The organism is Glycomyces niveus (genome assembly GCF_017592475.1).
In the GTDB taxonomy this organism is placed as follows: Bacteria; Actinomycetota; Actinomycetes; order Mycobacteriales; family Micromonosporaceae; genus Glycomyces; species Glycomyces niveus.
On sequence record NZ_JAGFNP010000010.1, the window covers coordinates 1 to 113628 of the forward strand.

Consider the following 113628-nt stretch of genomic DNA (forward strand, 5'->3'; position numbering starts at 1 on the left):
CGGCCCGGCCAAGGCCGCCGGGCCGCCGGGCCGCCGGGCCGCCGGGCCGCCGGGCCGCCGGGCCGCCGGGCCGCCGGGCCGCCGGGCCGCCGGGCAAACCCTTACCGCCACAGCCATCCACTAGCCCCCACCCACCACTAGAGGGGAAGAAAAGGTATGCGGCGATCGTCGCCGAGGGGTCCGACAAGATTCGGCCCGAATCGGGGCCGGCAGCTGAAAAGTCACCCGGACGGAGGGGCGAGTGCGCTCATGTTTCGCATTGCGCAGCAGTGAATGTTAGACGAAGTGCACGCTAACGCTTGCGGGTTCACCCGGCTGTAACGAAGATGTGACACATGAGCTCTAACCTCAGTCGCATATTGGACTCAGTGGACCCCTTCATCGGCACCGAACCGGCCGATCTGCCCGCGGCGCAGGGGCTGGCCGCCAGCTGGTGGTGGCCGAAAGCCCAGGTCGGGAACACCCACCCCGGCGCGTGCCACCCCCTCGGCATGGTCTCGGCCTGCGCCTGCTCCGGCGCCTACCCCACCGGCTACGGCCGCTACGGCATGTCGACGGAGGGCGCCCCCGCGCCCCTCTACGACGACTACCTCGCCAGCGGCTTCACCCACTTCCAGCAGTCCGGCACGGGCGCGATCCGCAAGTACTACAACTACTTCCGCGTCACCCCCATGATCGAGCCGCTCGACGCGCTCGGCACCCGCTGGAAGCTGCGGGACGAGACCGCCAAGCCCGGCTACTACGCCGCGACCCTCGAGAACGGCATCCGCTGCGAACTCACCGTCGGCGAGAAGACCGCCGTCCACCGCTACACCTTCCCCGAGGCGTCCTCGGCCCGCGTCGTGCTCGACTTCTCCTACGGCGGCCTCGCGATCGAGCACGGCACCACCGTCCCCCTCCGCGCCGGCCTCGAGAGCCTCGGACAGGGCTGCGCGCAGGGCACCGTCGTCATGGAGGGCATCCCTCTCTCGGTGTACATCGACTCGGACACGCCGAAGGCCTGGCGGCAGCTGGTCTGGTACGACCGCCGCCGCGTCGACGGCGGCACTCGCCTCGACTTCGACTACATCCGCCGCACCACGCTGCGCCCCTTCGGCCTCATGTTCATGGGCCCGGCCCGCGCGGGCACCACCGTCGAGATCCGGATGGGCTTCTCGATGCGCGGGACCGACCAGGCCCGCCGCAACCTCGAGCAGTGCCTGCCCGGCGGGTTCGAGCACGCCTTCGAGCGCGTCCGCTCCCAGACCCGCGGCGCGTGGGACGGGTACGGCTCGCAGGTCGAGGTGGACGGCGGCACTCCCGAGCGGCGCACTGTGTTCGCCACGAGCCTCTACCACTCGCTCATCAAGCCGTGCTTCGCCGAGGACGAGTCGCCGTTCTGGCCTTCCAAGGGCCCCTTCGTGTTCGACATCGCGACGATGTGGGACATGTACAAGACCCAGTTCCCGCTGCTCACCGCCCTCAACCCCGAGAAGGGCGCGGCGATGCTCGAGTCGCTGGTGCGCATCGCGGAGGAAGAGGGCAACCTGCCCATCGGCTACCGGATGGCGCGCGGCTCCGACCGGTTCTTCCGCCAGGCCTCGGCCCTCGCCCACACCGTCCTCGCCGACGGCTACCAGCTGGGGCTCGAAGGCCTCGAATGGGACTGGGCGCTCGTTCACATGCAGGACGACCTGCGGCGCGGCTACGGCGAGGACTTCGCCGAACGCGGCATCGTGCACCCCGTGAGCCACACCCTCGACCTGGCGACCGGCTACTGGTGCACCGCGATCGTCGCCCGCGGCCTCGGCGACCACAAGCTCGCCGACGAGCTGGAGGCGAAGTCGCGGGGTTGGACCAACGCGTTCGGCCTCGACGGGCTGCTGCGCGACTCGAGCTTCTACGAGGGCGGACGCTGGAACTACTCGTTCCGGCTCCTGCACGACATGGCCGCGCGCATCAGACTCGCCGGCGGCGACAAGGAGTTCACCGCGATCCTCGACCGGTTCTTCGGGTTCGGGGCCGCGCCGGTCACCCAGCTCGGCGTCCCGCCCTTCGGCCCCGAGTTCGCGATCGGCCAGGACCTCAACCGCTTCGAGGGCCTGAACAACGAACCGGACATGGAGGCCCCCTGGGCCTACCACTACGCCGGGCGGCCCGACCGCACCGCCGAGGTCGTGCACGCCGCGCTCGCCTACCAGTTCGGGACGGGCCGCGGCGGCCTGCCCGGCAACGACGACTCGGGGGCGCTCTCGTCCTGGTACGTGTGGGCGTCCCTCGGGCTCTTCCCCGTCGCGGGCCAGAACCTGTTCCTGGTCAACGCGCCCGCGTTCAAGGGCGCGTCGCTCCGCTTCGGCGGCAACGACTTCGATCTGGTGACGACCGGCCATGTGGAGTCCGGCATCGGCGAGGACGCCGCCGGGTCCGCGCCGCAGTACGTCCAGGCGGCCCGCTTCAACGGCAAGCCGCTCGACCACGGGTTCCTCACCGGCAACCAGCTGCACGGCGGCGGGCGGCTGGAGATCGAGCTCGGCCCCGAACCGTCCGACTGGGCGACGAAGACGCGCCCGCCGTCGGCCTCCGACCGGCCCGACCCCGCCCGCGGCGGGGCCCGACTCCAGGAGTTCCTACCGTGACCCAGCAGCCCCGCGGCCAGCACCAGCGCCGACCCGGCAAGGCGCCCGAACGGCGCCTCGTCATCGTGGTCCGCGCCGACCCGGTCATCTGCGGCCACGCCACCGAGGCGCGCGGCCTCGCCGAAGTCGCCCTCACCCGCGGCTTCGACGACGTGCGCATCGTGACCTGGCCGATCGAGGCGCTGCGGGCCGCGGGGCTGCCGCTCAAACCGCTCGACGAGCTCCTGCCCTATTCGGAGGGCATCACCGTCGAGCGGCCCGGCCCAGTCGGGGACTACCGCGTCCCCACCGGCCGCCACCTCCTCGGCCTCGCCGGGCGGCTGTTCGAGCTGTTCACCGACGGCGTGCCGACCGTGTGCATGTCGATGTACCTGACCCCGCACGCGAACGCGGTCGCCGAGGCCCTGCGCTCGGTGCGCGCCTCCGGGCTCGACGCGGACGTCACGACGATCGCCGAAGCGGTCGGCTCCGACATCACGAACGTGGTCCGCTCCTGCATCGCCGAGGGCGCGATCGGCGCGGCCGCGTCCCTGTTCACCGCCTACCTCTCGCACGACCGGTGCGTGGCCGTCTCGGCCTACACGCGGGAGCTCATCCTCGAATCCGCGGCGCAGGTCGACCTCGCGTGCGGAACCCGCTTCGCCGAGGAGGTCGCCGCCCGCGTCGAAGTCTCCTACCCCGCGGTGGACGCCGGCGCGTACCTCGACCTCGATCCGTCCGCAGTAGACACTGCATTGGCGGCGCGCGGCCTGACCAGGGACGGCTACGTGCTCTTCCTCTCCCGCGTCGCCGCCGCGAAGGGCGCCGACGACCTCATCAACGCCTACCGCGTCTCGGACGCCTCCCGCACCCACCGGCTCGTGATCGCCGGGAACGGCCCCGCGCACGCCGAGACCGTGGCCCTCGCCGGGGGCGACGAGCGCATCCTGTTCCTCACCGACGTGGGCGACGAGGAGAAGCCGCTGCTCATGAACGGCTGCGCCGCATACGCACTGCCGTCGAAGCCGCGCCCCGAGTTCGTCGAGACCTTCGGCATCGCCCTCGTGGAGAAGATGCTCGCGGGCGGCGGCCCCGTCATCACCACCAACACCGGAGGCATCCCCGAAGCCGTGGGCGACACCGCGATCGAGGTCCCCCACTCCGACCCGGCCGCTCTCGCCGCCGCGCTCGACCGCGCCCTCGCCATGCCCCCGGCCGAACGCGAGGCCGCCGCCGATCGCGCCCGCTCCTACGCGCTGCGCTTCGACCGCACCGCCGTCTTCGACAACCTCTTCTCAGGGCTCCTCGACAGCCCGTCCGGGCGCCCCGTCGACGCCCACGTCACTCTCAGCTGACCTGAGGAAACATGCCACGCCAGCGGCCCGGAACCCAGCTGGTGTGGGTGGGGTGCCTGAGGGCTTCTAGACGCTTTTGCACGCGAAGGTGTGTCGCGCTTGCCGTTGCGCGAAAAGCTGTGTCAGCCTGAACTCACGTGCGAATCGCACGTCGAAGAACCAATTGAATATGGCCGGTGGGCCGCCCCTTGTCCGCAAAAACAGCAGGCGGCCCACCTCCTCATCCAAGGAAGGCGAGCCTCCCATGGCAGAGTCCACCCTACGCGAAAACAGGCGTAGCGCAACTCATCAACTCGCGACGACCGTGAACCAAGCACGCATGCGCGTGCTCCTTCAACAGGCCTTCTACCGGCACGATCACCTCGGCCCCGGCGCACCGCTGCGCGAGATCACCGGACAGGGTGACGGCGACGGCTACTACGACTGGGCCGGACGACGGCTCTTCCTCATCGACGGCGAACCGGACCCGATGTGCCCGGGCGCGTACCGGTACCAGCACAACCCCGACTGCTGCGACCTCGAAGCACCCGACTCCGACCCGCGCAGCCCCCGCTACGAGCCGATGCACCTGCGCCACAAGGTGGGCGACACCTGGATCATCGACGCCAACCGCCCCTACGACCCGTTCGACCCCGGCCCGTACGGGTCGCGAGGCTGGTACAAGGACGAACGCACCGGCCGCCACCGCAGAGACGAAACCCCCGACCCCCTCCCCGCCGACGACTGGGTCCCACCGGCCGACGCCTGGTTCCCCGGCACCGCCGACTGGCCCGAACCCGAACCGACACCCACACGCACCGGCGATGGCCGGCGGGGCGACCGCGATCGCCCGGGCGACTCCTTCGGTCGCGGCGGTTCGGATCGGCCGCCACCATGGGGCTCGCGTGGCCGCCCGGTCCCCTCCGAACCCGATGAACCCGATGAACCCGAAGCGTCGCAACGTCCTTGGGGCGAGCGGAACGGACGGCCGAGCCCGTCGGCAGACACCAAGGCCAAACCCGCGCGGCGGCCCTGGGACCGCAGCGACGACGGCGACGGCCCCGGCGACGCGGGTTGGATCAGCGGATACGGCCGCGGCCAGAGCAACCAGCGAGAAGACAACGACCCCGGCGGTCACGGAGTGGACGGCCGGAACGGCACTGACACTACCGGCGAGTACCGGTTCTCGAAGCTCCGCGAAGACGCCTTCGACCGCTTCATCGCCAACTCCGCCGGGCTCCAAGCCGCCCACTTCGCGCCCCAGAAGCCCTACCTCCGCGAACGCGCCGCCTGGGTCCTCCACTGGCTCGCCTGGGTCCTCACCTGCGGCCTCATCGCCATGCCCGCACCACTCAACCAGCACCAGCACCACCCCGAACCGCATGCAGCGCATCCGATCCCGACACAACCCGGTCCCCGCACGCACGAGAGCAAGCCCGAGGCCGTCCGAGCGGAGGAGGTCCAGCCCGCCAACGACTTCCACAACGCAGCAACACCAGCCGCAGGCCCGTCAGGGCCGCAACCGGTCGAGGCGAGCGATCCGCCTCGGCCCGGCGCGGCGATCGCCGCCGCCATCGGCGGCGCCCGCGCCGCCCGCAAAGTCATCGCCGCCCGCGAGTCGCGTACGGAGCACGACCTCGCCCGAGCCGTCCGCAACAGCGCCAATCGAACCGACGGTGCAAACCACGGCCGACCCGCACCCGGGCACTGGCGCACCCGACCCCGCCAGAACCGCCCCCGCCCCTCGCCGCGTCCGCAGCCCGCCGCCTACATGACCGCATGGGAACAAGCCTTCGACAATTTCGACAGCCGCGGAACGTTGATCTTCGGAGGCGCGGCATGATTCCCGACCGCTACACCACCCGCCGCATCCGCGCCCGATACATCAAGGCGCTCAATGCGATCCCGCTCCCCGTCCGCCGCACCGACCCACCCGACCCGGCGCTGCCGATCGACCTCGCCGGACTCCCCATCCTCGCCACCCACACCATCGACGACCGAGCCGTCCGCTACTCGCTCGTGATGGGCCAGACCCGCCTCCGCCTGACCTTCAAAGACACCTGCCCGGCCCTCATCGGCCACATCATCAACCTCGAAACCGACAACCCGCGGCTCATCATCGCCGAGCCTCTCCAAACCGAATGGGCCCTCGCCAACGAAACAGCCCTCCTCCACCACGCCGCCAAGACCTGGCAGGTGAACACCAAGACCTGCCGCAACTAGCCGAAGAGCCAATGGGGTGCCACCGGGCGATGCCGGGTGGCACCCCTTTGAAGCGGCCCGTCGACGCCCACGTCCACAGCATCTGACCTGCTGATCCGCACCGCGCCCGAAGTCTCTCGAAAATCTTCGGATTCGCGGGCAACCTTCGGGCCGTCCGCGGCGACCACATGACGGTGCGGCAACCCGGCTCCGTCGCACCACATAAATGCGCACGACAGGGAAAGACCGCGTACGACAACGGCGGTCCCGGTTCATTGGTTCCGAACCGGCGCCCCCGGCCGTCCAGTTCCTGACGGCCGGGCCGACCGCCGTCGGCGCGGGCAAGGGGTGCCTGTAGACGACGACAGGTACGCAAGGGCTTTCCTGCCATGGTGAGTCACGGGCGCGGGCACCGGGGGTGCCCGCGCCCGCCCTGCATGCGGGCGACGATTCTGAAAGGAACGGTGCGATGGTCGGACTGCTAGACTCTCCGCCTCCCCGAATACGACCCCCGACCGGAGGCCCCCCGTTGGACGTCCCCGCCCAGCTGGAGGAAGACGCGTTCCGCGCCTTCTTCGAGCGGCACCACGCCGAGCTCGCGCGGTTCGCGTGGCTGCTCATCGGCGAGAGCGGGACGGCCGAGGACATCGCGGCGGACGCGATGCTCGCGGTGTGGCGGCAGTGGGACCAGGCCCGGCGGGCCCGGTCGCAGATCGCGTACGCGCGCGGCATCGTCGCCAACCTCGCGAAGACCCGCATCCGCGCCGCCGTGCGCGAACGGCGCCGCAACACCCTGTTCTGGCAGCGGCCCGGCGAGACGCACGACGGCCCCGACTCGGCCGCCGTCGTGGACGTGCGCGCCGCACTGGAGCGGCTGCCGCTGCGGCGGCGCGCATGCGTCGTCCTCCGGCACTCACTCGAACTCTCCGAACGCGAGACCGCCGACGCGCTCGGCATCTCGATCGGCACGGTCAAGAGCCAGACCTCGAAGGGGCTGGCGGAACTGCGGCGCATCCTCGGACCCCAGGAGGGATCGGCCTGGGCGACGATTCGGAAGGAGGGCCAGCAGTGAACGACGACATCAACGACCGGCTCCGGGTGACCGCGGAGGAGTACGAGCCGGACCGCGACCGCATGTGGGCACGCGTCGCCGACGGCATGCGCGAACCCCGAGTGCAGACCGAACCGGTGCGCACCGGCTGGCGGATCCCGCAGCTGGGGCTCGCGACCGGCGCGGCGCTCGCGCTCATCGGCGCGATCGTGTTCTTCGGGCAGTTCCTGGGCCTCGGCCCGGTGATCGGCCCCGACCCCGAACCTCCCCCGGCCGGTCCCGGTACCCGGTCAGAAGAGGCCACGGACCCCGCGACCAGCGCGGACGCCACTACCGGCGCGGCCGAGACGCCGACGTCGGAGGCAGAGGAGAGCGAGGAGACCGAAGCGACCGAGGAGGGTTCGAGCCCGGAGACCGAGGACGCCGCCCCCGAGTGGCTGTGGACCGACGGCTCGGTGGACGCGGCCAGCGGCGAATTCTGGTCGCAGGCGAACCTCACCGTCAAGAACGAGCAGCCGCTCGCCTCGGTGACCATCGAACTGCGAGTGGCCCAAGGCGACGGCATCGAGCACACGGGCTCGTGGACCACCGCGGACAGCTACTTCACGGCCGCGGCGGTGACCGAGGAGGACGGCTTCCTCGTCTACCGCTGGACCCTGCAGGACGGCAAGGTCCTCCCGGCCGGCGAATACCAGCTCGCGGGCCAGTTCAACCACGGTTCCGGCCCGCGCAGCGCCGACGAGGACCGCTACTCCTTCACGGCCGAGACCGAAGCCGGCGAGACCGGCGAAGTGGCGGGCGACTTCGAATGACCAAGTCGCCCTGAGACTCCCGCCGCGTCTGACCAGCGCGGCAACCCCAGAGCGAGAACGGGGACCGAGCCTGAGGCTCGGTCCCCGTTCCGGTTCCGTCAGAAGCTGATCAGCTCGAACGTGGTCGCGTACTTCGTGCCGAAGCGTTCGCCAGCTCCGGCCGCGAAGCCGGTGAGGAAGCCGCGGACGTAGGTCTCGGGGTCTTCGTCGGTGAGCGCCGAGATGTAGGCGCGGTGCTCGAGGAGGGAGGCGATGCCGGTCTCCATCGTGTCCGTGATGTCGACCGCATGCGTCGACAGGGGCGAGGCGGCGAGGGCGACCCAGCGGACGCCGCCCCACGGTTCGAGTCCTTGGTCGGCGAGCTCGGGGAAGATCCAGCGGTTGCCGGCGTCGTTGGCGGCGTCGAGCACCGATTCGCCGACCGCGCGGTGGTCGGCGCTGTTCCAGTGGCCGGGCATGAAGTGGTCGCGCCGGTTGAGGGTGATGACGAGTTCGGGCTTGTGGCGACGGATCGCGGCGGCGAGGTCGCGGCGCAGGGGCACACCGGATTCGATGACGCCGTCGCGGTGGTCGAGGAACTCGACGGAGGAGACGCCGACGACGGCCGCGGAGGCGCGCTGCTCGGCGTCGCGCACCGGCGCGCACTCCTCGGGCGACATGGTGTCGATCCCGGCTTCACCGCGGCTGACCATGAGGTACGCGACCTCGCGTCCGCCGCCGGTCCAGCGGGCGACGGCCGCGGCGGCGCCGTATTCCATGTCATCGGGGTGGGCCACGATGGCCAGTGCCTTCGTCCAGTCTTCAGGCATGGCAAGGAGTTCGCTCATGCCTCGATTATGACCCGGCGGGTCAGCAGGCGCAGGAGACGCCGCTCGAGGGGGCGGTGAGCGGGTCGGGCTTGCCGCGCTCGACGCCGGCGTCGGTGGCGACCGGGAGGCCTTCGCGCACCCAGTACTCGAAGCCGCCCATCATGTACTTGACCTGGTACCCGAGTTTCGCGAACTCGACGGCGGCCCGGTAGGCGCCGTTGCAGCCGGGACCCCAGCAGTAGACGACGACCGGACGGGACTGGTCGATGAGTTCGGCTGCGCGCGAGGCGATCTCGTCGGTCGGCAAGTGCACGGCGCCGGGGACGCGGCCCTGGAACCAGGCGGCTTCGCCGCGGGTGTCGACGAGCGTGAAGCCGGGGTCGTCGAGCTCGGAGACGGCGTAGACGTCCGAGACGTCGGTGCTGTAGGCCATGAGCCCGGTGAAGTACGCGAGGGCGTCGGCGGGGGCGGCCGGGGCGACGCGCAGGACGGGGTTCTCGTTCGTTGCCATGCCCAGAATCTATGTGCCGGTACAAAGATACGAGCACTTGACACAAAGTCGGCCATGATGTGGGACCGGCCGCGCCGACGCGTGTTCCGACCCTGTTCGCGGGTACTCGCCGGCGGTAGCGTAGACCGCGGCGCCCCTCACGCCCCAAGCACGGCGCCGCCCCGGCGGCGCTTCCGATGAGAGAGGCATCATCCATGGCAACCACCGCACCCACCGTCGAACTCGCCCACGGCGCGGCCATGCCGCTGCTGGGCCTCGGCACGTGGCCGATGGACGACGCCGAGGCCGAACGCGTGATCGCCGAGGCGATCGGGCTCGGCTACCGGCTCGTCGACACGGCCGAGAACTACAAGAACGAACGCGGCGTCGGCCTGGGCCTCAAGGCCTCCGGCGCGGCCCGCGAGGACCTGTTCGTGACCTCCAAGTTCAACCGCGAGTGGCACGGCGTCGACCTGGCCGCCGAAGCCTGCGAACGCAGCCTCGACCGACTCGGCCTCGACTACCTCGACATGCTCCTCATCCACTGGCCGAACCCGCAGCACGGCAAGTACATCGAGGCCTGGGAGGGCCTGGTGCGGCTGCTGGAGACCGGGCGGGTCAAGGCCATCGGCACGTCGAACTTCAAGCCGGGCCACCTGGACCGGATCATCGAGGCCACCGGCGTGATCCCCGATGTCAACCAGATCCAGTTGAGCCCCTTGACGACTCGGCTCGAGGCGCGCGCATACCACAAGGAGCGCGGCATCGTGACCCAGTCGTGGTCGCCGATCGGCGGCCAGGGCGGCGAGGTGCGGAACGAGCCGAAGGTGCTGCAGCTGGCCGAGAAGTACGGGAAGACGCCCGTGCAGGTGGTGCTGCGCTGGCACCTGGACCTGGGACTCGCGGTGGTCCCGAAGTCGAGCGCCCCGGAGCGCCTGGCGCAGAACCTGGACGTCTTCGACTTCACGCTCGACCCCGATGACGTGATGGCCTTGTCGGCCCTCGACCAGGGGGAAGCGGCCGCGGCGGACTCGGACGAGTTCGGCCACTAGCCGATCGGGCTCCGGATTGGGGCCGCAGGCTCGAGTTCGGGTCCGGCCCCCGGGGTCGGGAGTGTCCGTGCGGCGCGCCCCCGATGACAAGGGTCGCCCGGGGGTACGACATTTTGCGGCGGGGGCCGCCTAGCCTTTGCGGAGGGGGGGCCCGCGCCGTTTTTTCTGGCCTTCGCCGCCTAGGCGTCCAGCAGGGTGAGCTCCATGCCGCGCACTCGGTCGGGGTTGGTGACGCCTTCCATCGCGATGATCTTGTCGCCTTCGACCGTGAAGACGAGGACGCGCGTCGGGGCGTCCGGCAGGGACGAGATGACGCCGATCTTGCCGTCGGCGAGGACGAGCTGCGCGCCGGTCGCCATGGCCGCGAAGGTCATCGCGCCGCCCGCGATCTGGGCCGCGCCGCGGATGATCTGGCCGACCTCGGCCGCGTCCGTGCGCAGCGTGATCTCGGGGTCGAGCACCGAGACCAGCGCCTCGAAGTCGCCGCCGCGCGCGGCCGCCAAGAACGCCTCGACCACCGTCCGCTGCTTCGAGACCTCCTTGCGCTGCGGCATGTCGGTCCCGCGCACCCGCGCCCGGGCGCGGCTCGCCAGCTTCCGCGCGGCCGTCGGGGTCCGGTCGACGATCTGGGCGATGTCGTCGAAGGGCACGCCGAACATGTCGTGAAGGACGAACGCCAGCCGCTCCGCGGGCTCCAGCGTCTCCAGGACCACCAGCAGGGCGAGGCTCACCGAGTCGGCGATGACCGCGGCCGACTCCGGGTCGGCCTCCACGTCCGCCGGTCCCGGGAGCGCGACCGGCTCCAGCTCGACCGTGCCGTCAAGCGAGGTGGGCATCGGCTGTTCGGCCCGGGACTTGCGGCGGCGCAGCTGGTCGAGACAGACCCGGCCGACCACGGTCGTGAGCCAGCCGCTCAGGTTCTCGATGCGCTCGGTGTCGCTGGCGGCCAGGCGGAACCATGCCTCCTGGACCGCGTCCTCGGCCTCGCCGGAGGAGCCGAGCATGCGGAACGCGACGGCCTCCAGCCGGGGCCGGTCGGTCTCGAATCGCTCCGCGAGCCACAGGTCGTCGTTCATGTGCTCCTCCTTCGACGGGTTGCCGACTCTATGACGCGTGCAGGCGGGCGAACGTGACCGTCCCATCCCGCACGACCGCCGCATTGTGATCCAGGACACGAGTATCGGTTCGTCGGTCACATCACCGCGCCGGGAGCCGTCATGCCGGTGAATCGAACGAAACGCCGAAGGAGCCCCGCCGTGGAAGCACGCATCGACTACTACTCGAACCCCATCGCCGCCAAATTCGCCAAGCACATCAACGCCGCCGGCCTCTCCCTCAAGAAGACGGGCCTGCCGGAGGAGATCCCCAACCTGGTCCTCATCCGGGCCAGCCAGATCAACGGCTGCGGCGTCTGCACCGACATGCACACCAAGGACGCCCTGCACGCCGGCGAGACCCCGGTCCGCGTCGCGATGGTCGCGGCCTGGCGCGACTCGGTCGTCTTCGACGAGGCCGAGCGGGCCGCGCTCGCCCTGACCGAGGCGGGGACCCGCCTCGCCGACGGCGCCGGCGTCCCTGACGACGTGTGGGACGACGCCGCGAAGCACTTCGACGGCGACCAGCTCGCCGGCCTCGTCTCGATCATCGCGCTCATCAACGCCTACAACCGGATGAACGCGATCCCGCGCATCCCCGGCGGCGACTACACCCCCGGCCAGTGGAGCTAGAAGACCGATCGGGGCCGCCGGCCGGGCGGCCCCGGAACCCGCTCAGTACTTCTTCGGCAGTGCCGGCAGGTTCGCGACCAGGGCCGGGTAGTCGCCGAACGCCGTCTCGACCTCAGCGGGGGTGAGCCCGTACCGCGACAGCGTGTACTCGTGCTTGCGCCGCCGCGTCGGCAGGTCGAGGAGGTATTCGAGGTTGTCGACCTCGGCTCTGCCCCATGGAAGGCCGAGCCGGTGGAACAGCGGCGGCACCTGGTTGCGGGCGTCTCCGGCCAGGTGCGGGTAGCCGACGTCGATCACGTTGTCGCCGCCGAGGCGCAGCCGCGATTCGCGCGCGGAGGCGATCGCCTCGGTCAGCATCGACAGGCACGTCTCGCCGAGCTCTTCGAGGTCGAGGCGGCGCCGGTACACCGACCACCCGACCTCCACAAGAGAGCAGTAGGAGCCCATGACGGTGACCGGGTCGCGGTGCGTCCATACGACCTTCGCGTCGGGGAAGATCTTGACGAGCGCGTCCATCGACCACAGGTGGCACGGGCTCTTCAGCACCCACCGCTTGCGCTCGCGCCCGAACTGGAGGATCTGCAGCGCCTGCTTGAAGTACCGGTAGTCCTCGGTGTAGTCGCGCTCGGCGCACCAGGCCCGGTAGCGCTTGAGCGGCCCGGTCATGTTCCACAGGAAGCTGTGGAAGGGCAGGAGGAACACGCACTCCTCGGGCCTGAGCGCGTCCATGGAATGGATGTCGGGGAAGACCGGCACGGCCTTGTTCATCGAGGCGACCCACTTCCGGGTCGCGGCGATCGAGGCGTCCCGCGTGGCCTGGTCGGCGTCGCCGGGGAGGGTGTCGAACAGCTCCCAGAACAGCGGGGCGCGGTTTCCCTCCGGTCCAGCGAGGAGGTTGTGCGCCAACGTGGTCGCGGTGCGCGGCAGGCCGGTGACGACGATCGGGGCGGTGATCGGCTCGGCCTCGATCTCGGGCCGGTCTGCGATCGCCTTCGCGACGCGCAGGCGGTTGGTGATGCGACGCTGCACGTCGCCGCGGATCGCGGTCCAGCCCAGGAACGAGGCCTCCTCCTCGTCGGCGTAGCAGCCGAGGATGAACCGGCAGTCCTCGATGTACTCGCGGTGCGGCGCGGCGGACGCGCCGGTCTGGGCCTCGGCGGCGGCGACCATCCGCTCGATCTCCGCGTCGACTTTGCCGCGGCGGCCGCGGACGAGGGGCGTGAAGAGGGCGTTCACGGCTTTGACGGTGAGGGTCGCGTGTCCCACGCGGATCTCCTTCGGCTTGTTCTCGCACGGCGGCAAGACAAATGGGGGTAAGAGACCCGTCGAGCATATGCGCCCGCTGTAACCGGGGCAATACAGTCGCTTCCTCGGAATCCTTCGCCGCCAACGGCTTCGCTTGCGGCGGGACCGCGACGCCGTCGGCGATGCGGAGCACGCGGTCGGCGAGGTGCTCGGCGACGGCCGGTTCGTGGGTGATGAGCAAGATCGTCAAGCCGCCCTTGGACTTGAGGCCCGCGAGGAGGTCGAGCACGCCTTTCCGGGTGATCGCGTCGAGCCCGGAGGTGATCTCGTCGCAGACGAGGACCTCGGGCTCGGCCGCGAGAGCACGCGCGAGCGCCGCCCGCTGAAGCTGGCCGCCGGAGAGCTTGTCACGGCGGCGGTCCGCAGTCTCGGCGGTGAGCCCGACCTCGGCGAGCAGCCGCTCAGCCTCGGCTCGGGCCGCCGCGGGTCGCAGACCGCGGAGGCGGACGGCGGTGCGCGCCACCTGGTCGAGGATGCCGCGATGCTCGTCGAAGGAGGCGCGGGCGTCCTGGAAGACGTACTGGACGCGGGCGCGTTCGGCGCGAGTGCGCCGCCTTCCGCGCACGGGCAAGGGCGCGCCGTCGAGGAGGAGTTCCCCGGCGGTCGCCTGCTGCAGCCCGGCCACGGTGCGAGCCAGGGTGGTCTTCCCGGACCCGGACGCGCCGAGCACGGCGAGGCATTCGCCCTGGCGCGCTTCGAAATCGACGCCGGGCAGAACCCGCGTGCGGCGGCTCCCGAGCGCGACCGCAAGTCCCCGGCCGACGATGCGAATCGGGGCCTCCGCATCGGCAGCCGGGGCGGGATCGGCATGTCGGGCGGCGAGAAGGCGGCGCATGTAGTCGCTGCGGAGGCCGGTGCCTACGCTCGAATCGGCGGTCTCCGGGGGCGCCGTCCCCGGAGTCGTCGCGTCGCCGCGGAACTCGACTCCATGCCCAGGCTCGTCCCCGAACTCCGGCTCGGGCTCCGGCTCGTCCCCGAACTCCGGCTCCGGCTCCGGCTCCGGCTCCGGCTCCGGCTCCGGCTCCGGCTCCGGCTCCGGCTCCGCGAGGATTTTCGCAGTCGGGCCGTGTTCGACGATGCGGCCCGCGTCGAGGACGAGCACGTCGTCGGCGACGGCTTCAACGAGTTCGAGGTCGTGGCTGAGGAGGATTACGGCGAGCCCGTTCGCGGCGGCGAGCCGCAGTTCGGCGGCGATCCGGTCCCGGTTGTCGAGGTCTTGGCCGGTAGTGGGCTCGTCGGCGACGAGGAGCTTCGCCTCGCACAGGAACGCTTGCGCAAGCACGAGCCGCTGCTGCTGACCGCCGGACAACTGGTGCGGGAAGCGCCGCAAGAAGCTCGGGTCATCAAGCCCGACCCGGCGCATCACCTCAGCGATCCGCTCGGCAGTCTCGGCCCGCGAAAGCAAGCGCCCACCAGCGCCAAGGCGCGAGCCCGCGCCCTTGTCCTCCGCGCCAACGGTATCGAAGGGATCGTGCGGGGTCGTCCCCGCGCTCGCCGACTCCCCATCCGAACCTTCGCGATTCGCGGCCTCTACCTGCGGAAATACCGGATTGTCAGACCCGTGTGGGAGTGTGGTCTTTTTCGGTTGGTCGGAGGCGGATGCGGGTGGGAAGGGGCACGCCCTACGCGACGCCGGCGGCGTCGCCGGCGCGGCCGTGCCGCCTATCCGCCCCGCCCTGGCAGCAGGCACCGTCGCGGCCGCAGGCGCCGCCCCGGCCCCGCCACCACCACGTGCATTCGCAATCTCAGTCAGGACGCCGCCGATGCGGCGGACCGGGTTGAGGACTGCCGCCGGGTGCTGAGGGAGATAGGCGCCGGAGACTTCGCCTGGGGCGCAGTGCAGGACGTCGACACCCGCGACCTCGACTGTGCCGGTCACAGCCACACCGCGTTTGACGGCGCCGAGGAGGGCCGAGCCGATCGTGGTCTTGCCGGAGCCCGAGGCGCCGACGATGGCGAGCACGCCTCCGGCGTCCACAGTGAACTCGATGTCCGAGACGAGGGTCTTCCCGGCCGCTTCGGCGCGCAGGCCGGTCACGTGCACGGTCATGCGGTGGCCTTTCGGGTGAGGAGCCGGTCGAACAGCAGGTTCAGGCCGACCGAGAGCGCGACCAGCAGCGCCGCGGGGAGCACGACGCCCCAGGGGGACAGGAAGATCCCGCCGCGGTTGAGGTCGACCATGACGGCCCAGTCGCTGGCCTCCGGCCCCGCGCCCACGCCGAGGAAGCTCGCGGCCGCGACGAGGTAGAAGGCGCCGACCAGGCGCACGCCGGCGTCGGCGGCGACCGTGGGAAGGATCGACCGGGCGATGTACCCGATCGAGGTGCGCCACCAGCTTTCGCCTTGCAGCCACATCGCTTCGACGGCGGGGCGGTGGGCGACTTCGAGGGCGGCGGCGCGCACGATGCGGGCGATGTCGGGGAGGTTGACGAGCGCCACGATGAGCACGAGCATCCAGGCCGTGGGCGGGGCGATCGAGGCGAGCAGGAGCATGAGGAGGAGTGAAGGCAGGGCGAGGAGGAGGTCGAAGGGGCGCATGAGGAGTTCGTCGAGCCAGCGGTGGCGGGTCGCGGCGGCGGCGAGGCCGATCGGGACGCCGACGAGGAACGCGAGGGCGGTCGCGGCGGCGGCGGTGACGACGATGCCCCAGCCGCCGTCGAGGATCCCGTCGAGGACGCTCGACCCGAGGTAGTCGGTGCCGGGCCAGGGCGCGGCGGGGTCGAACGGCTGGGTGCGGTCGCGTTCGGCGACCGGCAGGAACGGGCCGACGAGCGCGATCCCGAGCGGGAGGGCGAGGAGGACGGCGACCGCGATGCGGGCGAGGTGGAGGCGGGTCCTGCCGGGGTTGCGGGATTCGCGGGGCTCGGGGGTTTTGCAGCGATCCCGGGGTCGGGTGTGTCGGTGCTCGGGACCCCCCGATGTCAAGGGTCCCTGAGGGGTACGACATGCCTCGCCGGGCGAGGCGGCGGCAGTGCCTTCGCTGACCGAAGCGACGACAGCGCTTTCGCTCGCCGACCCGGCGGTGCCGCTTTCATCGGGCGGCGCCGCGGCGTCACTTGGTTCAGGGCTCATCGGGATACCTCCGCGTTCGGGGTCGCGGAGCGAACCGCGCGGGTTCGCGGTCGGCGCGCGTCAGCCGCGAAGCGGACCAGACGGGTCCGCGGTTCGCACGGGCCAGCCGCGAAGGGAACCGGACGGGTCCGCGGTCGGTGCGGGTCGGATCGCGTCGAGGGGCACCGCGGTTCTCGACGTGACGACGGCTGCCCCCGGTTCATCGGACGACCTCCATTCGCGGGGCGAGGCGGAAGGCGACCAGGTCGGCGGCGAGGTTCACAAGGACGGTGCTCGCGCCGAAGACGACCGCGATGCCTTGCACCACAGGGAGGTCTCGGGCGTTAACCGCGTCCACGAGCGCGGTGCCCAAGCCGGGGATGACGAAGACGCTTTCGACGACGATCACGCCGCCGAGCAGCCAGTCGGCGGTGCGCGCGATCTGGGCGACCGCCGGGGTGACCGCGTTCGGCAACGCGTGCGCGAAGACGACCCGCCGCTCCGAAATCCCCGCCCGGCGTGCGTGCGCGACGTACTCGGAGTCGAGCGCGTCGATCATCCCGGCGCGCACGAGCCGCGCGATCGAGCAGATCGGCCGGGCCAGCAGCACCAGCAAGGGCAGCACCAGGACCGCGGGCTCGGCCAGCAGCGACGGCACGCCCACGGCGGTGGGCGGTAGCCACGCGAGGCCGATCGCGAAGACGCTCACCAGCAGCACCGCGAGCGCGAACTCGGGCACCGAGTACAGGCCGACGGTGAACGTGGTGATGAGCCGGTCCGGCCAGCGGCCCTGCCGGCGGGCGGCGACGACGCCGAGGCCGATCGCCCAGGGCAGCAGCAGGATTAGCGTGAGCCCGGCGAGGACGAGCGTCGGCTGGACGGCGGTGGCGAGGAGGTCGGCGACGGGCCGTCCGGAGACGAGGGACGCGCCGAGGTCGCCGTTGAGGAGGCCGCCGAGCCAGCCGGCGAGCCGGGCGAGGGCGGGTTCGTCGAGGTGCATCTGCTCGCGGATCCGCTGGATGTTCGCGGGGTCGGGCTGGTCCCCGGCGAGGGCGACGGCCGCGTCGCCGGGGAGCAGCTCGACCAGTGCGAACGCGAGGACGGCCACGGCGACGACTTGCGCCGCGCCGAGGCCGATCCGCTTGGCCGCGTAAGCGAGCACTAGGCCATCCAGACCTTGTCGAAACGCGCCCAGTCGAGGGTGTTCGCGGGCGCCTGCGCGACGCCCTGCACGCCGGGCAGGGTGCCGACGATCCAGTCCGCGAAGCCCCAGATCAAGTAGCCGCCCTCGTCGTGGAGGCGCTGCTGGATCTCCTGGTAGAGCGTTTCGCGCTCGGCGTCGTCGGCGGTGGACTGGAGCTTGAGGTACAGCTCGTCGAAGTCGGCGTGGTGCCACTGGGTGAGGTTGGTGGGCGAGTCGGTGAGGAGCCGCTGCGAGATGTGGGAGGCGATGGGCATCGCGCCGGAGCGGTACGAGGCGATCTGGCCTTCGGTGAGCACGTCGGCCCAGTAGGTGTCGGCGTTGCGTTCGTTGATCTCGACCTCGACGCCGGCTTCGCGGATCTGCTCGGCGAAGATCTGGGCGGCTTCGGTGAAGCCGGAGCCGACGTCGGCGGTGTCGAGGGTGATCGAGGTGACGCCGGCGGCGGCGAGGAGCTGCGTGGCGGTCTCGAGGTCGCGTTCGCGCTGGGGGATGTCGGCGGCATAGTGCTCGAAGCCGAGGCCGTACAGGTCGTTGCCGATCTGGCCGCGCCCGGAGAGCACGGACTCGACGAGTTCGTCCCGGTCGCAGAGGAGGAACATCGCTTGGCGCACTTCGGGTTTGTCGAAGGGGGCGCGGTCGGTCTTCATGGCGAAGCCGAGCATGTTGGAGCCGGGGGACGCGATCAGGGTGACGGCGTCGTTGCCCTCGTTGGCGCGCGCGGTGGTCGCAGAGAGGTCGTGGGCGTATTCGACCTGGCCGCCGAGGAGGGCGTTGATGCGCGCGGACTCCTCGTCGGCGACGACGATCTGGAGGCGGTCGATGTTGGGCGCGCCGTCCCAGTAGTCGTCGAAGCGGGCGGCGGTGAACTCGCTGCCGGGAGTGAAGGACACGAACGTGAAGGGGCCGGAGCCGATCGGCGCGTCGAAGGTCTCGGCGCCTTCGGGGACGATGTAGGCGCCGAAGGCGGCGAGCGAGTTCGGGAATTCCGCGAGGGGGTATTTGAGGACGAACTCGACGGTCTGGTCGTCGAGCGCTTTGCTGGCGTCAAGGTCGATGGGGGCGAGGTCCTGCTTGGCTCGGAAGGTCTCGTCGGGGTTCGCGATGCGCCGGTAGCTGTAGAGGACGTCGGCGGCGCGCACGGGGCTGCCGTCGTGGAAGGTCGCTTGCCGGAGCTTGACGGTCCAGACGGTGAGGTCGGCGTCGGGCGTCCAGGATTCGGCGAGGCGGGGCACGGCGGCCATGTCGGCGCCGAGGTCGGCGAGTTTGTCGTAGACGGCTTTGGCGCGGGCGGCGTCGGCGAAGAGGTTGACGCGGTGCGGGTCGATGGTCTCGTCGGCGCCGCCGCCGGCGAAGGCGGCGCGGAGGGTGCCGCCGGTCGTCGGAGCGGTCGCGGCGGGGTCGGCGTCGCTGCTGCAGGCGGTGAGCGCGGCGCCGGAGGTGACGGCGAGGCCGGCGGCGCCGAGGACGGCGCGGCGGGACAGGTGCGGGCGGGGCGAAGGGCTGGACATCTGTTCGTTCCTTATCGGTTGCGGTGCAAGAGGTTCGCGCGGCGCTGCGCGTCGGAGGGCACTGAATCGGCGTGCGGGGCGGTCGGCAGCGGCGTATCGCCCTCTGGGGATCCGGGCGTCCCTGCGGGCTCGGTGTGCGGCACGGTTGCGGGCCGGAGGAGCGTGCCCGGGGCGGCCGCCTTCGACGGCGAGTCGCAGGGCGCGGCATCGGGGGACGCGGCGTCTGCGGTCATGCGGGCCGGGGAGTCGGTGCCGTGCGGCGCCACGCGCTTCGCCTCGGCGGCGGCCGGTTCGGCGCCCCCCGCGCCCACGGTGCGCTGCGGACCGGCCGCGGCCTCGAGCGACCGCGAACCGCGCATCGCGTTGACGGCCAAGGCGGAGCCGAACCCGAGGAGCGCGCAGCAGGCCCACGACGCCCAGGCGGCACCGTCGCCCGCGAGGTCGGCGACGAGGCCGACCGCGCTGGTGCCGATGGCCGCGACGACGCCCGAGAGGAGGTAGTAGACGCCGAAGTACGTTCCCGTGAGCCCTTGCGGCGCATAGCCGGGGATGAGTTCCATGACGAACGGCTGCGCGACCATGACCCCGATCGACAGCAGCAGCGCCGAGACGAGCACCGCCGCGAAATGCAGTCCGGGCGCGCTCGCGGGCAGCAGTATCGGCGGCACGAAGGCCGCGCCGATGAGCGCCATGCCGAGCGCGATCGCCCCCGCCCGGCTCAGGCGCCGCTGACACCATTCGGTGCTGCGCACCTGCAGCCCGAGCGTCGCCACCGTCGAAGCGCCGAACACCGCGGCGGTCGCCCACGCGGTGCCCGTCGAGTCCACGGCGGCCTTCGGCAGCAGCAGGTACAGCTGGTTCTGGAGGGCGAACAGCGCGGTCGTGGCGAGCGTGAACGCCATGAAGCCCCTGTCCCCGAACGCCTCCCGCCAGCCGCCGAGCACCGTCGTCCCGGACTTCGGCGCCCGGTGCGGCGGCAGCGACAGCATCTGCGCGACCGCCAGGCCCAGGAACACCAGCGCGGACGCCAGCGCCCCGAGCCGGAAGTCGATTACGACGAGCGCGCTGCCCACGAGCGGGCCGAGGCACATCCCGACGTTCGCGGACAAGTTGAACAGCGCGAACGCCTCAGCGCGCTTGTCGCCGGCCGCTTCGGCGACATAGGCGCGCACCGCCGGGTTGAACAGTGCCCCGGCGACGCCGCTGACGATCGTGCCCGCGATGGCCACCCCGAACGAGGGCGTGAGGGCGAACAGCCCGAACCCCAAGGCGCGCAAGAAGCATCCGGCGATGATGACGCCGCGCGGGCCGAGCCGGTCCGAAGCGGTGCCGCCGACCAGGTTGAGGCCCTGCTGGGCGAGGTTCCGCACCCCGAGCACGACCCCGATCGCGGCGAGCGACATCCCGGCCGAGGCTTCGAGGTGCACCGCGAGGTAGGGGATGACCATGTAGAAGCCGAGGTTGACGCCGAGCTGGTTCACCAGGAGAAGCCGCACGGGCAGCGGCTGGGCCGTGAAGGACCGGATGGTGCGCAAGGGACCTCGCCTGGGCGGTGGCGGCGCCGGGGAGCGCCGGGGGCAGTCGGTTTCGACAAAGATAACGGAACCCGTTTTCAATACACCGGGCGAAACCGCGGATGTGACCTGCCCCCGCCTATGCGATCATCGGCATACACGCACGTGACCTCGGAGGATGCCGGTGAAGACCCCAGGCGAAGACCAGAACCGCCGGCTCCTGCGCGCCCGCGACGCCATGGACCGCGACTTCGCCCAGCCCCTCGACGTCCCGGCGCTCGCCCGCGTCGCCCTCATGTCCCCCGCGCACTTCAGCCGCCGGTTCCGCGCCGCCTTCGGCGAGACCCCGCACCGCTACCTCCAGCGCCGCCGCATCGAACGCGCCTGCGCGATGCTCCGCGACACCACTGCCCCCGTCACCGAAATCTCGCTCGCAGTCGGCTTCGACAGCCTCGGTACCTTCAGCCGCACCTTCACCGCGATCATCGGCCGCTCCCCCACCCGGTACCGGGCCGACAGCGCCCCGATCAACGCGCCGAGCTGCTTCGTGCGGTCCTGGACCCGACCGAGCAGTTTCGGATAAGCGCACCGGGCCAAGGCCCCCCTAGGCTGGTGCCATGTTCACAGGCATCAGCATTCACACCGTGTTCGTCCTCGACCAGGAGGAGGCGATCGACTTCTACGTCGGCAAGCTCGGCTTCGAAGTCTCCTCGGACGTCGACCTCGGCTTCATGCGCTGGCTGACGGTCGCGCCGCCGAACCAGCCCGAGCGCAGCATCCTCCTCGAGGTCCCCGGCCCGCCCTCGCAGAGCGACGAGACGGCCGCGGTCATCCGCGACCTGCTCACCAAGGGCGCGCTCGGTTCGACCATCCTCACCACGGACGACTGCCGCGGCGACTACAAGCGCCTCAAGGACCTCGGCGTGGAGTTCACCGAGGAGCCGACAGAGCAGCCGTACGGCATCGACTGCGCGCTGCGCGACCCGTTCGGCAACCACATCCGCATCACCCAGCCGGGCGGCCCGGACGCCTGACGCGCGGCGCCGCCCGGGCGTCCCGCACGCTCGGGCGGCGAGGGTTCGCCCCCCGCTGCAGCGGGTATTCCCCGTGCGCATCCGTCTTGAGGAGGGGTCATGGACGAGAGCATGGAGCGGCAAGAGCGCATCGTCGTCGGCGTGGACGGGTCCGGGCCCTCGATCAAGGCCCTCGAATGGGCCATCGAGCAGGCACGCCGCACCGGCGCCAAGGTCGAGGCCGTGCAGGCCTGGGAAGTGCCGACCATGTACGGCAGCGGCATGATGGTCCTGCCCGGGGGCGAGGAGTTCGACAAGTCCGCGAGGGAGTCCCTCGAGGCGGCGGTCGACAACGCCCTCGGCGCGCAGCGGGACGTGGAGGTCGAGCACCACACCATCGGCGGCCACCCCGCCAAGTCGCTCATCGACATGGCGGAGGGCGCCGACCTGCTGGTGGTGGGCAGCCGCGGGCACGGCGGTTTCGTCGGGACCCTGATCGGGTCGGTGAGCCACTACTGCGTCAGCCACGCCAGCTGCCCGGTGGTGGTCGTCCGCGAAACGGACTGAACGGCGGGCCGGTTACTCCGTCGGGCGGTAACGGTATTCGCGCAGCAGCGAGCCGCCGCCCACCGCGCCCACGCCGAGCATCCGGCCCGTGAACCCGGTCGCCACCTCGGTCGAGAGGTAGCGGCCGTCGAGCCTGCCCAGCTCCACGAAGTCCTCGCCGTTCTTGACCGAGAGCACGATGTCGTCCGGTCCGATGGCCGTCAGGGTCTCGGCGTCCGGCTCGACCGCATCGATCCGCAGCACGAGCGGGCCTTCCGGCGCGGGCGCCGAACCGAGCAGGGCGGTGGCGCCGCTCAGCCGCGCTTCCGCGCGCACTTCACCGTTCTCGCAGGTCAGGCCGTACCAGTGGCGTTCATCGAGCCACAGGACGAAGCGGCCGGTGTCCTCGAACTCCGCTTCAGCGCTCCACCGCAGGTCGCGCACGCGGGTGCAGAGCAGCCCGGGCGAGCCGTCGCCCGGGTCGCGGAGGTTGAGGCCCTCGCCGGTGCGCTCGGCGACCGCGTCAGGCTCGCTCGACGCTGCGACCCAGCGCAGATCCCAAGCCTCCGAAGCGAAGTCGTCCACGAACGTCGTGTCGTCGGGGGTGAAGTCGTAGCGGTGCTCGTCGAACACGGGCCAGCCGTCGACCCAGTCGACGCCGGCCAGGAACGTCTCGCGGCCGAGCACGTGGAACTGCGGCGTGAATCCGCGCGGGCGCACCGCGAGGTAGACGGCCGCCCACTCGCCGGTGGCGGTCTGGACCAGGTCGGCGTGGCCGGTGTTCTGCACCGGGAGCGCCGTCGAGCGGTGCGAGAAGACCGGGTTCGAAGGGCAGGCCTCCCAAGGGCCCTCGGGGTGCTCGGCGCGCGCGAAGGTGACCGAGTGGCCGCGTTCGGTGCCGCCCTCGGCCAGCATCAGGTACCAGTGGTCGCCGACCCGGTGCATATGGGGCGCTTCGCAAGCGGCGAGTCCCGTGCCCTGCCAGACGAGGTACGGCTCGCCCTTCATCTCGCCGGTGTCCGGGTCGATCCGGGCCTGCAGGATGCCCTTGAGGTCGGAGCCGGCGACGCCGCCCGTCCAGGACAGGTAGCACTCGCCGTCGTCGCCCCAGCACAGGTCGGGGTCGATGCCGGCCGCTTCGCGCACGAACACCGGCTCGCTCCACTCCCCGGCCGGGTCCTCGGCGGAGACGATGAGCTGGCCGCGGGAGTCGTAGACGTTCGTGGTGACGTAGTAGAAGCGGCCGCCGTGGTGGCGCAGGGTCGGGCCGTAGATCCCGCCCGAGGCGGTGCCGCCGCCGGGGACGAACTGGCTGCGCCGGTCGAGGATGTTGCCGATCTGCTTCCAGTGCACGAGGTCGCGGCTGTGGAAGATCGGGGCGCCGGGGAAGTACTCGAAGCTGGAGTGGGCGAGGTAGTAGTCCTCGCCCACGCGGCAGATCGACGGGTCCGGGTGGAAGCCGGAGACGATCGGATGCTCGGCCCCGGACACGGCTTGACGGCTCACGCTGCTCCCCTTAGTCGGCACAGGGCACCAGACTAAGTTGTGTCGCCAAACTTTGTCAACCGCGCACAGCCCACCGCGCATGAGCGCCGCTCGCCTCCTGTTCGAATCCGGATTTTCGTCGGACCCCTATGGGACCCTGTCCTTTTTCACTGGTAGTGGCGAAGGTGGGACTGGGCGGGTACCCGGGGCCACCCGTATGCCCGCCCGGCGGCGGCATCACCGCACCTCACACCGCCGCGTGCTGCACACCCCACGTCCGCGCGTACCGGCCCGAGCGCTCGAGCAGCTCCTCATGCGTGCCCTGCTCGGTGATCCGCCCGTGCTCGAGCACCACGATCACGTCCGCGCGTCGGATCGTGCTGAGCCGGTGCGCCACCACCAGCGTCGTGCGCCCGCGCATCAGTGTCTCGAGCGCGCCCTGGATGTGCCGCTCCGACTCCGAGTCGAGCGCGCTCGTCGCCTCGTCCAGGAACAGGATCCGCGGATCGCGGATGAGCGCCCGCGCGATCGACAGGCGCTGGCGCTGCCCGCCCGAAAGCCGCGCGCCCCGCTCGCCGACCACGGTGTGCCACCCGTCCGCAAGGGCCTCGACGAAGTCGAGGGCGTTCGCGTCGCGCAGCGCCTGCCGCACCCGCTCGTCGTCGATCGGCCCGAGCCCGTACGTGATGTTGTCGCGCACCGAGCCCTCGAACAGGACCGAGTCCTGCGGCACCACCGAGACGTGCCGCCGCACCGACCGCATGTCCAGCGCCTCCATGTCCGCGCCGTCGAGCAGCACGGTGCCACTCTCGGGCCGGAGGAGGCCGAGCACGGTGTTCATCATCGTGGACTTGCCCGAACCGGAGGGCCCGACGAGCGCCACGGTCCTGCCCGCCGCGATCTCGAGGTCGACCGCATCGAGGGCGGGCGCGCCGCCGTCCGGGTACCGCACGGTGACGCCGCGCAGCTCGATCCGGCCCTCCACACTATCCACAGTGGGCTTGCCTTCGTTGTACTCGACGTCGGGGTCCTCGAGGACCTCCGCGATCGACCGCACCGACTCGGTGCCGCGCGCCGTGATCGGCACGAGGTTGAGCACCGAGCCGACCGCGCCGGTGAGCATCGAGAAGTAGGTGCCGAGCACCACGACCTGTCCGGCCGAGATGGGCGCCCACTCCAGCAGGGCGACCATGGCCGCGAGCAGCAGGCACCCGACCGACAAGAGCTGCATGGAGACCCAGCTCGCGGCCCCGAACTGGCTGTTGAGCACGTCGAGGCGCAGGCCGCGATGGCGCACCTCCTCGGCGACCTCCGAGACCCGCCCGGCGGCGACGTGCTCGAGCCCGTGCGCGCGGGTGATCGGCATGAGCGCGGCCATCTCGCCGACGCGCGCCGAGAACGCCTCCATCTCGCGCCGGAACTCCTGGTTGCGCTCCTGCGTGCGGCGGCGCAGGAACCACCAGACGCCGACACCGCACGGCAGCGAGAGCGCGAAGACCGGCAGGAACTGCGGCACCGTCAGCGCGGTCATGGTGATCGCGCCGGCGAAGACGAACACCGCGGAGAGGAACGGCCCGCCCGACTGGGCGAACATCATCTCCACGTTCTCGACGTCGCGCACGACCTTGCTCTGGATGATCGAGGCGTTCGAGCGGGAGTGGAACCCGATGGACAGGAGCTGGAGCCGCGCGGCGAGCGCGTTGCGGAAGTCGGCGCCGAGGGAGCGGATCGCGCCCATGTAGAGGCGCACGAACCACACGTGGGTGACGAGGTTCTGGAGGACGAGCACGCCCGCGCCGACGGCGAGCCAGCCGAGCGTGGAGAGCGGGCCGCCGTCGACGACGATGTCCACGGCCAGACCGGTGATGACCGGCATGAGCCAGAGGGGGCTGTCTTTGACGGCGAAGAAGAGGGTGGCGGCGATGAGGCGGCCCCGCTTGGGGCGCAGCGTCCGCGCGACCGAGGCGAGCGGACGTTTCCCGTCGAGGGTGATGGATTCCATTGCGGCAATGGCCCCATGTTCTATTCGTGGGTTCGGCTTGGGCGGCAACGGGTCCGAGATGGGGTCGGGAGACCGCCGCCGCGCGGTGCCCCGCGACGCACCGTAGCCGCGTGGAGTCACCGCCCTCGACCATAACCCCGGCCCCCGGAATCCGCCTCCGCTTTACCGGTACGTCACAGGCCGCCGCCCGAAGACGGCGGCCTGTCCCCTTCTGCCCAGGTCACGGGCGGTATAGGCGTTACGCGTAGGCGATCTCGGCGCGGCGCAGGCGGGCCTGCTTCGGCATGTTCCAGCCGACGATCGCGCTCACGCGGCCGTTCTCGGTGCAGCGCAGCACGAACCGGCCGTCGGCCGGGTCCCCTTCGACCACTTCGGTGTCGGCGTGCGGACCCGGTAGGCCGTACACCTGGATCTTCACGTCGAACTGGTCGGTCCAGAAGTACGGAACCGGCTCGTACGCGCCGGCCGCGCCGAGGATGCCGGCGGCGACGGCTCCGGCCTGCTCGGTGGCGTTCGTGCGGTTCTCGAGCCGCAGCGAGCGCCCGAGCCCGCGGTGATGCCAGCGCGCCACGTCCCCGACGGCCCAGATGCCTTCGGCGGCACGGCAGTGCGCGTCGCAGACGACGCCGTCCTCGACCCGGAGCCCGGACCCGGCGAGCCATTCGGTGGCCGGCATGGACCCGATCGAGACGACGACCGCGTCGGCCGGGAGCACTTCCCCGGTGGCGAGGCGGACCCCGCTGACGCTGCCGCCCGTTTCGACCAGGCCGTCGACGCCGACGCCGGGGCGCAGGTCGACGCCGCGTTCGGCGTGGAGCGCGGCGAGCGCTTTGGCGGTGTCGGCGCCGATCTGTTGCTCCATGGGCGCGGCCTGCGGGCCGACGAGCGTCACCGATCCGCAGCGTTTCGTTGCGGTGGCGGCGATCTCGGTGCCGAGGACGCCGTCGCCGACGACCACGAGGCGGCGAGAAGCGGTCAGTTCGGCCTGCAGTGCGAGCGCGTCTTCCATGGTGCGCAGCAGGTGCACGCCAGAGAGCCCGGCGGTGCCGGGGAGGGCGCGCGGCCGCACGCCGGTGGCGATGACGATCGCGTCGGCGGCGAGCTCGCGTTCACGGTCGGTCTTGACCTGGCGCTTCGCGGCGTCGAGGCTGACGGCGGCTTCGCCGAGCACGAGGTCGATGTCCAGTTCGGACAATGTCGTCTCGGATCGGAGCCTGGCCCGTTCGGGCACCCAGTCGCCGCTGAGGACCTGCTTGGAGAGCGGCGGCCGGTCGTACGGCAGGTGCGCCTCAGCGCCGAGGAGCGTGAGCCGGCCTTCGAAACCCTTGCGGCGCAGCGCCTCAGCCGTGGCGAGGCCCGCGGCCGACGCGCCGACGACGAGCACGCTCGCCGGCGCGTTCACGGCGTCTCGCTGAGCTCGATCGCGAGGGCCGGGCAGACGCCGGCGGCCTCGCGGACGGCGTCGAGCTGCTCGTCGCCGGGCGAGGGGTCGAGGAGGACGACGATGCCGTCCTCGTCGCGCTGGTCGAAGACGTCGGGTGCGGCCATGACGCAGGATCCTGCGCCGCAGCATTTGTCTTCGTAGACGGTGATCTTTATGGTGTGCTCCCTGGTGTTCCCGGGCCGCCGGCGGCGGCGTGGTGGGGGGCCTGCAGCAGGCCGACGATGGCGTCGACGAGCGCGTCCCCGGCTTCGCGCCAGGAGGAGCCGTAGACAGGCTCGCCCTTGGCGATCGCCGCCTCGCGGGCGGCGGGGGTGAGCACCATGAGCATCTGCACCATCTGGAACCGTTGCGCCGCCACCGCTTCGGGCAGGTCCGGCAGGTACCGGCTGATGCCTTCGACGGTGAGGTCGAGCGATTCGGCCCGCAGCGCTTCCTCTTCGAGGATGGCGCGCAGCCGGGGGTCGAACTGGACCTGGGCGGCGAAGCGCGCGAACCACGAGGGCCGACCGAGCGAGTCGTAGTGCTCGGTGACCGGCACGACCAGGCATGCGACCCAGTCGCGGAGGTCCTCGGAGTCCTTGATGGCGGCGTACATGCGGGCGCGCAGCGGCTCCATCGCCGTCACATGGCGGCGGACGATCTCGCGGATGAGGTCGGCCTTCGCGCCGAAGTGGTAGCCGACGGCGGCGTTGTTGCCCTGGCCGGCGGCTTCGCTGATCTGGCGGTTGGAGACGGCCTGAACGCCCTGCTCGGCGAACAGGCGCTCGGCGGCGGTGACGATGGCGTCGCGGGTGGCCGCGGCGCGTTCGGTGCGCTTGGTGCTCGTCGTGTTCATGTCACCATCTAACCGGGACGGCGACCAATCCCCCCACGAGCAGGCCCTCGACCTTCTCGAGGTCGCTCTCGGGGACGGCGAGCTCCAGGGTGGGGAGCTTGCGCAGCAGCACTTCGAGGGTGACTTGGAGTTCGGTGCGGGCGAGCGCCTGCCCGAGGCAGGAGTGGAGGCCGGCGCCGAAGGCCAAGTGCGGGTTGGGGGTGCGGGCGAGGTCCATCTCGGCGGCGTTGTCGAAGACGGCCTCGTCGCGGTTGGCGGCGGCCATGGAGCAGACCACGGTGGTCCCGGGCGCGATCGTCTCACCTGCGATCGCGATCTCCTGGTCGACGTAGCGGATCATGCCGAACCCGGCGTTGACGTCGAGGCGCAGCGCCTCTTCGACGGCGGGCCGCACGAGGGTCGGGTCGGCGAGCAGCGCCTCCCAGCGGCTGCGGTCGGCGAGCAGCATGGCGGTCATCTTGCCGATCATGTTGGCGGTGGTCTCGTGCCCGGCGACGAGGAGGCCCTGGCCGGTGGCGATGAGCGCGGCGTCGGGGAAGGGGAACTCGGGGTCGTTGGCGAGCTCCGAGAGGAGGTCGTCGCCGGGGTGCTCGCGCTTGGCGGCGACGTGGGCGGCGAGGTAGGCGGTGAACTCCGCTTGGGAGGCGCGCATCTCGTCGGCGGTGTACCGGTCGAGGTTGAGCATGGTGTCCGACCAGTACGAGAACTTGTCGCGGTCGGATTCGGGGACGCCGAGGATCTCGCAGATCACCCAGACCGGGAGCGGGAAGCCGAGGTCGGCCTTGAGGTCGGCGGGCGCGCCCTTGGCGGTCATCTCATTGACGAGTCGCTCGGCGGTCTCGGCGATGCGGGGGCGCAGGCGCGCCATCTGCTTGGCGGTGAACCACTTGTTGAGCTGGCGGCGCCACACGAGGTGGCCTTCGCCCGAGCCGGGCAGGACGGCGGCCATCTCGGAGTTGGTGAGCGCGTCGTACTCGCCCGCGGAGATGCGGGCGGCGTCTTCGCCGGTGCCGCTGCGCTCGAAGCGGGGGTCGGCGAGCAGGGCCTTGACGTCGTCGTAGCGGGTGAGCAGGCGGGCGGCGTCGCCGCTGGGGAAGGTCACGTGGGCGACGGGGCACTTGCCGCGCAGCTCGGCCCATGCGGCGGGCGGCTCCAGGGTGTGCTCGTTGGGAAGCGGGTATTTCAGCACTTCTGCGTGCTCTTGAACCATTGCGATGCCTCCTCGGCTTCGGCGACGATTTCGCCCTATTCAAGCGCGGCATCTCTCGTAAGTCAAGCACCTGACTTAAAATAGAGCGCACGGGAGTTCCTTTGACGTGGGTCACATCGGTTGACAGATATACCCCCTGGGGGTAAGAATACGGGCTATGGAGATACCCTAAGGGGGTATCATCGGAGCGGGAGGAACGCTATGAACACCGGAACACGCCTCGGCCTCTACGGCGGCGGTCTCGCGGTGCTGTTCGCAGCCGCATTCGGGACGGCCGCCGCGGTCGTCCCCGACGACGCCGCCGACGACTGGAACGAGCAGGCCGGCCACGACGGCGGCCACGGCGAGACCGAAGACGAAGGCCACGGAGGGCACGGCGGCGCCCAGCCCGTGCGCGGCCTCGCGATCGAGCAGGACGGCTACATCCTCGGCGAGATCGCCGCCCCGGCCGCGACCGGCACTCCCGGCGAACTCGCCTTCCAGATCAGCGACCCCGCGGGCGCGCCCCTCACCGAGTACACCGAGTCCCACGAGAAGGACCTGCACCTCATCGTGGTCCGCACCGACGGCACCCACTTCCGCCACGTGCACCCCGAACTCGCCGCCGACGGCACCTGGTCCCTCCCCTGGACCTGGGACGCCGCGGGCACCTACCGCGTCTACGCCGACTTCGTCCCCGGCGCCGCCGCCGACCTCGACGTGACCCTCACCCGCACCATCGAGGTCGCGGGCGACTTCGGCCCCGAGATCCCGGTCGAGCCGAGGCTGACGACCGAGGTCGACGGGTACACCGTGACCCTGAACGGCGACATCACCGCGGGCGCCTCCGCCGAGGTCACGGCCGAAGTGACACGCGACGGCGAGCCGGTGACCGCCATCGAGCCGTACCTGGGCGCGTTCGGTCACCTTGTGGCCCTTCGCGAAGGCGACCTCGCCTACCTCCACGTCCACCCCGAGGGCGAGGAACCGCAGGCGGGCGACCTGAGCGGCCCCACCGTCGCGTTCGCCACCGAGGTGCCCACCGCGGGTCGGTACTACCTGTACTTCGACTTCCAGGTCGAAGGCCGAGTCCACAGCGCCGCCTTCGTAGTGGACACCGCCGGCGAGACTCCGGACGCCGTCCCGACGGAACCCGCCGAGGACGATGCAGCCCCCACCGAACCCGAATCCACCCACGAAGACGACGGCCACGGCCACTGAGCCCCCGACCGAGAGAGGAAGGACGACCATGAGCACCGCTCTGCCCCCCGGGCCGATCGACCGCATCGAACTCGAGATCGGCGGCATGACCTGCGCCTCCTGCGCGATGCGGATCGAGAAGAAGCTCAATAAGGTCGAGGGCGTCACCGCCACCGTCAACTACGCCACCGAGAAGGCCCGCATCGAAGCCCCCGCAGGCATCGACCCGGCCGAGCTCATCGCCGTGGTCGAGAAGACCGGCTACACCGCCGCCCTCCCCCTGCCCCCCGAACCCGAGACGACCGAAGCGGACGACGACGAGCGCCCCGACCCCGAACTGGACTCGCTGCGCCAGCGACTCATCGGCTCGATCGTCCTCTCGGTCCCGGTCATCGCCATGTCGATGATCCCGGCCCTCCAGTTCGACTTCTGGCAGTGGGCGTCGCTGGCGCTCGCCTGGCCCGTCATCATCTGGGCGGCGTGGCCGTTCCACAAGGCCGCGTGGACGAACCTGCGCCACGGTGCGGCCACTATGGACACCCTGGTCTCGGTCGGGACGCTGGCCGCGTTCGCGTGGTCGCTGTACGCCCTGTTCTTCGGCACCGCCGGGACCCCGGGCATGACCCACCCGTTCGAGCTCACCGTCGAACCGAGCGACGGGGCCGCGAACATCTACCTCGAGGTCGCGGCCGGGGTCACCATGTTCATCCTCGCGGGCCGCTACTTCGAGAAGCGCTCGAAGCGCCGGGCCGGCGCGGCCCTGCGGGCGCTGCTTCACATGGGCGCCAAGGACGTCGCCGTGCTCCGCGACGGCGTCGAGACCCGCGTCCCGATCAAGGACCTCGCCGTCGGCGACGAGTTCGTGGTCCGCCCGGGCGAGAAGATCGCCACCGACGGCGTGATCGTCTCCGGCACCTCCGCCGTGGACGCCTCGATGCTCACGGGCGAATCGGTGCCCGTCGAGGTCGGCGCGGGCGACGCGGTCACCGGCGCCACGGTCAACGCGGGCGGACGCCTCGTCGTGCGCGCCACCGCGATCGGCTCGGACACGCAGCTCGCGCAGATGGCGAAGCTCGTCGAGGACGCCCAGTCCGGGAAGGCCGAGGTGCAGCGCCTGGCCGACAAGGTCTCGGGGATCTTCGTCCCGATCGTCATCGCCATCGCGGTCGCCACCCTGGCCTTCTGGCTCGGCGCGGGCTACCCGACGGCGGCCGCGTTCACCGCCGCGGTCGCGGTCCTGATCATCGCCTGCCCTTGCGCTCTCGGCCTGGCGACCCCGACCGCGCTGCTGGTCGGCACCGGCCGCGGCGCGCAGATGGGCGTGCTCATCAAGGGCCCCGAGGTGCTGGAGTCGACCCGCAAGGTCGACACGATCGTGCTCGACAAGACCGGCACGGTGACCACCGGCAAGATGACCCTGGTCGACGCCCTCCCCGAGGAAGGCGCCGACCGGGCCGAACTGCTCCGCCTCGCGGGAGCGCTCGAACACGCCTCGGAACACCCGGTGGCACAGGCGATCGCGAAGGCCGCGGCCGCCGAAGGCCGGCTCCCAGCCGTCGAGGACTTCAAGAACATCGAAGGCAAAGGCGTGCAGGGCATCGTCGAAGGCCACCTCACCGTGGTCGGCCGCGAATCGCTCCTCGCCGACTGGACCCTCGAACTGAGTCCCGAACTCGCCGAGGCGAAGGCGGAGGCCGAACGCGAGGGCAAGACCGCCGTCGCGGTCGGCTGGGACGGCGAGGCCCGCGGCGTCCTCATCGTCGCGGACACCGTGAAGCCCACCAGCGCCGAAGCGATCACCCAGTTCAAGGCCCTCGGCCTCACCCCGGTCCTGCTCACCGGCGACAACAAGGCCGTCGCCGAGCGCATCGCCGCCGAGGTCGGGATCGACGAGGTCATCGCCGAAGTCCTACCCGCCGACAAGGTCGACCAGGTCGCCCGGCTCCAGGCCGAGGGCCGAGTCGTCGCCATGGTCGGCGACGGCGTCAACGACGCCGCCGCCCTCGCCAAGGCCGACCTCGGCCTGGCGATGGGCACCGGCACCGACGTCGCCATCGAGGCCGCCGACCTGACCCTGGTCCGCGGCGACCTCCGGGCCGCGGCGGACGCGATCCGCTTGTCTCGCAAGACGCTCGGCACGATCAAGGGCAACCTGTTCTGGGCCTTCGCCTACAACGTCGCGGCGATCCCGCTCGCGGCCCTGGGCCTGCTCAACCCGATGCTGGCCGGCGCCGCGATGGCGTTCTCGAGCGTCTTCGTGGTCGGCAACAGCCTGCGCCTGCGAAGCTTCAAGAGCGGCGCCACCGACTGACGCCCCGAAGGGCGGGCCGCATCGCGCGGCCCGCCCTTCGGTATGTGTGCGTCAGCTCTGGACGAACTTGAGCAGGGCCTCGTTGACCTCTTCCGCGTGGGTCCACAGGAGACCGTGCGGAGCGCCTTCGACCTCGACGTAGTCGGCTTCGGGGAAGGCCTCGTGGAAGGGGCGGCCGGTCGAGTCGATCGGGAGGATGTTGTCGGCGGTGCCGTGGAGGATCAGGGAGGGCTTCCCGGCGGCGCGCACGGCGGCCACATCCTCGCGGAAGTCCTCGATCCAGGCCGGGACCACCGCGTAAGCGGCGACCGGCGCCGAGGTCGTGGCGGTGTTCCAGTTGGCGGTCACGACCTCCTGGCTGATGCGCTTGCCGAGCGTCTCGTCCAGGTTGTAGAAGTCCTTGTAGAACTGGGTGAACCAGGCGTAGCGGTCGCTCCGCGCGGCGTCGGCGATGCCGTCGAAGACCTCCTGCGGGACGCCGGTCGGGTTGTCGTCGCGCTCGACGAGGAACGGCTCCAGCGAAGCGAGGAACGCCAGCTTGGCGATGCGCCCGTGGCCGTAGTTCTTGATGTAGCGGGCGAGTTCGCCGGTGCCCATCGAGAAGCCGACGAGGATGACGTCGCGCAGGTCGAGGGTTTCGAGGACCGCGTTCAGGTCCGCGGCGAAGGTGTCGTAGTCGTAGCCGGTGCCGACCTTGCTCGACTGGCCGAAGCCGCGGCGGTCGTAGGTGATGACGCGGTAGCCGGCGGGGAGGAGTTCGCGGGTCTGCTTCTCCCAGCTGTGGCCGTTGAGCGGGTAGCCGTGGATCAGCACGACGGGCTGGCCTTCGCCCTGGTCCTCGTAGTAGAGCTCGATCGGGCTGGTGTTCTCGTTGCCGACGGTGATGGTGGCCATTTTTCTTTCCCCTCTCGAAGTGGAGAACGATCGTTCTCCGCTTATGCAGACTACGATAGAGAACGATCGTTCTCAACGCAAGGGGCAAGACTATGACTCAGGACACGGACGCTCGCGAGAGGCTCGTCGAGGCCGCTGACCGGCTTTTCTACGCCCGCGGCGTGCAAGCAGTGGGGATGGACGCGGTCCGCGCCGAGGCCGGGGTCTCGCTCAAGAAGATCTACGCGCTGTTCCCGTCGAAGGACGACCTCATCGTGGCCGTGCTGCGACACCGCCGCGAGCAGTGGAACGCCGGCATCGCCGCGAGCGCCGAGAAGGCTGCGACCGCCCGCGAGAAGCTGCTGTCGGTCTTCGACTTCCTCGACGCCTGGTTCCGCGAACCCGACTTCCACGGCTGCGCGTTCATCAACGTCTTCGGCGAGCTGAGCGCCGGATCGGAAGGCGTCACCCAGACCGTGCGGGAGCAGAAGGAGGCGTTCCAGCTGTACGTGGCCGACCTGGTCCGGGACGCCGGCGCGCCCGCCGAGGTCGCCCCGCAGATCGCGATCCTGATCGAGGGCGCGCAGACCACCGCCGCCATCGCGAGGTCCCCCGAAGCCGCCGCCCAGGCGAAGGCCGCCGCGATCACCCTCCTCGACGCCGCTGGGTCAGCCGCCTAGGAGGTGCCGCACCGCGAACGGCCGCCGCGGGCCCTGACGGCGGGCCTGACGTGATCCGGCCGGGCCTGCCGGTCCCACTCGAACGCCTGGTCAGTCGGCGAGTCGAGCCGGGTCGAGGTAGACGCTCAGCTGGGTTCCCAACTCGCGGAAGCCGAGGGCTTGCGCGACTCGACGGGAGGCAGGAGGCCTTGCGCGCCACTGCGGCAGCAGGCCGTCGGCGAGGGCGCGGTCCACCGCGGCCGAGGCCACCCGTTGCGCCAACCCGCGGCCTCTCGCGGCCGTATCGGTCAGCACGCACAGGTGCGCGGTCCCGCCGGGCCACCTCTCGTAGCCTGCCGCGGCAACGACTTTCGCACTTTCGCGCGCCACGAAGACCGGGGCGGTGAGCTCGCCGATCCCGCTCTCCTCCGCGTCCTCCTGGCTCACCGAAGCCAAGAGCGCCAGCAGATCCGGATGTCCGGGATTGAGCCGTTCGGTCACCGTGCCGGACGCGGCGGGGAGGAAGGCGTCCGGTGAGACGTAGGCGAGGTTCGCCGGGCCCAGCACTTCCTTCACCGGCAGCATCGCCCGCAGGGCATCGGGGTCGGTGAGCGCGTCGGGCGAAGCGTGCTGGACTGCATGGACCACCGGCTCGACCATCGCTCCGCTCGGGACGGTCACGATCGCCGATCCGCCCACTGCCACGATTCCGGCCCATGACGCCGGGCACAGCTGTGAATCCGGGGAGGCGACCACGCTCGTGCCGTTGCGGGTGAAGGCGACCGGCGCGACCGCGAGGGAAGCCCATAGCGACTGCGCCCGCGCCAGCAAAGGATCAGGGACCATGCTCCGATCCTGCCATCCGCCCGAAACGAATTTCGTCGCTGATATTCGGACTGCTCGGCCGAAACGGGTCGGCGACGTGTCAGCGGCGCCGATCGAAGCTCGGTGGCGAGTTCGACCGCTGGTCAGGTGACGAGGGCGGCCGCCAGCGATTCGAGGCCGTCGAAGTGTCCGTCGAAGGTGTCGCTCGGGGCGGGCGGGTCGCCCACTGACCTGCCGATGTAGGCCGTGCGCATCCCGACCGCTTGGGCGCCACGGAGATCCCACGCGTGCGCCGCGACCATGAGCACGCGCTCGGGCGCGCAGGCGGCGGCGTCGAGGGCCAAGCGGTAGACCGCCGGGTCGGGTTTGTAGGTGGCGGCGGATTCGGCCGAGAGCGCTTGGTGCCAGCGCAGGCCCGCGAAAGCGTTGAGCCGCAGGAGGGCGGCGCGGCTGGCGTTGGACAGGCCGATCACCGGGAAGTGCCACGAGAGTCGTTCGAGCCCTGCGACCGAGTCCTCCCAGGGGGCCAGGCGCTGCTCGGCCTTCGCCAGGTGCGCGATAGTCGCCGGGTCTTCGATGCCCACGCGCGCCGCGACCGCCAGTGCCGCTTCGGCATCGAGGAGCTGGGAATCGGCGTATTCGCGTTCGCCTTTGACGATGCGGGCCTGCTCCCTCTCCACGTGTCCGAGCCAGAGGTCGACCAGTGCCTGGGCGTCGGCTTCGGTGTCGGGCGCGGCCTCTCTGATGGCGGCGGCCAAGCCGCCCGGTTCGTCGACCAGTGTGCCCAGCACATCGAAGACGATTACGTCGATATCGCGGATCCCGGTCATGTGCGTCCCCCATCCGTTGGCACGGCCGATCCTGCCAAACGCGAATGCTCGGGTCAACCGGGTGGAGCGTCACGCGGTGATGAAAAACCCGGTTCGGCAGTCTCGGTCGGCCGAGGCGGTGAGGATGAACTCGCCGGTACTTCACGTTCAAAGGAGCAGCACTATGACCGATGCGACCGCAGCCGTCGCCCAGCAGTACGTCGACGCCATGGGCTCCGGCGAGCCCGCCCAGCTGGCCGCACTGTTCGCGGACGACCTCGTCTGGCATCAGCCGGGCGCGAACCAGTTCTCCGGCGACAAGCGCGGCGGCGCGGAGGTCGGGGAGATGGTGGGGGCGATGATGGCGTTCAGCAACGGCACCTTCGCGCTCGCGGCGAGCGGCGCGCCGATGATCAACGGCGACCTGGCCGCCGTCCCGATCCGCTTCTCCGGCAAGCGGGACGGGGCCGAGATGGCCATGGAAGGCATCGACCTGCTGCGCGTCGTGGACGGGAAGGTCGCCGAGGTGTGGCTGTTCTCGGCCGACCAGACCGCGGAGGACGCGTTCTGGGGCCAGGGCTGATCCCCCCACGCCACCGCGACGCACCATCGGCAAGATCGTCCTCACGACCACCGAATAGAAAAGCGAACCGACCTCAACAAGTTATCCACAGTCATGCGAACAGGCAAAATGTCAATCACTCGCGATACTGGCCCGGAGTTATCCACAGGGAAAAAAGTTGTCTTGAGTGTGTTGACTTTCTGTGGGAGGCTGGCTTCAGTTTTGGTGTAGGTCGGCGGTAGGTAGGGGTACCGCGGTCCGCCGGAAGATCGGAGGCGCGGGATGGCTCCCGCGCCGACGGCACCTGCATCAGACGGCCGCGGCAGCGAGGCGGCGGTCGGCCCTAGCCAGGCCGACCGCCCCCGCTACGACGTTTCGTCCGGGTCCTTGGTCGATTCCACGACCCAGGCCCGGTAATCCGGATTGGCTTGAGTGACGAGGGTGGCGAGCACACACGGCACGTCGTACGGGTGCTCGAGGCGGACGGTCCGGATGATCTCGGGGACCAGCGACTGGCGGGTGTGCAGCATGACCCGGGCCTCGGGTTCGTCGTGCATCCGCCCCTCCCACCGGTAGATCGAGCGGATCTCGGCGACCTGCTGCCCGCAGGCGGCCAGGCGCTCCTCGACGAGTTTCCGCGTGAACTCGCGGAGCCAGCCCGCGTCGGGGCCGGTGATCACTACCTCACAGATCGCGTGCACAGACGGCATCCTCTCACGTTCGCCCCCAATGTCACACCTCCGCGATACGGTCGAGTCATGACCGATCCGGCACCCGCGCTGCCGCTGTTCGGGGAGGACCCGCCTCGGCCTCTCGCCGACCGACTCAGGCCGCGCACTCTCGCCGAGGTCGTCGGCCAGGACCACCTGCTCGCCCCGGACGCGCCGCTCGGGCGGATGGTCGCGCGCGGGAAACCCGTGTCGACGGTCCTGTGGGGGCCGCCGGGCTGCGGGAAGACCACGATCGCGCGGCTGCTCGCCGAGGAGACCGACCTCGCGTTCGAGCCCTTGTCGGCCACGTTCTCCGGTGTCGCGGACCTCCGGAAGGTGTTCGCGGCCGCGGGGCAGCGGCGCGAGATGGGCCAGGGCACGATGCTGTTCGTGGACGAGATCCACCGGTTCAACCGCGCCCAGCAGGACTCGTTCCTGCCGTACGTGGAGGACGGCACGATCATCCTCGTCGGCGCTACGACCGAGAATCCGAGCTTCGAGCTCAACGGCGCCTTGCTTTCGCGCTGCCAGGTGTTCGTGCTGCACCGGCTCGACACCGCCGCGCTCGAGACGCTGCTGGCCCGCGCCGAGAAGGAAGTGCGGCCCGTTCCGCTCGACGACGAGGCGCGCAGGTCGCTCATCGCGATGGCCGACGGTGACGGCCGGTACCTGCTCAACATGGTCGAGCAGCTGCAGGAGCTGCCGGAAGGCACGCCGCCCCTCGACACTGCCGCGCTCGCCGAGACCGTGCAGAAGCGCGCGCCCCTGTACGACAAGACCCAGGAGAGCCACTACAACCTGATCTCCGCGCTGCACAAGTCCATGCGCGGCTCCGACCCCGACGCGGCGCTCTACTGGCTCGCGCGGATGCTCGACGGCGGCGAGGATCCGCTGTTCATCACGCGGCGCATCACGCGGTTCGCCAACGAGGACATAGGGATCGCCGACCCGCAGGCCGTGCAGCAGGCCCTCGCGGCCTGGGACGTGTACGAGCGGCTCGGCTCGCCCGAAGGCGAACTGGCGATCGCGCAGGCCGTGGTCTACCTGGCGACCGCGCCGAAATCGATCGCCGTCTACCGGGGGTTCGGAGAGGCGCGGCGCAGCGCGAAGCAGACCGGATCGCTCGCCCCGCCCGCGCACATCCTCAACGCCCCCACCAGGTTGATGAAGGACATCGGGTACGGCAAGGGCTACCAGTACGACCCGGACACCGCCGAAGGCTTCTCCGGCGCCGAGTACTTCCCCGAAGGCATGGAGCGGCAGCGCTATTACCGGCCCACCCGCAACGGGTACGAGGCGAGCGTCGGGGAGCGCCTCGAACGCTGGGCCGAGCTGCGTTCCCAGCGCACGGAACAGGGCGGCTCCGGCGAAGGCTGAGCCGCTGCGAGGGCGTCCGTCAGGTCTCTTCGCCCAGGTGGATCGCCTTCTCGTGGACCATGTCGGCGTAGTCGGGGTGCCGCTCGATCCAGCCTGCGATGAACGGGTCGACCGGCTCGATCCGCTTCCCCTCCTCGCGTGCCCGGTCGAACGCGAACCGCGCGAGCGCCGCGCCGATGCCCTTGTTCTGGAGCTCTTCGGGGACTTCGGTGCAGGAGAGCATGATCGTGCCGTCGTGGCGGCGGTATTCGGTGTACCCGACGAGTTCGCCGTCGACCCGCGCCTCGTACCGGTCGAGCTCGGGCGCGTCGGTGACGTCGACGGTCAGCTGCTCCTTGACCGGGGTCTCCTTCGCTGCGCGCTCCTTGACGGCCATCGGACCTCCTTCTGACGGGCGGGCGCCCCGCGCGGGGCGCCCGCTGCGAACCAGAGGAGTACCCCTGAGGCCGCGTTCTCACTCAGTTGATGACGAAGGTGCGGATGCTCCGCGCGGGCAGTTGCGCCCCGAACGAGCCGTTCGTCATCACCGGGGCCGACGAGGGCGCGAGCGTGTTGTTCGCGTCGGTCACCCAGGTCGGGATGGTCGCGCTGCCCCCGCCCTGGACCGTGAACGGGAAATACGCGGCCGTCGTGTTCTTGTTGATCGCGACGATGACGATCCGCGACCCGCTCTTGAACGCCGAGATGTACACGTTCGTCTGCGGGTTCGCCGTCGCGGTGATCCGCTGGAAGCCCGGGCGCACCCACTTGGAGAAGTGCGCCATGTTCGCCCCGCGCTTCGAGATCTGGCCGTCCTCGCGCATCGGCCCGTAGCTGCGGCGGATGTACCACCACACGTAGGTCTGGAAGCGGCCGTAGACGAGCGCGCGGTGGATGTGCTCGCCGGTGTCGAGCGCGCCGGGCCACAGGTCGGCCGAGTCGGAGCTGTTCGGGTGGTAGACCTCGGTCATCCACAGCTCCTTCCCGCCGCCCTTCTGCTGGAACAGCGGGTAGGGGAAATCGGCGTTCGCGGTGCCGTAGAGGTGGGCGCCGATGATGTCGACGTTGGCGAGGGCGACCGGGTCGTTGAGGATCGGGTCGGACATGTTCTTGCGGTACTGGAACGACTCGGGCGCGATGACGCGCGTGCCGATCGAGCCGGCGTTCTCGCGGCAGAACCGCAGGATCTCCTGCGGGGTCCAGGCCGTCCACTCGTGCGCGTAGTCCGGCTCGTTCTGGATCGAGATGCCGTAGAGGTCGACGCCGTTGTTCGCCATGAACTGGTCGAAGTCGTTGAGGTGCTGGGCGTACGCCCCGTACATGCTGTAGCGCAGGCGCTTGCCGCCCGAGAACGACTCGGTCATGCTCGCCGGAGGGTTCCAGGGGGACGCGAACACCTTGGCGCCCAGTGCCCTCGCGCGCTGCGCGGTGGCGACCTCGCGGCTCCAGTTGGCGCGGTCCTCGTGCACGGGGATGCGCAGGATCGAGAAGCCGAGCTGGCCGGTCCCGTTGCCGAACGCGGTGTCGCGCTGGGCGGCGGTGAGGTCGGAGATCCACACGGTGTGGTTCATGCCGCCGAAGCCCTGGATGGTCTGCTGGACGTTGTTCGGCTCGACGTTGACCGTCGTCTGCGCCGAGGCGGGGGTGGCGGCGGCCAGTACCGGGAGGGCCGCGCCCGCGGTGATGAGGGAACGCCGGCTGAGCTTGGCCTTCGCGCTCGGTTCGTTCGCGCGGGACTGGTGAGGGTGGCGCTGCATTGCTCCTCCTGAGGATGCGGGTGGAACCGAAACTTTCAGGCGATACCGTTTGCCAGCATCAGCATAGGACGTCGTATTGATGAGTGTCAATGCCTGCTCATCTGGGGATACGCATCGAGGTATCTCGATTGCCGGATCCGAAAGTTTCGGCGGCATCCGGGGATGTACTAGCCTCGAGCCCGACAGAAGGGAGCCGCAATGGAACGCATCGGATTCATCGGCGTAGGGGAGATCAGCGGCGCGATGGTCGAAGGGCTGAGCGACGGCGTCGCGGCCCCGCCGCCGATCAGCCTCTCGCCGCGCGGCGCGTCCACGGGCGCGGCGCTCGCCGCGAAGTACGCGAACGTCCAGGTGCGCGCGAGCAACCAAGAGGTCGCCGACCACTCGGACCTCGTCGTCATCGCGGTGCGCCGCGCCGACCGGCACGACGCCCTCGCCGGCCTGCGCATCGGCGCCGAGCAGACGATCGTCAACGTCATCCCCGGCGTCTCGGCCGACGAACTGCGCGGCCTCCTCGGCACCGAAGCGGACATCGTGGCCGCCATCCCCCTCCCCACCGTGCGCGAACGCGCCTCCGTGACCGTCGTCTACCCCGCCCATCCCGCGGCAGAGGCGTTCTTCGACCGGCTCGGGGGCGCCCAACCCGTCGCCGACGCCACCGCCTACAACGTGGTCTCCGCGCTCTCCAGCACCGTCAGCACCTACCTCGCCTACCTCGGCGCCCTCGCCGACTGGGCCGCGCGGAACGGCGTGCCGCAGGAGGCCGCCGACCGGTACGTGCGCAGCCTCTTCCAGGGCGTCGACCGGTCCCTCGGCGACGAGTCGAAGCCGCTCCAGGCCATCGCCTCCGAGCACGAGACGCCCGGCGGCAGCAACGAGCGCATCCGCACCACCTGGTTCGACCAGGCCAACGCCGGGGCGTTGGGCGCGACCCTCGACGGGCTCCTCGCCGACCTCGAGAAACCGCGTTGAACTGGGCTTCTGTCGGTTCCTGACGGCTGACAGGGGCGGTGACAGGTCGAGGCAAGGACGGTGACAGCGCGCGGGGCGATCGTTACGGCATCAAGCCAGCGACCCGCACCGAAAGAGGCACCGACATGCAGACCTTCGCCACCCCCGCCCCCATCACCGCCGTCGTCGACATCGTCCTCGGCGACATCCGCTTCAGCGCCGCCGACCGCGCCGACACCGTCGTCACCGTCGAGCCGATCGACCCCGCCCGCAAGCTCGACACCGACGCCGCCGCCCAGGTCGACGTCGAATTCGAGGCCGGGAGGCTCCGCGTCTGGCAGCCCAAGCTGCGCACCGCGTTCGCCCGCAAGTTCGGGTCCGTGCGCATCAGCGTCCAGCTCCCGACCGGATCGGACGTCCAGGGCGACACCGCCGACGGCGAGTACGTCGTCACCGGGCGGGTGGGCGCCTGCCGCCTCAAGAACGCCGTCGGCGACATCAAGGTGGCCCGCGCCGCCGAGGTCCGCCTCAAGACCAGCGGCGGCCGCGTCGTCGTCGACCAGGTCGACGGCAAGGCCGAGGTCAGCGGCAGCGGCGACATCCGCGTCGACCGCATCTTCGGCGACGCCGCGGTGAAGAACATCGGCGGCGCCACCTGGATCGGCGAAGCCCGCGGCGACCTCCGCGCCGGCGCCGCCAACGGCCCCATCACCGTCGACACCGCGCACGCCGCCGTCGAGGCCAAGACCGCCATCGGCGACATCCGGATCGGCCGCATCGGCACCGGACCCGTCGAGATCACCACGGCCGCAGGAAAACTCGAAGTAGGCGTCCCCGCCGGGACGGCCGTCGAGCTCGACGCCAAGACCCCCACCGGGCGCGTCCACAACCACGTGAACGTCCCCGGCGTGCCCGAGCGCACCGTCAAGGTCCGCGCCCGCACCAGCGGCGGCAACATCACCGTCAAGGAGGCGGCGCACTAAGCCCCTTGCACCCCTTCGAAGTGCGCTTTTCAAGCAGTGAGAGCGGCCTCCGCCAGCGCACTCCAGTCACCCGATCTGCCCGCGTCCACCGCCTCGGCGAACTCCTTGTCGCCGAGGCGGTTTCGCGTCTCCTCGGCGAGACGCCGGGCGTCGTACTGAGAGCGGTCGGCCCCGCCGCGCACGGTCTCGGCGGCGCCGAGGAGCCGTGCGGCCTCCTCGTCCCTTCCTTGCCGCGCAGCGAGGTCGGCAATGCCGATGAGCGCCTGGGCGAGCATCGGCGGGTAGCCGAGCGCGACCGCGGCATCGAGGGCCGCGGCCCGGTAGGCACGAGACTGGGCAAGGTCTTCGGTGAGGTAGCCGTGCAGGTCCTGGACGGAGAACTTGATGCCGCCGGCGTCAGCGCCGGAGCCGGAACCCACAGCGGCGACGAGCGCGCGCGCCTCGTCGAAGTCGCCGCGCCAGCGCGCGAGGTGCGCCTTGGTGTAGGCGAGTTCGCCGATCGTGGCGGGCCATGCGATGCGGGCGGCGAGGCGTTCGGCCTGTTCGAGGGCTGCGGCGCTGGCGCGTTCGTCGCCGGCGAGCCAGTGGAGCTGCGCTTGGCGGGCGCGGATGCTGATGACCTCCTCGGTGGAACCGAGTTCGGCGAGGGCGGCGGCGGCTTCGTCGAGTTGGGTGCAGGCGCCTGCGTATTCGCCTTGGGCGGCGAGGCGTTCGGCCATGGCCATGAGGACCGAGGAGATGCCCCAGCGGTCTCCCAGGTCGCGGAACTCCTTGAGGGCCAGGGCCATGTCGGTGTCCACATCGGTCTCGTCGGAGCCGAGGACGAGGCGGAGGCGGCCGCTGGCGAAGCGGGCTTGGGCGCGGACCCACGGGTCGGGGTCGGCGACGAGGGGGTCGAAGGCGGAGAGGAAGTCGGCGGGGTCCTCGAGCATGCGCGCGAGGGGCGCGATGAAGCCGAGGATCTGGTGGCGGTGGCCGCTGCGCTGGGCGGCGGCGTGCGCGGACTCGATCCACTCCTGGGCCTGGTACTGGTCGCCGCCGTACCCGGAGGTGAGGAACATGGCGGTGATGGTGCCGCTCATGGCGCGGATCGCGTCGGGGACGTCGCCTTCGAGTCGGCCTGCGGCGACGGCGAGTTCGGTGCCTTCGCCGCGGTGGCCGCTGAGGTACCAGTACCAGCCGACGGCGGCGACGAGGCGCTGGGCTTCGGCGGCCCAGCCGGCTTCGATGGCGCCGCGGAGGGCGGTGTTGACGTTGTCGTGCTCGGTCTCGAGGGTCTTGAGCCAGGTGAGCTGGTCGGGGCCGCGCAGGTGGGCGTCGGCGGTCTCGGCGAGTTCGGTGACGTAGGCGAGGTGTTCGCGGCGGGCGGCTGCAGGGTCGCCGTCTTCGGCGAGGCGCTGGGCGGCGTATTCGCGGATGGTGTTGAGCATCCGGTAGCGGGGTTCGCCGTCGCCGTCGGCGCGCAGGAGGGACTTCTCGGTGAGGTTGGTGAGGAGGTCGAACGCGTATTCGCCTGTGGGGCAGACGCGTTCGGCCGCTTCGAGGCTCACCCCGCCGGTGAAGACGGAGAGGCGGCGGAGGCATTCGCGTTCGGCCTCGGGGAGGAGGTCCCAGGACCAGTCGACGACGGCGCGGAGGGTGCGGTGGTGGGCCATGGCGGTGCGGGAGCCGCCGGTGAGGATTTGGAAGCGGTCGTCGATGCGGTCGGCGAGCTGGTCTACGGACATGGTGCGCAGGCGGGCGGCGGCGAGTTCAATGGCGAGGGGCATGCCGTCGAGGGCGCGGCAGATGCGGGCCATGGTGGCGAGGGTGGCTTCGTCGCCGCCGATGTTGCGGCGCACGGCTTCGGCGCGGTCGCGCAGGAGGCGGACGGCGGGGGAGGCGGCGGCCTCCTGCGGGGTCGCGTCCTCGGCGGGCAGCGCGAGCGGCTCGACCTGCCAGAGGGCCTCGCCGGTGATGCCGAGCGGTTCGCGGCTGGTGGCGATGATCCGCAGGCTGCGGCATTCGCCGAGGAGCCGGTCGGTGAACCGGGAGACCTCGTCGATCACGTGCTCGCAGTTGTCGAGGACGAGGAGCATGACGCGGTCGCGGATGGCGGACACGAGCCGGTCCATGGCGTCGCCGCCCGCCGCGCCCTGCTGGTCGCGCAGGCCGATCGCGGTCAGGACCGCTTGGGCCGGTTCGCCTCCCGCGTGCAGGGGCGCGAGCTCCACGAGCCACGCGCCGTCGGGGAGGTCGCCGAGCATGGTGCGGGCGGTCTCGACGGCGAGGCGGGTCTTGCCGGCGCCGCCGGGGCCTTGGAGGGTGACGAGGCGGTGCCGGGACGCGAGGTCGGCGACGGCGGCGACGTCGTCCTCCTTGCCGACGAACGCGGTGAGCTCCGCGCGGAGGTTGGTGCGGCGGTTCTCGGTGCGGCCGCCGATCTCGCCGCGCAGGAGCGCGATGTTGAGCGCGGAGAGCTCCGCGGAGGGGTCGACGCCGAGCTCGTCGCCGAGGCGTTCGGCGAGCTGCTGGTAGGCGGTGAGGGCTTCGGCGCCGCGGCCGGCTTCGGCGAGGGCGCGCATGAGGGCGGCGACGAAGCCTTCGCGCATCGGGTACTTCGCGACGAGGTCGGTGAGCTCGGTGATGAGGTCCGCGCCGCGCCCGAGCCGGATCTCGGCGTCCACGCGGTCGCCGAGGACGGCGATGTGGCGCTCGTTCAAGCCGACGACGACGGCGTCGAACGCCTTGCTGCCCAGCAGGGCGATGCCTTCCATGGCGGCACCGCGCCACAGGCCGAGGGCCTCGCGGAGGAGGTCGGCCTTCTCGGCGTCGTCGGCGGTGCGGGCCCTCGCGACGAGCTCCTCGAAGCGGATCACGTCCACAGAGGAGGGATCGACGGCGAGCGCGTACCCGCCGGACTTCGACTCGACCGCGCCCTTGGGGAGGGCCTTGCGCAGCCGGGACACCAGCACCTGCAGGGCGTTCGCCTCGTCGGCGGGCGGCTCCTCGCCCCACACCCAGTCCACGAGCCTGGTCTTGGGGACGATCTTCCCCGCCTCGAGCGCCAGCGCGGCGAGCAGCGCCCGCGAGCGCGCACCGGGGAGGTTCACGGGGGTGCCGTCGACCTGGACTTCAAACGCACCGAGCAATCCGATTCTCACCGGGTCATCCTGCCGCATCGGAACACCTCTCATCAACGCCGATCGCCTACAGTCGAGGCGCGGCCGCGTTTTTCCACGCGCGGGCGCGAATCCTCCGCGGGTCCGCGCGCCTCTCATATCCATACCGGCCGCAAGGGCCGGAACGATGCACGGAGGTCGTCAATGGTCATCGGAATCGCCGCGGGAGTCCTGGTGCTGCTCATGGTCACCTGCAGCATCGTGGTGCTGCGCCGGAGGGCGCGACGTGGCTGAGGACTGGCCCGACGGGGCGCTCGTCGAGGCGGCACGGGACGGGGACGCCCGGGCGATCACCGCGCTCGTGTCGGGCTCGCACCCGCATGTGCGCCGGTTCGCGCACTCGCTGTGCACGACCCCGCAGGACGCGGAGGACGCGGCGCAGGAGGCGCTCATCATCCTGTACCGCAAGATCGGCATGCTGCGGGCGACCGGGGCGCTGGCGTCGTGGATGTTCCGGATCGTGCGCAACGAGTGCGTGCGGCGGGCGAAGCGCGCCTTCCGGCACTTCGAGACCGTGCCGGAGCGGCCGGTGCCGTCCGCTGAGGAGGAGGCGCTGCAGCTGCTGGAGGCCGGGATCGTCGCGGACGTGATCGCGGGGCTGCCGGGGGACCAGCGGCGGGTGCTCATCATGCGCGATGTGCAGGGCTACAGCGGCCGCATGACCGCGGACGCGCTCGGGATCTCGACGGCCGCAATGAAGTCCAGGCTGCACCGGGCGCGCGCGGCCGTCCAGGAGGGGCTGCGCGCGATGGAGACGGGAGGCTTCGATGGCCGGTAACGGGAGCTTCGCGAGCAAGTCGGTGCCGCGGCATGTGGCGCGCGGCCTGGTCGGCTTCGGGTCCGTGGTCGCGGCGTTCGCGCTCATCCCTATGTTCGGGTGGTGGAGCCTGCTGCTGATCCCGGTCGGGGTGCTCGCGCTGCGCGGCTGCCCGGCCTGCTGGGTCATCGGCCTCATCGAGACGGTCTCGCGCGGCCGGCTCCAGCGCGAATGCGTCGACGGCGTCTGCCGCCTGCGCTGAACGGCTCTCGGCGGCGGCCCGGAGGCCGCCGCCGGGAACCTGCCCTGTACGGGGTTGACCTGCGAGTTCGCGGGGCTGTCGGACCCGTATGGGAATGTAGTCCTTTTCGGTTGGTCGGAGGCGGACAGCGGGCGGGTACGGGGCACCCCCTACGCCCGCAGCCCGGCGCTCCAAGCGCCGGAGGCGCGTCGAGCACCGACAGGGCGCGCGCAAGATCGATGCGACTCGCGGACTTCGCAGGGCCGAGTCAGGGCTCCGGCAGCCGGAGCGCCGCCGAAGCGGCGACGTGCCTCGTGGCCGCCCGCCCGGGCCGGCTCACTGACCCGCGAACCTCCGCCGGTACGTGCCGGGGAAACCAGGCACCGCCGACCCGGGCACCGCCGACCCGGGCGGCTCACTGACCGGCGAACGTGCGCCGGTACGCGCTGGGCGAGACCCCCAGCACCGCTTGGAAATGCAGCCGCATCGCCGAGGCGGACCCGAACCCCGCGTCGGCCGCGACCTGGTCCACCGACCGGTCGGAGCGTTCGAGGAGGTGCCTCGCCCGCTCGACCCGCTGGTGCAGCAGCCACTTCTGCGGGGACGTGCCCACCTCCTCGCGGAAGCGGCGCGTGAAGGTGCGGACGCTCATCGCCTCGCACTCGGCGAGCTGCCGCAGCGTCAGCGGCTCGTCGAGGCGCTCGAGCGCCCACGCCCGCGCGTTCCCGGTCGAGTTCGTGCCCGGTTCGGGCACGGGGCGCTCGATGTACTGCGCCTGCCCGCCGTCCCGGAACGGCGGCACGACCGCCCGCCTCGCCACCGCATTCGCCACGGCCGCACCGAAATCCAGGCGCACCAGGTGCAGGCACAGGTCGAACCCGGAAGCCACGCCGGCAGAAGTGAACACACCGCCGTCCTCCGTATAGAGCACGTCCGGCTCCAGTCGCACCTGCGGGAACAACGCCCGGAACTCATCGGCCGCATCCCAATGCGTCGTCGCGCGCCGCCCGTCGAGCACCCCCGCGGCCGCGAGCGCGAACGAACCGGTGCAGATCGACGCGAGCCGCGTCCCCGGCCGCACCAGCGCCAGCGCCCCCGCCAGCGGGCCGGGCAAGCCAGGGTCGACCGTCTCATGCTGGGACGGCACCACGACCGTGTCGGCCTCAGCCATCGCCTCGGGACCGTGCGGCACGTTGATCGTCACGTCGGTGTCGGTCCTGACCTCGCCCGGCTCCAGCGCACAGGTCGCGACCTCGTACAGCCGCTCACCCGATGCGTCTCGGGCCGTACCGAACACGCGGTGCGGGATGCCCAGCTCGACTGGGAGCAGGCCGTGGCGGACGAGCACGGCCACACGGTGCCGCCCGGGTTCCTGGAACACGCTCATGGCCCGATCTTCGCACAGATTGGCCAGCGGGCCACTGGCCGCCGCCGCCGCGACGCCCGATGCTTGAACACATGTCCGTCACCGCCCCAGAGGCCCCCGAACGCCGCGCGACCCGCGGGCTCCACCGCGCCTGGTGGGTCGCCGCCGTCGCCTTCACCGCACTCGTCGGCGCGGCCGCCTTCCGCGCCACCCCGAGCGTCTTCATCGAACCGCTGCACGAGGAGTTCGGCTGGTCGCACGGCACCATCTCGGCCGCGATCTCGCTCAACATCCTCCTGTACGGCCTCTTCTCGCCCTTCGCCTCCGCACTCCAGGAGCGATACGGGATCCGCCGCGTCGTCTCCATCGCCCTCGCCCTCATCGCGGCCGGCTCCGGCCTCACCGTGTTCATGACCGCCTCCTGGCAACTGGTCCTCGCCTGGGGGTTCATCGTCGGCATCGGCACCGGCTCGATGGCGATGGCGTTCGTCGCCACCATCACCAACCGGTGGTTCATCGCGCGCCGCGGCCTCGCCTCCGGCATCCTCACCGCGGGCGGCGCCGCCGGGCAGCTGGTGTTCCTCCCGCTCGTGGGCCTCCTCGTCGAAGGCCCCGGCTGGCGGGCCGCCTCGCTCCTCGTCGCCGCCACCGCGCTCGCCATGGTCCCCTTGGTGCTCTTGGTGATCCGCGACCGTCCCGAGGACGTCGGCCTGCACCCGTACGGCGCCGGGGACGACTACGCGACGCCCGAGCCGCCCACGGCGGGCGCGGTGCGCCGCACGCTCGGCGCGCTGGCGGCCGCGAGCCGCACCCGAGCGTTCTGGCTCCTCGCCGGGACGTTCGCGATCTGCGGGGCCTCCACGAACGGCCTCGTCGGCGCGCACTTCGTGCCGGCCGCCCACGACCACGGCATGCCGCTCACCGCGGCCGCGTCGCTCCTCGCCGTCATCGGAATCGTCGACCTCATCGGGACGATCTTCTCCGGCTGGCTCACCGACCGGTTCAACCCGCGGCACCTGCTGTTCGTCTACTACGCGCTGCGCGGGGTCTCACTGCTGGCGCTGCCCGCGCTGTTCGCCGACAGCGTCCACCCGCCGATGATCTTCTTCATCATCTTCTACGGGCTCGACTGGGTCGCCACGGTGCCGCCCACGATCGCCTTGTGCCGCGAGCACTTCGGGGACGACGGCGCGGTCGTCTTCGGCTGGGTCCTCGCCTCCCACCAGGTCGGAGCGGCCCTCATCGCCTCCGCCGCCGGTCTCGCCCGCGACCTCACCGGCGCGTACGACCTCGCCTGGTTCACCTCGGGCGCCCTCTGCGCCCTCGCCGCCGCGATGTCCCTGGCCATCAAGCGCGCAGCCTGAACGGCCGTCGAAAACAGCGAACCGCCCGCGACCTCGCTGAGGTCGCGGGCGGTTCGTCTTGCTGTGGAGCCTAGGAGAATCGAACTCCTAACCCCCTGCTTGCAAAGCAGGTGCTCTGCCAATTGAGCTAAGGCCCCTCGGTCAGCCGCGCGGTTTGCACCCTACGAGACTGGACCTCTCCAAGTATCGCCGCAGCGCTAACCGCACCAGCGAGGATACCCGGATCGCAGTGAACTGGCTAACGCGATTCGCTAGCGCACGTCTTCCGCGGAGGTGGTGGCCTCGTGCCACAGGGTGCGGTCGTCGTTGATCGACTTGACCTTCTTGGCCACGACGAACGCGACCGTGGCCACCCCGGCGACGATCAAGATCTTCTTCCACATGGACCCAGGCCCCCTATATCAGAGATTGCCGCGTACAGCAACGCCGTGTTCGGCATTGCACGATGCGCCTCAGCATAGCGAACCGCGACTCGCCCGGCCGCCGGGCCGGTACCTGTCAGTAAAGAACGTCTTCGGTCTCGGTGTCGCCCCGGAAGAACGTCTTCGCGGCCGCGTGCGCCCGCGCATCGCGATCAACATCACCCGGTCGTGAACCGTAGCCGAGAAGCACGCCCCGCCATTCCATCTTCAGATACTCGGCGCTGAGCCGCAGCGTCCCCGCGAGCGGCACCGCCACCCCGGGCGCGCCGTCGCCGTGCGCGGTGACCGCCCACAGCCGCCGGCCCGCCATGCGGGCCTTGAAGTCCAGGCCCGGCACGCGCAGCCAGCCCGACCAGTAGTCGAGGTAGTTCTTCACCGACGCGCTCACCGAGTACCAGTACAGCGGCGAGGCGACCACGATGTCCGTGGCCGCGAGGGTCGCGTCCTGCACGATCTGCTCCGCGCCCTGCGCGAACGGCGTCGTCCCGTCCCCGGCGTGGCGGCGGTCGGTGAACGCCGGCAGGCCCAGTTCGCCCAGGTGGATCCACCGCTGCGCCGCCTCCGGCTCCAGGTGCTCGGCCGCCGCGCGGGCCAGGGCCTCGGTGTTGCCGCCGGTGCGGGCGCTGCCGAGGAGGAACAGGAACGAGCGGTCGGGCATGGCGGGCTGCTTTCTCGGGCGGGACGGGTGCCCCTGGTGCAAGGCCGCGGGACGGCCGCCCTATTCCGGGCCGCGGCCCGGGCCACAGCCCCGGCGGGCGGGCATGAAAAAACCCGCCGGTTCACGGCGGGTTGTTGGTGGGCGTACCAAGACTCGAACTTGGGACCTTCGAGTTATCAGCTCGACGCTCTAACCACCTGAGCTATACGCCCTTGTCAACGCGGCCTTATCGGCGGCGCTGAGAAAGATTACCTCATGCCCGCGCCAAACGCCGAACAGGCCCCTGCCCTTAGGGACGGCCGTCACTGGCCGGACCGGGAACGGCGAATGCCCGCGGCCACCGGCCGCGGGCATTCGCTTCGCTTGTCGCTAGTCGCGTTCGGCGAGCGTCACCTCGACGCCGCCCACGAGGTCGGCGCACACGTTGTAGATGAACGAGCCGAGCGTCGCCAGGGCCGTGAACAGCACCATGTTCACCACGCCGAGCAGGGCCGCGGCCCCGATGACGCCCTTCGCGGTGATCCGGAAGGCCGCGGTGCCGCCCGCGGCGTCGTCCGAGCTGGTGCCCATGAGCATCTGCAGCATGTCGTTGACCGTGTCGAACACGCCCATCGCGTCGAGCGCGATGTACAGGACCGTGGTCGCCACGACCATCACGATGAACAGCACGATCGAGACGGCGAACGAGAACTTCATCACCGACCACGGGTCGATCCGCTTGAGCCGCAGGCGGGCCCGGCGCGGACCGCGCGCGGCCGCCTGGCTCACCGCGGCACGCGCGGCGCGGACCGCGTCGGCGACGCGGGCCGAGGAGGCCACGCCCGCGGCCTGGTTGGCGGCGGTGTTGCCCGTGGGCGACGTGATCGACTCCGGCGTGACCGGCGGCGGCGTCATGCCCGGCGGGCGGCGCAGCGTCAGCGTCTGGTCCTGGGCGGGAGCGGACGTCGACGCGGCGCTGTCCAAGGGCGACGACGACCCGGGGTCATCGGATTTCGCCTGCTCGGCCGAATCGGACGCGTCGGAGCTGAACTCCGGGACGTCGTCGTCGCGCTCGGTCTCCGCTGCGGTGGCCTTCGCCTCGGTCATCTACTCGTCCTGCCCCTCATCGGGTTCCGGTTCCTCGGCGCTCTGGGTGATCGCGAGCAGCGAGACCTCTTCGGGCAGGTCGATCAGCTTGACGCCCATAGTGTTGCGGTCCGAAGTCTGACGGACCGGCTGCACCGGAGTCCTGATGACGCCTCCCTCCGAGGTGATCGCGAACAGCTCGTCGTCCGGCGTCACCGACAGCGCCCCAACCAAGTCGCCGCGCCGTTCCGTGATCTTCGCGGTCAGGACGCCCTTGCCGCCGCGGCCCTGCTGCGGATACGCGTCGACCGGAGTCCGCTTCGCGTAGCCGCGGCTGGTGGCCACGAGGATGTCCATATTATCGCGCAGAACGATCATGGTGAGCAGTTCGTCGTCCCCGACGAACCGCATCCCGATCACACCGCTGGTCGCGCGGCCCATGGGCCGCAGCGCCTCGTCGGTCGCCTGGAAGCGGATCGACTGCGCCTTGCGCGAGACCAGCAGCAGGTCGTCCTCCTGCTGGATGAGCGCGGCGCCGACCAGTTCGTCGCCGTCGCGCAGGTTGATGCCGACGATGCCGCCTGTGCGGGGCGAGTCGAAATCGGTGAGCTTGGACTTCTTCACCAGGCCGTTGCGGGTCGCGAGCACCAGGTACGGCGTGACCTCGTAGTGGGCCAGCTGGATGACCTGCGCGATGTGCTCGTCCGGGCCGAACGCCAGGATGTTCGCCACATGCTGCCCGCGGGCCGTGCGGCTCGCCTCCGGCAGCTCGTAGGCCTTCGCCCGGTAGACGCGGCCCTTGTTCGTGAAGAACAGGATCCAGTCGTGCGTGGTGCACACGAAGAAGTGGCTGACGATGTCGTCCTGCTTGAGCTGCGCGCCCTGGACGCCCTTCCCGCCGCGCTTCTGCGAGCGGAACGAGTCGGTCTTGGTGCGCTTGACGTAGCCGCCGCGGGTGATCGTGACCACGATGTCCTCGCGGGCGATGAGGTCCTCCATGGACACTTCGCCGGCGTCGGGCATGATCACGGTCCGGCGGTCGTCGCCCCAGCGGGCCACGACCGCGCCGAGCTCCTCGCGCACGATCAGGCGCTGCCGCTCGGGCTTGGCGAGGATGTCCGCGAAGTCGGCGATCTTCGACTCGATCTCGGCGAGCTCGTCGACGATCCGCTGCCGCTCCAACGCCGCGAGGCGGCGCAGCTGCATGTCGAGGATCGCGACGGCCTGGACCTCGTCGACATCGAGCAGGCTCATCAGGCCCTGCTTCGACTCCTCGGCCGAAGGCGAGCGGCGGATGAGCGCGATCGTCTCGTCGAGCAGGTCGAGGGCCTTGGCGAGGCCGCGCAGGATGTGGGCGCGCTCCTCGGCCTTGCGCATCCGGTACTGGGTGCGCCGCACGATCACTTCGATCTGGTGCGCCACGTAGTAGCGGACCATCTGCGCGATGTTCAGCGTGCGCGGGACGCCGTCGACCAGCGCGAGCATGTTCGCGCCGAACGTGTCCTGCAGCTGCGTGTGCTTGTACAGGTTGTTGAGCACCACTTTGGGTACCGCGTCGCGCTTGAGCACGATCACGATCCGCATACCGGTGCGGCCCGAGGACTCGTCGCGGATGTCCGCGATGCCGCCGAGCTTGCCCTCCTTGACGAGGTCGGCGATGCGCTCGGCCAGGTTGTCCGGGTTCACCTGGTAGGGGAGCTCGGTGACGACCAGGCAGGCCCGGCCCTTCGAGTCCTCCTCGACCTCGATGACGGCGCGCATCTTGATCGAGCCGCGGCCGGTGCGGTACGCGTCCTCGATCGCCGCGCGCCCCAGGATCGTGGCGCCGGTGGGGAAGTCGGGGCCGGTGATGATCCCCAGGATCGCCTCGAGGGCCTCTTCCTCGGTGGCCTCCGGGTGGTCCAGGCACCAGTCGACGGCCGCGGCGACCTCGCGCAGGTTGTGCGGCGGGATCTTCGTGGCCATGCCGACCGCGATGCCCTCGGAGCCGTTCACCAGCAGGTTCGGGATGCGCGAGGGCAGGATCGTGGGCTCGGTGGTCTTGCCGTCGTAGTTCGGCTCGAAGTCGACCGACTCCTCGTCGATGTCCCGCAGCATCTCCATCGCGAGCGGCTCGAGGCGCGACTCGGTGTAGCGGTGGGCGGCCGCGGGGTCGTTGCCGGGGGAGCCGAAGTTCCCCTGGCCGTCGATGAGCGGGTACCGCAGGCTCCACGGCTGCGCCATGCGCACCAGCGAGTCGTAGATCGCCGAGTCGCCGTGGGGGTGGAACTGGCCCATGACGTCGCCGATGACGCGCGAGCACTTGACGTACCCGCGGTCGGGGCGGTAGCCGCCGTCGTACATCGCGTACAGGATCTTGCGGTGGACGGGCTTGAGGCCGTCGCGCACGTCGGGCAGCGCGCGCCCGACGATGACGCTCATCGCGTAGTCGAGGTAGGAGCGCGACATCTCCACCTCGATGCCGACCGGCTCGATGCGGCCGTGGCCCTCCGGGATCTCAAGCTGGTCTTGGTTGTTCTCAGGCACCAGTGCTTCCTTGCTTGTCAGTCGGAACGTGGTCGGCGGGCCGCTTTAGATGTCGAGGAACCTGACGTCCTTGGCGTTCTCCTGGATGAAGCGGCGGCGGCTCTCCACGTCCTCACCCATCAGGACGCTGAAGAGCTCGTCGGCGGTTGCCGCATCGTCGAGCTGAACCTGGAGGAGGTTGCGCTGCGCGGGGTCCATGGTCGTCTCCCACAGCTCGGTGTAGTTCATCTCACCGAGACCCTTGTAGCGCTGGACGCCGTCGGAGCGGCGCGGGTCGGACTTGCCCGAGGCGACGCCCGCCTCGATGATCCGGTCGCGCTCGGCGTCCGAGTAGGCGTAGTCGACCAGGTCGCCCTTCTTGTTCCACTTGATCTTGTACAGCGGCGGCTGGCTCATGTACACGTGGCCGAGCTCGATGAGCGGGCGCATGAAGCGGAACAGGAGCGTCAGCAGCAGGGTGTTGATGTGGTGGCCGTCGACGTCGGCGTCCGACATCAGGATGACCTTGTGGTAGCGCAGCTTCTCGGCCTCGAACTCCTCGTGGATGCCCGTGCCGAGGGCCGTGATCATGCCCTGGACCTCGTTGTTCTTGAGGATCTTGTCGAGGCGGGCCTTCTCCACGTTGAGGATCTTGCCGCGGATGGGCATGATCGCCTGCGTGCGCGGGTTGCGGCCCTGCTTGGCCGAGCCGCCGGCCGAGTCGCCCTCGACGACGAAGATCTCGCACTCCTCCGGGTTCGTCGACTGGCAGTCCGCCAGCTTGCCCGGCATCGACGAGGTCTCCAGGAGGCTCTTGCGGCGGGCCAGCTTCCGCGCCTGCGCGGCGGCCTTGCGGGCGTTCGCCGCCGAGGAGGCCTTCTGGACGATCATCCGGGCTTCCTTCGGGTGGCGGTCGAGCCAGTCCGGGATGTGCTCGTTGCAGACCTTCTGCACGAAGCCCTTGATCTCGGTGTTGCCGAGCTTCGTCTTGGTCTGGCCCTCGAACTGCGGCTCGCGCAGCTTCACGGAGATGATCGCGGCCAGGCCCTCGCGGATGTCCTCGCCGGAGAGGCGGTCCTTCTCGGACTTGATGATCTTCTTCTCGAGCCCGTACTTGTTGACCGCGTTGGTGAGCGCGGAGCGGAAGCCCTCTTCGTGGGTGCCGCCCTCGTGCGTGTTGATCGTGTTCGCGAACGTGTAGACCGACTCGCCGTACGACTCGTTCCACTGCATCGCGACCTCGACCGTGTGGAACTCCTTGTCGTCCTCCGCCGTGAACTGCACCACGGTCGGGTGGATCGCGTTCTTCGAGGCGTTCAGGTGGCGCACGAAGTCGGCGATGCCCTCCTCGTACTGGAAGCGCACCTGCCGGACGTTGCCCTCCTCGTCGAAGTGCTCGGGGCGCTCGTCCCGGAGCGTGATCGACAGCCCCTTGTTGAGGAACGCCATCTCCTGGAGGCGGCGGTAGATCGTCTTGTAGTCGAACTCGAGGGTCTCGAAGATGTCCCCGTCCGGCCAGAAGGTCACCACCGTGCCGGTCGCGTCGGTCGGCTCGCCCTTCTCGAGCGGGCCGGGCTGGGCGTGCTTGTAGTCCTGGCGCCAGAAGTAGCCGTCGCGCTGGATCTCCACCGAGACACGGGTGGAGAGCGCGTTCACGACCGAGACGCCGACGCCGTGGAGACCACCGGAGACCGCGTAGGTCTGGGAGTCGAACTTGCCGCCCGCGTGGAGGACCGTGAGGGCCACTTCGACGCCGGGCTTGCCGAGCTTGGGGTGGATGTCGACCGGGAAGCCGCGGCCGTCGTCCTTGACGCTGACGCCGCCGTCCTCGGTGAGGGTCACCAGGATCTCGGTGGCGTAGCCGGCCATGGCCTCGTCCACCGAGTTGTCGACGACCTCCTGGATGAGGTGGTGCAGGCCGCGCTCGCCGGTCGAGCCGATGTACATGCCCGGGCGCTTCCTGACGGCCTCGAGGCCTTCGAGGACCTGCAGCGAACTGGCGCTGTACTCGTCCTGCTGCTTCGCCGCCACCGGCAACTCCTTCTGTCGTCGTTCACGGTCGTAGTGAAAAGTTAGTCCATGGCTGTGACACTTTTCAGTCATCTGGCCTCGGACCTGCCCGATTGTCTGGTCCAGAGGAGCCCGGAGCCGGGCCGGCCATGGCGGTGCCGCCACAACAGTGGCCGGGCGCCGAGGGCGCCGGCCGGACCGCATCCGTCAAGTCTACTTGGCCTGAGCTTCTGTAACCGCTTCCGTGCGCCTCGTTGTCGTCACAGTCGCACCGAGGGGCGGGGACATGAACCCCCCTACGGACTTAGGGGTGCGCGGCTTCAGAACGTGTCACGGGAGCCATTAAACCGTACGCGCCGCGGGCCGAAGGAACGAGTCGGCTGTTGCGGGCCCACGATCTTCAGGCGCTTCACGACGCTCGGGCCGAGGGCCGCGGCGAGCTTGCCGTGGATCTGGCGCGAGAACAGCCGCAGCTGGGTCGCCCAGGCCGTCGACTCGGCCACGACCAGCAGCTCGCCGTTCTCCAGGCTCTTGGGCGAGCAGTGGCCCGCGATCTCCGGGCCGACGATGGCCTCCCAGCGGCCGAACACCGAAGCGTCCGCCACTTTGCGCGTCCAGCCGTTCTTGCGCACGACCTGGGGGAGCAGGCTCCCCAGCGTCTCGGGGTCGCGCTTGTCCGGCCCGGGGCCGGACCACTCCTTGCGGAAGCGCGGGTCGTCGGACTTCCCGCGGCGACGAGGGCGGGGGCGGTAGTCGTAGCCGCCTCCGGAGCCGTTAAAGGACACGCTTGATCTCCCCTTCCCACACGTCGTAGCGGGCGCCGGCCAGCCGCTCGGGCACGTCCCCGGCGACCGCGCAGGTGATGAGCGTCTGCGGCGCGGCCTCGGCGTACTCGGCCAGGCGCTCGCGGCGCGTGGCGTCGAGCTCGGCGAACACGTCGTCGAGGATGAGTATGGGGGCCGTGCCGTCGGCGCGCAGCAGTTCGAAGGCGCCCAAGCGGAGTGCCAGCGCCACCGACCAGGTCTCGCCGTGCGAGGCGTAGCCCTTGACCGGGAGCGAGCCGAGTACGAGGTCGAGGTCGTCGCGGTGCGGGCCGACGAGGGTCGAGCCGCGCTCGACCTCCTTGCCGCGGGCGGCGGCGAGGGCGGCTCCCAGGCGCGCGGTGAGCACGTCCTGGTCGGCGGTGAGGTCGTCGCCGAGCTCCGACTCGTAGGCCAGGTGCACTTCGGCGCGGCCGTCCGCGATCTTCGAGTGGGCCTTGGCGATGGGCTCGGTCAGGTCTTCCAGGAGCGCGAGCCGCCCGGCCATGAGCTCGGCGCCGTGGCGCGCGAGGTGGGCGTCCCAGGCGTCGAGGGTGGCCATCTCGGCGCCGCCGGGGCCGCGGCCGCCGGTCTTCTTCGCCAGGTACGCGGTGCGTAGGAGGGTGTTGCGCTGCTTGAGGACCCGTTCGTAGTCGGCGCGGACCCCGGCGTAGCGCGGGAAGCGCGCGCAGAGCAGCTCGTCGAGGTAGCGGCGGCGGGCGGACGGCTCGCCGCGCACGAGCGCCAGGTCCTCGGGGGCGAACGCGATGGCCTTGAGCGCCCCGATGATCTCGCGGGGGCGGGAGAGGGCGGTCTTGTTCAGCCGGGCCTTGTTCGACTTGCCGGGGACGATCGCGAGCTCGGCGAGGAGGCGGCGGGACTCGTGCAGGATCTCGGCCCGGATCACGGCCTGCTCGCAGCCCTGGCGGACCAGGGGGGCGTCGGAGGAGACGCGGTGGGAGCGGAGGTTGGCCAGGTAGACCAGGGACTCGACCAGGTTGGTCTTGCCGTGTCCGTTGGGGCCCACCAGGATCGAGGGCCCCTCGTCGAACAGGACTTGGGCGTGCGCGTAGGACCGGAAGTCCGTCAATTGCAGCTGTCGTACACGCACGCCTCTATGATGCCGCTTCGGCTATTCCGACTTGACGGCGTGTCCGCCGAACTGGTTCCTGAGGGCCGCGACGGCCTTCATCGCCGGGGAGTCCTCCTGGCGGGAGGTGAAGCGCGCGAAGAGCGACTCGGTGATCGCCGGGAGCGGGACGCGCAGGCGGATGCCCTCGTCCACGGTCCAGCGGCCCTCGCCGGAGTCCTCGACGTAGCCCTTGACCCGGTCGAGTTCCGGGTCGGCGTCGAGCGCGCGGTCCATGAGGTCGAGGAGCCAGGAGCGGATGACGGTGCCCGAGCGCCAGGACTTGAAGATCTCCGGCACGTTGTCGACGTACTCGGAGGCCTCGAGCAGCTCGTAGCCCTCGGCGTAGGCCTGCATCATGGCGTACTCGATGCCGTTGTGCACCATCTTGGCGTAGTGGCCCGCGCCGACCCCGCCCGCGTGCACGAAGCCGAACTCGCCTTCGGGCTTGAGCGCGTTGAAGACCGGCATGAGCCGCTCCACGTCGCCCTCGGCGCCGCCGACCATGAGGGCGTAGCCCTCGGTGATGCCCCAGACGCCGCCGGAGACGCCGACGTCGACGTAGCCGATGCCGCGCTCGGCCAGGAGCGCGGCGTTCACGGCGTCGTCGGTGAAGCGCGAGTTGCCGCCGTCGACGACGATGTCGCCCTCGGACAGCAGCTCGGCGAGTTCCTTCACCGTGGACGTGGTGGGGTCCCCGGCGGGGACCATGACCCAGACGGCCCGCGGGCCCTCGAGGGCGGCGACGAGCTCGGCGAGCGAGCCGACGTCGGCCACGTCGGGGTTGCGGTCGTAGCCGACGACCTGGTGTCCAGCCTTCTCGAGCCGCAACTTCATGTTGCCGCCCATCTTGCCGAGCCCGATCATGCCGAGTTGCATGTCGCGCCCCCCTTCAAAAATGAGTTCAGGAAGGTCTTCCGCGGTTGGCGCCGGGGTCACTCACGTCGTTGTGCGGTCAGGCGTCCCAACGCAATGGTTGCAGCATGTACAGGTACGCGTCGTGGTTTGTGTCGGACTCCTCATCTTCGGGCGCGGGCTGCCCGGTCATCACGACGGGCTTCCCCAGTTCGTTCATCTTGAACGCGGTGTAGGGGGCGTCCACAGCGGACAGGCCGTCGAGCAGGTAGGTCGGGTTGAACGCGATCTTCCCGGCGTCGCCCTCGAGGGTGCAGTCCATCGCCTCGGAGGCCTTCGCGTCCTCGGCGCCGCCGGCCTCGACCACGAGGCCGTCCTCGTCGAAGGACAGGCGGATCGGCGAGTTGCGGTCGCCGACGAGCGCGACGCGGCGCGCGACCTCGATGAGCTCGGAGGTCTTGACCCGCAGGGTGGTTGCGTACGACGTGGCGAGGAGGCTGCGCAGCGGCGGCAGCTGGCCGTCCAGGACGCGCGAGGTGGTCTGGCGACCGCCCGCGATGAAGCCGATCATGCCCGGGGCGCCCTCGGTGCCCGTGGGCACGGCGATGGTCACGGGGCCGGAGAAGGACCCGAAGGTGCGGGCGGTGTCGGCGAGTGCCTTGGCGGGCACGAGGACCGTCACCGAGACGCTGGAGTCGCCCGGCTCCCAGGAGGAGTCGCGGATGGCCATGCGGTAGCGGTCGGTGGCGAGCATGCCGATGCCGCCGCCGCTCATCTCGACCTGGACGCCGGTCATCGTCGGCAGGGTCTCGTCCTTGCCGGCGGCGACGGCGGTCTGGGCGACGGCCTTCGCGAACTCGTCGGCGTCGATGGTGCCGATGGCTTCCGGCATCTGGGGGAGGCTCGGGTAATCCTCGAGCGGCATGGTCGGCAGGGTGAAGCGCGCCGAGCCGCAGGTGAGTTCGGCGTGGGGGCCGTCGACGACGAAGTCGACGGGCTTGTTCGGGAGGGCCTTCACGATCTCGGCGAGCAGCTTGCCGGAGACCAGGGCGGTGCCGGCGGACTCTCCGGTGACGTCGACGGTGACGCGGGTGGAGATCTCGTAGTCGAAACCGGAGATCGTCAGCTTGCCCTCGTCCACGGACAGGCGGGCGCCGGCGAGGACGGGCACCGACGGGCGGGCCGGAAGGCTCTTGGCGGTCCACGAGACCGCGTCGGCGAAGGTGTCTCGGTCAACTTGGAACTTCATGGTTCGCTCCTTGGTGCTGAAGCTCGGTTGTTCACAGCGCTATTACTAATGAACTCTCTATAGATATAACTGTCGTCGTAGTCGTCGGTGCTGTGGAAACTGTGGAAAACCCGCCTTTTCGCAGGTCTTCCCGGGACCAGGGCTGTGGACGACATGTGCATAACCTGTGGATGAATCAGGAGCTTATCCACAGCCCCCGACAGTCGCCGAGTTTTCCACATCTCATCCACAGGTCTGTCCACAGCTTTTCCACAGGTTATGCACAGGGTTACCCACAGGAAAATCGCGAATCGAAATCGCGCTCCCGCGTGTTTTCCACATTCCGTCCACAGGCTTTCCACAGAAATGCGGGGTTATCCACAGCTTTTCCACAGAGTTGTCCACAGGCCCGCTCATTCGTCGGTGTGTTTCAAACGGTTCGTCAATTCGGCGATCTGCGTGTAGAGCGCCCGGCGCTCCGCCATCTGCTTGCGGATCTTCTTGTTCGCATGCATGACCGTGGTGTGGTCGCGGCCGCCGAACGCCTGGCCGATGCGCGGCAGCGACAGGTCCGTCAGCTCCCGGCACAGGTACATCGCGACCTGGCGCGCGTTCACGAGCGCCCGCGAGCGCGAGTTGCCCTTGAGGTCGGCCGCCTGCACGCCGAAGTAGTCGGCGGTGGCCTGCATGACCTGCTCGACGGTGACCTCGGTGTTCTTGCCGCTCTCCGGAATGATGTCGTGCAGGACCTCCTCGGCGAGGCCGAGGTCCACCGGCTTGCGGTTGAGGCTCGCGTACGCGGTGACGCGGATGAGCGCGCCCTCGAGCTCGCGGATCGAGTGGTGGATCTGCGTGGCGATGAACTCGACCGCGTCCGTGGGGATGTTGAGGTCGTCCTGCACCGCCTTCTTGCGCAGGATCGCGATCCTCGTCTCCAGGTCCGGCGGCTGGATGTCCGCGAGCAGGCCCCACTCGAAGCGGGTGCGCAGGCGGTCCTCGAGGGTCTGCAGCTGCTTCGGCGAGCGGTCGGAGGAGATCACCAGCTGCTTGTTTGCGTTGTGGAGCGCGTTGAAGGTGTGGAAGAACTCCTCCTGCGTGCGCTCGCGGTCCATGAGGAACTGGATGTCGTCGATGAGCAGGATGTCGACGTCCCGGTAGCGGCGCTGGAACGCCTGCTGCCGCCGGTCCGAGAGCGAGTTGATGAAGTCGTTCGTGAACTCCTCGGTGGTCACGTACCGCACCGAGTGGGCCGTGCCCAGGTCGTGGGCGTAGTGGCCCACCGCGTGGAGCAGGTGCGTCTTGCCCAGCCCGGAACCGCCGTAGAGGAACAGCGGGTTGTAGGCCTTCGCGGGCGCCTCGGCCACGGCGAACGCCGCCGCGTGCGCGAAGCGGTTGGAGGAGCCGATGACGAAGGTGTCGAAGTTGTAGCGCGGGTTGAGCCGGCCCACCCCGTCGACCGCCTTGACCGGCGCGGTGTCCTTGTGCGCCTTGGTGACCCCGCCCCGGCGGGCCGGGTCCGGGTCGTCCGAGGGCGGGGGAGCGACCGGCGGCATCGCCCCGTGGTCCTTGCCGCCCTGGCGCGCGGCCGACTCCGAGAGCACCCGTTCCAGCTCCTCACCGGGCGGTTCGGGCGTGCGCTCCTCCCAGCGGTGCTCGGCCTCGGCCGGGCGCACCGGCTGGTGCGGGATCGCGGCGGACCGCTCGGCGGGCTCAGGGGTCTCGGGGAGGCCGATCACGTCAGTGGTGTCGAAGAGACTCGGCGGGTTCTGCGCCTGCAGCGGCCTGCGCGGCGCGGGCGGCTCGACCGGCTCCTCCACGCGAGCTTCGACCGCGGGCGGCTGACCGGTCGGAGCCTTGTCGAACGACGGCCGCTGGAAGATGATCGTGGCGTCCGCGGCCGAAGACCCGTTCGCGGGCTCCTCGGGGGCGGGCGGCTCCTCGCTCGCGGGCTCGGCCTGCTTCTCCTGCAAGGTGACCGCGATCTGCGTGGGCTGGCCCAGGTGCCGGGAGAGGGCCTCGCTGATCGGGACGCGCAGCTTCGACTCGAAGGCCGAGCGGGCGAACTTGTCGGGGGCGGCGACGATGAACGTGCCGGGCATCGACAGCACCGGCTGCGAGAGCCGCATCCAGGCCGACTGCTGGCGGGTGAGCGCCGACGCGTCAGCCAGCTCGGCGGACACCGCCGACCAGACTGCCGACAGATCTTGGTCGGTCACCTTCGCCATCCCTCGCTTCTGCATGTCCATGAACGGGCCGTTTCGCGAAGTTCAGAGGCCGCACCAGGTAGGCTCCGATACAGGCGATCCGCACCGCCGCACCCGGTTATCCCCAGTGCGCTCCAGCAAGTTTTCCACAGGTTATCCACAGGCCTTCAGCTGGCCTGTGCACATGCGCGCCTTGTGACAATGTTTCCTGAATCACGGTCATGACCAGCGTTTTCTTGTGAACCTCGCGACGATGCCGTTCGGGTGGCAGCGAAGTCGTCCACCATCGGGGCAAAGTTATCCACAGGCAGCTCGCAGCGGTCGCGGCGCTCCTGCACAGGCCCGGATCGTCCGCGTGCGGCGCCTGTGAACATGAACGGCGGCAGCGCCGAGGCAGGGGTCCGCGAGGGGCCACCCGCGGTGGCGACGGCCCGGACGCGGCGAGTAACATGAGCGAGTTGCCCTGTCGAATCAGAGGGGCATGCCACACCCGCCGCGCGCGGCGCGGGCCGCACATGAATGCCCTGCTAGGCTGTTCTCCGCGTCCCCGTAGCCCCGAACCGGGGCTGGGCCCGAGGCCCGGCGCAGCAGCAACTTATTCGTAATGGGAGACATCCGTCGTGAGCAAGCGCACCTACCAGCCGAACAACCGCCGTCGCAAGCGCACCCACGGCTTCCGGCTGCGCATGCGGACCCGTGCCGGCCGCGCCATCGTCAACGCGCGCCGCAACAAGGGTCGCAAGCAGCTGACCGTCTGAGCGCTTGCCTCCCGGTCCCTTGCAGCCTCTAGGGGCCTCGACGAGGACGTGATCCAAGTGCTTCCAGCCGACGCGCGCATTCGCAGCAGCCGGGACTTCGGTTCGGCGCTCAAGCGAGGCCGCCGCGCCGCCCGCGGCGGCGTCGTCGTGCACTGGGCACCTGCGACCGCCTCAAGCGAAGACATTGCGGCCCAGCCGCCGACACCGCCCGCCGCCGATGCGAACCGCACGGCGCGGGCGGGTTTCGTCGTGTCCAAAGCCGTCGGCAACGCCGTCAAGCGCAACAAGGTGAAGCGCCGCCTCCGGCACGCCGTCGCCGCCGAACTGCCGCACTGGCCCCCCGGGACCGATGTCGTCGTCCGCGCCACCCCGCGCGCCGCCGAACGCGACTTCGCCCAGCTGCAGCGGGATCTCGCCGAGGCCGTCCAGGCGGCCCGGACCGGCAAGGGCCGCCGCCCCGACGAGCGCCGGAGCGCGCCATGACGCACGCCGCAGCCGAGACCGCCCCCCTCTCGGCCGAGACCCCTTCGCGCACCGGCGGAAGCATCGCCGTGCGAGTGGTCGCGGCCCCCGTCGTCGCGTACCGTCGGTGGATAAGCCCCGCGCTACCCGCCCGCTGCCGCTTCTACCCCAGTTGCAGCGCATATACCCTTGAGGCGCTGTCCAAGCACGGAGCCGTACGTGGCATATGGTTGAGCCTGCGACGGCTGGGCCGGTGCCACCCCTTTCATCCGGGGGGTCATGACCCCGTACCCCCACGGCATGACCGCGATTTGCATTCGAAGACTGAGCAGACTGGAGTCCGCAAGTGATGGAGTGGGCCTACGACGGCGTGTCCTGGGTACTGCTGCGATGGCATGACCTCTGGACGAAGGTCTTCGGCAGCGACAACGGCTTCCTGGCCACCGACTGGGCCTGGGTCCTCGCCATCGTCGGCGTCGTCATCACCCTGCGCATCATCCTCTTCCCGCTCTTCGTGAAGCAGATCCAGTCGCAGCGCGCGATGCAGAAGCTCGCCCCCGAGATCAAGGCACTCCAGGAGCGCTACAAGGGCGACCGGGAAACGCTCCAGAAAGAGATGATGGAGCTGTACCGGAAGGAGAAGGCGAACCCGCTCATGGGCTGCCTTCCCATCCTCATCCAGATGCCGGTCTTCCTGGCGCTGTTCCACATCCTGCGCCGCCCCGACCCGGACCAGACGAAGTTCACGGACTCCTACGGCTGGACCGGCATCGACGCGGGCCCGCTCTCGGACTGGAACTCGTACGTCCACGCGAAGCTCTTCGGCGCCCCGTTCTGGAGCACCTTCCTCACCCCGGGAGACCAGCTCGAGCAGGTCGGCGCCTCCGCGCTCGACGTCAAGCTCGTGGCCGGCATCCTCGGCGCCACGATGATCCTCACGACCTTCCTGACCACGCGTCAGATGATCCTGAAGACCGGCTGGAACGAGGACCCGAACCAGCGGATGATCCAGAAGGTGATGCTCTACGGCATCCCCGTCATCATGATCTTCTCCGCCGGCGCCTTCCCGATCGGCGTGGTCATCTACTGGACCGTGAACAACCTGTTCTCGCTCGGTCAGCAGCAGTACGTGCTGCACAAGTACCCGCCGCCCGCGCAGAATGCGGCGACCAAGCCGCCGAAGCCCGGCTCGAAGGCCCACGAGCAGATGCTCCAGGAGCAGCGCGAGGCCGAGCAGCGCCGCAAGGAGCTCGCCCCGAAGCCGGGCGCGAAGCCGAAGCAGGCCCCGAAGAAGCCGGCGGCGACCACGAACGCGAACGGCTCCGACTCTTCGACCGGCGAGGTCAAGGGCGGACCCGGTTCGGGCAAGAACCTCTCACGGGCGGAACGCATCGCACGGGCCAAGAAGGTCAGCGGCGCGCAGCAGGCCTCCAAGAAGAAAAAAGGCTAGGGGGACGGTCCGCGGACGCGCAGTCGCCGCAGGATCAGCCACAATGGTGCAAACTAGGCTTATAACTAGCGATAGGACGAGTTGGCAATTATGGGAGCAACGGTGCGGGAGGACGAGGTGGCCTCCGAAGACGACCTGTTTGAGCAGAGCGAAGTGGCGGCCGACTACATGGAAGGCCTCCTGGACATCCTCGACCTCGACGGGGACATCGACGAACTGGTGGTCGGCGACCGTCCTCAGGTCGAGATCGTCGGCGAAGACCTCGGCGGCCTCGTCGGCCCCAAGGGCCAGACCCTCGAGGCGCTGCAGGAGCTCTGCCGTCTCGCGGTGTACCGCAAGACCGGCGACCACTCGCGCCTGATGCTCGACATCGGGGGCTACCGCGCCGGGCGCCGCAAGAAGCTCGCGGAGCTGGCCGAGAAGACCGCGCAGAAGGTCATCGACAGCGGCGAAGTCGTGAAGCTGGACCCGATGAGCGCCTTCGAGCGCAAGTGCGTCCACGACGTCATCAACGCCACGGACGGCGTCCAGAGCGAGTCGGAGGGCGCCGAGCCGCGCCGCCGGGTCGTCGTGAAGCCGGAGTAGGAACAAGCGCATATGACTGAGGAGCCGACGGGCTCCGAATCCGCCGAGGCCAATGTTTCACGTGAAACATTGGCCTCTGTGTTCGGAGCAGACGACGACCGAATCGCCCTGGCCGAGGCTTATGTCGGCCTCTTGTCGACCATCGGCATCGAGCGCGGCCTCATCGGGCCGCGCGAGGTGCCGCGGCTGTGGGGTCGGCACGTGCTGGGCAGCGCCGTGGTCGAGGAACTCATCCCCGAGAAGGCCGACGTGATCGACGTCGGCTCCGGCGGGGGGCTGCCGGGCATCCCGCTCGCCATCGCGCGACCGGACCTGTGGGTCACCCTCGTGGAGCCGATGCAGCGCCGCGTGGACTTCCTGACCGAGGTGATCGAGGCGCTCGGCGTGAGCAACGTCGAGGTGCTGCGTGCCCGCGCCAACGAGGTCGACCCGAAGGGGCAGGCCGATGTCGTGGTCTCGAGGGCGGTCGCGCCGCTGGCGAAGCTCGTCGGCTGGTGCCTGCCCCTCGCCCGAGTGGGCGGTTCGATGCTGGCGATCAAGGGCCAGGGCGCTTCGCTCGAGGTGACTGAGAGCGCGGGGCTCATCAAGCGCACGGGCGGTGGCAAGGCCGCGATTCTCACCTGCGGCGAGTCCAAACTCTCGGACCCCGACTTCACCGTCCCCGCAACGGTGGTGAAGATCGAGCGGGTGCGCTGACCAAGGGCCCCAACGACCTTTGGTCACATGATCTCGAATAACCCTGTACCGCAACGGATGCCGCGATGAGACCCTCATCGCGGCATCCGTCATTGTGGCTTCTACGCTTTGCGCTCGGCGGACTGCGGTGCGTTCGGATAGTGTATGGCTCGTAAGCTTCTCCGAGCAGGGTCATGTTTCACGTGAAACATCCGGCCCGTAGTCTGTGGCGGTGAACGTGCGCGACCCCCTTCCCTCTCCTTCTGAAGACCATGAAGATCGTGAGCACCAGAACTCCCTTGGCGGCGATACCCCTGCCGAACGACGCATCAGAAGCCTCCTCGATGCGGCGGTGAGCGAGGAGGCGCCCCCCACGCGGCGCCACCGCTATCGAGAAACTTCACCGGCGCCGGGTGGCGCAGCCCCGAGCTTCGGCCAAGGTGGGCCAGAATCGGTGACGATGGAGTCCGGTGCGAACGGCGGCACGTCGCCAGCAGGACGGACTGACAACGGGGGGGACGGGATGCGGAGATCCACATCGCAACGAGGCCGGCATCTGGCACCGGAAGCAGCGGCGAAGACGAAGACCGAGGCGCCGGTGCCGCACCAACCCGAACCGCCCCTTGATGACGACCTGCCGCTCGCGCGCGAGGCGCAGCGGGCCGTGCGGGTGCTCAACCCTTCGGGCAGCGTGACGATGCCGCGGCCGCCGCGCCGCCGGGTCTTCGCCGTCGCCAACCAGAAGGGCGGCGTCGGCAAGACCACCAGCACCGTGAACCTCGCGGTCGCCTTGGCGCTGCACGGGAACCGGGTGATGGTCATCGACCTCGACCCGCAGGGGAACGCCTCCACCGGTCTCGGCGTCGAGCACGGGGCGGGCACGCCGAGCGTGTACGAGGCGGTCGTGGAAGGCATGCCGCTCGACGAGATCGCGGTGCCCGTCGACGGCATCCCCTCGCTCTACTGCGTCCCGGCCACCATCGACCTCGCCGGCGCCGAAGTCGAACTCGTCAATGTGGTCGCCCGCGAAGGCCGCCTCGAGAAGAGCATCGAGACCTTCAGCGGGGAACTCGACTACATCTTCATCGACTGCCCGCCGTCCCTCGGCCTGCTGACGGTGAACGCGCTCGTGGCGGCCGAGGAGGTGCTGATCCCGATCCAGTGCGAGTACTACGCGCTTGAAGGCCTCGGCCAGCTCCTGCGGAACATCGAGCTCATCAAGGCGCACCTGAACGCGCGCCTGCGCGTCTCCACGATCCTGCTCACCATGTACGACAAGCGGACCAAGCTCGCCGATCAGGTGGAGCAGGAGGTGCGCGGTCACTTCAGCGAGATCGTGCTCGACGCGGTCGTGCCGCGCAGCGTGCGCGTCTCCGAGGCGCCCGGGTACGGGCAGTCGATCATGACGTACGACCCCGGCTCGCGGGGTGCGACGAGCTATTTCGAAGCGGCCGAGGAGATCGCGCGCCGCGGCGCGAAGCTCTCCCGACGCGGCAAGAACCAGAAGGGCGGGAACTAGTCGATGGCTGCGGCGAAACGCGGAGGGCTCGGTCGCGGACTGGGGGCGCTCATCCCGACCGGTCTGGCCGAGACCACGACGACCACGGTTGCAAACGGCACTGAGGAGCCCGAAGAAGCTCTCGCTCCGGTCGCGACGCCCCGGCAGGCGGCCCCGAAATCGAGTAGTAGAAGCAAGGGCGATGTTTCACGTGAAACAACGACTCCCGCCGAGCCTGATGTTTCACGTGAAACATCGGACGGACCGGATCTCGTCCCGGTGCCGGGCGCGAGTTTCCAGCTGATCCCGATCACGGACATCGGCACGAACCCGAAGCAGCCCCGCCAGATCTTCGACGACGAGCACCTCATCGAACTCCAGACCTCCCTCACCGAGGTCGGGATGCTCCAGCCGATCGCGGTGCGCGAGCGGACTCCGGACGAGCCGCGCGAGGACGGCGCCCGCTTCGAGCTCGTCATGGGGGAGCGGCGGCTCCGAGCCGCGACGGCCCTCGGCTGGGACGCGGTCCCGGCGATCGTGCGCCGCACCGCCGACGAGGAATTGCTCCGCGAGGCGCTGCTCGAGAACATCCACCGCGTGCAGCTGAACCCGCTCGAAGAGGGCGCGGCGTATCAGCAACTCCTCGAAGAGTTCAACGTGACGCAGGAGGAGCTGGCCAAGAAGATCGGGCGCAGCCGCCCGACGATCGCCAACATGATCCGTCTCCTCAGCCTCCCGCCGACCGTGCAGACGAAGGTCGCCGCGGGTGTCCTCACTGCCGGCCACGCGCGGGCGCTCCTCGGCCTCGACAGCCCGGACTCGCAGGAGCACATCGCCGAGCGGATCATCAGCGAGGGCCTGTCGGTGCGGAGCACCGAGGAACTCGTGACGGCGAACCGCTTGGAAGAGAAGCCGGAGCTCGACGAGCCCCGCAGCGCCTCCGGGCGCAACGCGAAGGACCGCATCAAGGCGCCCGGTCTCGAGGAGCTGAAGGAACGCCTCTCGGATCATTTCGAGACGCAGGTGGCGATCTCCTGGGGCCGCAAGAAGGGCAAGATCACCATCGAGTTCGGCTCGCTCGCGGACCTCGACCGGATCGTCGAGCAGATCGGGGTCGAGTAAGACGGCGCCGGGCGAAGACGGAAAATCGGGGCGATGTTTCACGTGAAACATCGCCCCGATTTCTTGGTATCCGTTGCTCTTCTAGTGCCTTGGCTAGGAGAGCTCCCGCCACATGATGATGTCGTCCCGGTAGTCGTCGTCCGCCATGCGCACGGCGCGCGGCAGTCGGCCGACTTCACTGAATCCGTGCCGCCGGTAGAAGGCGTCGGCACCGGTGCCCGAGCGGACCTTGAGGGTCAGCGCGCCGAGCTTGAGTTCTTCGCGAGCGACTTGGTCGACTGCCGCCAGGAGCTTGCCGCCGAGACCGCCGCCTTGCTTGGCGGGGTCGACCTGGACGTGGCGGATGGTCCGCCAGCCCTGGCGCGGCGGGCTGTCGTTTGATGTGAGAACACACCAAGCGACAATGGCGGCTCCTTCCTTTAGAGCGACCAGCGTGTCAGTCCGGTCGATCACTCGCGCGAGAATGGAAACGGTGTGAGGGCGAACCTCTTCGATGTTGACCGGCGGGACGAACCCGACGGAACCGCCGGCGTTCGTCACTCTCACCCAGAGATGGCTGAGTTCGTCAACGAGCGCGGCAGTCACCGGCGGGTCCACGAGCACGGCGATGTCGCCGCCCGAAACGGGCGACGCCTCCGGCGTGGAGCTGTCAGTAACTGTTGCTTGCACGCCTTCCAGCTTGCCCTACGGACCGGCCCTGCCGACAGTCCCTTCCCGCCATATGGGCGCACGTCACTATCGGCCCCCAAACCCGCGATCTGACGATGATTGCCCTGGTTCGCGCAGTAGATGTCAGTCCACTATCGGGTGTCGATCCTGCGACGCGCCGCGTAACCTCGTGGAAATCTGCCAAAAGGTCGATTCCGGCTGTTTCCAGTCTCGCATTCATGCGGTATTTTTCGATAGTGGCATCTGCGAGTACCCCCGGCCCGAATTCCCCGACCGACCTGACGAGCCAGAGCCGACAGCACCCGACTCCGTCTTCGAACAGCGTGCGTGTGACCGGCGTGCGCCCGACCCTGCCGCCCTTCGTCGACTGGCCCGCTTTCCCGTTCGAAGGCGACCTGCGCATCAAGCCCCTGCAGGAGCCTGTGGACGCTGAACCCCCGCGCCGCGGCGACCGCCAGGAGCAGTGCGCGGCCTGCCACACCCCTGACTCCGCCTACCTCTGGTCCAACGAGCGGTGGCGGCTCAAGAGCCCTCCTGCGCCCAGCGGGCTGCCCGTGGTGGTGATCCTGGAGCCGCGCGCGCACCTCGACCTCGGCGACCTTTCGACGATGCATGCGGCCGAGCTCGGTGTGCTGACGGTGCGGCTGGAGCGGGCCATCCGCTCCCTCGAATCCGTCGCGCAGGTCCACGTGAACCGCTGGGGGGACGGCACTGCGCATCTGCAGCAGTGGTTCCTGGCCCGCCCGCACGGCTACCTCCAGCTGCGGGGACCGTTCATGACGATGTGGGACGAGATCCTGCCGCCGGTCGAAGAGCACGAGTGGCAGATGAACCTGGAGTACATCGCCGCCTGGCTCGCCGACGACTGACCGACGCAAAGGCCAAGGGCGTCAATGTTTCACGTGAAACATTGACGCCCTTGGCCGTGCTCGGTTCAGGATCGGGCGATCGCCTGGCGCACCATCGTCGCCAGCGTCTCGCCGAAGTCGAGGCCGGCCGCCTCGATCGCCATGGGCAGCAGCGAGGTCTCGGTGGTGCCGGGCGCGACGTTCGCTTCGAGCACCTGGATGCCGCCCGCGTCGTCCACGATCATGTCGATGCGGGACATGTCGCCGAGGCCGAGGGTCCGGTGGACCTGGATCGCCAGCTCGGCCACGCGGGAGGCGACCGGCTCGCTCATCGCGGCCGGCACGGTCCACCGCGTGGCGCCCGGGTTGTAGCGGGCGGCGTAGTCGTAGTCGCCGTGCAGCGGCGCGATCTCGACCGGCGGCAGCGCCGTCGGGCCGTCCCCGAGGTCGACCACGCCGACCGCGATGTCCCGGCCGTCGACGAACGACTCGATGAGCGCCTCGTCGCTGTACGAGAAGCAGCCCATCATCGCCGACGGGAAGTCGTCCTCCTTGTGCACCGCGTGCACGCCGAGCCCGGAGCCGCCCGAGTTGGGCTTGACGACGAGCGGCAGGCCCATCTTCGCGGCGATCCGGTCCAGGAGCTTGCGCGCACCGAAGTCCGAGAACGCCTGGCGAGGCATGACGGTCCAGTCGGGTGTCGGAATCCCGGCCGTGCGGAGCAGGTCCTTGGCCGTGATCTTGTTCCAGGCGCGCCGCGCGCCGACCGATCCGGTGCCCACGATCGGGATGTCCGAGAGCTCCAGCACCGCCTGCAGCGAGCCGTCCTCGCCGGGGGAGCCGTGCACGAGCGGCAGCACCACGTCCGGCGGGAACTCCTGCAGCGCGGGCAGCAGCTCGCCGTCCAGATCGCGCACGTCGCACGCCATGCCCTGGCGCTGCAGGGCGTCGGCGGCCCGGCGGCCCGACTTCAGCGAGACCTCGTGCTCGTAGGACATGCCTCCGGCGAGGATGAGGACCCGGATGTCCGAGGCTGCGGCGCGCTCCTTCATGCGGCGCCTCCCGCGAACGTGTCGCGCAGGTCGATGTCGCCGGCGACCACGCCCGCCAGGCGGCGCACGCCCTCGCGGATGGTCTCGGAGGTCTGGGTCGAGAAGTTCAAGCGCATCTCCCTGCGGCCGTTGCCGTCAGCGTAGAAACCGGTGCCCGGGACGTAGGCGACGCGCTCCTGCAGCGCGCGCGGCAGCATCGCCTTCGAGTCGAGCCCTTCGGGCAGTGTGGCCCAGATGAACAGGCCCCCGCCCGGGACCGTCCAGGTCATGCCCTCGGGCATGTAGTCGCCGAGCGCGCCGAGCAGCGCGTCGCGCCGGTCCCGGTAGAGCGTGTTGAAGACCTTCACCTGCTGGCGCCACTCCATCTCGGTGAGGAAGCGGAGCGTGGCCTCCTGGGTGAGCCCGGACGGGCACAGGATCGAGGCCTCGATCGCCAGGAGCAGTTTGTCGCGCACCGCGGGCGGCGCGAGGACCCAGCCGAGGCGCAGGCCCGCGGCGAAGATCTTGGAGACCGTGCCCAGGTAGATGACGCCGCGCTCGGCGCGGGCGCGCAGCGGCGCGGGCGGGGCGCCCTCGAAGCTGATCATCGAGTACGGGTCGTCCTCGATGACGAGGAGGCCGTGCCGCTCCGCGATCGCCAGGATCTCCTCGCGTCGCTCCTCGGTGAGGGTGACGCCGGCCGGGTTCTGGTAGGTCGGGATCGTGTACAGGAACTTCGCGCGGCGGCCCTCGCGTTCGAGCGCGGCGAGGCCCTCTTCGAGGCCGGCGGGGATGAGCCCGTCGTCGTCCATCGGGAGGTGCCGGACGTCGGCCTGCGCGGCCTGGAAGGCCCCGAGCGCGCCGACGTAGGTGGGACCCTCGGCGAGCACGATGTCGCCGGGGTCGAGGAAGGTGCGGGCGAGCAGGTCGAGGCCCTGCTGCGCGCCGGTGGTGAGGACGAGGTCGTCCGCCGAGGCGCGGATGCCCGAGAGCTCTAGGACCCCGCACAGCGCTTCGCGGAGCGCGATGCTGCCCTGGCCGGGGCAGTAGCCGAGCGCTTCGGCGCCGACCTGGGAGAGGAGGCGGGTGAACATCTCGCCGAGCTCGTCCATGGGGAGCGCGGCGGTGTAGGGGTTCCCTCCGGCGAGGGAGACGACCTCGGGTCGCGATGCGACCGAGAACAGTGCGCGGATCTCCGACTGTGCCATCCCGTGAACCCGGGATGCGTAGCGACCGGTGTAATCGTCGAGTGTTGTACCGGACACGCGGAGACCTCCTCTGATGGTCCTCGTCGCCCGCGCTCCGTGGTCGCGGGTCGGTGCGGCGGCGTCGTCCAGAGGCTGTCGTCCAGATGCTGTGCTCATGAGCGCAGGTCCTGAACGGCGCAGCTCGCGCGGGATCTCGTATGGACACGTCCGGCCGCCGTTCGCGGTTGACCCGCCGGGCCGAACGGTCTGAAAACCGTGTTCCGACCAGCCTACGGGACCTGACGTGCGATCGGACCACTCTACTAGCACAAGGAGCGAAGGCCGCGCGTGTTTTCCGTCATGTGGACGCCCGCAAGACGTAGGCTGGACGGGTGCATCGGCGCATGGTGAACCTCACACTCGACTCCCTGGAAGATCTTCCGGGGCGTTGCCGCGCCTGCGTGTTCTGGGAGCTCTCACCCCTGTGCGCGGAGGCGGCCCGCGACGTGGGCGAGCCCGCCCTCGAGAAGGAGGCGTGGCTGTCGCACACGCTGCTCGAGTGGGGCGGCTGCGGCCGGATCGCCTACGAGGGTGACGAAGTCGCCGGGTACGTCACCTACGCGTCGCCGAAGTTCGTGCCGCGGTCGATGGAGTTCCCCTCCGGGCCGGTCTCGCCGGACGCGGCGCTCCTGATGACCGCCTACGTGAACCCGAGCTACGCGGGCACGGGCCTGGGCCGGCAGCTGGTGCAGACGGTCGCGGCCGATGTGGCGCGGCGGGGGATCTACGCGATCGAGACGTTCGGCGACGCCCGCGGCGAGACGCGCGCGTGCCTGGTGCCGGCGGACTTCTACCGCTCGGTGGGGTTCAAGACAGTGCGTCAAGACCCGCGCTACCCGCGGCTGCGTCTCGAGCTGCGCACGGCGCTCGACCGGAGCGTGGAGGCGGAGGAGGCGTCGGTGTTCGACGACTCGGTGGAGTGGTTCAAACTCGACGACCTCGAACTCGAACAGTTCCTTGGCGAGCCCACGACCGGAGGCCACTCCCGAATCGACCGCCCTGGACAGCAGCGCGGCGGCGACCTCTTCGACTGACTCGGCGGGGCAAGGTGAAACATGATTTTCCCGATGTGTCCCCCGGGGGACCCGGTCACGGCGAAGCTTGCGAGCCGTAAATCTGAAGAGCTTTAAACCTAACGCTCCGGATACGACAGAAAACGGGGGACGGAACCGCAGTTCCATCCCCCGATCGCTGAAAAGACGCTCGCGTTCCTACTGGCCGAGGAACTTGCGGATCGCGGCCTTGGGCTGGGCGCCGATGAGCTGCTGGGCGGGCTTGCCGTCCTTGAACAGGATCATCGTGGGGACGCTCATGACCTGGTACTCGCGGGTGATCTCCGGGTTCGCGTCCGTGTCGAGCTTGCGGATCACGAAGTCGTCGGTCTCCGCGGCGAGCTCTTCGAGCACCGGGGCGACCTTCTTGCACGGCCCGCACCACTCGGCCCAGAAGTCGACGAGCACGGGCTTGTCGGATTCCAGCACCTCGGCCTGGAACTCGGCCTGGCCGTTAACTGCTTTGATGGCGCCCATGGGCATCCTCCTGTGTGTCTAAACGAGCGGTGGGTCAATCGGAGAGCGAGGCGATGTAGCGCTCGGCGTCGAGCGCGGCCGCGCAGCCGGTGCCGGCCGCGGTCACCGCCTGCTGGTAGGTGTGGTCGACGAGGTCGCCGGCGGCGAACACGCCTTCGAGGTTCGTGCGGGTCGACGGCGAGGCCACCTTCACGTAGCCGGACTCGTCGAGCTCGACCTGGCCCTTGAACAGCTCCGAGCGCGGGTCGTGGCCGATCGCGATGAACAGGCCCGTCGCGGGCAGCTCGCGCGTCTCGCCGGTCACGGTGTCGACCAGGTCGACGCTCGAGACCTTGCCGCCTTCGCCGTTGATCTCCTTGACCGCGGAGTTCCAGGCGACCTCGATCTTCGGGTTCGCCAGGGCGCGCTCGGCCATGACCTTGGAGGCGCGGAACTCGTCGCGGCGGTGCACGATGGTGACCTTCGAGGCGAACTTGGTGAGGAACGTGGCCTCCTCCATCGCCGTGTCGCCGCCGCCGACCACCGCGATGTGCTGGTCGCGGAAGAAGAAGCCGTCGCAGGTGGCGCACGCGGAGACGCCGCGGCCCATGAGCTCGTTTTCGCCCGGCACGTTGAGCGGGCGGAACGCCGAGCCGGTCGCGAGGATCACGGCCTTGGCCTGGTACTCGTCGTCGCCGACCCACACCTTCTTGATCTCGCCGGCCAGGTCGACGCGGGTCACGTCGTCCGAGACGAGCTCGGCGCCGAAGCGCTCGGCCTGCTTGCGCCACTGGTCCATGAGCTCGGGGCCCATGATGCCCTCGGGGAACCCGGGGTAGTTCTCGACCTCGGTGGTCTGCATCAGCGCGCCGCCGAACTGGAAGCCCTCGAACACGAGCGGTTTCATGTTGGCGCGGGCGGTGTACAGCGCGGCGGTGTAGCCGGCGGGGCCCGAGCCGATGATGATGACGTCGCGGATTTCGCTCACCGGGTTCGCTCCTGAGATGGTTCGGCGCTCCAGGGACGGCTCCCTGAACTGACTGCTTCAACGCCATCTTATTGACCCGAAATTCCGGCTCCGGGGGCTGTGGCGGGCTTGTGACAGGCGATTATCCCGATCGTGGGCAACCTCACCCCTCCGCCCGCCGCGAACAGGGGCGCGGCGGTGCCGAAATCAGCGGGCCGGGGTCAGGGCTGCTCGGCGAGCGGCTCGATGACGCCGTCGGCGCACGCCGGGGTCAGGGCCACGGCCATGTCGCCGTCGGCGCCGACCATGAGCGCCATGATCGCGGGCTCGGAGTCGTAGCGGGCGAAGTCGACCGCGACGAGCAGGGCCTGGTACTGCGCGGTGATCGCCGCTTCGCAGTTGCGCCAGAAATCGCCGCCCGCCGCCAGGTCCGCCAGTTCGGGCGGGACCTCGCCGGAGGCGCTGCCCGCGCCGAGCTCGCGCAGGACCTCGACGAGGTCGGTGTCCGCGCCGTAGTCGCTGCCGGTGGCGAAGGTCGCGATCTCCATGAGGCCGCCGGTGGTCTCCGGGTCGTCGCCGGACTCGTCCTGGGTGTCCGCCCCGTCCTCGGGGGAGGCCTCGGTCGCGCCGGGCGCGCCCTCTTCGTGGTCGCGCTCGTTCTCGCTGTCGGCGAGGACCTCGGCCGTGTCTCCGGCGCCTTCGCTCCCGCCGGTCGTCAGCTGGATCGCGGTGGCGACGCCGCCGACGGTGACCAGGACGGCCGCGGCCGCGCTCAGGATCGCGTACCGGACCCGCTTGGGCCGCAGGCGTTCCGCCCACCGCTCGGTCCAGGAGCCGAACGCGCCGCCGCGTTCGCCCGCGTGCAGCGTGTCGGCCGGGGGCAGCGAGTCGAGGACGCGGTCGAGGCGGTCACCCACCTCTTCGGGAAGGTCGCCGTAGCCGTGGGAGGCCTGCCACAGGACGCGGCTGACCTCGGCTTCGGCGTCGTTCGGACGCTGCTGGCTCATCGGCTCCCCTCCCCTCTGCGTTCAGGAGCGCTGTGTCGTTCAGGGGCACTGTCGAGCGTGCCGTTGCGGGTCCCTGCACCTGGTTCGACGCCCGGCAGAGTCGGCGGGTTCCCCGCCCCGGCCCCGACACCGTCGATCGGCGGCGTGTCCTCGCGCACTAGGTGGTCCACGGCGGGGTCGAACTCGGGGAGCAGCGCGGCGATGCGCTTGCGCGCCCGCGACGCCCGCGACTTCACCGTTCCGGGCCGCACCTTGAGGATCGCGGCCACCTCTTCGACCGGGTAGCCGAGCATGTCGACGTAGACGAGCACCGCCCGCTGGTCGAACGGCAGATCGGCGAGCGCCCGGTGCACGCTCAACCGCATCGCCGCCTGCTGCGGGTCCGCCGACGCGTCGGCGGCCGGCAGGGCGAGCGCGTCGTCGTCAGCGAGCGGCACCGTCGGCCGCCGCCCCGAAGCGCGGATGCGGTCGAGGCAGGCGTTCACGACGATCCGGTGCAGCCAGGTCGTCACCGCCGAGCCGCCCCGGAAGCCCCCGGCGCCCTGGTAGGCCTTGATCATCGCGTCCTGCACCGCCTCGGCGGCGTCCTCCGGATCGCCGAGCGTGCGCACTGCGACGGCCCACAGCCGCCCGCGGTGGCGCCGGAACAGCTCCCCGAACGCCTCCCGCTCGCCGCCCACATGGCGGCGCAGCAGCTCGGCGTCGGTCGCGTCGTCCAGCCCGCCTGCGGGGCCGGGCGGGAGAGGGGCGGGCATGGCGGGTCTACCGCGCGAAGACGTTGATGTCGCTGATGGTGAGCTTGTACCCGTCGGAGACCTGCGGCAGCTCGGTCACCCACACGACGATGAAGCGGGTCGCCTCGCCGCCGGTCTTCAGCTCGATGTTCGTGTCCGCGTCCTCGACCTGCTCGGCCAGGACCGAGAAGCCGTCCACGATCGCCTGGTCGCCCTCGCTCGAGTCGCCCGGGTCCTCGGCCCCGCCGAGCAGGCCCACGGTCGCCCCGGCGCTGGTCATCTGGACCCGCACCGACGAGACCTCGCGGGCCTCGCCGAGGTCGATGAGGATGCCCATGCCGGGCTTCAGGTTCCCGAAGTTCGGGTCGCCGCGGTAGGTGTTGGTGGTCCAGCCGGTCGAGGCGTTGTCGTCGATGACGTTCTCGACGCCCTCGTTCTGGTTCCGGTCGCCCTCCGGCGGGTCGACCACGCGCACCGAGTCGGCGGTGAGCGCGACCTCGGTCGGCGCGACGCTCTCGGGGCTCTCGCCCTCGGTGTTGGACGGCTCGGCCCCGGTGTCCTCACCGGTGACCTGGTCCTCGGCTCCGGCGGGGTCCTCGCCGCCGCCGAAGACGACGGCGCTGGTGACCACGCCCGCGAAGATGACCGCGGCGATGACGGCCGCGACGACCGCGAGGCGCTTCATGCCCGCGGGAGGCGAGTCGGCGGCGGCGCCGCTTGAGCGGCGGCCGAAGCTGATCGCGCCGAGGACGCTCGTGGGCGCCGACTCGGCGGCGGCCGCGGCGGCCGGCCCGGCCCCGCCGGTCTCGGCGAGGCGGCGCAGGTCGACCGCGAGCTCGGCCGCCGACGGCGGCGTCTGCGTGTGGTCGAGCAGGTCGGCGGTGAGCTTGGAGAGCGCGGCGGGCAGGCCCGGGACGACCTTGTCCGCGTCGAGGACGCGGCCCCATTCGTCGGTCGCGGCGTCCGCGAGCCCGGTGTTCTCGGCGGGCACGACGCGCGGCCAGGTGCAGGTCAGGCAGGCGTAGAGGGTCGCGCCGAGCGCGCGCACGTCTTCGACCTGCGTGTTCCCGGGCTCGTTGCGAGGCTCGGTGACCATGACGCGGTCGTCCTCGGAGAGGAGGATCGTGCCCGGGTGCAGGTCGGCGTGGGTGACGCCGCCTTCGTGGAGGGCGGCGACCGCGTCGGCGACCGAGGCGACCAGTTCGAGGGCGTGCGCGGGGTCGAGGTGCTGCCGCTCGAGCACGCCGCGCAGCGACGAGCCGTTGACCCACTCGCGCACGACGTAGGCGAAGCGCCCTTCGTCGACCGCGTCGTACACGTCGACCATCGAGTCCACATGGGCGCGCGAGGCGGCGACGGCGGCGGTCATGGTGGGGGCGGCGTCCTCGCCGCCGGGGGAGCGGAGCACGACCGCTACGGAGCGGTGCAGCAGGACGTCGACGCCCCGCCACAGCTGGCGGTAGCCGTTCGCGCCTCCGACGTGCTCTTCGAGGCGGTACCGTTCGGCGAGCAGGTCGCCCACGGACGGCACTTCGGCGGTGGTCATGATGCGGGGTCCTCCCCTCTCAATGCGACCCCGCGAGGGGGTCCCGGCCGGGGCCTTCGTGGGCCGGTTCGGTCATGGTGCGGTCCAAGTGGCTCTGCGGGATCCGGCCAGAGTGCACGTATGGATCGTACTTGCCTCATCGTCGCAGCTTTGCGCGCACCGTTGCCTGGAGCGACGCCGTTTCAGTGACGCGCAATACCAGACAGGCCGCGAAGTACACGCCGAGCAGGACGATCCCGAGCACGATCGACGCGGCGAACTGCCCCAGTTTCGCCATGCCGCCGTCTGCCGGGAGGTCCGGCCACAGCAGCCACCCGCCGTATGCGACCGCGCCCGCGACCGCGGCCGCCGTGGTGGTGCGCACCAGGCCGCTCATCGTCTTGCGCATCCCGAGCAGGCCGATCCGCTTGCGCAGCAGCCCCATCGAGAGCAGGAGGCTGACGAGGTACGAGACGCCGTTGGCGGCGAAGAGGCCGACCACGACCCACTGGGCGGGCAGGAACGCGAACGCCAGCAGGTACCCGCCGATGCGGATCGCGATCACCGGGAAGTTGAACACCGCCACGGTGCGCGTGTCCGTCTGCGCGTAGAACGCGTAGATCTGCAGCTGGCTGATCGAGAACGGCAGCAGCACGATCCCGGCCATGAGCAGCACCTGCCCGGTCGCGAGCGCCTGCTCGGGCTCGTAGGCGCCCCACTGGAAGATCATGAGCGCGATCGGCTCGTGCAGCGCGATGAACGCCGCCGCGATCGGCACCAGCAGGAACGAGGCGAGCCGGATGCCGTTCGAGAGGTGGTCGGCCAGCTCGGGCCAGCGCCGGTCGTCCGCGGCGCGGGTCATGCGGGGCATGAGCGCGGTGATGACCGAGACCGCGACGATGCCGTGCGCCATCATCATCATCAGGTACGCGTTGTTGTAGACCGTGACACCGGGCACGAACGGCCCGTCGTCGGTCTGGCCCTCGACCGCGAGGTTGGCGACCTTGATCACGGCCATGACCGCGATCTGGTTGGCGACCACGAACAGCAGCGTCCACGCGGCCAGGCGGCGGATGTCGGCGAGCGGGAGCCGCTTGAAGTCGAACCGCAGCCGCCAGTGGAACCCGGCCCGGCGGAGCGCGGGCGCGAGGCACAGCACCTGGATGACGACTCCCAGCGTGGTGCCGGCGCCGAGCAGCAGGATCATGCCGTTCGTCACTTGGTCGGCGCTGTTGAAGATGTCGCCGTTCGCGTCCGGCACGGCGTCGCGGGTGTAGACGACGTAGAAGACCGCGCCGACGGTGATGACCACGAGGTTGTTGATGATCGGCACCCACATGGGCGCGCCGAAGTGCTCGCGGGAGTTGAGGACGCCGGAGAGGATCGCGAAGAGCCCGTACAGGAGCAGGGCCGGGAGCATGTAGTAGGAGAACTCGGTGACGAGGTCGCGCTGGGCCGGGTTCGCCATGAACAGGGAGATCAGGGGCGCGCAGAGGGTGACGATGACCGCGGCGCCGCCGAGGACGAGGGCGGCGAGGGTGAGGAGGCGCTGGGCGAAGGCGTCGCCGCCGTCGGCGTCGTTCTTGTGGGCCTTGACGAACAGCGGCATGATGATGCTCGCGAACACGCCGCCGAGGACGAGTTCGTAGATCATCTGCGGGAAGTACTGCGCGGTCGTGTACGAGTTGCCGAGGAGGCCGGCGCCGATCGCGGCGGAGATGACGACGGTGCGGCCGAAACCGGTGACGCGCGAGACGAGGGAGCCCGCGCCCATGAGGAGGCTGGAGCGGACCACGTTCTTGCCCTGCGGGGCCGGCTGCGGCGCGGCGGGCGGGAGGACGGGGTTCCCGATGGGGGCGTAGCCGTTGCCGGTCTGGGGTCCGGGCGGGGGGTACGCGTTCGGAGGGGTTCGGTGGGGGTTGCCCTGGGGGCCTCGGACGGGCCCAGACGGCGAGTGCCCGGGGCCGCCCGGTCTCGCGCTAGGTTCGGCCATACTCGCACTCTCCGCTAAGCTTGCCCGGCGATGTCTGACAACAGTAGCGGTAAGGAAATCACGGTCCCGCCCATAGCCGATGAACTGGGTCGGGTGTTCGCCGACGCCGGGCACGAGCTGCACCTGGTCGGCGGCCCGGTCCGTGACGCGGTGCTGCGCCGGCGCGTGAGCGACCTCGATTTCACGACGGACGCGCGTCCGGAGTCGACGGAGGCGATCCTGCGGGCGCACTGCTCGGCGGTGTGGACCACCGGGGCCGACTTCGGGACCATCGGGGGGATGTTCCGGGGCGAGCAGGTCGAGGTGACCACGTTCCGCGCGGACGCCTACGACCGCGTCAGCCGCAACCCGATCGTCCGGTACGGGGACAGCCTCGTCGACGACCTCGAGCGCCGCGACTTCACTGTGAACGCCATGGCGGTCTCGCTGCCCGCGCATGAGTTCACCGACCCGTTCGGCGGCCTCGCCGACATCGCGCGCCAGACCATCCGCACCCCCGCGTCCCCCGAGTCGTCCTTCGCCGACGACCCGCTGCGGATGCTCCGCGCCGCGCGCTTCGCCGCGCAGCTCGGCTTCGACATCGACCCCGACACCCTGGACGCCATGCGCCGCATGGCACCCGAGCTCGCGCGCATCACCGCCGAGCGGATCAGGGACGAGTTCGTGAAGCTCCTCATGGCCCCCGATCCGGTGGCGGGCCTGCGCATCCTGGTCGACACGGGTCTGGCCGAGCAGTTCCTGCCCGAACTGCCCGCGCTGCGCATGGAGATCGACGAGCACGCCCAGCACAAGGACGTCTACGAGCACTCGCTGCAGGTGCTGCGCAACGCGATCGCCCTCGAACAGGACGGTCCCGACCTGCTCCTGCGCCTCGCCGCGCTCCTCCACGACATCGGCAAGCCCGAGACCAAGGACGTGGTGCCCGGCGGCGGCGTCACCTTCCACCACCACGACGTGGCCGGCGCCCGCTTGGCGCGCAGGCGGATGCGCGAGCTTCGCTTCCCCAAGTCCGACGTGCAGGCCGTCTCGCTCCTCATCAGCCTCCACCTGCGCTTCTACGGCTACGGCGATGCCGGCTGGACCGATTCGGCCGTGCGCCGCTACGTGACCGACGCCGGCCCGCAGCTCGACCGGCTGCACCTGCTCGTGCGCTCGGACTGCACCACTCGCAACCGCCGCAGGGCCGAGCGGCTGCGCCGCGACTACGACGCGTTCGAGGAGCGCATCGCCCGCATCCGCGCCGAGGAGGACCTTCGCGCGGTGCGCCCCGACCTCGACGGCAACGCGATCATGGAGCTGCTGGGCCTGCCGCCCGGCCCGCTGGTGGGCCGGGCGTGGGCCTATCTCAAGGAGCTTCGGCTGGAGCGGGGTCCGATGTCGCGCGAGGAGGCGGAATCGCAGCTTCGCGCTTGGGCCGCAAGCGAAGGCCTCGCACCGGGTCCAGACGCGGAATAAGGATCTCCTGCACGACCAGGGCGCACATCACGGCGACCATGATCCAGCGCGACCCGGCCGCGGTGAGGAACAGCCACTCGGGGATCCCGCGGCCCTCCTCTTCGGCCGAGACCTGCAGCATCTTGCCGTAGAACGAGAAGAAGTAGAACAGCTCGGCGGCCTGCCAGAGCAGGAACGCCCCCCACTTCGGGCGGGCGAGCACCGCGAGCGGCACCAGCCACAGCACGTACTGCTGCGACCAGACCTTGCCGAAGAGCAGGAACGCGGCGACCACGAGGAAGCACAGCTGCGCGAGGCGCGGCACGAGGTCGTCGGCGGTGGCGATCCCTCGCAGTCCGGGCGCGCCCGGGCGACGGCCCGCGAAGAACCCGAGCGCGGCGATCCCGAGGCAGGCCACGGCGAAGCACACGAGGTACAGGTCGTTGACGTATTCGGAGTCCCACAGCTTCTCCCAGCCGGTGATCCCGCGCAGGACGTACCAGCCGGTGCCCCAGTCCACGGGCCGTTCGGAGTTGAGCTCGAAGAACCGCATCCACGAGTCCCGCCACAGGTAGGCGACGGGCGCGTTGACGACCGCCCACACGACCGCGGCGGTCGCGGTCGCCTGGAGCGCGGGCAGGAGCTTGCGCTGGCGCAGTGCGAGGACGAGGAGCGGGCCGATGAACAGGAGCGCGTAGAACTTCGCGGCGACGGCGAGGCCGAGGAACAGGCCGGCCATGATCGGGCGGCTGCGCTGCCAGTACAGGAAGAACGGCATCGACAGCGCGATGGCGAACAGGTCCCAGTTCACTGTGGCGGTGACGAGCACGACGGGCGCGGCGGCGAGCATCATCGCGTCCCACGGACGCGAGGGCCGGGAGTAGACGAGTGCCGGGTCGGGGTTGGGGCCGGGGAGGTCGGTGCGGCGGTTGTCCTCGCGGATCTTGTGCAGGATCGCGATGGCGGCGGCGCCGCAGATGAAGAGCACGATCGCGTTGAGGTGCCAGAAGATCGGGCCGCCGTCGGTGCCGAGGACGTTGCCGAGACGGAAGGCGATCTGCCCGAGGATCCCCATGAACCATCCGGTCAGTACCGGGTATTCGACCGGGTGGTCACGGTAGGGGACGAAGCCCTCGTTGAGCCGTTCGGCCCCCCACAGTGCGCGGATGTCGGTGTAGCAGGCCTGGGTGTACTGGGACCAGTCGGTCCAGCCGCCCGCCGCGCACGGGTACTTCTGGAGCCAGTTGATCGCGAACGCGATGAGTCCGGTGAGGAGGATGACCCGGACCGGCGTCCAGTAGCGGCGGCTCGGCGGGTCGACGGCGTGGTCCCCGAGGGGTCCGCCGATGAGGCCGGAGGCGATGCGGGCCAAGCGGTCGGTGAGGGTGGGTGCGACCGTGGTACGCGCGGAGGGGCGCTCGGTCGGCGGCGGCTGCTCAATGGAAGACGGCGGCATGGGGCCTATTGTGGCCCATGCCGCCGTCTCGGCGCTATCTGCGGTTCGCCGCGTTAACGCGGCGGGTCAGTTGCCTCCGGCACCGTCACCCCCGCCGCCGCCCTGTCCCGGATCCGAGGACGACTCTTCCGACGGCTCCCCGCTCGGCTCCTCGCAGTCCGGCAGCGGCCAGGTGCCGCAGTCCTCCTCGCCGGTGGACTCGCCGTCGCCCGGATCGGTGGTCTGATCGCCAGTAGGCGTCACGTCCTCGTCGGGAAGGGACTCGCACTTCTCGCCGTCCCAGGTGCCGCCGCCGTCCTCGCATTCCTTCTTGTCCTCTTCCTCGGACGCACCGCACTTGGCGTCCTCGGGGTTGGCGGCGCAGTAAGCGCCGTCCGGGTTGAAGCCGGCGTTGTCGAGGTCCCAGGTGCTGTCCGACCCGGACTTCGGAGCCTCGTCCCAGTTCTTCGGCTCCCAACCTTTTTGGCCGTCCTTGGCGTCGAGGACGCGGTGCATCGCCGCCAGCCACACCGGATAGGCGGTGGTGCCGCCGACGACGCCGTCGAAGCTGCCGTCCGGGCCGGCGATCGGGTCCGACTCCGAGGTCACGTTGCCGACCCAGGTGGCGACGGCCAGTTGTTTGATGGCGCCGACGTACCAGGCGTGGGCGTTCCAGCCGGACGGGTACTCGTTGCCGTCCTCGTCCTTGCCGGCGGCCTCCCACGTTCCGGTCTTGCCGAAGATGTCGCGGTCTTCGATGTCGTCGCCGACGGTGCTCTCGCCGGTGATCTCCGAACCGATCCACTGGAGGTCGCGGGCGGTGTCCTCCTTGATGAACTGGCCCTCGCGGAGGTCGCGCTTCGGCTCGAGCTCGGTGCCGTCCTTGTTGAAGACCTTCGCCACGTAGTGGGTCTCGTGGTAGTAGCCGTTGTTCGCGATGGTGGCGTACATGGCCGCCATGTCGCGGACGCTGGTCGGGTACTGGCCGAACGACAGGTGGTAGTAGAACGGGTCGGTCTCGCCGTTGTTGCCGATCTTGCACGAGTTCGGCTCGCCGTCGGCGTCCTCGATGAACGCGCCGTCGAGGTTGATCGACGGCTGGCAGTCCTCGTCGACCTCGATGAGCGCCCAGTCGTCCCAGTTGCCGGAGACGTTGGTGACGGGATCGCCGTTGGCGTCGACCGCCTTGCCGTGCAGCGTGTAGGTCAAGTCCGGCTCGGGGGTGATCGAGTAGTTGATCATGACGTCGTGGTACTCGCCGTTGTCGTCCGGGATCGACCGGGTCTGGCTCATCTGGGTGAGCCCCATGCGGGCGGCGTTCTGCAGGATCTCGTCGGCCCCGTACTCCTCCGCGATGGCGTACATCGGCGTGTTCTTCGACTTGCGGACCGAATCGGTCAGGTCGAGTTCGAGCTTGGTGTCGGTCTGGCCGCCGTTTCGGAGGGTGCAGTTCGGGTAGTCGCCGCCGCCGATGCACTCCTGGCTGTCCTCGAGCTCGAGGGAGTCGAACGCGCGGGGCGAGCCGGCGTTGAACCAGGACTCGACCGAGTCGCCGTTCTCGAGGGCGGTGGCCGCCGTGATCATCTTCATGGTGGAGGACGGCGGGTGCGGGGACTCGGCGCCGGCCTTGTCGACGCCGAAGCCGTCGTCGCCGCCGTAGTAGCCGGCGACCCCTCCGGTCGCGGGATCGATGGCGACCATGGCCGTCATCATGTAGTCCTTGTAATCCTCGAGGGCGGCGTCGGCGTTGTCGTTCTTGAAGTAGGCGTAGCCGTCCTCGTCCTCCGCCGGCGCGGCTTCGGCCTCGGTCGCGACGACCTTGTTTTCGGCGTCGACCCACTCGCCGTTCTCGTTCTTCTTCTTCTCGATGCCGCCGCGGGAGCCGGTGGTCACGAGCGCGTTCTGGATCTCGGGGTCGATGGTGAGTTCGACCTTGTAGCCGCCGCCCGTCTTGTTGCCGTTCTCGTCCTCGACGTTGCCGCCCAGCTCGTCCTTGGAGATCCCGTACCGCTCCTCGAGCTCCGCGAAGACGTACCCGTCCTGCTCGTTGATGAGGAAGCCGAGGGGGGTGTTGCCGCCCCACGAGCCGGCCTTGAAGTCGTCGACCGGGGTGGGGTACTCGTACTTGTCGCGGTCGGCCTGGGACATCTGGTCGGTCTCCACGAGGGCGTCCATCGTGAAGTCCCAGCGGCCCTTGGAGGCCTCTTCGTCGAAGTAGCCGCCGTTCTCCTCGCCGAAGTACGGGTCGTAGTAGCCGTTCGGTGACTTGACCTGCATGACGATGAACGCCGCCTGGCCGTAGTCTAGATCCTTCAACGGCACGTTGAAGTAGTTCTTCGCCGCCGCCTCGATGCCGTAGGCGCCGCGACCGAAGTAGGCCGCGTTGAGATAGGCGGTGATGATCTCCTTCTTCGTGTACTTGTTCTCCATCTGGATCGCCAGGGCCGCTTCGCGCGCCTTGCGGTCGTAGGTGATCTCCTTGCGCGCGTCGAGGTAGATGCCGGCGTACTGCTGAGTGATCGTCGAGGCGCCCTGGGTCTCGCCGCCGGTGAGGTTGTTGACGAGCGCGCCCGCGGTGCGGACGTAGTTCACGCCGCCGTGCTCCCAGAACTTGCGGTCCTCGAGCGCCACCAGGGCGTCAGTGACCGTTTCGGGGATGTCCTCTTCTTTGGCCTGCATCCGGAGGGTGTCGCCGTAGGAGCCGACCTGGGTCTCACCGTCGGCGAGGTAGAAGTTCGAGGACTCGCCGTCGCGGGCGAGGCCGGTGAGCGGCGGCGTGTCCTGGAAGTAGTAGACGCCGACGACGGTGATCGAGGCGATGCCAATGACGCCGAGGGCGATCATCGCGGCGAGCATCTTGCGGCCGATGCGCTTGCGCTTCTTCTTGCCGCCTTCGCCTTCGAGGTCGCTCTTGTTCTTCGGCCCGGCGCGGCGGGTGCCGGTGACGCTGGCGCGTCCGGTCCGCTCGCCGGGGCCGGCGGGGCTCACCGGGCGGACTGAGGCCGAGCCCACCGAGGCCGAACCGACGGAGGCCGAACCGACGGAAGCGGAGCCGACGCTCGCGCGGCCGGAGCGTCCCTGGCCGCCGACCGAGGCGGATCCCACCGAGGCCGAGCCCACCGAAGCCGAACCGGCGGGGCGCCCGCCCACGGACGCGGAGCCGCGGCCGGGCGGGACGGAACCGCGTCCGGGCGGAACGGCGCCGCGGCCGACTGCCGCGCTGCCGGAGGCGGGGGTGCCGTAGGGCTGCTGGCGCGGTCGCGGGGCCTGGCCCTGGTGGCCTTGGCCGCCCTGCTGCTGCCCTCCCCAGCCGTAGTCGCCTTGGCGGTCGCCGGAGCCGCCGCCGTTCCCATAGGAGGCGCGGCCGTCGGGTCGTCCGCCGCGGCCGCCCTGGGGACTGCCGTCCTCGGGGGGAGGGGCGGGACGATAACCGTAGTCGCTCATGCTCAACCATCCACGTGCTGTGTAACCCGGGCGAAGTTCCGGGTTTTGCCGGTCGGCCCGGTGCACCCGGCGCGCGGCTTCCCGAGAGGAACGCGCCCGGCGGACCGGCGGTTGCAAAGGTCTACTCCCGGCATGGGGGGTGGCCGGTCGTCTCGCAGTTTCGCATACCGAAATTGAGAGAACTCTGCTAGATCGCTTGGTGGGCCAGCCTATCGGATGCCTGCCCGCTCTGACCAGGGCGCGGACGCGCGCCTTGACGTGATTTGCGCCTGCCGCTATGGTTATCCCTGATGTATCGAGCCGATACATCACCGCGTTAGATCGCCGTGTGAGAGGAGGGGTGCGATGCTCGAGCTGGCCATTCTGGGACTCCTGCACGAGACCCCCATGCACGGCTACGAGCTGCGCAAACGCCTGCTGGCCCTGCTCGGGGCGATCAGGGCCGCGTTCAGCTACGGCTCCCTCTACCCCACCCTCAAACGCATGCGTCAGCGTGGACTCATCGCCGAGGAGACCCCACGAGAGGGTGCGGCAGAGACCCCGCTGCTCACCGGGCGCCGGGCCCGCAAGGTCTACCGGCTCACACCCGAAGGCAAGGAGCACTTCGCTCAGCTCATGGCCGACGCCGGCCCCGAATCGGCCGACGAGGCCCTGTTCGGGGTGCACTTCGCGTTCTTCTCGCGCACCGACCCGGCCACGCGCCTGCGGATCCTCGAGGCCCGCCGCCGCCGCGTCGAGGAGCGCCGCGAACGCATCCGCGAAGCCCTCGCCCGCACCGCCGAGCGGCTCGACGCCTACGGGCTCGAGCTCCAGCGGCACGGGCTGGAGACCGCCGAGCGGGAGGTGCGCTGGCTCAACGAGCTCATCGCCTCCGAGGAGAGCCGCCGCCCCGAGCAGCGCAACGACTTCGGCGAGCCCTTCGCCGAACCGGGACGGCACCAGGCCGTCCTGGATCAGGGAACACCCGATCCGGCTGCGAGCGCCGGAGACCCAAATAAACAAGGCAAAGGAGGCATGCGCGATGGGTAAGCTGCGCGTAGCCATTGTCGGCGTTGGCAACTGCGCCAACTCGCTGGTCCAAGGCGTCGAGTACTACCGCGACGCCAAGCCCGAGGACCGGGTGCCCGGCCTCATGCACGTCCAGTTCGGCGACTACCACGTCAACGACATCGAGTTCGTCGCCGCGTTCGACGTGGACGCCAAGAAGGTCGGCCAGGACCTGGCCAGCGCGATCTTCGCCTCGGAGAACAACACCATCAAGTTCGCCGACGTGCCTCCGACCGGGGTCCCGGTGCTGCGCGGCCCGACCCACGACGGCCTGGGCGAGTACTACACCGAGATGGTGACCGAGTCCTCTGAAGAGCCCGTCGACGTGGTCGCCGCCCTCAAGGCCGCGAAGACCGACGTCGTCGTGTGCTACCTGCCGGTCGGTTCCGAGAAGGCCGCGAAGTTCTACGCGCAGGCCGCGATCGACGCGGGCGCCGCGTTCGTGAACGCCCTCCCCGTGTTCATCGCCTCCGACCCCGAATGGGCCAAGAAGTTCACCGACGCGGGCATTCCGATCGTGGGCGACGACATCAAGTCGCAGGTCGGCGCCACCATCGTGCACCGCGTGCTGGCGAAGCTGTTCGAAGACCGCGGCGTGCGCCTGGACCGCACGTACCAGCTGAACTTCGGCGGCAACATGGACTTCATGAACATGCTCGAGCGCTCGCGCCTCAAGAGCAAGAAGATCTCCAAGACCCAGGCCGTGACCTCGCAGATTCCGCACGAGATGCAGGGCGCGGACGTCCACATCGGCCCGTCGGACCACGTGCCGTGGCTGACCGACCGCAAGTGGGCGTACATCCGCCTGGAGGGCACCACCTTCGGCGACGTGCCGCTGAACGCGGAGCTGAAGCTCGAGGTGTGGGACTCGCCGAACTCCGCGGGCGTCATCATCGACGCGGTGCGCGCGGCGAAGATCGCCCTGGACCGCGGCCACGGCGGCCCGGTCGAGTCGGCCTCCTCGTACTTCATGAAGTCGCCGGCCAAGCAGTTCTCCGACGAAGAGGCCCGCATCTCCGTCGAGAACTTCATCGCGGGCCAGTAGCCCGACCGTTTTTCCATAGGGGGACCCCGTTCCGGAGCGCGAGCTTCGAAGAGGGGTCCCCCTTGGCTTTCACCGGAGTTATCCTCGGACAATGCGCACCGACGGCCACGTTCGGAACCTCGCGAGCAACCGCCGATTCAGGCACCTGCTGGCGGTGCGGCTGACGTCCCAGGCCGCCGACGGCATGTTCCAGGCCTCGCTGGCGCTCTCGGTGTTCTTCAACCCCGCGCTGGGCGAGGCGAGCGACCCGTTCCGGTACGCCGCCGCCGTCGCGATCCTCCTCGGCCCGTACTCCCTGCTCGGCCCGTATGTAGGCACGGTGCTCGACCGGTTCAGCCGCCGCAATCTCATCGGCGGGGCGAACCTGGGGCGGGCGGCGCTGATGATCGTCATCTGCCTGACCCTGCCCGGCGGGTTCAACTGGTCGTGGGTGCTGTGCGCGATGACCGTGCTGGCCGCCAACCGGTTCGTGCTTGCCGGTCTCGCGGCCGCGCACCCGCAGGTGGTGCCCGCGAAGGACCTCGTGACCGCGAACTCGCTCGCGTCGACGCTCGGCGCGCTCGCGTACGGGCTCGGCCTGGCCACCACCGGCATCGCGAAGCTCATGGACTCGGGGGTGTCGTACTCGATGCTCGCGCTCGCGGCGGGCTGCGGCTACCTCGCGTCGGCGTGCATCGTGGGGATGTCGTTCCGCCGGGGCGACCTCGGCCCGGAGGAGGACGAGGACGCGCCGACCGGGCTGTGGCGCGGGATCGCGCAGACCAGCTCGGGCATGTGGGAGGGGTTCAAGCACCTCGGCCGCCGCAAAGGCCCGGCCCTGGTCATGGCCGTGCAGGGGCTGCACCGGTTCCTGTACGGGATCGTGTTCATCATCTCGATCGCCCTGTTCATGGGGTTCTTCTGGGACATCGAGTCGGACCCGACCCGGAAGACGACGATCGCGTGGCTGCTGGTGCTCGCCGTCCTCGGCAACGTCGGCGTGCTGGCCGCGGCGATCGCCACACCGCGCGCGACCCGCGTGTGGGGGCCGAAGAACTGGATCGTGGCCCTCATGGCGCTGTGCGCGGTCGTCGCCGGGACGCTCTCGGGCGTGCTGCTGCCGGTCATGTTCGCCGTCGCGGTCCTCCTGGTGAACATCGCCTCCCAAGGCCTCAAGATCACTGTGGACACGAGCATCCAGCGGGGCGTCGAGGACGCCTACCGCGGCCGCGTCTTCAGCGTCAACGACACCGTCTACAACGTCGGCTACCTCGCCGGGCTCTTCGCGGCCGCGTTCGTCGTCCCCGAGAACGGCTACGCGCCCGCCACCCTCGTCGGCGTCGCCCTCGCCTACGGTCTGATCTGCGTCGGATACGCCTACCTCGCCCGAGACGAGGCCCCGTACGATGCACAGACATGGAGCCCCGCCACGACCGAAGCGAGACCGAGCACGAGCCCGTAGCGTCGAACCCGTTCCGCGGGACGGCCCCCTGGCAGCGCGAGGGCACCGGCAGCTGGAAGCGCGGACTCGCCGGGCTCGGCGCGGTCCTCCTCACCACCGGCTCGATCGCCGCGGTCGCCTGGCTCGCCTTCCGCGACGACGGCGAAGCCGCCGAAGAGGCCGGCGAGGTCATCACCGAGCAGTGCACCGTCACCGAAGCGGACGACACCGGGAACGGCGCCGACCCCATGCAGCCCGGCGCCCCCGAAGAACGCTCCCTCGCCACGATCCAGACCAGCTACGGCGAGATCGTCGTGCTCCTGTGGGGCGACCTCGCACCCTGCGGCGTCGAAGCCTTCACGCACCTCGCGCAGACCCCGTTCTACGCCTCGCACGAATGCGACCGGCTCACCACCCAGGCCGTCGACCCGACCGCGATCCTCCGCTGCGGCAGCCCCGGCCTCGCCGGCGCCTCCCAAGACAGCGAGCAGGAAACCGACGACACCTACGGCCCCGGCTGGCGCTTCCAGGCCGAGACCGGCATGGCCGGCAACGACGTCGCCGACGTGCTCGCCCTCATCACCGACGACAAGGGCCGCGCGGGCAGCGCCTTCGCGCTCATCCGCGGCGCGGCCGTCCCCACCGCCGGCGTCAGCGTCATCGGCGGCATCGTCGACGGCTACGAAGTGCTCGACCAGATCGCGGCCCTCACCGAGACCGTCGAATACGACGGCGCACCCCCGGTGCCCGTCGAGATCTGGGGCGTCGTCATCAGCCCCGTCGACGGCATGCAGTCCCAGCCCGGACTCGGCACCGGGACGCCTCCGCTGCCCACCGGCACCGCGACCCCGCCGCTCGGCGGCCCCACCCCGTCAGGCACCGCCACGCCCACGGCACCCGCCGGAACGCCGACCGGCACCGCCACCCCGACGGGAACGGCGACGCCCTCCGGCGCCGCCACCAGTACGACCCGCTAGTCCGAGCTCTCGGAACCGGAGCCGTTGCGCTTCGCGTACTTGTCCACGTACTCCTGGCCCGTGAGGCGCCGGATCGCGTCCATCACCTCGTCGGTGACCGCCCGGATCACCACCCGGTCGTTCTCCATGCCCTTGTACCGCGTGAAATCGAGCGGCTTGCCCACCCGCACGCCCACCGGCGCCACACGCGGCCGCGACTCGCCGATCGGCAGCACCTTCTCCGTCCCGATCAACCCCACCGGGATCACCGGCGCACCCGACGTCAGCGCCAACCGCGCCACGCCCGGCTTGCCCCGGTACAGGCGGCCGTCAGGGGAGCGCGTGCCCTCGGGGAAGATCGCGAACACGCGGCCCTCCTCCAGCACCTCCAGCGACGGCTCCAGCGACGCGGCGCTCTTGCGCCCGCCCGAGCGGTCCACCGCGACCTGCCCCAGCGCCTTCACCGTCGAGGAGATGATCTTCCCCTTCAGGCCCGCGCCGGTGAAGTACTCGATCTTCGCCATCGTCGCGATGTGCCGCTTGGTCGTCAGACCCAGGAAGTAGTGGTCGGCCACGGAGAGGTGGTTCGACGCCAGGATGACCGGCCCGTCCTCCGGGATGTTCTCTTTCCCGTCGATCCAAGGCCTGTAGATGAGCTTGATGGTCGGCGCGGCCGTCCATTGCAACGTCTTGTACAGCACCGTGTTCAGCTCTCCAGTGGTCTCACCCCGGCTGCGGGAAAGGTCGGGTGGGACCAATTATGGCTCGCGGACCGCACCGGGCGGAACCCTCGAGCCACTCTGGCCCCCGCCGCGGGCGCGGCCGGGCCCCGCCGGGAAGGCAGGCCAAAGTCTAAGGCATGTGACAGCCCTACAGGTACTGCCCGGGATGGTGGTCGCGATCGTCACCGCGCGCCGCCCGCTCGGCCATCACGGCCCGGAGCTGCGGCGGAAGGTCCTCACCCGCCGGCAGGGCCTTCAACTCGCCCGACCGCATCTGGTCCAGTTGCAGGCGCGCCGCCATCTGCTGCGCCACCAGCGCCGCCTGGATGCCGTGGAACAGCCCCTCCAACCAGCCCACGAGCTGGGCCTGCGCGATCCGCAGCTCCGCCTCGGTCGGGATCTCGTCGGCGCTGAACGGCAGCGACAGCCGCTCCAGCTCGTCACGCAGCTCCGGGGCCAGCCCGGACTCGAGCTCGGCGATCGACCGGGCGTGGATGTCGCGCAGGCGCTGGCGGCCCTTGTCGTCGAGGTCGGCGGCGCGCACCTCCTCGAGGAGCTGCTTGATCATGGAGCCGACGCGCATGACCTTGGCCGGTTCGGGGATGAGCTTGGTCGGGTCCGACTCGTACCGGTCCTCGGCGTCGACGTCCTTCGCCTCGGCCTCGGCGGTCACGGGGTTGCCATCGGCGTCGACGATGAGCGGCTGGTCCTCCGACCCGCGCTCCTCGTAGCCGCCCTGCTCCGGCTTGCTGTTCGCTTCAGTCATGGTCGGTGTGGCCCCACTCGTCTCGGTGTCCGTTCCTTCCCGAGCCTAACGCGGGAGCACCGCGGCATGTTCCCGTAGGCGGCGCGCCGGTGAGGCCGGAGGCGCCGGCGACTCGTCACCGCAGTCCCGGAACGCGGGCTTCATGTCGCATCCCGAAGACGCGAAAAAGCCCGATGGTCGAAACCATCGGGCTCTGTCGGTGCGCGAGGGGGGACTTGAACCCCCACACCCTTCCGGATACTGCCACCTGAAGACAGCGCGTCTGCCATTCCGCCACTCGCGCGAGTGTCAGTACTTGCGACGGAACGATACTATCCTGCGCCTGCTTCAGGTCACCACCGGGTATTGCCTCGGTTGAGTCGCGGGCCACTCACAGGAGCGGACGCAGCCGTCCGACCTGCTGCTCGCCGCCGGTGACTTCCGGCCATGTGAGTGAGTCGACCTCGGGCTTGGCGTCTGCGGGGACCTCGTAGCCGGCGAGCTTGGTGAGCGCGCGGAGGGCCACGGGCGTGGAGGCCCGGCCCGCGCCGTCGTCGATCTTGACGGCGACCGCGCCGACACCGGGGGCCGCGAGCACGTGGACGCCCTCGGCGCCGCCCTTGGCGAGCAGGCCGGGCAGGGCGGTCATCATGCGGTGGTCGGGGCCGCGGGTGCCGTCGATGAGCTTCGCGTTGGCGCGCATGGCGTCCGCGACCCGGCGCTCGTTCGAACCGGCCGGTGCTTCGACGAGGCGCGCGAAGGCGCGGGCGAGCCCGGCGAGGGTGACGGCCAGGACGGGGGCGCCGCAGCCGTCGACGCCGATCGACTCGACGGCGTCGCCGGTGAGCTCTTCGACGGTGGCGATCACGAGCTGCTGGAACGGGTGCTCGGGGTCGCGGTAGGTCGCGAGGTCCCAGCCGTTCGCGGCGCAGGCCGCGAGCATCCCGGCGTGCTTGCCGGAGCAGTTCATGTAGACGCGGCGGGGCTCGGCTCCCGCGGCGACCACCGCGTTGCGGGCGGTCGGGTCGCTCGGCAGGTCGGGCGGGCACTGGAGGTCGGCCTCGCCGAGTCCGGCGCCGCCGAGCACGGAGGCGACCTGGGCGAGGTGGAACGGCTCGCCCCGGTGGCTCGCGGAGGCGATGGCGAGGTCGGCCTCGGTGCCGGGCGCCCAGCCGGCGCGGAGCATGGCGAGGGCCTGCATGGGCTTGTTGGAGGAGCGGGGGAAGACGGGGGAGCCGGTGTCGCCGATCGAGGCGAGGAGGTTCCCGGAGGAGTCGGTGACGGCGACGCTGCCCCGGTGGAGGCTCTCGGCGAATCCGGACCGGACGATCTCGGCGACGGGTTCACCGCCGCGGTAGGTAGCACTCATACCGCGAGGCTAGTCGCGCGGCTAGAGACTTGCTGCCTGATCGCCCACGATGAGACGCACGTCCGTGTCGGCGGCAACGGCGCGTTTCACGAGGGCGAGCGCGATCTGGCCCAGCTCGTAGTGCTGCACGGCGGTGCCGATGAGGCCGATCTGCTTGTCGACCAAGAGGATCGGGGTGCCGTTGGCGGGCGGCTGCTCGCTCGTGCCGTCGAGGTGGAGCATGACGAGCCGGCGCGGCGGCTGGCCCAGGTGGTGGACCTTGGCGACGGTCTCCTGGCCGCGGTAGCAGCCCTTGTTGAAGTGGACGGCGCGTTCGATCCAGCGCGGGACCTCGTGCGGGACGGTCTTCTCGTCGGTGTCGGTCCCGAAGGCGGGCAGGCCCGCGGCGACGCGGACGGCGTCCCAGGCCCAGGTGCCGGCGGGGACCGCGTCGCCGCCGAGCAGGAACGTCTCGACGTCCTCGCGGCGGACGCACAGGTCGAAGGTGGGGACGCCGAGCGCGTCGGTGCGGCGGATCCAGCCGTCGGTGGTGTCGAGCGCGTCGCCGGGGTAGACCGCGGTGGGGCTCAGCGGGATGTCGCGCTGCACGAACTTCGCGGCGGGGACGGGCTGCACGGTCGGCGCCGCTTCGTCGGCGTCCTTGAACGTGTAGGTGAACAGCGCCCATGCGCCGTTCTCGTCGCGGATGTCGACCTCGGTGCGGAACTTCATGAGCTCCAGGTACTTCAGGAGCGCTTCGCCGCGGCCGGGCTCGGTGTCGAGCCAGGTGGTGGCGCCGTCGTCGAAGACGTTCATGTGGTGCTCGACGCGGCCGGTGGGGGAGAGGACGAGCGCTTCGGTGCCTTCGTGCGGCTTGAGGCTGGTGAGGTGCTGGGTGGTGAGCGAGTGCAGCCATTCGAGGCGGGCCGGGCCGGTGACGGAGACGAGGTCGCGGTCGGAGCGGTCGAACAGCGCGCCGGACTCCATCGCCTTGCGCTGCTCGGTGAGCGGACCGCCGTAGTGCCAGGCGGTGCGGCCGGCGTCGGTGGCGACGGCGCCGGGCAGGTTCAGGAGCGGTGAGGGCGCGATGTCGGTCATGCGTGCTTCTCCAGGCATTCGGCGCAGGTCCCGAACACGGCGACGTGGCCGATGTCCATGACGAACCCGCAGGTGTCGGCGACTTCCTCCCGCGCGTTCGCGAACAGGGAGGGGTCGACCTCGGTGATCCGGCCGCAGCGGTGGCACACGAGGTGCGCGTGGCCGCGGTCGCCTGACAGATGGTACGTCGGGGCGCCGTGGGAGAGGTGGGTGTGCGAGACGAGCTGGAGTTCTTCGAGCAGGTCGAGGGTGCGGTAGACAGTGGTGATGTTCACGCCTTCGACCTGGCCGCGGATGCGCTCGTGGATCTGCTCGGGGGTCGCGTGTCCGAGCGCGCGGACGGCTTCCAGGACGAGCTGGCGCTGCGCGGTCATGCGCAGCCCCTTGGAGCGCAGCACCGCCGCCAGTTCGGTCTCGGCCTCGGCTTCGGTGGGCATACGTGCATCGTACTGCGCCGACCGCTGAGCGAGCGCCTGCGCTGCCGCCGCTTCGGAAGCGCGCGCCCACGCGGCTTGCGCCGCCCTCGGATCACTCGTTCGGGTGACATGGCGGCTGCGGGGGCCGGTTCTTGTCGTACCCCTCGGCCACGCTGGCACAGTATTCTCCCCTCTTGTGGTGGGCGGGGGGTGGTGGGTGGGGTGTTGCGGACGGTGACCGGGGGCAGAATGAGCACATGGCACTAGTGACCGCAGTACTGCACCGCGGCGTCGTCGACTCCGACGCGCCGCTCCTGTGCGCCGACGACCTCGGAGTCCTCCGGGGCGACGGCGTCTTCGAGACCATCAACGTCCGCGCCGGGCAGGCCTTCCTGCTCTCGGAGCACCTCGACCGCATGGCGAACTCCGCGCGCCGCATGGAGTTCGAGCTGCCCGCGAAGGCGGACATGGCCGAGCTCGCCGAGCAGGCGCTCGCCGCCTGGCGCGAGCGGGCCGAGGGCGAGGGCGCGCTGCGCCTGGTCGCCACCCGCGGCCGCGAGCACGGCGGCCCGCCCACGGTCTACGCCACCGTCGACCCGGTGCCGCGCGAGCGCATCCTGCCGCGCCGGGACGGCTTGAAGATCGCCACGGCGACCTTGGGGGTGAATGCCGACGCGCGGGGCGAAGCCCCGTGGCTTCTAGGCGGCGTCAAGGCATTGTCGTACGCGTCGATGATGGCGGTGACCCGCTGGGCGAAGACGCAGGGCGCGGACGACGCCCTGTGGGTATCGGCCGACGGGTTCGCCCTGGAGGGCCCGACCTCGTCGCTGCTGTGGCTCGAGGGCGAGACCCTCTGCACCACGCCGACCTCGACGGGCATCCTGCCGGGCACGACGAGCGCGTACCTGCTGGAGCAGGCCCCTAAGGCGGGCTTGAAGACCGCGGAGAAGCTGATCTCGGTGGAGGACTTGAAGAACGCCGAGGCGGCGTGGTTGAGCTCCTCCGTACGCGGTGTGGCCTTCATCACCCAGATCGATGACGTGCCGGTCGAGCAGCGCCCTGACATCACGGCTGAGCTGGACAAACTCGCGGGCTTCGAGGTTCCTGAGTAACGGTTTGACATCGTTTCCCAGGTTCTTCTCAGGCTCAGCACAGGCCACGCCCAGAGACGGTCCTCATAGTAATGAGTGTTCCGGTCACGCCGACAAGCCAAACGGACGGACATGGGCAGTCTTCCGGGAGGCACGGAACAATCCGGGGGCACAAAACCAGTAAGGGCAATCGGGCACAGCCCTACTGGTGCCAATGAAAAGTGGAGCTCCTCCACTTTATCGGGGCCGCAGCGAATGGGCAAGCGCTGCGGCCCCATTAACGTGTAACAGGAACGACACGAAACCGTCTCGGCCGCATAGGTTGTGTGAGTCCGAGGCACTCAACCTGCGAGGACTTTGCCGGGGTTGAGGATGCCGAGCGGGTCGAGCGCGCTTTTGATCCGCCGCTGCACCGCCAGATTCACCGGGTCGAGTTCCTTTGCGAGCCAATCGCGTTTGAGCATTCCCACGCCGTGCTCACCGGTGATGGTGCCGCCCATGGCGAGTGCCATCTCCAGGATCTCGTCGAACGCGGCCCGCCCGGCTTCGAGCGAGCCCGGGTCCTCCGGGTGGACGATGATGTTCGGGTGCAGGTTCCCGTCCCCCGCATGGGCGATGACGCCGATGACCACGCCGTGCTTCGCAGCCGCGGCCCGCACGCCGTCGAGCGCTTCGGCCAGGCGCGAGCGCGGCACCGCGATGTCGTCGACCAGGACCGTGCCCAGCCGCTCCATCGCGTGGTAGGCGCTGCGCCGCGACTCGAGGAGCGCGTCGGCCTCCTCGGCGTCGGTGGCGCGGTAGACCTCCGAGGCGCCGGCCTCGGTGCAGAGCGCCTCGATCGCGGCCAGCTCCTCCGCCGGGTTCGCGTCGGCGGCCACGAGCAGCATCGCGGCGGCCTCGGTCGGCAACCCCATGGGGCGCAGGGCTTCCAGCGCCCGCAGGTGCACGTTGTCGATGAGCTCGAGCAGACTCGGCTGCGCGCCCGCGGCCATGATCGCGGTGACGGCGCGCCCCGCGTCGGCGGTGGTGCCGAAGACCGCCGCGAGGGTGAGCCGCCCGGCCGGGATCGGCGAGAGCTTCACGGTGGCCTCGGTAATGACCCCAAGGGTCCCTTCGGAACCGCAGAACAGCCGCACCAGGTCGTACCCGGCGACGCCCTTCGCGGTCTCGCGGCCGCAGCGCATGACCTCGCCCGAGGCGAGCACGACTTCGAGGCCCAGCACGTACTCCGGGGTGGTCCCGTACTTGACGCAGCACATGCCGCCAGCCGCGGTGGCGATGTTCCCGCCGATCGTGGAGATCTGCCACGAGCCCGGGTCGGGGCTGTAGCGCAGCCCGTATTCGCTTGCGGCGCTGGTGATCGCGGCGTTGAGCACGCCCGGCTGCACGACCGCGAGGCGGTTCACCGGGTCGATCGAGAGGATCTCGTCCATGGGGGAGACGTCGAGGAGGATCGCCCCGTCCACCGCGGTCGCCGCCCCCGCCAGACCGGTGCGGGCCCCTTGCGGCACCACGGGGACGCCGAGCTCGGCGGCGACCTGCAGGGCGGCGCTGACCTCCGCCGTCGACGTCGCACGGACGAGCGCCACGGCCCGGCCGGGCGGCACGAGCCCGGCGTGGTCCACCGAATGCGCGGCCAGGACATCGGCATCGGTCACGGGCGACAGCCCGGCCCCGCGCAGCGCGGAGATCAGATCGCTCATCCCGCGAGGGTAGAGCCCGCGATCGGCCATCCACAAACCCCCACCCACCACTAGAGGGGAAAGAAGGGTCCGCCGCAAATCTCCCGCCCGGGTCCGACAGGAAACCGCCGAAATCGCCGTCGGCGGCGGCAATGTCACCTGAACGAGTGTCTACGCGCCGAGTGCGATCGGGCCGCGGCCGCGAGACGGCGGGCCGATCCTCGGCGCGCGGCCGCCCACCGGCCTACGCGTACGGGTCGGTGTCGACGACCTTGCGGATGATCTCCGCGAGCGCCTCGACCCGCTCGATGCCCTCGTCGTCAGTGGCCGAGCCGCCGGTGAGGATCGCGATCTTGATCGGCTCCTCGGACTCGCCCTCGATCACGCCGATCGAGTTCACCACCCACTCGCCGCCCATCGCGTCGCGCGTGTCCCAGCCGTTCTTCATCCACACGGTCTCGTCCTCGGCCGCCGCGGCCGAGACGCCCCACTGCTGCGAGTCCGCCAGGTCGCCCATGAGCGAGCGCGCGTAGTCCACCTGCTCGGCGTCGAGCACGCCCTCGTACAGCGCCAGCTCCAGCATCCGCAGCTGGTCCACCGCGGTCGTCTGCGTCTTGCCCCACTGCTCGGTCTCGTTCGGGTTCGTGTTCGCGAGCCCGTAGTCGATGTGCGCCTGCCGGATCGCGTCGTGCCCGTCGTCGAACGTGCCGCCGTACAGCATCTGGTTCGTGGCGTCGTTGCTCGAGTCCTTGATCATCGACTCGGCCGCCGCCAGCAGCCAGTCCGGCACCTCGTCGAGCGTCCCGTACGCCTCCAGCACCATCGTCAGGATCTCGACCTTCACGATCGACGCCGTGTCGTGCTGCACGTCGCCCTCGTACGCGAGCTGGAACTCCGCGTCGTCCACCGCGACCGAGGCGTAGAAGTTCTCGTCCTCGAGACCCGCCACGTACTCGCCGACGGCGGCGTCGAGGTCGGCCTGCAGGCGGCTCTGCGCGGCCAGCCGCAGCTCCTCCTCCGAGGGCTGCAGCGTGGAGTCCTCGTCGGCGGACTGCTGGGAGCCGGGCAGGGTCCCGGCGGCCGACCCGCCGGCCCCGCCGTCGTCACCGGAGAGGTCCACGACGTAGATCACGGCCGCGATGAGCACGGCGATCGCCGGGACGACCAGGAAGGGCCAGAGCCGTCGCGAAGGGGCGTGCTTGGGCGGGGAGGTCACAACAGGAACCTTGCTTCAGTGCGGGGGCGCGAACGAAATGCTGCGGCCCACGCTAAAGCAGTCATCGAAGCGACCACAAGCAGGGTTGATTGAGAGTTCCGTAACGGTTGCACAACACCGCCTGGATCACCTGGTGATGCTGCTCTCGTCATGGTCGCTCGCGGTCGGCGGCCCCGCAACGCCGAAGCGCCCGCCGACGGCGGGCGCAGCTCAAAGCTCTGTATCGGCGGGCCGTGAGGCACTGGGACTGGCGCTCGAAATGGGACCTGGGGAGGAAATGACCATCAACGACCGCCGGAACCGCAGTGCCTCACGGAGACTCCACCGCACCGCGCCGCAACCGGGAGGCCCGCGAAGCGCGGGCCTGGTCGGGGCCGGTGAGGCACCGGGCCGCACGCTGCCGGTCGCGCCGGTTCCGCACCCTGCCCCCCGGCACCCACGCCGACGCCTGCGCGCCGTGCGAGTGCGCCCGCGGCGCGGGCTGCGCGCCGACGGTCGGGGAGGAGGGAACGGAAGCGGTCGCGGCGGCCTGCGGCGCCGGGCTCGGGACGGGCACCGGCGTCACGCCGTCGCCCGCTGCTTGAGAAGGGTGCGCGTCACCGCGGCGGCCATGCCGACCAGGCAGATGATCGCGACCAGCGCCAAGAGGCCGTTCGCGCCGTCGGCCACGGCCTTCGGGTCGACCGCGACGACCTCGACATCGACGGCCGGGCTGTCGCCGCCGCCCGCGCCGGAATCATGCTCGGAAGGCGGCGGGCCGAACGCGTTGACCTCTTCGTCCTCCACCGCGGGCTCCTCTGCCGCGGCGGCCGGATCCTCGGCGACCTCGCCCTGCTGGGCCTCGCCGCCGTCCGCGGCAGCGTCGCCCTCGTCCTGCGAGTCGCCTTCGGGCGCATCGTCATCGGCGGCGCCGCCCGTCGGCGGCAGCGCGACGTCCTCGCCCGCCTCGTCCTCGTTCGGCCGCTCGTCGGCCTGCGCCTCGACCACGCGGACCTGCGCCGACTCGTACTCGGCGAACAGGCCGTGGCAGTTCGGGACCATCGCCACCTCGGCCGAGCGGTTCATCTCGAACACCTGGCTCGCCCCCGAGCCGATGTCGTACACCTCGTCGCCCACGTGCAGCTTCGCGTCGGTGCCCAGGTCGTTGCTGTACCGCACCTGCGAACCCTGCTCCACCGTCAGCTCCGACGCGTCAGGGGAGGAGGTCGCCGACACGAGGCCGAGCGTGCCGCAGTCGCCGCTGAACACGACCTCGCTGCTGCTGCCCGACTCCGGCTCGTCGGCCGTCGCGATGCTCACCCCGGCCGCGCCGCCGACCGCCAGCATCGAGGCGGCCGAGATCGCCGCCAGGCGCGACTTCCGCCGGTGCGCGCGCCGGTCCATGGCCTCCTGGATCGAGGGCGCGACGCGGCCGTCGCTCACCGGGTACGGCAGCGGAGGACGCGTCTGGGCCCGGGACTGCTTACCGGGCTTCGTGGTGTGACTTCCCATACCTGCGGCTCTCCAACTGCGTCTTCGACCGGATCACGACCTGATCGTTAGCGGGAATCAGGTCTCAACAGCGTTCAACGAGCGGGCGCGGGAAAGGTGACGGCCGCGCTCCCGCCGAATCCGCCGCGCCCACCGCGATCCGTCCTCATGCGCCCGTATCGAGCGGCGCACCCGTCCGTAGGATGTCCGTGACAGCACCGAGCGAGGGACCGCGAGAACCCCATGGCCAAACCTGCGCCCGACACCGAGCCCGCCGCGACCCGCGAGCCCGAGCCCACGCCCCCCGGCGAAGGCCCCCGGACCGGCACCGGCGACACCACCATCCAGGAATCCGAGCGCTGGCAGCGCTTCGCCGGCGGCGAGCACCCGCCCGAGACGCTCCGGCCCGGCCGCTGGCGGGCCCTCGGCCGCGCCCTGCGCCGCGCCGCCCGCAGCGAATGGACCCTCGCCGGACTCTGCAGCGTCCTCCTCGCCCTCGCCATGACCTGGCCGCTCGCCCGGCACCTCACCGACCGCATCCCCCACGACACCGGCGACCCGCTGCTGCTGACCTACATCCTCGGCTGGGTCGGCCACGCCCTCCGCGAGAACCCCGCCGGGATCTGGGACACCAACAGCTTCTGGCCCCTCGACGACGCCTACCTCTTCACCGACACCCTCATGGGCTACGCGCCCGCCGCGCTCTTCATCACCAGCCCCACCAGCGCGCTCGTCGTCTACAACCTGCTCTACATCGGCACGTTCGCCCTCGCGTTCCTCGGCGCATACGCCCTCCTGCGCCAGCTCGGCGCCCGCGTCGCCGGCTCCGCCGTCGCCGCCGCGGCCTTCGCTTACGCCCCTTGGAAACTCGGACAGGCCGGGCACCTCCAGGTCCTCTCCAGCGGCGGCATCGCCCTCGCCCTCGCGATGCTCGCCCGCGGCCATGGCTACTCCCTCAGAGGAGGCTTCAAGCCGGAGCGGCAGCGGCCCGGCTGGATCATCGCCGGGTGGCTCACCGCCCTGTGGCAGTTCGCGATCGGCGCCGGACTCGGCATCCCCTTCGTCTACCTGCTCCTCGGCATCGGCGTCGTCGTCGGCCTCCACTGGCTCGCCAAGCGCCCGCGCCTGCGCTGGCAGACCCTGGCCGCCAACGGCGTCGGCGGCTCCGTGTTCAGCCTCGGCGTGCTGTGGATCGCCGACAAGCACGCCGTGGTCGCCGAGAACTACCCCGAGGCGATCCGCGACATCGCGTACATCAAGTGGTTCGCCCCCACCTGGCAGAGCTTCATCATCGCGCCCCAGGAGTCCCGCGTGTGGGGCGAGGCGCACGAGGCCGCCCGCGCCGAGCTGACGTGGGCGCCCGAGCAGGCGCTCCTGGTGGGCTTCACGCTGTTCGCGCTGGCGATGGCGGGCCTGGTGTGGTCGTGCTGGACGGGCTGGCAGCGCGTGTGGCTCGCGCTGGGCGGCGCGGTCGTGTTCGCGATCGCCATGGGCCCCAACTTCCTCGACGACGGCTCGTGGGCGTGGGCGCTGCTGTACGAGTACGCGCCGGGCTGGGACGCGATCCGCACGCCGGGCCGACTGGCGATCTACCTGACGCTGATCCTGGCGGTGCTGGCGGCGGGGACACTCACGCGCATCGCCGACGACGCCGACGAACTGGCGCACCGCGCCCGCGTCGACAAGCGCCTGAAGGTGAAGGCGCCCAGGCGGATCCACGCGCTGCTGTTCCTGCCGGTCTTCCTCGTCCTGTGGGAGGGGATGACCGTGGCGCCGTACGCCGAGGTGCCGGAGGCGCCCGTCGACATGTCCGAACTCGAAGGACCCGTGCTGTTCCTGCCCGCGGGCGGGGGCGACACGAAGGTCCAGTACTGGTCGATCGACGGCTTCCCGGAGGTCGCCAACGGCGTCGCGGCGTTCACGCCGGACGAGCAGGCGGGCCTCAAATCGATGTCGATGGGCTTCCCGGGCGAGGACGCGATCACGTCCCTGCGCGAGGCGGGGATCGAGACCGTCGTGGTCCTGCCGGGCTCGCTCCCGGGCAGCGACTGGGACGGCCTGGACACGGCCATCGACCCGTACGGGGTCGAGGTGGAGCGCACGGAGACCGCCGTGATCTACGACCTCAACGCCGGCTGACCGGGGGCGCGAAAACCCGTTGACAGGGTTTTCGCGTCCGTCCTACCGTGATCGCGGATCCGCAGATCGCGGTCCGGTGTTCGGGTCCCTTGCGGCCCTAGAAAGCAGTGTTGATGTCCCGGTGTGCGCCGAGTGCGCCTCCCCGCACCGCGTAAGACCCTGTCCGCCGCATCTCCCGTGCGGCGATCGGGCGCGGTGCCGCAGCGTCGCCTCGCTCCGTGAACGCCTGCGCCGCAGGCGCCGGACGCGCGCGCCCTCCGAAGGCCGCTCGGCCTCTCTTGCTGTCATTCCCGATTTCCTCCAGCAAGGAGCCCCGAGGTGTCGAACACCGGCAACACGCTCAAGATCCACACGTTCACCTGCGCTTGGTGCGGTCTCACCGTCACCAGGAACGCCGCCGACGATTCGGTGCGCAACCACTGCCCGTCCTGCCTGCACTCGCGGCACGTCACCGACCATGTCGAGGGCGGGCCGAGCGACTGCGAGGGGCGGATGACCCCGATCGCCATCGCCGTCCTGCGGACCGGCGACTGGATGCTCGTCCACCGCTGCGTGCGGTGCGACGAGCTCACCTCCAATCCCGTGTGCGCGGACGACAACCAGCTCATGCTCATGCGCATGGCGGTGCGCCCGCTCGCGCAGCCGCCGTTCCCGCTCGAAGCGCTCGGCAGCCTGTAGGGGGTGCGACGATGCCACGACGCACCAGGCCGCGCGACGACGCGCAGCGGCGCCAGCGCCACAAGGAGGTCCTGCACGCCGGCGGCGGCCACCGGGGGAACGACTTCCGCTGCGTCGGTTGCCGTCTGACCGTATCGGTGGTCGCTCCGGGGACCGCGCACCGCAACCACTGCCCGAACTGCCTCGCGAGTCTGCACGTGGACCGCCGCATCCCGGGCGACCGGGACGCGGCGTGCCGCGGGCGGATGGAGGCGGTGGCGATCTTCGCCCGTCCCGACGGCGAGTGGATGATCGTCCACCAGTGCCGCTCGTGCGGCGAGCTGAGCACGAACCGCATCGCGGGCGACGACAGCGTCGTCGCCTTGATGCGGTTGGCGCTCAAGCCGTTGCAGGACACTGAGCGGGCGAGCCGGACGCTGCTCGCCCTCTGAACACCGGTTACGGCCGCCGCGTGGTGCTTCGCGCTGCGCGGCGGCCGCCTATGACGGTCCCATCGGGGTGAGGAACGTCAGGGAGCCGACCGCGTCGAGGCGCGGCGGCGAGTGCAGCGGCGACGACGTGACGTCGAAGGTGCGGTGGACGCCGCGCTGCTCGATGCGCATGAGGCTGCGTTCGAGCGCGTCGGTCTGGAGGGTCTGGACGGGCGCGAGGCGGGCGAGTTCGGAGTCGACGAGCGGGTGGGCGCCGGCGGTGAAGTCGAGGAACCTGATGCCGGCGTCCAGGAAGCGCGGCATCTCGACGTCGACTGAGGGGCCGAAGCCGAGTATTCGGCGGGCGGCCCGGGAGGTGGCGACGATCCGGGTGTCGGCCGCGAGGAGCAGGCACGGGTCGGCGCTGGCGGCCACGGCGGTGCGCCAGGTGGCCAGCGCCGGATCGAGCCTCCTGCCGTCGGGTCCGGGACCGGAGTGCCGCAGCGGGATGACGAGTTCGAGTTGTGTCAATGTGGGCGTCCCGGGGGTAGTTCGTAACGCTCAGTCTGTCCACGTTAACAGAGATAAGTTGATCTTCGTCCCCCGCGCGTCTACCCTCAGATCATGAGTGCTGACGACGCGCCCGCTTTCGGTGTCGATTCCGAGGTGGGGCGCCTTCGCAGTGTCGTGCTCCACCGCCCCGGAGGCGAACTGCGCCGCTTGACCCCCCGCAACAACGGCGCGCTGCTGTTCGACGGGATCCCCTGGGTCGAACGGGCCCAGGCCGAGCACGACCGGTTCGCCGGGACGCTCCTCGAGCACGGCGTCGAGGTCCTGTACATCGGCGCGCTGCTCGCCGAGAGCCTCGAGATCCCCGAAGCCCGCGCGGCCGTGAGCGTGTCGGTCACCGCCGACCCGCGGCTGGGGCAGACGCTCGGGCGGGAGCTCGCGGCGTACCTGGCCGACCTCGAGCCCGAACGGCTCGCGGCGGTCCTGGTGGAGGGCTTGACGAAGGAGGAGTTCGGCTCCTCGACCTCGCTGCGGCACAAGATGATGCGGCCCACCGAGTTCGTGATCGACCCGCTCCCGAACATGATGTTCACGCGGGACTCGGCCGTCTGGATCGGCGACGCGGTAGCCGTGACCAGCCTCGCGATGCCCGCACGTCGGCGCGAGACCACCCTGACCGGCCTGATCTACCACCATCACCCGCGCTTCTCCGCGGTGCCGAAGCTGTACGACCCGTCGCTCGAGCACCTCGAAGGCGGCGACGTGCTCGCGCTCGCGCCCGGCGTCCTGGCCGTCGGCGTCGGCGAGCGCACCACTCCGGCGGGCGCGGAGCGTCTGGCGCGCAAGGCGTTCGCGCACGGCCGCATCCGCACGGTGCTGGTCGTCCCGATCGCGCAGCGCCGCGCCACGATGCACCTCGACACGGTGTGCACCATGGTCGACCGCGACCGCATGGTCATGTACGCCCCGGCCGAGCAGCGCCTGGAGGCGTACACGCTCACCAGCGCCGACGGGGGCGAGACCCTGGACATCCAGGGCCCGAAGCGGTTCCTCGACGCGGCGGCCGAGGCCATCGGCGTCGACCGGATCGAGATCATCCACACCGGCGCGCGCGACGTGGTCACCGCCGAGCGCGAGCAGTGGGACGACGGCAACAACACCCTCGCCCTCGCGCCCGGCCTCGCGGTCGCCTACGAGCGCAACACGGTCACGAACGCGCGCCTCGAACGCGCCGACATCAAGGTCATGACCATCGCCGGCTCCGAACTCGGCTCAGGCCGCGGCGGCCCGCGCTGCATGTCCTGCCCGGTCTCCCGGGACCCCCTGGGCGCGTAGGCGTCTGAACACGGCGGAGGGTCGGATGCATCGCGTCCGGCCCTCCGTTTCGCGTGTGCAGGTGCTTTCGTCGCCGCCCTGGCGGTGGTGTCAGTCCCCTTGAGGTGCAGCCCTTTCATGTGGATTGCGAATATTGTGTACCTATCGCGTAGGCGGATGCTGTTACGCTGAGTTGCTGAACGCTTCTTCCTCCCCTCGGGGGAGCCGGCAACGCGGAAGGGCACATGAGTAAGTCTGACCCCGGACTGCATCAAGCTGACCGCCTCACCGAGAGGCAACGCGAGGTACTGGTCTGCATCGCGAAAGGGATGACCAATTCGGAGATCGCGGCACGCCTCTACCTCTCGCAGCGCTCAGTCGAGCGCGAGATCGCGAGCGCGCGCAGGGCATTGAAGGCGAAGAACCGCGAGGTGATGCTCCTGCTCGCCTTCGACCGCCGCGTGATAACCAGCGAGGATTTGAAAGTCCATTCCGAATCGCATATGAATGACGAGCATTGCGACTGCGCCGGAGGCGCAAAAAAACTCACGGATCGGCAACGGTGATGTGAGACTGGCGGTGCACCGCCAACATGCCTTGGCGCACTTGCCACTCGCGGACGCACCTGAAAGACTGAAGTCAGTCCGGGAATCATATGGTCTGGTCGGACTACTACCACGGTTCCAACTGCCACACGGCCAGCGCCTTCGCGGCGGCCCTCGTGCTCGTCATCACCGGCATCGGGACCGTGCTCGTGCACACCCGGCAGCACGCGCAGTGGATCTTCGCCCGCCATGTGAACGGCTGGCGGTACACGGCGGTGCACCGACTGCTCATGTCCTTCGAGCTCGGCGTCCTCCTCGTGTTGCTCGCCTGGCTGCCGTACCAGGTCTGGTCGCAGAACCGCGAGATCCACCGGATGTACGGCGAGCGGCCCCCGTTCGCGACTCCGACACTCGGCGTCCCCGAGTGGACGTCGATGGGCCTGCTCGGGCTCGTGGCGGTCGGCGGCGTGATCGCCGCACTGGCGTTCACCCATCGCCGCGTGGTCCGCGACGGCGCGAGCGAGGCATAGCAGCATGACTACCGATGGAGGCACCGCAGTGCTGGAGACCCGAACCCTGGAGATGGCCTTCGGCGAGCGAAAGCTCTGGAGCGGCCTCGACCTGCACCTGAAACCGGCGCGGATGACCGCGCTGACCGGCCCCAGCGGGTCGGGGAAGTCCACGCTGCTGAACTGCTTCGGCCTGCTCGAGAAGCCGACCGGCGGCGAGATCCGCTACGGCGACCGGGACCTCACCCGGCTCGGCCCGGGCGTGACGCGGCGGTTCCGGCGCGACGTCCTCGGCTACCTGTTCCAGAACTACGCACTGGTCGAGAACGCGACCATCGCGCAGAACCTCGACGTGGCGCTCCGCGTCCGCCGAGTGCGAGGCGGCAAGGCGCGCAGCGTCGCCGCCGATGCGCTCGAACGAGTGGGGCTGGCGGGGCGCGACGACGAGCGGGTGAGCCGGCTGTCCGGCGGCGAACAGCAGCGGGTGGCCTTGGCCCGCCTGCTGGTCAAGCGGCCCAAGCTGGTGCTCGCCGACGAGCCGACCGGGGCCCTGGACCACGGCAACACCGAGACCGTGGTGCGGCTGCTGCGCGAGATGGCCGACGACGGAGCGTGCGTCGTGATCGCCACCCACGACGACTGGGTGCGCGACCAGTGCGACGAGGTCGTCGCCGTAGACGCTTACACGGGCTGAACGGCGCGGAGGGCCGGACGCGATGCGTCCGGCCCTCCGTTTTGCTTGCCGCGCTAGATGTTCGCGGCGATGTCCTTGCGGTAGTAGCCGCCTTCGAGCTTGACGCCCTCGGCGAGGGCGTAGGCCTCCTGGCGGGCCTGGGCGACCGAGGCGCCCGTGCCGACGCAGTTGAGGACGCGGCCGCCGGTGGCGATGAGCTGCCCGGAGGCGTCGAGCGCGGTGCCGGCGTGGAAGACGCCCGCCTCGTCCGCGCCGTAGAGCGGGCGGCCCGTGACGGTGGTGCCCGGGTAGCCCTCGTTGGAGACGACGACGCACACGGCCGCGCCTTCGCGCCACCACAGGCTGCCGAAGTCCTCGAGCCTGCCGGTCGCCGCAGCGTGGAGCAGCTTGCCGAGGGGGGACTCCAGGAGGGCGAGCACCGCCTGGATCTCCGGGTCGCCGAAGCGGGCGTTGAACTCGACGACCTTGAGGCCCTTCGAGGTCAGGGCCAGGCCGCAGTAGAGGGTGCCGACGAACGGGATGCCGCGCCCGGCGAGCTCGGCCAGGGTCGGCTCGGCGACGCGCTCCATGATCTCGGCCACGAGGTCGTCCGGGGCCCACGGCAGCGGCGTGTACGCGCCCATGCCGCCGGTGTTGGGGCCGGTACCGCCGTCGCCGATGCGCTTGAAGTCCTGGGCGGGCAGCAGCGCCTTGGCGTGCTTGCCGTCGCTGACGACGAAGAGGGAGACCTCGGGGCCGTCCAGGTACTCCTCGATGACCACGCGCTCGCACTCGAGGGCGTGGGCGAGGGCCTGGGCGCGGTCGTCGGTGACGACGACGCCCTTGCCGGCGGCGAGGCCGTCGTCCTTGACGACGTAGGGCGCGCCGAACTCGTCGAGCGCGGCCTCGGCCTCTTCACGGGTCTTGCAGACGCGCGCGGCGGCGGTCGGGACGCCGGCGGCGGCCATGACCTCCTTCGCGAAGGCCTTCGAGCCCTCGATGAGGGCGGCCTCGCCGCTCGGTCCGTAGACCGGGATGCCCTTCGCGCGGACCGCGTCGGCGACGCCCGCGACCAGCGGGGCCTCGGGGCCGACGATGACGAGGTCGGCCGCGGAGGTCACCGCCAGGGAGGCCACGGCGGCCGGGTCGGTCTGGTTCACCGGCACGCAGTCGCCCAGGGCGGCCATGCCGGGGTTCCCCGGGGCGCAGATGAGCTTGGTGACGGATTCGTCCTCGGCCAGCGACGCCGCGAGGGCGTGCTCGCGGCCGCCGGAGCCGATCAGGAGTACTCGCACAAGCCCAGTTTACGTGGCGGATACGTGCAGGTTAACCGCCACGCCGAGTGGTTCCCGCAACTCGGGACCGCCGCAGGCGGCCCGGCCGCGTGTGGGCACTGTCATGATGGGCGCGTGACTGCGAATGTGCTCGCCGAGCGTTATGCCTCCGCCCCGATGCGCGACATCTGGGACCCCGTCGGCAAGATCAAGGCCGAGCGGCGCCTGTGGCTGGCCGTGCTCAAGGCCCAGCACGACCTCGGCGTGACCGTCCCCGACGGCGTGGTCGCCGCCTACGAGCGCGTCCTCGACCAGGTCGACCTCGCCTCGATCGCCGACCGCGAGCGCGTCACGAAGCACGACGTGAAGGCCCGCATCGAGGAGTTCTCCGACCTCGCCGGCCACCAGCACATCCACAAGGGCATGACCAGCCGCGACCTCACCGAGAACGTCGAGCAGATGCAGGTCCGCCAGTCGCTCGAGCTCGTGCGCGACCGCCTCGTGGCCGCGCTCGTGCGCCTCGCCGCCCGCGCGGCGCAGCACCGCGACCTCGTCATGGCCGGGCGCAGCCACAACGTGCCCGCCCAGGCCACCACCCTCGGGAAGCGGTTTGCGACCTGGGCCGAGGAGCTCCTCGCCGCGCTCGACCGCATCGAGGACCTGCTCAAGCGCTATCCGCTGCGCGGCATCAAGGGCCCCGTGGGCACCGCGCAGGACATGCTCGACCTCTTCGACGGAGACACCGCGAAACTCGCCGAGCTCGAGACCCGCGTCGCCGCCCACCTCGGGTTCGAACGCGTCATGGACTCGGTCGGCCAGGTCTACCCGCGCTCGCTCGACTACGAGGTCGGCTCCGCGCTCGTCCAGGCCGTCGCCGGCCCCTCCTCCGCCGCGCTCACCATCCGGCTCATGGCCGGGGCCGAGCTCGCCACCGAGGGGTTCATGCCCGGCCAGGTCGGCTCGTCCGCGATGCCGCACAAGATGAACACCCGCTCCTCCGAGCGCGTCAACGGCCTCGCCGTGGTCGTGCGCGGGTACGCCGCGATGCTCGGCGAGCTCGCCGGCGACCAGTGGAACGAAGGGGACGTCTCCTGCTCGGTGGTCCGGCGCGTCGCCCTCCCCGACCTCTTCTACGCCGTCGACGGATTGTTTGAGACCTTCCTCACGATCCTCGACAACTTCGGGGCGTACCCGGCCGTCATCGGCGCCGAACTCGACCGCTACCTCCCCTTCCTGACGTCCACAAAGGTCCTCATGGCGGCCGTCAAGCAGGGCGGGGGCCGCGAAGACGCGCACGAGGCCATCAAAGAGCACGCCGTCGCCGTCGCCCGCGCCATGCGCGAGTCCGGCCAGCGCGAGAACGACCTGTTCGACCGGCTCGCCGCCGACCCCCGCCTGCCCCTCGACCGGGCCGGGCTCGACGCGCTCGTCGCGAATCCGGGTGAATTCATCGGCGCCGCAGGCGATCAGGTGGACCGTGTAGCCGAAAGAGTGGCAATGGCGGCGAAATCGCACCCTGAGGCCGCGTCCTACCGGCCGGGAAACATCCTATGACTCGCTGTGACCTGGCACCGTCCTCGTAGCTCGGCGCTGGCCCTGGTCAGGGCCGGTGAATATGCTTGCCCTGTTGTCCCGTCCATGTGACCGACAGGAGTGCGCCCGTGGCCCGTGTAGTGGTCGACGTGATGCTGAAGTCCGAAATCCTCGACCCCCAGGGCGAGGCCGTCCTCGGGGCGCTGCCGCGCCTCGGCGTGAACGACGTGTCGTCGGTGCGGATCGGCAAGCGCGTCGAGATCGAGTTCGACGAGAACGCCCAGAACGTCGAGGAGCAGTCGCGCGTGATCGCCGACCAGCTCCTGGCCAACCCGGTCATCGAGAACTTCTCGGTGACCGTAGAGCGCAGCCCGATCGAGGGCGCATGAGCGCGCGCGTCGGGGTCGTGACCTTCCCCGGCTCGCTCGACGACCGGGACGCCGCCCGCGCGGTGCGCCTGGCAGGGGGCGAACCGGTCGGCCTGTGGCACGACGACGCCGCCCTCGGGCAGGTCGACGCCGTGTTCCTGCCGGGCGGGTTCTCCTACGGGGACGCGCTGCGCTGCGGCGCGATCGCCCGCTTCTCGCAGGTGATGGACACCGTGAAGGCCGCCGCTGCCCAGGGGATGCCCGTCCTCGGGGTGTGCAACGGCTTCCAGGTGCTGTGCGAGTCGCACCTGCTGCCGGGTGCGCTCGTGCGCAACGCCCACCTGCGCTACCGCAACCGTCCCGCGCGCCTGCGTGTCGAGACCTCTCGCACCGCGTGGACCCGCCTCTACGAGCCGGGCGCCGAAGTAGTGTTCCCCGCCAAGCACGGCGAGGGCCGGTACGTCGCCGACGAGGCCGTCCTCGACCGGCTCGAGGAGGAGGGCCGCGTGGTCTTCCGGTACCTCGACAACCCGAACGGGTCGATGCGCGACATCGCCGGCGTCACGAACGAGGCCGGGAACGTCGTGGGCCTCATGCCCCACCCCGAGCACGCCGTCGACGAGCTGACCGGCCCGTCGAACGACGGCCTCGGGATCGTCGCCTCCGTCCTGGCCCACCTCACCGGGGCCGCCGACACCAGTGGAGTCAGCCGATGAGCCACCTCAACGTCGCGGTCGACACGGTCGGCGTCGCCGACGCGACCCCCGACGAGAAGCAGCCGTGGGCCGAACTGGGCCTCAAAGAGGACGAGTACCAGCGGATCCGCGAGATCCTGGGCCGCCGCCCCACCCAGTCCGAGCTCGCCATGTACTCGATCATGTGGTCGGAGCACTGCTCGTACAAGTCGAGCAAGGTGCACCTGCGCCAGTTCGGGCAGAAGAACCCGAAGACCCCGCGCCTGCTCGCGGGCATCGGGGAGAACGCCGGCGTCGTCGCGATCGACGAGAACCTGGCGGTGACCTTCAAGGTCGAGTCCCACAACCACCCGTCGTACGTCGAGCCCAAGCAGGGCGCGGCGACCGGCGTCGGCGGCATCATCCGCGACATCATCGCGATGGGCGCCCGCCCGATCGCGGTCATGGACTCGCTCCGCTTCGGCGCCATCGACCACCCCGACACCGCCCGGGTCCTCCCGGGCGTGGTCGACGGCATCGGCCACTACGGCAACTGCGTGGGCCTGCCCAACATCGGCGGCGAGACCTACTTCGACCCGTGCTACCAGGGCAACCCGCTCGTCAACGCCCTCAGCGTCGGCGTCCTGCCGCGGTCGCGCCTCCAGTCGATGCAGGCCAGCGGCGTCGGCAACACCGTGATCCTCATGGGCGCCAAGACCGGCCGCGACGGCATCGGCGGCGTCTCCGTCCTCGCCTCCGCCACCTTCTCCGAGACCGGTGAAGGCGACGCGCGCCCGAGCGTGCAGGTCGGCGACCCGTTCACCGAGAAGCTGCTCATCGAGGTGTGCCTGGAGCTGTTCGACGCCGGGCTCGTCGTGGGCGTCCAGGACCTGGGCGGCGCGGGCCTGACCTGCGCCCTGAGCGAGACCGCGGCCGCCGGCGACGGCGGCATGCACGTCGACCTCGAGCTGGTCCCCTTGCGCGCCAAGGGCATGGAGCCGCAGGACATCCTCGCCTCGGAGTCGCAGGAGCGGATGCTCCTCATCGTCGACCCCGCCAAGGCGGAGGAAGTCCTCGCCCGCTCGCGCCGCTGGGGCCTGCTCGCCACCGAGATCGGCACCGTCACCGACACCGGCCGCCTGGTCATCGACTTCCACGGCCAGACCGTCGTCGACGTCCCGCCGAAGTCGCTCGCCGACGAGGGCCCGGTCTACCACCGGCCGCTCGCCGAGCCGAACGACCTGCAGCTCATCGCGGTCGACCGCGCCGAGACGCTGCCGCGCCCGACCACGCCCGAGGAGATCCGCCAGACCGTCCTCGACATGGCCGCCAGCCCCAACCTGTGCGACAAGTCATGGATCACCGAGCAGTACGACTCGTCGGTCTTCGGCAACACCGTCCTCGGCACCCCGCACGACGCGGGCGTGGTCCGCCTGGACGAGCGCACCGGCGTGGGCATCGCGATCTCCCTGGACGGCAACGGCCGCTTCGCGCGGCTCGACCCGTACACGGGCGCGCAGCTGGCGCTCGCCGAGGCCTACCGGAACGTCGCCGTCACCGGCGCGACCCCGATCGCCGTCTCCGACTGCCTCAACTTCGGCTCGCCGGAGGACCCGCACGTCATGTGGCAGTTCGAGCGGGCCGTCACCGGCATCGCCGACGGCTGCCAGAAGCTCGGCATCCCGGTCACCGGCGGCAACGTCTCGTTCTACAACCAGACCGGCCGCGACGCGATCCACCCGACGCCCGTCATCGGCGTGCTCGGCCTGCTCGACGACGTGCACCGCCGCATCCCGCTCGGCCTGGGCAAGACCGGCGACACGATCGCGCTCATCGGCGAGACCCGCGAAGAGCTCTCCGGCTCGGAGTGGGCCTCGGTGAAGCACGGCCACCTCGGCGGCGTCCCGCCGGTCGTCGACCTCGACCACGAGATGAAGCTCGCCGAGCTCCTCTCGCGCCTGGCCGAGACCGAGCAGCTCGCCGCCGCGCACGACCTCTCCGAGGGCGGGCTCGCGCAGGCGCTCGTGGAGGCGATCTGCCACACCGGGCTCGGCGCGCAGATCCTCCTGCCGGAGGGCGCGGACCCGTTCACGTACCTGTTCTCGGAGTCGTCCGGGCGGGTGCTCGTGGTGATCCCGCGCGGCCAGGAGCTGGCCGTGCGCACCGCCTGCGAACAGCGGAACCTGCCGATCACGCCGCTGGGCGTGACCGACGCGAACACCGACGGCCTGCACCTGCGGGACCTGTTCGACATCAGCCTCGACGAGCTCGAAGCGTCCTGGAAGGGCCGCATCGGCGCCGTCCTCGGCGAGTAGGACACCAGCGAACCGCCCCGGGGCTCTCGGCCCCGGGGCGGTTCGCTGTATATATATGGCGCCTATCCGTCGAGGAGTTCGCCGGTGGGGGCCGCGAGCGGCAGCAGGTC

At 70.4% G+C, this 113628-nt stretch carries 101 protein-coding genes, 3 tRNA genes and 2 pseudogenes (1 of these 106 only partly in view); 48 read left to right on the top strand and 58 right to left on the bottom strand.

Annotated features, from left to right (window positions below; translation table 11 throughout):
- Positions 1-335 precede the first annotated feature (335 nt).
- The 6 genes from J5V16_RS16845 to J5V16_RS16870 all read left to right on the top strand — a co-directional run bounded on the left by J5V16_RS16845 (position 336) and on the right by J5V16_RS16870 (position 7993).
- Entirely contained in the window at positions 336-2615 is a 2280-nt protein-coding gene (locus J5V16_RS16845; RefSeq protein ID WP_243901356.1) for a glycoside hydrolase domain-containing protein, read from the top strand.
- A complete protein-coding gene (locus tag J5V16_RS16850; RefSeq protein ID WP_208497672.1) occupies positions 2612-3949 on the top strand; it encodes a glycosyltransferase in 1338 nt (445 codons plus the stop codon). Before J5V16_RS16845 ends, J5V16_RS16850 begins: the two co-directional genes overlap by 4 nt.
- A 319-nt stretch (positions 3950-4268) precedes the next feature.
- Positions 4269-5771, top strand: a complete 1503-nt coding sequence (locus tag J5V16_RS16855) for a hypothetical protein (RefSeq protein WP_208497674.1) — start codon at positions 4269-4271, stop codon at positions 5769-5771.
- On the top strand, positions 5768-6151 hold the full coding sequence (locus J5V16_RS16860) for a hypothetical protein (protein WP_208497676.1): 384 nt from the start codon (positions 5768-5770) through the stop codon (positions 6149-6151). The genes J5V16_RS16855 and J5V16_RS16860 overlap by 4 nt, the downstream gene beginning before the upstream one ends.
- Positions 6152-6659: 508 nt before the next feature.
- On the top strand, positions 6660-7202 hold the full coding sequence (locus J5V16_RS16865; protein WP_243901357.1) for a SigE family RNA polymerase sigma factor: 543 nt from the start codon (positions 6660-6662) through the stop codon (positions 7200-7202).
- Positions 7199-7993 carry a hypothetical protein gene (locus tag J5V16_RS16870; RefSeq protein WP_208497680.1) on the top strand — a complete coding sequence of 265 codons (795 nt, stop codon included), beginning with the start codon at positions 7199-7201 and terminating at the stop codon, positions 7991-7993. Before J5V16_RS16865 ends, J5V16_RS16870 begins: the two co-directional genes overlap by 4 nt.
- Positions 7994-8091: 98 nt before the next feature.
- Here J5V16_RS16870 and J5V16_RS16875 read toward each other — a convergent pair whose 3' ends face one another.
- Both J5V16_RS16875 and J5V16_RS16880 read right to left on the bottom strand, forming a co-directional pair.
- Positions 8092-8820: a PIG-L deacetylase family protein gene (locus J5V16_RS16875; protein WP_208497682.1), complete on the bottom strand. Its 729-nt coding sequence runs from the start codon at positions 8818-8820 to the stop codon at positions 8092-8094.
- A gap of 22 nt (positions 8821-8842) precedes the next feature.
- The gene (locus J5V16_RS16880) at positions 8843-9313 is read right to left on the bottom strand and encodes a rhodanese-like domain-containing protein (protein ID WP_208497684.1); all 471 of its coding nucleotides are present in this window, start codon (positions 9311-9313) and stop codon (positions 8843-8845) included.
- Positions 9314-9507: 194 nt separating this feature from the next.
- Here J5V16_RS16880 and J5V16_RS16885 point away from each other — a divergent pair, with 194 nt between their 5' ends.
- Positions 9508-10344 carry an aldo/keto reductase gene (locus J5V16_RS16885; RefSeq protein ID WP_208497686.1) on the top strand — a complete coding sequence of 279 codons (837 nt, stop codon included), beginning with the start codon at positions 9508-9510 and terminating at the stop codon, positions 10342-10344.
- 179 nt (positions 10345-10523) lie between these two features.
- On the opposite strand, the gene J5V16_RS16890 is transcribed toward J5V16_RS16885, so the two are convergent.
- Positions 10524-11420 (bottom strand): sigma-70 family RNA polymerase sigma factor, encoded by an 897-nt coding sequence (locus J5V16_RS16890; RefSeq protein ID WP_208497688.1) that lies wholly within the window; start codon positions 11418-11420, stop codon positions 10524-10526.
- 180 nt (positions 11421-11600) lie between these two features.
- Between J5V16_RS16890 and J5V16_RS16895 the strand changes: the two genes are divergently transcribed.
- Complete coding sequence (locus tag J5V16_RS16895) at positions 11601-12071, top strand: carboxymuconolactone decarboxylase family protein (protein ID WP_208497690.1); 471 nt, start codon at positions 11601-11603, stop codon at positions 12069-12071.
- Between the two features lie 42 nt (positions 12072-12113).
- On the opposite strand, the gene J5V16_RS16900 is transcribed toward J5V16_RS16895, so the two are convergent.
- The 6 genes and pseudogenes from J5V16_RS16900 to J5V16_RS16930 form a co-directional block, all read right to left on the bottom strand.
- Entirely contained in the window at positions 12114-13337 is a 1224-nt protein-coding gene (locus J5V16_RS16900; protein ID WP_208497692.1) for a sulfotransferase family protein, read from the bottom strand.
- 355 nt (positions 13338-13692) lie between these two features.
- Positions 13693-15426 (bottom strand): annotated as a pseudogene (locus J5V16_RS25795) (ATP-binding cassette domain-containing protein); the annotation flags it as partial.
- Positions 15423-16301: an ABC transporter permease gene (locus J5V16_RS16915; RefSeq protein ID WP_243901359.1), complete on the bottom strand. Its 879-nt coding sequence runs from the start codon at positions 16299-16301 to the stop codon at positions 15423-15425. The gene J5V16_RS16915 and the pseudogene J5V16_RS25795, both read right to left, overlap by 4 nt.
- Before the next feature lie 346 nt (positions 16302-16647).
- Complete coding sequence (locus J5V16_RS16920; RefSeq protein ID WP_208497696.1) at positions 16648-17589, bottom strand: ABC transporter permease; 942 nt, start codon at positions 17587-17589, stop codon at positions 16648-16650.
- Positions 17589-19139, bottom strand: a complete 1551-nt coding sequence (locus J5V16_RS16925; protein WP_208497697.1) for an ABC transporter substrate-binding protein — start codon at positions 19137-19139, stop codon at positions 17589-17591. Before J5V16_RS16925 ends, J5V16_RS16920 begins: the two co-directional genes overlap by 1 nt.
- An 11-nt stretch (positions 19140-19150) precedes the next feature.
- Complete coding sequence (locus J5V16_RS16930) at positions 19151-20674, bottom strand: MDR family MFS transporter (RefSeq protein ID WP_208497698.1); 1524 nt, start codon at positions 20672-20674, stop codon at positions 19151-19153.
- Positions 20675-20837: 163 nt separating this feature from the next.
- Between J5V16_RS16930 and J5V16_RS16935 the strand changes: the two genes are divergently transcribed.
- The 3 genes from J5V16_RS16935 (at position 20838) to J5V16_RS16945 (ending at position 22233) form a co-directional block, all read left to right on the top strand.
- Entirely contained in the window at positions 20838-21236 is a 399-nt protein-coding gene (locus tag J5V16_RS16935) for an AraC family transcriptional regulator (RefSeq protein WP_307792996.1), read from the top strand.
- Positions 21237-21270: 34 nt separating this feature from the next.
- Positions 21271-21687, top strand: a complete 417-nt coding sequence (locus J5V16_RS16940; RefSeq protein WP_208497700.1) for a VOC family protein — start codon at positions 21271-21273, stop codon at positions 21685-21687.
- Positions 21688-21786: 99 nt separating this feature from the next.
- The gene (locus J5V16_RS16945) at positions 21787-22233 is read left to right on the top strand and encodes a universal stress protein (protein WP_243901360.1); all 447 of its coding nucleotides are present in this window, start codon (positions 21787-21789) and stop codon (positions 22231-22233) included.
- A gap of 12 nt (positions 22234-22245) precedes the next feature.
- Here J5V16_RS16945 and J5V16_RS16950 read toward each other — a convergent pair whose 3' ends face one another.
- From J5V16_RS16950 to J5V16_RS16975, 6 genes are all read right to left on the bottom strand, one after another.
- Entirely contained in the window at positions 22246-23718 is a 1473-nt protein-coding gene (locus J5V16_RS16950; protein ID WP_208497701.1) for a glycoside hydrolase family 43 protein, read from the bottom strand.
- A gap of 226 nt (positions 23719-23944) precedes the next feature.
- The gene (locus tag J5V16_RS16955; RefSeq protein ID WP_208497702.1) at positions 23945-25699 is read right to left on the bottom strand and encodes an ABC transporter ATP-binding protein; all 1755 of its coding nucleotides are present in this window, start codon (positions 25697-25699) and stop codon (positions 23945-23947) included.
- A gap of 238 nt (positions 25700-25937) precedes the next feature.
- The gene (locus tag J5V16_RS16960; RefSeq protein ID WP_208497703.1) at positions 25938-27101 is read right to left on the bottom strand and encodes an NAD(P)/FAD-dependent oxidoreductase; all 1164 of its coding nucleotides are present in this window, start codon (positions 27099-27101) and stop codon (positions 25938-25940) included.
- The gene (locus J5V16_RS25115; protein ID WP_208497989.1) at positions 27098-27298 is read right to left on the bottom strand and encodes a ferredoxin; all 201 of its coding nucleotides are present in this window, start codon (positions 27296-27298) and stop codon (positions 27098-27100) included. The genes J5V16_RS16960 and J5V16_RS25115 overlap by 4 nt, the downstream gene beginning before the upstream one ends.
- A complete protein-coding gene (locus tag J5V16_RS16970) occupies positions 27295-27978 on the bottom strand; it encodes a TetR/AcrR family transcriptional regulator (protein WP_208497704.1) in 684 nt (227 codons plus the stop codon). Before J5V16_RS16970 ends, J5V16_RS25115 begins: the two co-directional genes overlap by 4 nt.
- 1 nt (position 27979) lies before the next feature.
- Positions 27980-29188 (bottom strand): cytochrome P450, encoded by a 1209-nt coding sequence (locus tag J5V16_RS16975; protein WP_208497705.1) that lies wholly within the window; start codon positions 29186-29188, stop codon positions 27980-27982.
- A gap of 201 nt (positions 29189-29389) precedes the next feature.
- Between J5V16_RS16975 and J5V16_RS16980 the strand changes: the two genes are divergently transcribed.
- Positions 29390-30388 (top strand): hypothetical protein, encoded by a 999-nt coding sequence (locus tag J5V16_RS16980; RefSeq protein WP_208497706.1) that lies wholly within the window; start codon positions 29390-29392, stop codon positions 30386-30388.
- Between the two features lie 28 nt (positions 30389-30416).
- Positions 30417-32678 carry a heavy metal translocating P-type ATPase gene (locus J5V16_RS16985; RefSeq protein ID WP_208497707.1) on the top strand — a complete coding sequence of 754 codons (2262 nt, stop codon included), beginning with the start codon at positions 30417-30419 and terminating at the stop codon, positions 32676-32678.
- Positions 32679-32729: 51 nt separating this feature from the next.
- Here the strand turns inward: J5V16_RS16985 and J5V16_RS16990 are convergent, their stop codons facing one another.
- On the bottom strand, positions 32730-33572 hold the full coding sequence (locus tag J5V16_RS16990) for an alpha/beta fold hydrolase (protein WP_208497708.1): 843 nt from the start codon (positions 33570-33572) through the stop codon (positions 32730-32732).
- A gap of 92 nt (positions 33573-33664) precedes the next feature.
- Between J5V16_RS16990 and J5V16_RS16995 the strand changes: the two genes are divergently transcribed.
- Positions 33665-34231, top strand: coding sequence for a TetR/AcrR family transcriptional regulator (locus tag J5V16_RS16995; protein WP_208497709.1), 567 nt, complete (start codon positions 33665-33667; stop codon positions 34229-34231).
- A 90-nt stretch (positions 34232-34321) separates the two neighbouring features.
- Here the strand turns inward: J5V16_RS16995 and J5V16_RS17000 are convergent, their stop codons facing one another.
- Together J5V16_RS17000 and J5V16_RS17005 are read right to left on the bottom strand one after the other, a co-directional pair.
- The gene (locus J5V16_RS17000; protein WP_208497710.1) at positions 34322-35056 is read right to left on the bottom strand and encodes a GNAT family N-acetyltransferase; all 735 of its coding nucleotides are present in this window, start codon (positions 35054-35056) and stop codon (positions 34322-34324) included.
- Between the two features lie 122 nt (positions 35057-35178).
- Positions 35179-35865, bottom strand: a complete 687-nt coding sequence (locus tag J5V16_RS17005) for a haloacid dehalogenase type II (protein WP_208497711.1) — start codon at positions 35863-35865, stop codon at positions 35179-35181.
- A gap of 163 nt (positions 35866-36028) precedes the next feature.
- Between J5V16_RS17005 and J5V16_RS17010 the strand changes: the two genes are divergently transcribed.
- A complete protein-coding gene (locus tag J5V16_RS17010; RefSeq protein WP_208497712.1) occupies positions 36029-36427 on the top strand; it encodes a nuclear transport factor 2 family protein in 399 nt (132 codons plus the stop codon).
- Between the two features lie 344 nt (positions 36428-36771).
- Here J5V16_RS17010 and cutA read toward each other — a convergent pair whose 3' ends face one another.
- Complete coding sequence (cutA, locus tag J5V16_RS17015) at positions 36772-37107, bottom strand: divalent-cation tolerance protein CutA (RefSeq protein ID WP_208497713.1); 336 nt, start codon at positions 37105-37107, stop codon at positions 36772-36774.
- 57 nt (positions 37108-37164) lie between these two features.
- Between cutA and J5V16_RS17020 the strand changes: the two genes are divergently transcribed.
- Positions 37165-38493 carry a replication-associated recombination protein A gene (locus J5V16_RS17020; RefSeq protein ID WP_208497714.1) on the top strand — a complete coding sequence of 443 codons (1329 nt, stop codon included), beginning with the start codon at positions 37165-37167 and terminating at the stop codon, positions 38491-38493.
- A 19-nt stretch (positions 38494-38512) separates the two neighbouring features.
- Here J5V16_RS17020 and J5V16_RS17025 read toward each other — a convergent pair whose 3' ends face one another.
- Both J5V16_RS17025 and J5V16_RS17030 read right to left on the bottom strand, forming a co-directional pair.
- Positions 38513-38869, bottom strand: coding sequence for a GNAT family N-acetyltransferase (locus J5V16_RS17025; RefSeq protein ID WP_208497715.1), 357 nt, complete (start codon positions 38867-38869; stop codon positions 38513-38515).
- Positions 38870-38951: 82 nt separating this feature from the next.
- Positions 38952-40229, bottom strand: a complete 1278-nt coding sequence (locus tag J5V16_RS17030; RefSeq protein WP_208497716.1) for a glycoside hydrolase — start codon at positions 40227-40229, stop codon at positions 38952-38954.
- Positions 40230-40427: 198 nt separating this feature from the next.
- On the opposite strand from J5V16_RS17030, the gene J5V16_RS17035 reads away from it, so the two are divergent.
- Both J5V16_RS17035 and J5V16_RS17040 read left to right on the top strand, forming a co-directional pair.
- Complete coding sequence (locus J5V16_RS17035; protein ID WP_208497717.1) at positions 40428-41201, top strand: NAD(P)-binding domain-containing protein; 774 nt, start codon at positions 40428-40430, stop codon at positions 41199-41201.
- A 125-nt stretch (positions 41202-41326) separates the two neighbouring features.
- Complete coding sequence (locus J5V16_RS17040) at positions 41327-42163, top strand: DUF4097 family beta strand repeat-containing protein (RefSeq protein WP_208497718.1); 837 nt, start codon at positions 41327-41329, stop codon at positions 42161-42163.
- A gap of 29 nt (positions 42164-42192) precedes the next feature.
- Here J5V16_RS17040 and J5V16_RS17045 read toward each other — a convergent pair whose 3' ends face one another.
- Complete coding sequence (locus tag J5V16_RS17045; protein ID WP_307792997.1) at positions 42193-45306, bottom strand: BTAD domain-containing putative transcriptional regulator; 3114 nt, start codon at positions 45304-45306, stop codon at positions 42193-42195.
- A 244-nt stretch (positions 45307-45550) separates the two neighbouring features.
- Here J5V16_RS17045 and J5V16_RS17050 point away from each other — a divergent pair, with 244 nt between their 5' ends.
- Together J5V16_RS17050 and J5V16_RS17055 are read left to right on the top strand one after the other, a co-directional pair.
- On the top strand, positions 45551-46102 hold the full coding sequence (locus J5V16_RS17050; RefSeq protein ID WP_208497719.1) for an RNA polymerase sigma factor: 552 nt from the start codon (positions 45551-45553) through the stop codon (positions 46100-46102).
- Positions 46092-46343: a hypothetical protein gene (locus J5V16_RS17055; protein WP_208497720.1), complete on the top strand. Its 252-nt coding sequence runs from the start codon at positions 46092-46094 to the stop codon at positions 46341-46343. Before J5V16_RS17050 ends, J5V16_RS17055 begins: the two co-directional genes overlap by 11 nt.
- 394 nt (positions 46344-46737) lie before the next feature.
- Here J5V16_RS17055 and J5V16_RS17060 read toward each other — a convergent pair whose 3' ends face one another.
- Entirely contained in the window at positions 46738-47709 is a 972-nt protein-coding gene (locus J5V16_RS17060) for a GlxA family transcriptional regulator (RefSeq protein WP_208497721.1), read from the bottom strand.
- A gap of 71 nt (positions 47710-47780) precedes the next feature.
- On the opposite strand from J5V16_RS17060, the gene J5V16_RS17065 reads away from it, so the two are divergent.
- Positions 47781-49052, top strand: a complete 1272-nt coding sequence (locus J5V16_RS17065) for an MFS transporter (RefSeq protein WP_208497722.1) — start codon at positions 47781-47783, stop codon at positions 49050-49052.
- Positions 49053-49116: 64 nt separating this feature from the next.
- Here the strand turns inward: J5V16_RS17065 and J5V16_RS17070 are convergent.
- The 12 genes from J5V16_RS17070 to dnaA form a co-directional block, all read right to left on the bottom strand.
- Positions 49117-49189 (bottom strand) — tRNA-Ala (locus J5V16_RS17070).
- A gap of 114 nt (positions 49190-49303) precedes the next feature.
- On the bottom strand, positions 49304-49435 hold the full coding sequence (locus J5V16_RS24580) for a DLW-39 family protein (RefSeq protein ID WP_218125197.1): 132 nt from the start codon (positions 49433-49435) through the stop codon (positions 49304-49306).
- 115 nt (positions 49436-49550) lie between these two features.
- Positions 49551-50132: a flavodoxin family protein gene (locus J5V16_RS17075; protein WP_208497723.1), complete on the bottom strand. Its 582-nt coding sequence runs from the start codon at positions 50130-50132 to the stop codon at positions 49551-49553.
- A 135-nt stretch (positions 50133-50267) separates the two neighbouring features.
- Positions 50268-50344 (bottom strand) — tRNA-Ile (locus tag J5V16_RS17080).
- Positions 50345-50501: 157 nt separating this feature from the next.
- Positions 50502-51218 (bottom strand): DUF3566 domain-containing protein, encoded by a 717-nt coding sequence (locus J5V16_RS17085; RefSeq protein ID WP_208497724.1) that lies wholly within the window; start codon positions 51216-51218, stop codon positions 50502-50504.
- On the bottom strand, positions 51219-53723 hold the full coding sequence (gyrA, locus tag J5V16_RS17090; RefSeq protein ID WP_208497725.1) for a DNA gyrase subunit A: 2505 nt from the start codon (positions 53721-53723) through the stop codon (positions 51219-51221). It lies immediately after the preceding gene.
- A 45-nt stretch (positions 53724-53768) separates the two neighbouring features.
- On the bottom strand, positions 53769-55733 hold the full coding sequence (gene gyrB, locus J5V16_RS17095; RefSeq protein WP_408612475.1) for a DNA topoisomerase (ATP-hydrolyzing) subunit B: 1965 nt from the start codon (positions 55731-55733) through the stop codon (positions 53769-53771).
- Between the two features lie 299 nt (positions 55734-56032).
- Complete coding sequence (locus J5V16_RS17100) at positions 56033-56497, bottom strand: DciA family protein (RefSeq protein WP_208497727.1); 465 nt, start codon at positions 56495-56497, stop codon at positions 56033-56035.
- Positions 56487-57623: a DNA replication/repair protein RecF gene (recF, locus tag J5V16_RS17105; protein WP_208497728.1), complete on the bottom strand. Its 1137-nt coding sequence runs from the start codon at positions 57621-57623 to the stop codon at positions 56487-56489. Before recF ends, J5V16_RS17100 begins: the two co-directional genes overlap by 11 nt.
- A gap of 21 nt (positions 57624-57644) precedes the next feature.
- Complete coding sequence (gene gnd, locus J5V16_RS17110) at positions 57645-58520, bottom strand: phosphogluconate dehydrogenase (NAD(+)-dependent, decarboxylating) (protein WP_208497729.1); 876 nt, start codon at positions 58518-58520, stop codon at positions 57645-57647.
- 76 nt (positions 58521-58596) lie between these two features.
- A complete protein-coding gene (dnaN, locus tag J5V16_RS17115; protein WP_208497730.1) occupies positions 58597-59745 on the bottom strand; it encodes a DNA polymerase III subunit beta in 1149 nt (382 codons plus the stop codon).
- Positions 59746-60137: 392 nt separating this feature from the next.
- On the bottom strand, positions 60138-61949 hold the full coding sequence (gene dnaA, locus J5V16_RS17120; protein ID WP_208497731.1) for a chromosomal replication initiator protein DnaA: 1812 nt from the start codon (positions 61947-61949) through the stop codon (positions 60138-60140).
- A gap of 599 nt (positions 61950-62548) precedes the next feature.
- On the opposite strand from dnaA, the gene rpmH reads away from it, so the two are divergent.
- The 8 genes from rpmH to J5V16_RS17160 all read left to right on the top strand — a co-directional run bounded on the left by rpmH (position 62549) and on the right by J5V16_RS17160 (position 68478).
- Positions 62549-62686 (top strand): 50S ribosomal protein L34, encoded by a 138-nt coding sequence (gene rpmH / locus J5V16_RS17125; RefSeq protein WP_091053947.1) that lies wholly within the window; start codon positions 62549-62551, stop codon positions 62684-62686.
- Between the two features lie 57 nt (positions 62687-62743).
- Positions 62744-63169 carry a ribonuclease P protein component gene (gene rnpA, locus J5V16_RS17130; protein ID WP_208497732.1) on the top strand — a complete coding sequence of 142 codons (426 nt, stop codon included), beginning with the start codon at positions 62744-62746 and terminating at the stop codon, positions 63167-63169.
- A gap of 74 nt (positions 63170-63243) precedes the next feature.
- Positions 63244-63498: a membrane protein insertion efficiency factor YidD gene (gene yidD, locus J5V16_RS17135; protein WP_408612483.1), complete on the top strand. Its 255-nt coding sequence runs from the start codon at positions 63244-63246 to the stop codon at positions 63496-63498.
- Entirely contained in the window at positions 63495-64598 is a 1104-nt protein-coding gene (gene yidC, locus J5V16_RS17140) for a membrane protein insertase YidC (protein WP_408612476.1), read from the top strand. Before yidD ends, yidC begins: the two co-directional genes overlap by 4 nt.
- Positions 64599-64688: 90 nt before the next feature.
- The gene (locus J5V16_RS17145) at positions 64689-65183 is read left to right on the top strand and encodes a Jag family protein (protein WP_208497734.1); all 495 of its coding nucleotides are present in this window, start codon (positions 64689-64691) and stop codon (positions 65181-65183) included.
- A 78-nt stretch (positions 65184-65261) separates the two neighbouring features.
- The gene (rsmG, locus tag J5V16_RS17150; RefSeq protein WP_307793000.1) at positions 65262-65879 is read left to right on the top strand and encodes a 16S rRNA (guanine(527)-N(7))-methyltransferase RsmG; all 618 of its coding nucleotides are present in this window, start codon (positions 65262-65264) and stop codon (positions 65877-65879) included.
- Between the two features lie 439 nt (positions 65880-66318).
- Positions 66319-67377 (top strand): ParA family protein, encoded by a 1059-nt coding sequence (locus J5V16_RS17155; RefSeq protein WP_408612477.1) that lies wholly within the window; start codon positions 66319-66321, stop codon positions 67375-67377.
- 3 nt (positions 67378-67380) lie between these two features.
- Entirely contained in the window at positions 67381-68478 is a 1098-nt protein-coding gene (locus J5V16_RS17160; RefSeq protein ID WP_208497737.1) for a ParB/RepB/Spo0J family partition protein, read from the top strand.
- A gap of 93 nt (positions 68479-68571) precedes the next feature.
- Here the strand turns inward: J5V16_RS17160 and J5V16_RS25120 are convergent, their stop codons facing one another.
- Entirely contained in the window at positions 68572-69147 is a 576-nt protein-coding gene (locus J5V16_RS25120) for a GNAT family N-acetyltransferase (RefSeq protein WP_208497738.1), read from the bottom strand.
- 329 nt (positions 69148-69476) lie between these two features.
- Between J5V16_RS25120 and J5V16_RS17170 the strand changes: the two genes are divergently transcribed.
- Positions 69477-70016, top strand: a complete 540-nt coding sequence (locus J5V16_RS17170) for a hypothetical protein (RefSeq protein ID WP_307793002.1) — start codon at positions 69477-69479, stop codon at positions 70014-70016.
- Positions 70017-70081: 65 nt separating this feature from the next.
- Here the strand turns inward: J5V16_RS17170 and J5V16_RS17175 are convergent, their stop codons facing one another.
- Together J5V16_RS17175 and J5V16_RS17180 are read right to left on the bottom strand one after the other, a co-directional pair.
- Positions 70082-71047 carry a D-alanine--D-alanine ligase family protein gene (locus J5V16_RS17175; protein WP_208497740.1) on the bottom strand — a complete coding sequence of 322 codons (966 nt, stop codon included), beginning with the start codon at positions 71045-71047 and terminating at the stop codon, positions 70082-70084.
- Entirely contained in the window at positions 71044-72291 is a 1248-nt protein-coding gene (locus J5V16_RS17180; protein WP_363534119.1) for an aminotransferase-like domain-containing protein, read from the bottom strand. Before J5V16_RS17180 ends, J5V16_RS17175 begins: the two co-directional genes overlap by 4 nt.
- Before the next feature lie 314 nt (positions 72292-72605).
- On the opposite strand from J5V16_RS17180, the gene J5V16_RS17185 reads away from it, so the two are divergent.
- Positions 72606-73307: a GNAT family N-acetyltransferase gene (locus J5V16_RS17185; protein WP_208497742.1), complete on the top strand. Its 702-nt coding sequence runs from the start codon at positions 72606-72608 to the stop codon at positions 73305-73307.
- A 177-nt stretch (positions 73308-73484) separates the two neighbouring features.
- Here the strand turns inward: J5V16_RS17185 and trxA are convergent, their stop codons facing one another.
- The 6 genes from trxA to murJ all read right to left on the bottom strand — a co-directional run bounded on the left by trxA (position 73485) and on the right by murJ (position 80007).
- Positions 73485-73802, bottom strand: a complete 318-nt coding sequence (gene trxA, locus J5V16_RS17190) for a thioredoxin (protein ID WP_205324616.1) — start codon at positions 73800-73802, stop codon at positions 73485-73487.
- A 34-nt stretch (positions 73803-73836) separates the two neighbouring features.
- Positions 73837-74769 carry a thioredoxin-disulfide reductase gene (gene trxB, locus J5V16_RS17195; protein ID WP_208497743.1) on the bottom strand — a complete coding sequence of 311 codons (933 nt, stop codon included), beginning with the start codon at positions 74767-74769 and terminating at the stop codon, positions 73837-73839.
- Positions 74770-74969: 200 nt separating this feature from the next.
- Positions 74970-75755 (bottom strand): hypothetical protein, encoded by a 786-nt coding sequence (locus tag J5V16_RS17200; protein WP_208497744.1) that lies wholly within the window; start codon positions 75753-75755, stop codon positions 74970-74972.
- A complete protein-coding gene (sigM, locus tag J5V16_RS17205) occupies positions 75752-76510 on the bottom strand; it encodes an RNA polymerase sigma factor SigM (RefSeq protein ID WP_208497745.1) in 759 nt (252 codons plus the stop codon). The genes J5V16_RS17200 and sigM overlap by 4 nt, the downstream gene beginning before the upstream one ends.
- A gap of 7 nt (positions 76511-76517) precedes the next feature.
- Positions 76518-78035 (bottom strand): protein kinase family protein, encoded by a 1518-nt coding sequence (locus J5V16_RS17210; RefSeq protein WP_208497746.1) that lies wholly within the window; start codon positions 78033-78035, stop codon positions 76518-76520.
- A 136-nt stretch (positions 78036-78171) separates the two neighbouring features.
- On the bottom strand, positions 78172-80007 hold the full coding sequence (gene murJ / locus J5V16_RS17215) for a murein biosynthesis integral membrane protein MurJ (RefSeq protein ID WP_208497747.1): 1836 nt from the start codon (positions 80005-80007) through the stop codon (positions 78172-78174).
- A 30-nt stretch (positions 80008-80037) separates the two neighbouring features.
- Between murJ and J5V16_RS17220 the strand changes: the two genes are divergently transcribed.
- A complete protein-coding gene (locus tag J5V16_RS17220; RefSeq protein WP_208497748.1) occupies positions 80038-81462 on the top strand; it encodes a CCA tRNA nucleotidyltransferase in 1425 nt (474 codons plus the stop codon).
- On the opposite strand, the gene J5V16_RS17225 is transcribed toward J5V16_RS17220, so the two are convergent.
- Both J5V16_RS17225 and J5V16_RS17230 read right to left on the bottom strand, forming a co-directional pair.
- Positions 81353-82897: a glycosyltransferase family 87 protein gene (locus J5V16_RS17225; RefSeq protein WP_208497749.1), complete on the bottom strand. Its 1545-nt coding sequence runs from the start codon at positions 82895-82897 to the stop codon at positions 81353-81355. The genes J5V16_RS17220 and J5V16_RS17225 overlap by 110 nt on opposite strands.
- A gap of 66 nt (positions 82898-82963) precedes the next feature.
- Positions 82964-86320: a transglycosylase domain-containing protein gene (locus J5V16_RS17230; protein WP_208497750.1), complete on the bottom strand. Its 3357-nt coding sequence runs from the start codon at positions 86318-86320 to the stop codon at positions 82964-82966.
- Between the two features lie 345 nt (positions 86321-86665).
- Between J5V16_RS17230 and J5V16_RS17235 the strand changes: the two genes are divergently transcribed.
- From J5V16_RS17235 to J5V16_RS17250, 4 genes are all read left to right on the top strand, one after another.
- On the top strand, positions 86666-87349 hold the full coding sequence (locus J5V16_RS17235; RefSeq protein WP_208497751.1) for a PadR family transcriptional regulator: 684 nt from the start codon (positions 86666-86668) through the stop codon (positions 87347-87349).
- Positions 87342-88412 carry an inositol-3-phosphate synthase gene (locus J5V16_RS17240; protein ID WP_208497752.1) on the top strand — a complete coding sequence of 357 codons (1071 nt, stop codon included), beginning with the start codon at positions 87342-87344 and terminating at the stop codon, positions 88410-88412. Before J5V16_RS17235 ends, J5V16_RS17240 begins: the two co-directional genes overlap by 8 nt.
- 91 nt (positions 88413-88503) lie before the next feature.
- Complete coding sequence (locus tag J5V16_RS17245) at positions 88504-89853, top strand: MFS transporter (RefSeq protein WP_208497753.1); 1350 nt, start codon at positions 88504-88506, stop codon at positions 89851-89853.
- Entirely contained in the window at positions 89808-90809 is a 1002-nt protein-coding gene (locus tag J5V16_RS17250; RefSeq protein ID WP_208497754.1) for a peptidylprolyl isomerase, read from the top strand. Before J5V16_RS17245 ends, J5V16_RS17250 begins: the two co-directional genes overlap by 46 nt.
- On the opposite strand, the gene J5V16_RS17255 is transcribed toward J5V16_RS17250, so the two are convergent.
- The 6 genes from J5V16_RS17255 to J5V16_RS17280 form a co-directional block, all read right to left on the bottom strand.
- Positions 90806-91489, bottom strand: a complete 684-nt coding sequence (locus J5V16_RS17255) for a lysophospholipid acyltransferase family protein (RefSeq protein ID WP_208497755.1) — start codon at positions 91487-91489, stop codon at positions 90806-90808. The genes J5V16_RS17250 and J5V16_RS17255 overlap by 4 nt on opposite strands.
- 169 nt (positions 91490-91658) lie before the next feature.
- On the bottom strand, positions 91659-92276 hold the full coding sequence (locus J5V16_RS17260) for a bacterial proteasome activator family protein (RefSeq protein ID WP_208497756.1): 618 nt from the start codon (positions 92274-92276) through the stop codon (positions 91659-91661).
- Between the two features lie 200 nt (positions 92277-92476).
- Positions 92477-92559: transfer RNA gene (locus J5V16_RS17265), tRNA-Leu, on the bottom strand.
- A gap of 87 nt (positions 92560-92646) precedes the next feature.
- Positions 92647-93624 (bottom strand): asparaginase, encoded by a 978-nt coding sequence (locus J5V16_RS17270; RefSeq protein ID WP_208497757.1) that lies wholly within the window; start codon positions 93622-93624, stop codon positions 92647-92649.
- Positions 93625-93645: 21 nt separating this feature from the next.
- Positions 93646-94701 carry a CAF17-like 4Fe-4S cluster assembly/insertion protein YgfZ gene (gene ygfZ, locus J5V16_RS17275; RefSeq protein WP_208497758.1) on the bottom strand — a complete coding sequence of 352 codons (1056 nt, stop codon included), beginning with the start codon at positions 94699-94701 and terminating at the stop codon, positions 93646-93648.
- The gene (locus J5V16_RS17280) at positions 94698-95138 is read right to left on the bottom strand and encodes a Fur family transcriptional regulator (protein ID WP_208497759.1); all 441 of its coding nucleotides are present in this window, start codon (positions 95136-95138) and stop codon (positions 94698-94700) included. The genes ygfZ and J5V16_RS17280 overlap by 4 nt, the downstream gene beginning before the upstream one ends.
- Before the next feature lie 236 nt (positions 95139-95374).
- Between J5V16_RS17280 and J5V16_RS17285 the strand changes: the two genes are divergently transcribed.
- A complete protein-coding gene (locus J5V16_RS17285; protein ID WP_208497760.1) occupies positions 95375-96229 on the top strand; it encodes an aminotransferase class IV in 855 nt (284 codons plus the stop codon).
- A 320-nt stretch (positions 96230-96549) separates the two neighbouring features.
- Here the strand turns inward: J5V16_RS17285 and J5V16_RS17290 are convergent, their stop codons facing one another.
- From J5V16_RS17290 to J5V16_RS17300, 3 genes are all read right to left on the bottom strand, one after another.
- Positions 96550-97911: an FAD-binding oxidoreductase gene (locus J5V16_RS17290; protein WP_208497761.1), complete on the bottom strand. Its 1362-nt coding sequence runs from the start codon at positions 97909-97911 to the stop codon at positions 96550-96552.
- 223 nt (positions 97912-98134) lie between these two features.
- Positions 98135-99106 (bottom strand): serine hydrolase, encoded by a 972-nt coding sequence (locus J5V16_RS17295; RefSeq protein ID WP_208497762.1) that lies wholly within the window; start codon positions 99104-99106, stop codon positions 98135-98137.
- A 561-nt stretch (positions 99107-99667) separates the two neighbouring features.
- Positions 99668-100597 (bottom strand): hypothetical protein, encoded by a 930-nt coding sequence (locus J5V16_RS17300; protein ID WP_208497763.1) that lies wholly within the window; start codon positions 100595-100597, stop codon positions 99668-99670.
- A gap of 222 nt (positions 100598-100819) precedes the next feature.
- Between J5V16_RS17300 and J5V16_RS17305 the strand changes: the two genes are divergently transcribed.
- The 3 genes from J5V16_RS17305 (at position 100820) to J5V16_RS17315 (ending at position 103824) form a co-directional block, all read left to right on the top strand.
- On the top strand, positions 100820-102715 hold the full coding sequence (locus tag J5V16_RS17305) for a hypothetical protein (RefSeq protein ID WP_208497764.1): 1896 nt from the start codon (positions 100820-100822) through the stop codon (positions 102713-102715).
- 318 nt (positions 102716-103033) lie between these two features.
- A complete protein-coding gene (locus J5V16_RS17310) occupies positions 103034-103393 on the top strand; it encodes an RNHCP domain-containing protein (RefSeq protein WP_208497765.1) in 360 nt (119 codons plus the stop codon).
- Positions 103394-103404: 11 nt separating this feature from the next.
- A complete protein-coding gene (locus J5V16_RS17315) occupies positions 103405-103824 on the top strand; it encodes an RNHCP domain-containing protein (RefSeq protein WP_208497766.1) in 420 nt (139 codons plus the stop codon).
- A gap of 48 nt (positions 103825-103872) precedes the next feature.
- Here J5V16_RS17315 and J5V16_RS17320 read toward each other — a convergent pair whose 3' ends face one another.
- Positions 103873-104334: a hypothetical protein gene (locus J5V16_RS17320; protein WP_208497767.1), complete on the bottom strand. Its 462-nt coding sequence runs from the start codon at positions 104332-104334 to the stop codon at positions 103873-103875.
- A gap of 93 nt (positions 104335-104427) precedes the next feature.
- On the opposite strand from J5V16_RS17320, the gene J5V16_RS17325 reads away from it, so the two are divergent.
- The 4 genes and pseudogenes from J5V16_RS17325 to J5V16_RS17340 all read left to right on the top strand — a co-directional run bounded on the left by J5V16_RS17325 (position 104428) and on the right by J5V16_RS17340 (position 107375).
- Complete coding sequence (locus J5V16_RS17325; RefSeq protein ID WP_208497768.1) at positions 104428-105648, top strand: arginine deiminase; 1221 nt, start codon at positions 104428-104430, stop codon at positions 105646-105648.
- A gap of 224 nt (positions 105649-105872) precedes the next feature.
- Entirely contained in the window at positions 105873-106193 is a 321-nt protein-coding gene (locus J5V16_RS17330; RefSeq protein ID WP_208497769.1) for a helix-turn-helix domain-containing protein, read from the top strand.
- Positions 106194-106276: 83 nt separating this feature from the next.
- Positions 106277-106702, top strand: a pseudogene (locus J5V16_RS17335) (lactococcin 972 family bacteriocin); the annotation flags it as partial.
- Between the two features lie 28 nt (positions 106703-106730).
- Positions 106731-107375: an ABC transporter ATP-binding protein gene (locus tag J5V16_RS17340; protein ID WP_408612484.1), complete on the top strand. Its 645-nt coding sequence runs from the start codon at positions 106731-106733 to the stop codon at positions 107373-107375.
- A gap of 53 nt (positions 107376-107428) precedes the next feature.
- Here the strand turns inward: J5V16_RS17340 and purD are convergent, their stop codons facing one another.
- Complete coding sequence (gene purD / locus J5V16_RS17345; protein ID WP_208497772.1) at positions 107429-108649, bottom strand: phosphoribosylamine--glycine ligase; 1221 nt, start codon at positions 108647-108649, stop codon at positions 107429-107431.
- Positions 108650-108763: 114 nt separating this feature from the next.
- On the opposite strand from purD, the gene purB reads away from it, so the two are divergent.
- From purB to purL, 4 genes are all read left to right on the top strand, one after another.
- A complete protein-coding gene (purB, locus tag J5V16_RS17350; RefSeq protein ID WP_208497773.1) occupies positions 108764-110182 on the top strand; it encodes an adenylosuccinate lyase in 1419 nt (472 codons plus the stop codon).
- A gap of 107 nt (positions 110183-110289) precedes the next feature.
- Positions 110290-110550 (top strand): phosphoribosylformylglycinamidine synthase subunit PurS, encoded by a 261-nt coding sequence (purS, locus tag J5V16_RS17355; RefSeq protein WP_208497774.1) that lies wholly within the window; start codon positions 110290-110292, stop codon positions 110548-110550.
- Complete coding sequence (purQ, locus tag J5V16_RS17360) at positions 110547-111245, top strand: phosphoribosylformylglycinamidine synthase subunit PurQ (RefSeq protein ID WP_208497775.1); 699 nt, start codon at positions 110547-110549, stop codon at positions 111243-111245. Before purS ends, purQ begins: the two co-directional genes overlap by 4 nt.
- Positions 111242-113518, top strand: a complete 2277-nt coding sequence (gene purL / locus J5V16_RS17365) for a phosphoribosylformylglycinamidine synthase subunit PurL (protein WP_208497776.1) — start codon at positions 111242-111244, stop codon at positions 113516-113518. The genes purQ and purL overlap by 4 nt, the downstream gene beginning before the upstream one ends.
- 62 nt (positions 113519-113580) lie before the next feature.
- Here the strand turns inward: purL and J5V16_RS24590 are convergent, their stop codons facing one another.
- Positions 113581-113628, bottom strand: partial view of a sterol carrier family protein gene (locus J5V16_RS24590; protein ID WP_243901394.1) — the final stretch only. 294 nt of this gene lie beyond the right edge of the window; 48 of the gene's 342 nt are visible here — the last part of the coding sequence; its start codon lies off the right edge, out of view; it ends in the stop codon at positions 113581-113583.

What these genes read in the sequence shown, in the direction of transcription:
- J5V16_RS16845 (WP_243901356.1), top strand. Translation starts at nt 336, where the DNA reads ATGAGCTCTAACCTCAGTCGCATATTGGACTCAGTGGACCCCTTCATC.
- J5V16_RS16855 (WP_208497674.1), top strand. Translation starts at nt 4,269, where the DNA reads ATGCGCGTGCTCCTTCAACAGGCCTTCTACCGGCACGATCACCTCGGC.
- J5V16_RS16860 (WP_208497676.1), top strand. Translation starts at nt 5,768, where the DNA reads ATGATTCCCGACCGCTACACCACCCGCCGCATCCGCGCCCGATACATC.
- J5V16_RS16875 (WP_208497682.1), bottom strand. Translation starts at nt 8,820, where the DNA reads ATGAGCGAACTCCTTGCCATGCCTGAAGACTGGACGAAGGCACTGGCC.
- J5V16_RS16880 (WP_208497684.1), bottom strand. Translation starts at nt 9,313, where the DNA reads ATGGCAACGAACGAGAACCCCGTCCTGCGCGTCGCCCCGGCCGCCCCC.
- J5V16_RS16885 (WP_208497686.1), top strand. Translation starts at nt 9,508, where the DNA reads ATGGCAACCACCGCACCCACCGTCGAACTCGCCCACGGCGCGGCCATG.
- J5V16_RS16890 (WP_208497688.1), bottom strand. Translation starts at nt 11,420, where the DNA reads ATGAACGACGACCTGTGGCTCGCGGAGCGATTCGAGACCGACCGGCCC.
- J5V16_RS16925 (WP_208497697.1), bottom strand. Translation starts at nt 19,139, where the DNA reads ATGTCCAGCCCTTCGCCCCGCCCGCACCTGTCCCGCCGCGCCGTCCTC.
- J5V16_RS16940 (WP_208497700.1), top strand. Translation starts at nt 21,271, where the DNA reads ATGTTCACAGGCATCAGCATTCACACCGTGTTCGTCCTCGACCAGGAG.
- J5V16_RS16945 (WP_243901360.1), top strand. Translation starts at nt 21,787, where the DNA reads ATGGACGAGAGCATGGAGCGGCAAGAGCGCATCGTCGTCGGCGTGGAC.
- J5V16_RS16955 (WP_208497702.1), bottom strand. Translation starts at nt 25,699, where the DNA reads ATGGAATCCATCACCCTCGACGGGAAACGTCCGCTCGCCTCGGTCGCG.
- J5V16_RS16970 (WP_208497704.1), bottom strand. Translation starts at nt 27,978, where the DNA reads ATGAACACGACGAGCACCAAGCGCACCGAACGCGCCGCGGCCACCCGC.
- J5V16_RS16975 (WP_208497705.1), bottom strand. Translation starts at nt 29,188, where the DNA reads ATGGTTCAAGAGCACGCAGAAGTGCTGAAATACCCGCTTCCCAACGAG.
- J5V16_RS16980 (WP_208497706.1), top strand. Translation starts at nt 29,390, where the DNA reads ATGAACACCGGAACACGCCTCGGCCTCTACGGCGGCGGTCTCGCGGTG.
- J5V16_RS16985 (WP_208497707.1), top strand. Translation starts at nt 30,417, where the DNA reads ATGAGCACCGCTCTGCCCCCCGGGCCGATCGACCGCATCGAACTCGAG.
- J5V16_RS16990 (WP_208497708.1), bottom strand. Translation starts at nt 33,572, where the DNA reads ATGGCCACCATCACCGTCGGCAACGAGAACACCAGCCCGATCGAGCTC.
- J5V16_RS16995 (WP_208497709.1), top strand. Translation starts at nt 33,665, where the DNA reads ATGACTCAGGACACGGACGCTCGCGAGAGGCTCGTCGAGGCCGCTGAC.
- J5V16_RS17000 (WP_208497710.1), bottom strand. Translation starts at nt 35,056, where the DNA reads ATGGTCCCTGATCCTTTGCTGGCGCGGGCGCAGTCGCTATGGGCTTCC.
- J5V16_RS17005 (WP_208497711.1), bottom strand. Translation starts at nt 35,865, where the DNA reads ATGACCGGGATCCGCGATATCGACGTAATCGTCTTCGATGTGCTGGGC.
- J5V16_RS17010 (WP_208497712.1), top strand. Translation starts at nt 36,029, where the DNA reads ATGACCGATGCGACCGCAGCCGTCGCCCAGCAGTACGTCGACGCCATG.
- J5V16_RS17020 (WP_208497714.1), top strand. Translation starts at nt 37,165, where the DNA reads ATGACCGATCCGGCACCCGCGCTGCCGCTGTTCGGGGAGGACCCGCCT.
- J5V16_RS17025 (WP_208497715.1), bottom strand. Translation starts at nt 38,869, where the DNA reads ATGGCCGTCAAGGAGCGCGCAGCGAAGGAGACCCCGGTCAAGGAGCAG.
- J5V16_RS17030 (WP_208497716.1), bottom strand. Translation starts at nt 40,229, where the DNA reads ATGCAGCGCCACCCTCACCAGTCCCGCGCGAACGAACCGAGCGCGAAG.
- J5V16_RS17035 (WP_208497717.1), top strand. Translation starts at nt 40,428, where the DNA reads ATGGAACGCATCGGATTCATCGGCGTAGGGGAGATCAGCGGCGCGATG.
- J5V16_RS17040 (WP_208497718.1), top strand. Translation starts at nt 41,327, where the DNA reads ATGCAGACCTTCGCCACCCCCGCCCCCATCACCGCCGTCGTCGACATC.
- J5V16_RS17055 (WP_208497720.1), top strand. Translation starts at nt 46,092, where the DNA reads ATGGCCGGTAACGGGAGCTTCGCGAGCAAGTCGGTGCCGCGGCATGTG.
- J5V16_RS17060 (WP_208497721.1), bottom strand. Translation starts at nt 47,709, where the DNA reads ATGAGCGTGTTCCAGGAACCCGGGCGGCACCGTGTGGCCGTGCTCGTC.
- J5V16_RS17065 (WP_208497722.1), top strand. Translation starts at nt 47,781, where the DNA reads ATGTCCGTCACCGCCCCAGAGGCCCCCGAACGCCGCGCGACCCGCGGG.
- J5V16_RS24580 (WP_218125197.1), bottom strand. Translation starts at nt 49,435, where the DNA reads ATGTGGAAGAAGATCTTGATCGTCGCCGGGGTGGCCACGGTCGCGTTC.
- J5V16_RS17075 (WP_208497723.1), bottom strand. Translation starts at nt 50,132, where the DNA reads ATGCCCGACCGCTCGTTCCTGTTCCTCCTCGGCAGCGCCCGCACCGGC.
- J5V16_RS17085 (WP_208497724.1), bottom strand. Translation starts at nt 51,218, where the DNA reads ATGACCGAGGCGAAGGCCACCGCAGCGGAGACCGAGCGCGACGACGAC.
- gnd (WP_208497729.1), bottom strand. Translation starts at nt 58,520, where the DNA reads ATGCAACTCGGCATGATCGGGCTCGGCAAGATGGGCGGCAACATGAAG.
- dnaN (WP_208497730.1), bottom strand. Translation starts at nt 59,745, where the DNA reads ATGAAGTTCCAAGTTGACCGAGACACCTTCGCCGACGCGGTCTCGTGG.
- dnaA (WP_208497731.1), bottom strand. Translation starts at nt 61,949, where the DNA reads ATGGCGAAGGTGACCGACCAAGATCTGTCGGCAGTCTGGTCGGCGGTG.
- J5V16_RS17145 (WP_208497734.1), top strand. Translation starts at nt 64,689, where the DNA reads ATGGGAGCAACGGTGCGGGAGGACGAGGTGGCCTCCGAAGACGACCTG.
- J5V16_RS17155 (WP_408612477.1), top strand. Translation starts at nt 66,319, where the DNA reads ATGGAGTCCGGTGCGAACGGCGGCACGTCGCCAGCAGGACGGACTGAC.
- J5V16_RS17160 (WP_208497737.1), top strand. Translation starts at nt 67,381, where the DNA reads ATGGCTGCGGCGAAACGCGGAGGGCTCGGTCGCGGACTGGGGGCGCTC.
- J5V16_RS17175 (WP_208497740.1), bottom strand. Translation starts at nt 71,047, where the DNA reads ATGAAGGAGCGCGCCGCAGCCTCGGACATCCGGGTCCTCATCCTCGCC.
- trxA (WP_205324616.1), bottom strand. Translation starts at nt 73,802, where the DNA reads ATGGGCGCCATCAAAGCAGTTAACGGCCAGGCCGAGTTCCAGGCCGAG.
- J5V16_RS17200 (WP_208497744.1), bottom strand. Translation starts at nt 75,755, where the DNA reads ATGAGCCAGCAGCGTCCGAACGACGCCGAAGCCGAGGTCAGCCGCGTC.
- sigM (WP_208497745.1), bottom strand. Translation starts at nt 76,510, where the DNA reads ATGCCCGCCCCTCTCCCGCCCGGCCCCGCAGGCGGGCTGGACGACGCG.
- J5V16_RS17210 (WP_208497746.1), bottom strand. Translation starts at nt 78,035, where the DNA reads ATGACCACCGCCGAAGTGCCGTCCGTGGGCGACCTGCTCGCCGAACGG.
- murJ (WP_208497747.1), bottom strand. Translation starts at nt 80,007, where the DNA reads ATGGCCGAACCTAGCGCGAGACCGGGCGGCCCCGGGCACTCGCCGTCT.
- J5V16_RS17220 (WP_208497748.1), top strand. Translation starts at nt 80,038, where the DNA reads ATGTCTGACAACAGTAGCGGTAAGGAAATCACGGTCCCGCCCATAGCC.
- J5V16_RS17225 (WP_208497749.1), bottom strand. Translation starts at nt 82,897, where the DNA reads ATGCCGCCGTCTTCCATTGAGCAGCCGCCGCCGACCGAGCGCCCCTCC.
- J5V16_RS17230 (WP_208497750.1), bottom strand. Translation starts at nt 86,320, where the DNA reads ATGAGCGACTACGGTTATCGTCCCGCCCCTCCCCCCGAGGACGGCAGT.
- J5V16_RS17235 (WP_208497751.1), top strand. Translation starts at nt 86,666, where the DNA reads ATGCTCGAGCTGGCCATTCTGGGACTCCTGCACGAGACCCCCATGCAC.
- J5V16_RS17240 (WP_208497752.1), top strand. Translation starts at nt 87,342, where the DNA reads ATGGGTAAGCTGCGCGTAGCCATTGTCGGCGTTGGCAACTGCGCCAAC.
- J5V16_RS17245 (WP_208497753.1), top strand. Translation starts at nt 88,504, where the DNA reads ATGCGCACCGACGGCCACGTTCGGAACCTCGCGAGCAACCGCCGATTC.
- J5V16_RS17250 (WP_208497754.1), top strand. Translation starts at nt 89,808, where the DNA reads ATGGAGCCCCGCCACGACCGAAGCGAGACCGAGCACGAGCCCGTAGCG.
- J5V16_RS17260 (WP_208497756.1), bottom strand. Translation starts at nt 92,276, where the DNA reads ATGACTGAAGCGAACAGCAAGCCGGAGCAGGGCGGCTACGAGGAGCGC.
- J5V16_RS17270 (WP_208497757.1), bottom strand. Translation starts at nt 93,624, where the DNA reads ATGAGTGCTACCTACCGCGGCGGTGAACCCGTCGCCGAGATCGTCCGG.
- ygfZ (WP_208497758.1), bottom strand. Translation starts at nt 94,701, where the DNA reads ATGACCGACATCGCGCCCTCACCGCTCCTGAACCTGCCCGGCGCCGTC.
- J5V16_RS17280 (WP_208497759.1), bottom strand. Translation starts at nt 95,138, where the DNA reads ATGCCCACCGAAGCCGAGGCCGAGACCGAACTGGCGGCGGTGCTGCGC.
- J5V16_RS17285 (WP_208497760.1), top strand. Translation starts at nt 95,375, where the DNA reads ATGGCACTAGTGACCGCAGTACTGCACCGCGGCGTCGTCGACTCCGAC.
- J5V16_RS17290 (WP_208497761.1), bottom strand. Translation starts at nt 97,911, where the DNA reads ATGAGCGATCTGATCTCCGCGCTGCGCGGGGCCGGGCTGTCGCCCGTG.
- J5V16_RS17300 (WP_208497763.1), bottom strand. Translation starts at nt 100,597, where the DNA reads ATGGGAAGTCACACCACGAAGCCCGGTAAGCAGTCCCGGGCCCAGACG.
- J5V16_RS17305 (WP_208497764.1), top strand. Translation starts at nt 100,820, where the DNA reads ATGGCCAAACCTGCGCCCGACACCGAGCCCGCCGCGACCCGCGAGCCC.
- J5V16_RS17315 (WP_208497766.1), top strand. Translation starts at nt 103,405, where the DNA reads ATGCCACGACGCACCAGGCCGCGCGACGACGCGCAGCGGCGCCAGCGC.
- J5V16_RS17325 (WP_208497768.1), top strand. Translation starts at nt 104,428, where the DNA reads ATGAGTGCTGACGACGCGCCCGCTTTCGGTGTCGATTCCGAGGTGGGG.
- J5V16_RS17330 (WP_208497769.1), top strand. Translation starts at nt 105,873, where the DNA reads ATGAGTAAGTCTGACCCCGGACTGCATCAAGCTGACCGCCTCACCGAG.
- purQ (WP_208497775.1), top strand. Translation starts at nt 110,547, where the DNA reads ATGAGCGCGCGCGTCGGGGTCGTGACCTTCCCCGGCTCGCTCGACGAC.
- purL (WP_208497776.1), top strand. Translation starts at nt 111,242, where the DNA reads ATGAGCCACCTCAACGTCGCGGTCGACACGGTCGGCGTCGCCGACGCG.